The sequence below is a fragment of the Variovorax sp. 10N420 genome (assembly GCF_056394705.1).
In genome coordinates this window covers 845,615-946,049 of record NZ_JBFTIJ010000001.1, presented here as the reverse complement: position 1 = coordinate 946,049, position 100,435 = coordinate 845,615, and the positions used below count along the sequence as shown (strand labels likewise).

Sequence of the window (100,435 nt, the reverse complement as noted above, 5' to 3'; positions counted from 1 at the left end):
CACCAGCATCACCTCGCCGCCGAAGTTCGGATTGAGGCTGATGTTGCGCAGCGTGCGGATCGGCACGACGGCGTCCGGCGCATCGATGGCCACACCGCAGCCGTAGGTGTGCTCCAGCGCCACCACGTCATCGACGTTGGGGTATTTCGGCAGCAGCTCAGCCTTGATGCGCTGCACCGCGAAGTCGGTCACGCCCGCCACGCACTGCACGGTCTGCGTGATCGCCAGGATGTTGCGGGTGCCGACGGAGCCGTCCGGATTGCGATAGCCCTCGAAGGTGTAGCCCTCCAGCGGAGGCATCTCGGGCGGCTTGACCGTCGCGATGGGCAGGCCTGTGAGTTCTCGCGCGGCTGGCATCCTGAGCAGCCGCTCGTGCACCCAGCTGCCTGCGGGGATGTCCTTGAGCGCATAGCCGATGGTGACGTTGTAGCGGCGCACTTCGCCGCCTTCGGGGATGTCCACCAGGGCGACCTTGTGCGCCTGGGGGACCTTGTCGATCAGCGTCAGGCCCGAGGGAAACACGGTGCCGGCGGGCAGGCCGCCGTCGTTGGCCACGATCGCGACGTTGTCACGATCGTGCATGGTGATGTAGAGCGGTGAACGGTCGAGCGTGGATGACATGGAGGTACTTCGATCAACTGTCGAGCATGATGCTCTCGATCCAGTTGGGACCCTGGCCGGCGGGGCATTCGGCGAGGGCTTGCAACGAGCCGGTCTGCGTGTCGATTTCGTACAGGCGCAGCCGATGCGAACGCTGGCCGGCCGCGATCAGGAAGCGTCCATCGGGCGTGATGTTGAAGCCGCGCGGCTGCGATTCGGTGGGCACATGGCCGATGAGCGCGAGCGCACCGCTCGCCGCGTCGACACGGAAGCCGGCAATCGTGTCCGAACGCCGTTCGCTGCTGTAGAGAAAGCGACCGTCCGGCGTGAGGTGCAGGTCGGAAGCCCATGGCTCGCCGCTAAACACGGGCGGCAACGTGCTGATGGTCTGCAGCGGGCGCAGTGTGCCGGCAGCTGGATCGAACGCCAGCACGTCGATGGCCGCATCGAGCTCGTTGAGCAGGTAGACGAAGCGCGAATCCTTGCTGAAGACGAAGTGCCGGGGGCTCGCGGACGCATGCGGTTGCAGCGTCGGCGGTGTGTTGGGCGTCAGCTCTCCAGTCTCCGAATTGAAGCGGAGCTGGACCACGACACCGGCGCCCAGCGTGCTGGCGAACACAAACTGGTTCGACGGATCGGCCTGGATCGCGTGCGCATTCGGGCCGGTCGGCAGCACCTGCTGCGTCGCCCGTACGACGCCGTTCGCGTCGATGGGGTTGACCGCGATCTGATTGCCGCCGTAAGAGGCGCTGAACAGGTAGCGGCCTTCGCGATCGGTCGCGATGTACGCCATGCTGTGCGGCAGCGCCGCGGCGCCGAGCGCGGCGAGTTCGCCCGTCTTGGGATCGATAGCGAAGCTCAGTGCCTCTCGCGGCTCCGAGCGCCGCGCCGCATACAGGCGACGGCGATCGGGGCTCAATGCGAGCGGCATCACTTCGCCGCCGACCGGTACGGTCTGCACCGGAACCAGCGCCGGTTGGCCCGGATCCAGGTGCAGCACGCTGATGTCGCCGCTTTCGGCATTGGAAACGTAGACGCAGAACATCGTCAGGACACCATCCAAGCGAGGTCAGAAGACCGGATGGCCGTTGATGATCGACGGCAGCCAGGTCGAGAACGAGGGCACATACGTGACCAGCGTGATCGCAATGAAGATCGCCAGGTAGTAGGGCCACGCAGTCTTGGTGGCCTCTCCGATGGAGATCTTGCCGATCGCGCAGCCAATGAACTGCACGGTGCCCACCGGCGGATGCACGAGCCCCAGCGCGCAGTTGAGCAGCAGCATCATCCCGAACTGCACCGGACCGACACCCATCTGGATGGCCAGCGGCAGGAACAACGGCGTCGTGATCAGGATGTGCGCCGCCATGTCCAGAAAGACGCCCAGGAAGATCTGGATGATGTTGATGTACAGCAGCATCAGCCACGGCGTCGTGGTCGCGGCCAGCAGGGCGGTTTCGATCGTGTCGGGAATTTCCAGGTACGCCATCTGATAGCGCAGCATGTTCGACACGCCGATGAGCAGCAGGATCACGCCTGTCGTCTTCGACGCCTTGGCCAGCGACTTGAGCAGCTTCTGCCTGGTCATCGTTCGATAGACGATGACGGTCAGGATCAGCGAGTAGGTCACCGCGATAGCCGCCGCTTCGGTCGCCGTCGTGATGCCCTCCATCACGCAGAACAAGATGATCGCGATCACCATCAGTCCGGGAATGGCGGCGATGAAGGTGCGCAACACCGTGCCCCAGCCGGGAAAGCGCTCGACCATCGTGGTGCCGTCCGCGCGCCTTGGGTAGCCGTACTTGGCGGCTTGCCAATAGGCTGCGACCAGCATGCAGACCATGATCCAGAAGACCGGGATCAGGCCGGCGAACATCAGGTCGCCGATCGACACGCCCTTGATGACGTGACCGGCGATCTCGCCCACTGCCGCTTGCGCTGCGAAGGCATAGATGATCATGTTGTGCGAAGTCGGCATCAGCGCGCCCGAGAGCGATGCGTGCGTGGTGACGTTGACCGCGTAAGCGGCGCTATAGCCTTCCTTTTTCATGATCGGGATCAGCACCCCGCCCATGGCCGAAGTGTCGGCCACCGGCGAGCCCGAGACGCCGCCGAACATCGTGGAGGCCACCACGTTGGCAAGGCCGAGACCGCCCTTCCAATGCCCGACCAGGCTGCGCGCGAAGGCGACGATCTTGTCCGCGATGCCCCCGTGCAGCATCAGTTCGCCCGAGAAGATGAAAAAGGGAATGGCAAGGAACGAGAACACGTTCATGCCCGAGACCATCATCTGGATCGCAGTCTCGAAGGGCAGCCCTTCATAGGCAAAGGTCAGGAGACAACTCAGCCCGATCGCGAAAGCGACCGGCATTCCGAGAACCAGGAAGACCAGGAAACTGATGGACAGCAGTGTCAATGCCATGATGGAACGACCTCGTGGCCGGAAAATTGGGAAACGAGGTGCTCGATGGAAAACAGCGTGATCAGCACGCCTGCGGCGAGAACCGGCAGATAGCGAATGGCTTCGGAAAGACCGAGCGTCGGAATGGTGGTGTCACGCGTGGACACCGCCATCTCGACGCCGCCGAAGAACAGGGCCACCGAAAACGCGATGGTGAGCAGGTACACGATGAACTTGCACCAGAACTGCCCCTTGGGCGGCAGCGCCTTCACCAGTGAATCGAGGCCGATGTGTCCGGCGTCCCGCACTCCGGCGGAAGCGCCGAACATGGCGACCGACACCACCAGCAAGAGCGCTACCTGTTCTACATAAGCGGGTGCGTCGTTGAAGGCGTAGCGAAGCACCACGCCATAGACGACCACGCTCAGCAGGCCCACCAGGCAGATGCACGCGAAGTACATCGCCCAGCGCGACAGCTTCGCGTTGAGTTGGGTTAGCAAGGTCATCGCGCCGATGTCATTGGGTGTCGACGATTTCCTGCACCAGCGCCTTCAACTCGGGCGTGGTCGCGAACTTGTTCCACACCGGCTTCTCGACTTCGACAAAAGCCTTGCGGTCGATGTCGGCTGCGGGAACGATCTTGGCGCCGCCCTTGATGACGGCTGCCTTCGCGTCCTTTTCACGCGGCTCCCAGAGCTTCACGTAGTAGGGGATGGAGTCCTTGGCGGCCTTGCGGATCTGCGCTTGTTCTTCCTTGGGCAGGGTGTCCCAGATTTTCTTGGAGAACACCAGCACTTCGGGCGTCATGACGTGCATGGTTTCCGAATACACGGGAGCGGCTTCGTAGTGCTTGGCTTCTTCGTACGACGGGTAGTTGTTCTCGGCGGCATCCACCAGCCCGGTCTTGAGGCCGGTGTAGACCTCGGCGATCGGCATCGGTGTCGGCGACGCGCCGGCGGCACTCACCAGGCTCACCATCAGGTCGGAAGGCTGCACGCGGATCTTCAGGCCCTTCATGTCGGCCACGTTCTTGATCGGCTTCTTGGCATAGACCGAGCGCGCACCGCTTTCGTAGAAGGCCAGGCCGACGAACCCGGCCTTGTCGAAGGCCGCGAGGATCTTGTCGCCGGTCGGGCCGTACATCACCTTGCGGAAATGGTCGATGTCGCGGAAGAGGAAGGGCAGCGACGGAATGACCGACTCCGGCACGATACCGTGGAACGAGGCGCTGCTGACGCGCACCATGTCGAGCGCGCCGATCTTCACCTGTTCGACCGTGTCCTTCTCGGAGCCCAGCGAGCTGTCGGCAAAGATCTTGATCTTGTCCTTGCCGCCGGTTGCGGCCGACAACTGCTCGCTCATGTAGTTGACCGCCTTGTTGGTCGGGAAATCCTTCGCGTGGACTTCCGCGGAACGGAAGTCGCGTGCCTGCGCATGCATGGCGGCGAGCGAAAGAACGGCGGTGGCCATGACGCTGAGAAGCTTGCGGTTTGGAGTCTTCATGTCTCTTCCTCTGTTGTCGAAATTAAGGTCTTGAAAAAGGCGAACGGGAAATCAAAAGGGGCCTTGGGCGGTGAATGCGCCGCCCTGGTAGATGGCGTTCGGATCGGTGGGCGCGACGGGAGGCTGAGCCTCGACCTTGGCGCGGAACACCTCGGAGCTGTCCTTCGGCACAAAGCCCAGCTTTGCCGCTGCAACGCTGTTGTCCCACCACACATCGCGGTTGGCCGACACGCCATAGACGACGAGATGCCCGACGTCCGGCGTGAATAGCGACCGCTCGATGAGGTCGGTGAGGTCGGCATAGCTGAGCCAGGTGCTCATCATTCGGCGATTGGCCGGCTCCGGGAAGGACGATCCGATGCGGATGCTCACGGTCTCAATGCCCCAGCGATCGAAGTAGAACTGCGCTACGTCTTCTCCGAAGGATTTCGAGAGGCCGTAGTAGCCGTCGGGCCGGCGCATTGCGTGTGTATCGAGGTGCTCGGTCTGCTTGTAGAAGCCGATGACGTGATTCGAACTGGCGAAGATGACGCGCTTCACGCCGTGCTTCCGTGCCGCTTCGTAGATGTGAAAGACGCCCTTGATGTTGGCTTCGAGGACTTCCTCGAACGGGCGCTCGACCGAAACCCCACCCAGATGGACGATGGCATCGCAGCCGGCCACCAGTGCATCGACCGCGGACTTGTCGGCGAGGTTGCAAGGCACCGTCTCCTCGAAGCTTCCTTGCGCCGGCGCGAGCGTGGCGACGTCGGACAGGCGCAGGACGTCGGCGTACGGACGAAGGCGCTCGCGCAGTACTTTGCCCAGGCCGCCCGCAGCGCCGGTCAGCAGCAGGCGACCGAGTTTGTTGGAAGGCCTGGATTCAGGTCCGGTATTCGTTTGCATGGAAATCGTCCTCAGCGGCTTTGCGTGATTTGAAAAAACGGGAATCTGCGCGAGGTGAACGCCGCCGATGCGATTAGCGCAGGCAGTCGAATTGCGCAATGATCATGGGTTTGAGGAGATGTAACTTATATGTTGTCGTACAACGCTGTCGGATTATGATCGTGCCATGCAACCGTTGACTCCGGGTAATCCCTTGGTTCAGGCTTCGCCTGTCACATCGGTCGGCGGCGCGGCCAGCGCCTTGCCCGGCGATGCCTTCGTAGGTCGGCCACGACAGAGAGCACGTGGTCTGGCGCATACGCTCGTGGAAGACCTCACCGTGAAGATTCGCGACGGCGCGCTGCGTCCGGGCGACAAGCTTCCGACCGAGTCCGAAATCATGCAGGCCTTCGGCGTCAGCCGCACCGTGGTTCGCGAGGCGCTGTCGAAGTTGCAGGCTGCCGGGCTGGTGGAGACCCACCACGGTGTCGGTACCTTCGTGTTGCAGCCGCGGGCGGGCGGGGTGTTTCGTCTCGAGCCTGGCGACGTTGCCACATCGGTCGATGTGCTCGCGGTGCTCGAATTCCGCATCAGCCTCGAGACGGAATCCGCAGGCTTGGCAGCGACGCGGCGCACCGACGAGCAACTGCTCGCCATGCGCGAGGCGCTCGACGAGTTTCAGACCAACATGGCGCAGGCGGGCAATACCGTGCCGGCAGACTTCCGCTTCCATCTGCAGATTGCGCAGGCCACAGGCAATCCGTACTTCGCGGACATCATGGCCCACCTGGGCACCGCGATCATTCCGCGCACGCGCATCAGTGCGATCCGCAAGCACGAGCAGGGTGGCGAATACCTGAGCCGCGTGAATCGGGAGCATGAAGAGATCTACGCGGCCATTGCACGGCAGGACCCCGACTCCGCGCGCGCCGCCATGCGCATTCACCTGACCAACAGCCGCGAACGACTGCGCATCGCTCAAGAGGCAGCCAAGAGCGGTTCCGAAAGCGCGCAGGCGCAGAGTCCGGCGCCGCGCTGAGCTCCGGCGCGGGGGCAATTCCCGCAAGTTGTATGACAACACGATGCAAATGGCCGACCGGCGCGCCGGTCGGCCATTGTCATGAGCCGTTCACCTTCGCCTTCAAGGAGCCCAGTGCGTTCCGAACGGGTTCGATGCGCCGATGGCGGGGAAGTCCACGAAAGCCTGGCTGCAGTCGAGGATCTGATCCGGCTTGACCTTTTCAGTGGCTTCGCCGTTGAGCACGATGCGGTTGGCCGTCGACGCAAAGATCGGCAGGTTGACGCCGTCGAGCGTCAGGTTGGCGTCCGAAGCAATCACCGAGATTTGAGTCGGGTTGTCGGCGACCACATCCTTCAGCGACATGACGAGCGGATAGCCGGGCAGGTAGCCCGTCGGGTAGGCAGCCGTCGGAGTGAAGTAGCCGCCCGTGTTTGCCGCAAAACCTTGCAGCTTGACGTTGCCTTCGCCGAGGATGCGCACATTGCTCAACTGGATGTCGTGGAAGTTCGGCACCTTGGGGCCACCGCTCGGAAGAGCCTTGGTGCTGTAGTAGGGCGTGAACAGCAAGGCGTTCTGCGCATTCTGGATGCAGATGTTCTTGTACGAGATGTTGCTCACCTCGCCGCCGCGTGCGTAGTCCGACTTGATGCGCAGCCCTTCTTCGGAATTCACGAAAGAGTTGTCGTAGACCTGCACGTTGGTGACGCCCGCGTTGGTTTCGCTGCCGATCGAAATGCCATGGCCCCAGTAGATGTGGTTGTGCGCGATCATGATGCCGTAGGCGCGATCGCTGCGCTTGCCGCGGTTGCCGTCGATGCCGAAGCCCACGGCGTTGGGGTTGTTGCTGCCCTTCAATGCGATGTCGTCGTCGCCGGTGCTGACGTAGTTGTAGGCAAAGACGAAGTTCTTCAGATAGCCGTCGAAGGACATCTTGCTGGCGGACGTGGTCTTGCTGCCGGTCGTCATGGCGCTCGACTTGGCGCTCGACGACGAGCCCGGATCGAAAGCATCGGTGTTCTTCACGTTGTCCGCGTTGAAGGTCTGGCCCGTGTACAGCGGGTTGCCGTTGCCCGCCGGGTTGGCAAAGGCCGCCAGCGTCGGCGTCTGCACCTTCACGCCCCAGATCGTCAGGCCGTCGACCCCGCTCGGCACGACGTGGAAGTTGGCGCTGTTGTTAAGGCTCACCTTGTACAGCGTCAGGTTCTTCGCGTAGTTGAACACCATCATCCGGAAGTTCGATTGCGAGCCGGAGCCCGTGGTGCCGTTCTGAACCATGTTGCCGAGATAGGCCAGGTCCCACCAGGTCATGTTGCGGGTCGACGACTTCGAGTCGACAAAGGTGCCGCCGTTGTCGCAAGGCGTGCCGTCGGGCGCCTGGGTGCCTGCAGCAAAGGCAACGTAGGTGTTGGAGCAACTCAGGTCCACCTTGGTCAATGGGTAGCGCGCATTGGTGGTGACGATCTCCGCATAAGCGCGGCTGTCGATGCTGCCTTCGCCGACGACGGCCGAATTGACGGTGTAGTCGCCGCCGATCAGCGGCAGGCAATTGCCGGAACTGCCTGCCTTGGTGGCGCTGACTGCCGTATTCGCGCAATAGGTGGTGGGCAAGCCGGTCGTCGCGTTCTTCGGCATGTAGGCCATGACGTCACGCGTGGCGTACAGGGTCGCGCCCTTGTCGATCCACAACGTCACTCCCGACGGCAATGTCAGCGGACCTGAGATGAAGCCGTTGCCCGGGCCGCTCTTGTTGGCCACCAGGCGCACTGCGAACTGCGGCGCCTTGTACTGTGGCTTCGCCAGCTCTTCGCCGGATGCGCCTGCGATATTGATGTTGGGCAACGCCGCCTCCTTCTGGCTGGCCGTCGCCGCCGCGTCTGCGCTTGCAATGGCGGCGCCGACCGCGCTGTCGACAGCGGCGCCGCAAGCGTCCAGAGCGGCCTGGATGCGCGCTTGATCCGGATTGGCCGTGGCGGCGCTCACCGCCACACCCACGCCAGGAAGGGACGGATCAGCTTCGGGGGGCAGGGCACCGTCAGGACGACGAACGAGCGTGTTGCTCGCTTCGAGGGTCGCGCAGACCTGAGCATCGGTCGGAAGGGTGGGTTCGGCAGGCAGGTCGGGGTCGAAAGTCGTGGTGCCGACCTGGAAGACGTTGGCCTTGGCCGAGTTTGCCGACGCCGTATCCGCCGGTTGCACGGCCGTGGCTGTTGCCGCGGCCGTCGGGCTGCTCGCCGTTGCCGAGAACGCGCCGCCGCTGCTGCCTCCGCCGCAAGCTGCGAGCATGGCTGCCGCCGCAAGCGGCAACATCCAACGCGCGATCGACTGGACGCCGATCGTCTCTGATTTCTGCAATGTCATGGGGCTACCTTTTTGAAGAAGGCTGGCTTGAGCGCGTTCGATGCCGCGTCGCTTGCGACACGGCACTTCCCGGCACGACCAGCGGGGACTGAACGCTTTGTTCTCAGCGCGGGTCGCTGACGGTCGTGTTGTAGGTCTTGCCTGCGATTGACGTGTTGACGAGCGTGATGTCGTGCACGTTGTAGGCGTAGATCGGACCGGCAACCGTGGCGCTTGCGGGTCCGGTCGCCGTGGGGCTACCGAAATCGCAGTTGACGATGTTCACGCCCTCGATGGCTGGCACCGCCGGCGCCGGTGCGGGGCCGTTGTAGTCGAAGGCGACCGGTCCCTGCGCCACGATGGCCTGGAAGCACGAACCCGTGCTGCCGCCGAGCGTCACGTTCTTTGCGACGACATTGGATATGTTGATGTTCTTCAGCAATGCCGGACGCGTGCGGATGGCATCCTTCGACGGCTGGTAGTCGCAGTCGAAAGTGATGATCCCGCCTTGCGAGGCCGAAGGATTGCTGCTGGCCGCCGTGCTCACGCCAATGGGGACGTTGCCGTTGATGGGGCTGCCCGGCAGCAGGCTGCTGCCATAGCCCGCGCCCGTCAGGCTGACGCCGTTGGGCAGCGTCACGCCATCCACGTAGAAGTCCTTCACGAAGCCGCCGCGGTTCATGTTGGTCTTGATCCGGATCGCGATGTTCAGCGAGTTCGTGTCCCAGAACTTGTTGAGCATGGCGAGGTTGCGGCAATAGATCTTCTCGACGCCGCCGCCCATTTCGCTGCCCAAGGTGATGCCGCCGTGGCCGCTGTTCATGGTGCAGTTCTGGATGACGTGGTTGTTGGCCGAGCCGTACTCGTTGTCGAGGTTCTTGCCGGACTTGATTGCGATGCAGTCGTCGCCGGTGTTGAACACCACGTCCTCGCAGAGCACGTTGTTGCAGGCGTCCGGGTCGAAGCCGTCGTTGTTCGGGCCGATGCTGTTGACGGTGACGTTGCGGATCACCACGTTCGAGCAGTCGGTGGGGTGGTGCTGCCAGAAAGGCGTGTTCTGGGTCTGGTAGCCCTCCATCAGCACATTGGTGCAGCCCAGGAATTCGACCATGCAGGGCCGCAGGTAGTGGCCCTTGCCGAAGATTCGTTTGTCGATCGGCACGCCGGCCTCCGACAGTGCCGGCAGATAGTTCTGGTCTTGCTGCCAAGGCGTGATCGGGTTGGTCAGCAGCGCATAGAGCGCATCGGAGATGCCCGGCGCGGCGGTGCGGAGGTCGACGTTGAGCGCGTTGTTGCTCGCCTGCGATGGCGTTGCGCTGGCGCTCACGAATCCATAGGCGCCGCTGTTGCCCTTGAAGGTCCACCAACACGTGCTGGTGTTGCCGGTTCCCGCGAATGGCGTCATGGCCTGACCGTTGAAGACCGACGTATCGCCTTCACCGGTGACGGCGATGTTTTTCTCGTTGCGTGCGTAGATGGGTGCGCCGAAGTTCAGGCAATCATTCGCTTGCCAGCGGCCATAGAACAACTGACCGTTGGTGCCGCAATCGACCGGGCCGTCCTTGGCATAGTCATTCGGATTCGGACTGAAGTAGATCGTGCAGTTCTGGCTCAGGTGGAAATTGACATTGCTCTTCAGCACGATCGGTCCGGCGCAATACCACGTACCCGATGGAACCACGACACGGCCACCGCCGGCGCTGTTGCACGCGGCAATCGCAGCGAGGAATGCCGGGCGCGAATCGAAGGAGTTCGGCGCATTCGTCGTGTCGGCGCCGACGCTGAGCGGCGACTTCGCCGGGTCGATGTACGGGTTGGTGGCAGGCACGGTGCTGCACACCTGCGCGCCGAAGTCCGTGACCACGAAGTCGCGGCTCGGGAACATCGAGCGATCGATGCTCTTCAGCGAATCGATGATCTTCGTGCCCAAGCCTGCTGGTCCCCAGATTGGATCGGCCGGTGGTTCGACCGGCGCGACGGTCGTCGGAGGGGTGCCTGTCGCGGGAGGCGATGCCGGCGAGATGAACGCCCCGCCGTTACCGCCGCCGCCGCACGCGCTCAGCAACGTGGCGCCTGCCGATGCGCTGGCCAAGGCGATGAACGATCGCCGTCCCGGTGATTGCACTCCGTGTGGCGCCGCCGCCAGCAAGGTGGGTTCCGTCGACTCTGTGCGAGGTTTTTTCATGGTGCTGTCTTTTCGATGTGGAGCGAAAGGGAAGGAGGGGAGAGGGAGGGGAGAGAGGGGGAGTGGAGACGTGCGGCCGGCCAGTCTTGCGACGGGGTGGCGAGAGGAAGCAACAGCCCGAGGGCGGAGCGGTGCGAACTTGCGAGATGGATTGGTTCCATCGATGCTCCGACTGTAGTTATTGGTTATCGGTTGTCCTACAAGACGCGGCGATTATTTGCAGCGCGCCAGAGCCTGTCAACGGAATTGACGACGAGCGGTCTGAGGGCAAACCCGGGGATTCTTCGGGGGACGAAGGGAGTATTCAGCGCCGGTGAGGCGAATTCATGGGCTCGCCGAGGGCTGGACATCCTTGCTGACAAGTTATACGATAACCGATGACGCGCCCGATGAGGCGCATTTGGCGCGGAGCGCGGTGTGGCTCTGCTCGCTCATCCCAACTGGAGACATACAAGTGGCCTTGACTCGACGTGATCTGATACTCGGTGCCCTCGGCAGCGGCTTGGCGGCCGCAGGTGCGCAAGCTGCCGACGCCTGGCCCGCAAAGCCCATTCGAATCGTTGTTCCGTATCCGCCCGGAGGCTCGTCGGACATCATCGCGCGCCTGCTCAGCCAACCATTGGCCGAGGCGCTCAAGCAGACCGTCATCGTCGAGAACAGAGCCGGGGCCAACGGCAATCTCGGCGCCGACCTGGTGGCGAAGGCCCCTGGCGATGGCTACACGCTGTTGTTGTGCGACGTCGGCGCGCTGGCGATCAGCCCTTCTGTCTACACGAAGCTGTCCTTCGATCCGTCGAAGGACTTGCGCGGCGTGACCATGCTGGCCTATTCGCCGCACCTGCTCGTCGTGCATCCGTCGGTGCCGGCCAACAACTTCAAGGAACTGGTCGCCCTCTCGAAGAAGACCGACCTGAATTTCGCCGTGACCGCAACCGGCAGTGCGCCGCACCTCGCCGGTGTCGCGCTCGAACGCGCAAGCGGCGCCCGCTGGCAGTACGTTCCCTACAAGGGTGGCGTGCAGGCTGTGCAGGACACGGTTGGCGGACAGACGCAGGTGCTCATGAACGGCATGCTCGCGACACTGCCTCATGTGCAAAGCGGCAAGCTGAAGGTGCTGGGCGTCTCGAAGGCAACGCGCATGCCGCTGATCGGCGATGTGCCGACCATCGCCGAGCAAGGCGTTCCCGGCTTCGAGTCAGGCACCTGGCAAGGCGTGCTCGCCCCGCGCGGCACGCCGGACGCGATCGTGCAGCGCCTCAACAAGGAACTGATCGCGATCATCCGGTCAGCCGACACCCGTTCACGCCTGGCCGGCCAGGGCGCCGAGGTTGTAACGATGACACCTGCCGAGCAGGAGCAGTTCTTCGACAAAGAGCGCTCACGCTGGGCCAAGGTCGTTTCTGCAGCCCAGATCAAGCTCGACTGATCCGGCTATTTTTCCCCTCCACCTTCACTCACATGAACCCGCAAGAACTCAAATCCATCATGGGCTCCGGCCTGCTGTCGTTTCCGCTGACCGACTTCGACGCGAACGGCGACTTCGACAAGAAGGGCTACATCAAGCGGCTCGAATGGCTGGCGCCCTACGGTGCCAGTGCCTTGTTCGCTGCCGGCGGCACGGGCGAATTCTTCTCGCTGACGGGTGACGAGTTCCCGGAGATCATCAAGACGGCCGTGGACACCTGCCGCGGCAAGGTGCCGATCATTGCGGGCGCCGGTGGCCCGACGCGCTTTGCCATCCAGTGCGCGCAGGCGGCCGAGAAGGCTGGTGCCCATGGCGTGCTGCTGCTGCCGCACTACCTGACCGAAGCGGGCCAGGAAGGCTTGGCAGCGCACGTCGAAGCCGTCTGCAAGAGCGTGAAGTTCGGCGTGATCGTCTACAACCGCGGCCAGAGCAGGCTGTACCCGGACACCCTCGAAAAGCTGGCCGAGCGCTGCCCCAATCTGGTCGGCTTCAAGGACGGCATCGGCGACATCGAACTGATGAGCTCGATCCACTTGCGCATGGGTGACCGCTTTGCTTATCTCGGTGGACTGCCGACTGCAGAGGTCTACGCGGCTGCCTACAAGGCGCTGGGCACCCCGGTGTATTCGTCGGCCGTCTTCAACTTCATCCCGAAGACGGCGATGCAGTTCTACGAGGCAGTTGCAAAGGACGACATGGCGACGCAACATCGCCTGCTCAAGGAGTTCTTCATGCCTTATCTGGATATCCGCAACAAGGGGCAGGGCTACGCAGTGAGCATCGTCAAGGCCGGCGCGAAGATCGCCGGTCACGACGCCGGCCCGGTGCGCCTGCCGCTGACGGACCTGAAGGCTGACGAATACCAGGCGCTTGCCGCGCTGATCGACAAGCTCGGCCCACAGTAAGCGTCCAAGCATCCCGACATCAAGCCCAAGCATCGAGGTACCACCGCATGCAGAATTTCGACAATCTCATCAACGGCGAATGGCTGGCAGGCGCCAGCTACAGCGCCAACACCAACCCGAGCAATCTGGCCGACGTGCTGGGCCAGTACGCACAGGGCGACGCGATCCATGTCGATGCTGCGGTGGCGGCCGCTACCGCCGCTTTCCCCGCCTGGTCCACAGGGGGAGTGCAGGCGCGCTCCGAGGCGCTTGACAAGATCGGCAACGAAATCATCGCGCGCAAGGAAGAGCTTGGCACGCTGCTCGCCCGTGAGGAAGGCAAGACCAAGGCAGAAGGCATCGGCGAAGCAACACGTGCCGGCCAGATCTTCAAGTTCTTCGCCGGCGAGTGCCTGCGCCTGTCGGGCGAGATCATTCCGTCGGTGCGTCCCGGCATCGGCATCGAAATCACGCGCGAGCCTGTGGGCGTGGTCGGGCTCATCACGCCCTGGAACTTCCCGATCGCGATCCCTGCGTGGAAGATCGCGCCTGCCTTGGCCTTCGGCAACTGCGTCGTACTCAAACCGGCCGACCTCGTGCCCGGCTGCGCCTGGGCGCTGGCTGAAATCATCAGCCGCTCGGGTATTCCAGCCGGCGTGTTCAACCTCGTGATGGGCCGAGGCAGCGTCATCGGCAACGCCTTGGTCGACCATCCGGGCATCCATGCGATCAGCTTTACCGGCTCGGTCGGCGTCGGCCGCGGCATCGCCGTGCAATGCGCGACGAAGCATAAGAAGGTTCAGCTCGAAATGGGCGGCAAGAATCCGCAAGTCGTGCTGGACGACGCCGATCTGAACCAGGCGGTAGAGCTCAGCGTGCAGAGCGCCTTCTATTCGACGGGCCAGCGCTGCACGGCGTCCAGCCGGCTGATCGTCACCGAAGGCATCTATCCCAAGTTCATCGAGGCGATGAAGGCCCGCATGGCGAAGATCAAGGTGGGCGACGCGCTGGCGCAAGGCACCGACGTCGGTCCGGTCTCGAGCGAAAGCCAGCTCCGCCAGGATCTGGACTACATCGAAATCGGTCAATCCGAAGGCGCCACCCTTGCCGCAGGCGGTGAGCGGCTGAAACTCGACACTGACGGCTTCTACATGAGTCCGGCGTTGTTCAGCGAATCGATTGCATCGATGCGCATCAACAAGGAAGAGATCTTCGGGCCGGTGGCGAGTGTGATCCGCGTGAAGAACTACGAAGAGGCTCTGGCGACGGCGAACGACACCGAGTTTGGTCTTTCAGCCGGCATTGCGACCACCAGCCTGAAATACGCGACGCACTTCAAGCGCCATAGTCAGGCCGGCATGGTGATGGTAAACCTGCCGACGGCGGGCGTGGACTATCACGTGCCGTTTGGCGGCCGCAAGGGCTCGAGCTACGGCCCGCGCGAGCAGGGCCGCTACGCTCAGGAGTTCTTCACGACCGTGAAGACCGCCTACACGCTGCCCTGAGAGGGCGGACGAGAGATCGGACGGATGGCGGTCTTGGGGCGGAACGCCTTGCAGACCGTGTCGTTCGTTTCAAGATAAGGGCCGCCGATCAGGTCGATGCAATAGGGCACGGCTGCGAAGATGCCCGGCACGGCCTGCGATCCGTCGGCGTTCTTCAGGCCTTCGAGCGTCTCGGCAATCGACTTCGGCTGGCCGGGCAGGTTGATGATCAGGCTCTGGTCGCGAACCACGGCGACCTGGCGCGAAAGAATCGCCGTGGGCACGAAGCGAAGGCTGATCTGCCGCATCTGCTCGCCAAAACCCGGCATTTCCTTGTGCGCCACCGCGAGCGTCGCTTCCGGCGTGACGTCGCGCAAGGCCGGGCCCGTGCCGCCGGTCGTCAGGACCAGCGAACAGCCCGCATCGACCAGTTCGATCAGCGCTGCGCTGATGCCGGCCTGATCGTCGGGAATCAAGCGTGACTCGAACGTGATCGGGTTGCGCAGCGCACGCTCGAGCCAATCCTTCAGCGCAGGAAGCCCCTTGTCTTCGTAGGCGCCGCTCGATGCGCGATCGCTGACCGAGACGATCCCGATACGCACTTGGTCGAGGGCGGTGAGCTCGGTCATGCGTCCTCTTCGCGCGCTTGCTCGGCGGCTTCGGCGGCGTGGTCGGCGGTGCCGTGCACGCGCAACTGGTCGCGAACGATCTGGAAGATTTCTCGGTACGCCTTGCCTTGGCGGGGCGCTTCGCCAGGCGGACCTGCCTTGATGTCCTTGCGTGCCTGACGCACGAGCGCGCGCAACTGCTGCGCATCGGTGCCCGGATGGGTTTCAATCCAGCCGCCCAGCGCGTCGTCATCGGCGATGAGGCGATCTCGCCAGCGTTCGGCCTCGTGCAGTGCGGCGGTTTCCTGGGCGGGCGCGCGGTTCTGTTCGTCGAGCGCTGCGCGGATCGCCTCGATCGCGGTCGGATCCAGCCCGCGCATCAGCTTGCCGATGAACTGCATCTGGCGACGCTTGCCTTCGAAATTCGTGATGCGCTTGGCATCCTCGACCGCGTCCTTGAGCTTGTCGCTCAGGTCCAGCTTGTCGAACAGGCCGGCGCGCAGCGACAGCAGTTCTTCGCCCAGCGCCTGGAGTTCGGAGCTCTCGCGTTTGAGTTCGGTCTTGCTCGCCGCGTCGGTGCCTTTGAGCTCGCGCTTGAGCTCGAGGTCGAGTTCGCTGCCTTCGGCCACGAACTGGCCGCGGACGAAGTAGCCTTTTTTGGGTTTGCGGGACATAGAAGCAATCGTTGGCCGCTCCATGGAGAACGGAGGGCGCAAGTATCATAGCCAACACATGACCACACCATCCTCGCGCGCCGATTCCGGCTTCGCCTACAGCCGTTCATTCTTCGAAAACCTGGTCGACTCGGCCTTGGCGCACGCCAAGAAGCTCGGGGCCACCGACGCCGGCGCGGAGGCGTCCGAGGGCTGCGGCCTGAGCGTTTCGGTGCGCAAGGGCGAGCTCGAAAACGTGGAGCGCAACCGCGACAAATCGCTGGGCGTCACTGTCTACGTCGGCCATCGCCGCGGAAACGCCAGCACGTCTGATTTTTCCGACGCCGCCGTCGCGCAGACCGTGCAGGCGGCCTACGACATTGCCCGCTTCACGGCGGAAGACCCTGTCAGCGGACTGCCTGATGAAGCCGACATCGCCAAGGAATACCCTGATCTTGACCTGTTCCACCCCTGGGATGTCACCAGCGAGCAGGCGGCGGCGCTTGCGCTCGAATGCGAAGCCGCCGCAATGACGACGGACAAGCGCATCACCAACAGCGAAGGGGCGGGCGTCTCGGCGCAGCAGAGCCACTTCTTCAGTGCCCATACGCGGGGCTTTCGCGGCGGTTATGCCAGTTCGCGCCATTCGATCTCGGTGGCACCGATCGCCGGCAAGGGCGACGAGATGCAGCGCGACGCGTGGTACAGCTCGATGCGTTCGGCCGACGAACTCGCGAGCCCGCAGGCCGTTGGCCGCTATGCCGCCGAGCGCGCATTGAGCCGACTCAAGTCGCGCAAGATCAAGACGACCCAATGCCCGGTGTTGTTCGAGTCGCCACTCGCCGCCGGCTTGCTGGGTGGCCTCGTGCAGGCGACCAGCGGTGGCGCGCTGTACCGCAAAAGCACGTTCCTGCTCGACTCGTTGGGCAAGACCGTGTTGCCGTCGCACATCGACGTGCTTGAAGATCCTTACGTCCTCCGCGGCAAGGGAAGCTCGCCGTTCGACGACGAAGGCGTGGTCACGCACAAGCGCAAGCTGGTGGACGCCGGCCGCCTGGAGGGCTATTTCCTGAGCACCTACTCGGCTCGGAAGCTCGGCATGAAGACCACCGGCAATGCGGGTGGCTCACACAACCTGACATTGACTTCGCGCCTCACGAAAGAGGGCGACGATCTCGATGCGATGCTTGCCAAACTCGGCACGGGGCTGTTCGTGATCGAGCTCATGGGCCAGGGCGTGAACTACGTGACGGGCGACTACTCGCGTGGAGCGAGCGGCTTCTGGGTCGAGAAGGGCAAGATCGCATTCCCGGTGCAGGAAATCACCATCGCGGGCAACCTGAAGGACATGTTGCTGGGCATCGAGGCGGTCGGCGCGGATGCCTACAACTATGGCGCCAAGACGACCGGATCGCTGCTCGTCAACCGCATGAAGGTGGCGGGGAGCTGAGCTTGGCGGCTGGCGATGGTTGCCCGGTGGGGCAGCCGATCCGGTCTGAGGGGCGCGCGAGCGTCGGCATCCGCATCGAGGATGTCACGCTGGTGCGCGGCCATCAGCGGGTGTTCAAAGGGCTGACGCTCCATCTTCAGGAGTCAAGGATTGGGCTGATCGGTGACAACGGCGCGGGGAAGAGCAGTCTTTTTCGCCTCATCTGCGGGCTGGACCAGCCACAGCGAGGCCGCGTCTTCGTCCCCGAGCGCACGTCGCCTGGGTGTGTCGGGCTCATGTTTCAGAACCCTGACGATCAGATCATCTTTCCAACGGTGGCCGAGGAGTTGGCCTTCAGTCTGACCGCGCTTGGCGAAACGCGACAGGTGGCCCGGCGGCGGGTGCTGGACTTCCTGGCCAGCCGAGGGTTGTCCGCCTGGGCGGGACGGGCCGTGGGCGAACTGAGCCAGGGGCAGCGTCAGCAGGTATGCCTTCTGGCGCTGCAGATCAGCGAGCCCGCGACGCTGCTCCTGGACGAGCCTTTCGCCAGCCTCGATCTGCCGAGCCAGGCGAGGCTGGCCGCGCAGCTGGAAGCCTCTCCCCAGCAGATCATCGTGTCGACCCATCTCCTGGAGCACGTGCACGGGTTCGAGCGCGTGCTGTGGCTGGAGGAGGGACGCGTGCGCGCCGATGGGCCGGGGCGCGAGATCTGCCAGGCGTATGCCAGCTACGTGCGCGAGCGCGCCGGGACAGGCGAGGGCGGCCATGCGTAGCCTTTACTCGGCTCAGCTCACATGGATGCATGCGGTGCCTGCGTGGATCAAGCTTGCGGTGCTGTCGGTCTGCGGCACGGCGCTCGTGTGGGTCGGCCGGCCTTCGTTTCTGCTGGCGGGTTGCGCATTGACGCTGCTCGTCTTCGCCTCGCTCGGCGCGCCTGCATGGCGCCGCGTGCGCATGCTGGGGGGCATTGCCGTTGCCTGCGCACTGATCGTCATCTTTCACTGGGCGCTGGGCACGACCGGCCAGGGGCTGGCGAGCGCCTTGCGGCTCGCGAGTGCGGCAACGCTCGCGCTGATGCTGACGCTGACCACGCGCTTCGAAGACTTGCTGGCGGTGCTGGAGGCAGTCCTCCGCCCTTTGCGGCATGTCGGCGTTCCGACTGAGCGCGTCGCCCTCGCGCTGGGCCTGATGCTTCGGTTTGCCGAGAACTTCTATGTCCAGTGGCGTCGGCTCGACGACGCGCACCGCGCCCGCACGGGCCGCGGCGGCGGTCTGCGACTGCTGGCGCCGTTGACGATCCGCACGCTCCAAACCGCGGACCGCGTCGCTGATGCCTTGGCTGTACGGCAGGGCAAATGACCTTTCATCCATCCTTCCTAATTTCATGACCTCAAACGCTCCTGCCAACTCGTCCTCTCGTTCAATTGCCTACATCGCCCTGTTCGCGGCACTAATGGCCGTGCTGGGCATGATCCCGAAGATCGATCTGCCTTTCGGGGTGCCCATCACGCTGCAGTCACTTGGCGTCATGCTGGCGGGCTGCCTCCTTGGGCCACGGCGCGCATTTCTGGCCATTGCCCTGTTCCTGCTCGCCGTTGCGTTGGGCCTGCCTCTGCTGCCAGGCGGGCGAGGCGGATTCAGCGTGTTCGTCGGAGCGACCTCTGGCTTCTTGTTCGGCTGGATGTTCGGCGCTTTCGCCTGTGGTCTGCTGATGCGCCTGCTGGTGCCTCGACTGGGCACTACCACGGGCAAGGGTGTGCTCGCCGCCAGCTTCGCTTCTTCTGTGGTCGGCGGCATTGCCGTGGTCTACGCGTTCGGGATCCTCGGGCTGTCGCTGGTCGCCCATATGTCGCTGACGCAGGCGGCCCTGGCCATGCTGATCTTCATTCCCGGTGACCTGGTCAAGGCCGGAATCTGCGCCGTGGTCGTGCAGACGGTGATGCGCGGCATGCCAAGCTGGCAACTCGGCGGCGACTGACGCGAGCCGGCTTATGGCGTGGTGGGGCGTCGGAAGACGGTGACTGAAACGTAGTTCTTGCGCGGCCCGCGCACCGAGTGGCGGATGACGAAGGTCCCGTCGGCCATGAAGCGGTAGTCACTGTCGTAGACGTCCGGAGCGCACAGGTGGGTGGCCGAGCCTGCGAGCACGTCGCCTTCGCGCGCGAGTTGGATCTGGTGGAAGAGTCGGGGCGGCACTTCGGCAAAGAACACCAGAAAGCCAAGTCGCGAGCGCTCGAAACGGTATTCGCGATGCGCGTCGAACGCTTGCCCGCCTGCCAAAGTGACCCTGCCTTCTTCGCGGTAGCCGAGGGCATCGCGGCCCAGTTGGCTGAACCAGGCGATGCCGGTCATCGCTGCCTGGTTCTCGATGGTCCGGGCGAGGTCCCAGGTGCCTTCCAGCCGATCGAAGACGCCATCCGCGTCGGCCCAGCAGGTCATGCCGGCAATGTTCCGGCGAGGCGCTGCCGGACCTTGGTGATGACCCGCACGTAGGGCTCCGCGAACGCGCCGAGAGGCGCGTCGTGCGTCAGCCAGCTGAAGCTGAAGACGAGGCCGTCTTCCTCGGGGCTCCCCGAGGCCACGTGATCGAAGGTCTCCGGCAGCAGCCCCGTTGAACGCATCAGGAACACGTGCCAGAGCTGCGGATGCCGGCGCTTGTTGCCTTCGACACCGGCCTCGCAATGCCGGTCGATGGTGCCCAGCGAAAGCAGATCGCCCGTGTAGTGGATCCCGGACTCTTCCAGCAATTCGCGACGGACGGCCGCTTCGGGCGCCTCGCCAGGCTCGATGGTGCCCTTGGGCAACTGCATGCTCCGGTCCTCGGGATGGTGAAAGACCAGCAGACGGCCCCGATCGTCCACCAGACAGGCACAGGCCTTGAGAACGGGATGCGCCGTCACGTTCAGGCGCCTGAGAGAGCGGCCTTCACCGCTGCGCTGACTTGTCCCATATCGGCCTTGCCCGCGAGACGGGTCTTGACTGCGCCCATGACCTTCCCCATGTCGCCCGGCCCCTTGGCGCCGAGTTCGGCAACGATGGCTTTCACTTCGACGGCCACCTCTTCGGCGCTCATGCGCTGGGGTAGATAGACCTCCAGCACCTTGATCTCGGCGGCTTCCTTGTCGGCCAGGTCGGGGCGGTTGCCTTGCGTGAACGCCGCGACCGAATCCTTGCGCTGCTTCACCAGCTTGTCGACGATGGCCACCACTGCGGCATCGTCCAGTTCGATGCGTTCGTCGACCTCTTTCTGCTTCATCGCTGCGAGCAGCAGGCGAATGGTGCCCAGGCGTTCCGAGTCCTTGGCGCGCATCGCGGTCTTCATGTCTTCGGTGATCTGTTCCTTGAGGCTCATGGCTGGCTTTCTATGACGGTCGAAAAACAAAAAAGCCGCGGCAGGTAGTCCTGGCGCGGCTTGGAAGCGGCTGAACCGGGCGTTGGCGTCGCGCCAGCGCCTCGGGTGATCAGTACAGCTTCTTGGGGAGTTGCATGCTCCGCACGCGCTTGTAGTGGCGCTTGACGGCGGCTGCCTTCTTGCGCTTGCGCTCGGCGGTCGGCTTTTCGTAGAACTCGCGGGCACGCAGATCGGTCAGCAGGCCGAGCTTTTCGATAGTGCGCTTGAAGCGGCGCAGCGCGACGTCGAACGGCTCGTTTTCTTTTACGCGGATGGTGGTCATTTAAAAAATTGGGTCTGTTGAATTTGGCCTGGGGAAGATCGGGCCCCGGGCCGGGGTTCCTCAACTGAAAAGGGATTAGGCCGTTGAGGGAAGGCCAAAGTTAGCCGGGCATTATAGCGTCAGCTTTGCCGTCCAACGCCAGTGCCCGCGCGCATGCATGGGCGCTGGCCCAGGCCCATTGAAAGTTGTAACCGCCGAGCCAGCCGGTCACGTCGACCACCTCGCCGATGAAGTACAGCCCGGGCTGTTTCGACTCCAAGGTTTGCGACGAGAGATCGCGCGTGTCGACGCCGCCTGCCGTGACTTCCGCCTTTTTGTAACCCTCCGTGCCGCTGGGCGTGATCTGCCAGCGCGCGATCCGGTCGGCCAGCGCCGAAATCGCCCGATCGCCCGCTTCATTGATCGGGCGCTGCAAGGATGAGTCCTGGTCGACCCATGCGTCGGCGAGGCGCGAGGGCACCAGGGCGGCCAGTTCGTTGTTGATGCGTTTGCGCGAGCGCTGCTTGGCTTCGGCGAGCGCGGTGGCGACACCGATGCCGGGTGCAAAGTCGATCGTGAGCGGCGCGCCTGGTCGCCAATAGCTTGAAATCTGCAGTACCGCGGGGCCCGACAGCCCGCGATGTGTGAACAGCAAGTCTTCGAGGAAGCTCATGCGTTCCTTCTTGCTACCGGTTTCGATTCGAACAGGCAGCGCGAGGCCCGCCAGTGCCGAATAGGGCTCCCATCCCTCGCCGCCGAAAGTGAGCGGAACCAGAGCCGGCCGCGGCGGGACAACGCGCAAGCCGAACTGCGTTGCAAGCCGATAGCCGAAGTCGCTGGCGCCGATCTGCGGGATGGAAAGACCGCCCGTGGCAACCACGAGGCGCGGTGCGCGCACCGCGCCGCGGCTTGTTTCGACCTGATAGCCGCCGCCGTTCGTGTGGGCTATGGCGCCCACCCTGCAGGGTTGCCAATGCGAGACGGCGCCGGCGCTGCACTCGGCGAGCAGCATGTCGATGATCTGCTGCGAAGGACCGTCGCAAAAGAGTTGGCCCTTGTGCTTTTCGTGGAACGCGATTCCGTGCTTCTGGACGAGATCAATGAATTGCTGCGGCGCATAGCGCGACAGAGCAGAGCGACAGAAATTGGGGTTGTCGCCGATGAAATGCCGTTGCGGCGCGCGCACGTCCAGGTCGCGGTTGGTGAAGTTGGCACGCCCGCCGCCTGAAATGCGGATCTTCTCGGCAATGCGTTCGCTATGGTCGAGAAGGAGCACGCGCAGCCCCTGCTGGCCGGCCAAGGCGGCGCAGTACAACCCGGCAGCGCCCGCGCCGATGACGATGGTGTCGTAGGAACTCAACGCTCGCCGCCCGCAGCCTTGAAGGGTTCGCCGCTCATCAGGTGCCGAATCGAGAGGCGGCGGTTCCGACTGCGGCCATTCCGCGCAAGACGTCGCCGACGACGATGATCGAGGGGCTGGCGAGGCCCGCGTCAGCCAAGTCCGCGCGAAGCTTGGCAAGCGTGGTTGCGATATGCCTTTGCTGCGGCAGGCTCGCGTGCTGGATCACCGCCACCGGCGTGTCGGCCGAAAGACCATGAAGCAGTTCGTTCTGGATGTGCGCCACGCCGGTGACGCCCATGTAGATCACCAGCGTCAGGCGTGCATCGCGTGCAGTGGCGGCGAGCTGGCGCCAATCCGTCGGGTGCTCATCGGCAGCGTGCCCGGTCTTGGCATGTCCGGTGACGAACACCACTCCTTGGGCGTGATCGCGATGGGTAAGCGGCACGCCAAGCGCGGTGACTGCGGCCAGCCCTGCCGTGATGCCGTTGACGACCTGCGCCTCGATGCCGGCTTCGCGCAGGTGTTCGACTTCCTCGCCGCCACGGCCGAAGATGAAAGGATCGCCACCCTTGAGACGCACGACGGTCTCTCCTTCATGGGCGGCGGTGATCATGAGCCGCTCGATGAACGCTTGGGGCGTGCTTCGGCAGCCGCCTCGCTTCCCGACATGAACGATGCGCGCACCGGGTCTCGCATAAGCCAGGATTTCTTCGCTGACGAGGTCGTCGACCAAGAGCACCGTCGCGGCCTGGATGGCCTTGACGGCTTTGATTGTGAGCAGTTCGGGGTCGCCGGGGCCGGCGCCGACCAGCGTGCAACTGCCGTGGTGGGATGACTTGCTCATGGAGTTTCCGTGGTCTCTTTCGCTTTCCGCACCGCTGGGGTTACCTGCGCCAGCTTCGCCAATTGGACGATGTGCCCCACCTGTTGCGCGATGGCGTTTGGCACCGACGCTTCGCCCGCCAAGACGCGACGGGTGTAGGCCGCTGTCGTCGCGATGTCGATTTCGGTGGGCAGGCCAGGCACTTCACTTTGCGTGCCCGGCTGCTGCGCCTGCAATGCAACGTGGCGCCCGTGAACGAACCCGTCGATTTGCGCGGTGCGGCGCGGGTCGGCGGCGCTTTCGCCTTCCAGGCCGCGCGAGAGCAGGGCGGTCATCCCCATCAATTCGAAAGTCGCCGCCATCGACTGCGCATATTCGGGATGCGTATAGCTGCCGACGACCAGGCATTCACCTTCGCTCGGCTGCATCAGCTTGACCACGCTGTGTCCAGGATTGCGCAGGCCCACGACACGTCGCACATCGAGCAGGCGCTTCAGGCCCGGGGACAGCAGTTCGGTGGGCGCGAAGACGATCTCGCCATCGGCAATGGGACGAATGCTTTGCAGCGTCGGCACGTCCAGCGCCGAGAGCACGCTGGATGCCAGGACGCGCGTCGATTCCGTGGCGGCACCATGCACCAGCACAGGCAGGCCTTCGCGCGCCAGCAGCAGGGCGAGCAGCGGTGTCAGAACCGGAAGGCGTCGCGCGCCGTTGTAGCTCGGCAGCACCACGAGTGGGCGTTCCGTCGCTGGAAAGCGATGGAGCCGGACATGCGTCGCATCGAGGAAGCCTGCCAGTTCTTCTGGCGTCTCGCCCTTGATGCGCATCGCGAGGCAGAAGGCGCCGATTTCCAGATCTGTCACCGTGCCGTCGAGCACCTGGCCGAAGAGATCGCACGCTTGCTCGCGGTCCAGCGGCTTTGCACCGCGCGCGCCGCGACCGATTTCCTTGATGTATTGGCTGATTCCCATGGGTGCCCGGATTGTCCCGCATGACTTATGCCGCAAATGGGGCGCGCTTATGCCCCGTCGCCCAGGCGGGTTTATCGCGGTCGCCCCGTCAAGGCTCATGGCGACTCCGCCAGAACCGGCCCGGAGGACAAGCGCACCATCCGTTTCAGCTCGGTGATGCAAGACCCGCAATTGGTGCCGCATTTCAGCGCGCCCTGCAATGCGGCGAGTCGCTCCACGTCCGAGCCCGCGGAGGACGCGAGATGCTCGCCGATGGCGGTTTGCGTGACACCGAAGCAACTGCAGACGATTTTGCGTGCCGCGACACCGATGGGCGCCACCGAGGCGGGCCGCAGCAGTTGCCGGCCAAAGGCCTGCGCCGGCAGCCGGTCTTGCAGCAACGCCTTGATCCAGACTTCCGAGCGAGTGTCTCCGCCCAGCAGGAAGCCTTCGAGGTACGCGTTCGCGCCATTGCGTGTCAAACGGACCGCGCGACGCTGCCCGCGTTTTGCATCCGCGTAGCGCAGTGTGTCGGTGCCTGCGAGCGCAAGCAAGCCTTCTATCTGCGAGAGGACGGCGTCGGGTGGTGCCTCATGCGCGGCAGCCCGGAACAGCACGCCGGTGCGATCGGGACTCGCATCTTCGAGTGCAGCGCCTGCGGCAAAGGGCACGCAGCTGGCGAACGGAAACGCCGACATCAGGTTTCGCAACTCGCCGGCGACAGTCAGCGCGGCCTCCTGCGGGAGCCATGCGGCGGCGAGGAGTGTCCAGGGCATCTCGGCCTTGAGGACTTTCACTGCTGCGTGCTTGAGCTCGGGTTGCTTCGAATCGGGGCAGAAGCTGGAGGTCGTGAGGGCATTCACGCCCGCAAGCCGCGTGCCGGTGCTGGACGAGCCGCTCAGGTATTCGCCACCCCAATGCATTGCAATGAAGACTTGGCTCAAGCCGACATCGGCGCTGCCCGCGACGGGCACCACGATCGAGCCTCGGCGCGAGGTGACGTGCACGAGATCGCCCTCGGCCAATTGGCGCCTGGCCATGTCCTGCGGATGCATCTGAGCCACAGGCTCGGCGGCGTGGCCGAAGAGCCTGCCCAGTGTGCCGGTGCGGCTCATGCCGTGCCACTGGTCGCGCAGCCGGCCAGTGTTGAGAGAGAAGGGATAGCGCGCGTCACGGGGCTCGGTTACCGGCTTGTAGGGCGTATCGACGAACTGCGCGCGGCCATCGGGCGTTGGGAAGATGCCGTCCTCATAGAGCCGAGCGCGGCCTTCTGTCTCGCCTTCACGCAGTGGCCATTGCTGCGGCGCCGATTCGAGCATCGCGTAGCTCATTCCAGTGATGTCGAGGTCGCGCCCGCGCGTGGATTCGCGGTGTTCATTCCAGACCGACTCGGCATCCACGTAGGGAAAGAGCGTGGCTGTGCGGCCCAGGCGCTCCTCGAGCCGCCGCGCGAAACCCACGCCGATAGACCAGTCATTGCGAGCCTCGCCAGGCGGCGGCACAGCTCGCCGCACTCGAGAGATGCGGCGTTCGCTGTTGGTGACGGTGCCTTCCTTCTCGCCCCATGTGGTGGCTGGCAGCAGCAGGTCGGCGAACTCGCAGGTTGCCGTTTTCGCGAATGCCTCCTGCACCACGACGAACTCGCAGCGCTCGAGCGCGCGGCGCACCGTCGCCTGGTCGGGCATCGATTGCGCTGGGTTGGTGCAGGCGATCCAGAGCGCGCGGATTTCGCCGTCCGCCGCGGCCTGGAACATTTCGACCGCAGTCTTGCCCGGTCGAGCCGGCACATCGTCGATGCCCCACAGCGCCGCCACTTCGGCGCGATGCCGCGGATTGGCGAGATCGCGATGAGCGGAAAGAAGATTGGCCAACCCACCCACTTCGCGGCCGCCCATGGCGTTGGGCTGACCGGTGAGCGAGAAGGGCCCCGCGCCGAGTTTGCCGATCTGCGCCGTCGCCAGATGGAGGTTGATCAGGGCCGCGTTCTTCGCCGTTCCGGAAGAGGATTGGTTCAGGCCTTGGCAATACAGGCTCAGCGTCGCTGCAGAAGTCGCAAAGAGGCGCGCCGCCTCCAGGAGGTCGTCCTTGGAGATGCCGCAGACCTGTGCGACGCGGTCGGGTGTGCAGTCGCGCACCGTCGCTTTCAAGGCGTCGAAGCCGTTGGTGTGCTCGGCGATGTAGCGCGAATCCGCCCAGCCTTCCCACAGCATCAGGTGCAGCATGCCGTTGAAGAGCATCACGTCGGTACCCGGCTGGATCGGCAAGAACAGGTCAGCAATCTCGGCGGTGTCCGTGCGGCGAGGATCCGCCACGACGATCTTCATGGTTGGATTGGCCGCCTTCGCATCCTCGATGCGCCGGAACAAAATGGGATGCGCCCACGCAGTGTTGCTGCCGACGATGAAAAGGCACTGTGCGTGCTTCAGGTCGTCGTAGCAGGCTGGTGGTGCATCGGCGCCCAGCGTCTTCTTGTAGCCGGCCACCGCGCTGCTCATGCAAAGGCGCGAATTGGTGTCGATGTTGTTGGTGCCGACGAGCCCTTTGGCCAGCTTGTTGAAGACGTAATAGTCCTCTGTCAGCAGTTGTCCGGATACGTAGAAGCCGACGGCATCGGGGCCGCTTTCCTCGATGACCTGCGCGAATCGTTGCGCCGCGAGCCCCAGTGCGCCGTCCCATGTGATGGGCTCGGGGACGGAGTCACGAGTGGCACGCTGCAATGGCTGCAAAAGACGAGTCTGCATGGTGACGGCAGCGCTGGCGGTCAGGTGCAGCGTAGACCCTTTCGTGCACAGCCGACCGAAGTTGGCGGGGTGCGCCGGGTCCCCGCGCACGCCGGTGATCTGCGCGCCGTCGGACTCGATGATGACGCCACAGCCCACGCCGCAGTAGGGGCAGGTGGAGCGTGTTTCGTTCATGGTGCTGGCTCGGGTGAAGATAGTCAGTCTGCGACGACTGGCTGAGGCCCCGCCACAGGCCGCGAGAGATCGGTGGCGTGCAATTGGAGCTCGCCCGCATCGAGGTGCACCACACCGTTGGCGACTTTCACTGCAAAGCGCGGTGTGCAGCCTTCGTCGGGCGATTTCGCGCAACCATCGTCGAGTCCGATCGCCCAGTTGTGCAGCGGACAGGCCACGCTGGTGCCGAAGACGATGCCCTGGCTCAACGGTCCGCCCTTGTGCGGGCAGCGGTCGAGCAATGCAAAAACCTCGTCCTCTGAATTGCGGAACACCGCAACATCGATGCCCTGGGCGCGCGCCACTCGACGGGCACCAAGCACGGGAATGTCTTCGACCCGGCAGATCACTTTCCATTCGCTCATGATTCGCTCTCCTTCAGACCGTCTGCGCATCAGCAGGGATGCTCTCGACTACGGCAATCGGCTTGAACTGCCGCACGTCGACAGAAGCCTGGCTGGACTCGAACCACGGATCGGGTTCGCCATCGAGTGCGAACTGGAGCCGCTCCCACAGCGTCTTGCGGCCTTCCGCGTCCTCGAGGACCTTCTTCTTCACGTAGTCGAGGCCGACACGTCCGATGTAGTGCACGGTGCGCTCCAGATACCAGCCTTCCTCACGGTAGAGCTGAAGAAACGCGCCCGCGTACTCCATCACTTCATCGGATGTCTTCACCTTGACCAGGAACTGTGCGACTTCGGTCTTGATGCCGCCGTTGCCGCCCACGTAGATTTCCCAGCCCGAATCGACGCCGATCACGCCCACGTCCTTGATGCCCGACTCGGCGCAGTTTCGCGGGCAGCCCGAGACTGCGAGCTTGACCTTGTGCGGCGAATACATCGCCCAAAGCGCGCGCTCCAGGTCCTTGCCCATCTGCGTCGAGTCCTGGGTGCCGAAGCGGCACCATTCGCTGCCTACGCACGTCTTCACCGTGCGCAGCGACTTGGCGTAGGCAAAGCCCGAGGGCATGCCGATGTCCTTCCAGACGTTCTCCAGGTCTTCCTTCTTCACGCCGAGCAGGTCGATGCGCTGGCCGCCCGTCACCTTGACGGTCGGGATCTTGTACTTGTCGGCCGCGTCGGCGATGCGGCGCAATTCGTCGGGCGTCGTGTGGCCGCCCCACATGCGCGGTATCACCGAATAGGTGCCGTCCCGCTGGATATTGGCGTGGCTGCGCTCGTTGACGAAGCGACTCTGCGGATCGTCCTTTGCCTCTTTCGGCCAGGTCGAGATCAGGTAGTAGTTGATTGCAGGCCGGCAGGTCGCGCATCCGTTTGGCGTCCGCCAGCCGAGATTGCGATACACCTCGTCGTGTGTGAGGTAGTGCCCTTTTCGGATCGCCTCACGCACGTCCTGGTGGCTGACATCGGTGCAGGCGCACACAGCTTTCTTCTTCGGCGTGGCGGAGTAGTCGCCGCCGGCCGTGAACATCAGGATCTGCTCGACCAGCCCGGTGCATGAGCCGCACGATGCGCTGGCCTTGGTGTGCTTCTTGACCTCTTCAAGCGTGAAGAGTCCCTTGTCCTTGATCGCCTTGCAGATGGTGCCCTTGTTGACGCCATTGCAGCCGCAAACCTCGGCGTCGTCCGGCATCGAAGCGGCCTTGCTGTGGCCTTCGTGGCCGGTGTCGCCGATGTTGGATTCGCCGAACATCAGCTTGTCGCGGATGTCGTGCACGCTGCGTCCGTCACGCAGCAGCTTGAAGTACCAGCTGCCGTCGACCGTGTCGCCGTAGAGGCAGGCGCCGACCAGCTTGTCGTCCTTGATCACCAGCTTCTTGTAGACGCCGCCGAAGGGGTCGCTCATCACGATTTCCTCCGTGCCTTCGCCGCCCATGAATTCGCCGGCGGAGAAGAGGTCGATACCCGTGACCTTGAGCTTCGTCGAGGTCAGCGAGCCCATGTAGCGGCCAATGCCGAACTGTGCCAGGTGATTCGCCGCCACCTTCGCCTGTTCGAACAGCGGTGCGACCAGGCCGTAGGCGATGCCCCGATGTGCAGCGCATTCGCCGACCGAGTAGATGCGCGCATCGGTCACGGTCTGCATGGTGTCGGTGACGACGATGCCGCGGTTGATGTGCAGCCGCATCTTCTCTGCCAGCTCCGTGTTGGGACGAATGCCGACGGCCATGACCACCAGGTCGGCGGCGACTTCGGTGCCGTCCTTGAAGCGGATGGCCGAGACCCTTCCTTGTTCGTTGCCCACGAGTTCCTGGGTTTGCGCACCAATGAGGAACTTCAGGCCGCGGTCTTCGAGCGACTTCTGCAGCAGCTTGCCGGCCACGTCGTCCAACTGCCGCTCCATCAGCCACGGCATGACGTGCACCACGGTGACGTTCATGCCGCGGAGCATCAGGCCATTGGCCGCTTCGAGGCCCAGCAGTCCACCGCCGATGACGACCGCGTTCTTGTGCGTGCGTGCGGTCTCGATCATGTAGTCGGTGTCGGCGATGTCGCGATAGGCGATCACGCCCCGCAAGTCCTTGCCGGGAACAGGCAGCATGAAGGGGTTGGAGCCGGTGCACATCAGAAGCCGGTCGTAGGGCGCTTCGGTGCCGTCTTCCGCGCGCACGATTCGCTTGACCCGATCGACGTCCACCACCTTCTTGCCTGCGTGCAGGGTGATGTTGTTCTCGGCGTACCACTCCCAGCTGTTCAGCACGATCTCGTCGACCGTTTGCTCGCCGGCGAGCACGGGCGACAGAAGGATGCGGTTGTAGTTCGGGTGCGGCTCGGCGCCGAAGACGGTGATGTCGTAGAGATCGGGCTCGATCTTGAGCAGCTCCTCGATCGTGCGCACGCCGGCCATGCCGTTGCCGACCATCACGAGTTTCATTTTCTTCATGGCGTTGGACCTTTCCTGGATTCAATCAAGCGAGGTGCCCGGGGCGCGCGTGGAGAATCGCGCCATGAGCTTTGAAGTGGACATCGGCTACAGCAGCCTGCGCGGGCCCCGCGAGGTCAACGAGGATTTCGCCGGCGCGGTGCATGCGCCGCAGGGCGAGGAAGCGCGCGGACTGATTGCGGCCATCGCCGACGGCGTGTCCGCCGGTGGACGCGGTCTGGAGGCCGCGCAGACCACCGTGATGTGCCTGCTTGGCGATTACTTCGCGACGCCCGACACCTGGGAGCCGACGGCGGCGCTGGACCGGCTGATCGGCGCGCAGAACGCATGGCTTGCCGATCACAACCGCCGCCGCCAGGGTGGCGGCACCGCGCTCACCACGTTGACGGCGCTGGTGCTGCATGGACAGAGCTACACGCTCGCGCACGTCGGCGACACGCGCGCGTGGCGAGTGCGCCAGGGTGGCGAGCCTGCCATGCAGCTGACCCATGACCATGCCTTCGAGCACCCCGATCTGCGAAGCCGGCTGACGCGCGCAATCGGTCTCGACGATCAGGTGCGGGTCGACTATGTGCAGGGCGACGTGCGGGTCGGCGACTGCTTCGTGCTCAGCTCCGACGGCGTTCACGGTGTGCTCAAGGCACAGCATTTGGCGGCCCTTGCGCTGCAGGGCAACGCGGGCGAGGCCAGCGATGCACTGGTGCAGGCCGCGCTGGCGGCAGGATCCCGCGACAACGCCACCGCGCTGGTGATCCGCGTCATGGGACTGGATGCCCGCCAACTGGACGATGAGATGGGCGACGTGCGCCGGCTGGCTCCGCCGCCGCAGCTGAAGGTCGGCGATGTGCTCGACGGCTACGTCATCACCGCGCGGGTGGCCGACACCGGCGTGCATGTGCTCTACCAGGCACGTCGACCCGAGACGCGAGCACTGGTGACCCTCAAGACCTTGCATCCGTCCCGGGCCGGCGATCCGCAGGAGCGCGCGATGCTCGCTCACGAAGCCTGGCTGGGCCTGCGCGTCAGCGCTCGCGCCGACAGCGGCTTCGTGCGCGTTCACGAACGCGCGGAGGATGCCAGCGCGCTCTACACCGTGTTCGATTGGCACGGCGGACGAACGCTCGAGCAGATGCAGAAGGACGGTCGGCGTGGTGCGGTGGCGGAGGTCGTGGCCGCGGCCATCGAAGTGACCCGCGCGCTGGGAAGGCTGCACCGCCACGGCGTGGTGCATCGCGACATCAAGCCGGGCAACCTGCACCTTGGCGACGATGGGCGCTGGCGCATCCTCGACCTGGGTGTCGCGCTGTCCGGGCGCGAGGGCGCGGCGCAGCGCGAGCTGCACGCCGGCACGCCCAGCTACATCAACCCCGAACAGTGGGAAGGCGAGGGCGCCGACGCAGGCAGCGATCTGTTCGCGCTGGGGGTCACGCTCTACCAGTGGCTCGCCGGGCGCCTGCCCTATGGCGAGATCGAGCCCTACCAGGCAGCGCGCTACCGGCGCGATCCGGCCGCGTTGTCGCGCATCCGGCCCGATGTGCCCGTATGGCTCGACCACCTGGTGCGCAAGGCCGTGGCGCGCGATCCCCGGCAACGTTTCGAGACGGCCGAGGAACTTCTGCTCGCGCTGGAGCGCGGTGCGTCCCGTCCCGTCGGCGCGCCGAGCGCCACGCCGCTGGCCCGCCGCGATCCGGCGGCGCTCTACAAGATCGCGCTCGCTGTGTCGCTGCTGTTCAATGTGCTGCTGGTGGTGTGGCTGCTCTTCCTGCCCCGGACTTGAGAGGCGTGCTGCTCGCCCCCAGGTTGGCTCACTTCGCGTAGCCGCCCACCCCCATCCGGGGGCAATACCGGCGACCCGGTGAAGCCGGTTCCGCGGTATTTTTGGAATGAGGGTGTGCGGGGTCATGCGTTGCGCGCCTTGGGGGCCTTGGAGCTCTTGGGGCGGTGGGTCGTGACTGGTGGCTGTGCGGCTTCGCGGGCGCGGCCGCCTTTTTCGGCCCAGGTGCGGGTCCAGCGGATTTGCATCACGCGCATGACGGCCAGCATGACGAGCGACAGTGCGGCGAAGAAGACGAAGCCCCAGGCGTAGCTGCCGAGGTATTGCTTGGACAAGCCCATCGCGTTGGGCACCAGGCCTCCGCCGAGCGCACCGATCTCGCCGATCATGGAGCCGGCCACCGCTGTGCTTGCGGGCCAGCGCAGCGGCACGAGCTGGAAGAGTGCGCCGTTGCCCGCACCCAGTGCGGCGAAACAGGCGATCAGCAGCAGCGTGGTGAGCGTCAACGATGCCGACGATGCGCCGACAAGGACCAGGCTGATCGCCACCACGAGCAGGACCAATGTCAGCGTGTTGACGCCGCCCCAGCGGTCGGAGATCCAGCCGCCGATCACGCGCACGGCCGCACCCATGAAGGCGGCCAACATAGTCAGCTGGCCGGCCTGCACCTTGCTGACGCCGAATTGGTCGTAGTAGTAGGAGGGCAGGAAGGTCGTGAGGCCGATGAAGCCGCCGAAGGTCACGCCGTAGATGAGGCTGAACACCCATCCGTCCTTCTCGAACAGGCAGGCGATGTGCTCGCGGAAGCTGGCGTGGCTGTCGATGTCGGGTGGCTCCTTGGCGAGCATGATCATCACGATCATCGGCACCAGGATCGCGACAGCCGCCACGCCGTACACACTTTGCCAGCCCAGCCATTGGGCGAGCGGCGGAGCCACCAGCACCGACACCGCGGTACCGACGTTGCCCGCACCCACCAACCCCATGGCGAGGCCCTTGTGCTGCGGCGGGAACCAGCCCGAACCCAGCGAAAGCGCGACCCCGAAGCTTGCGCCCGCGATGCCCAGGAGCACGCCCATCGCGAGCAGATCGTTGAAGCTGTGCACCATGAAGAAGCCGAACAGCATCGCCACGGCAATCAGGCCCATCTCGACCAGCGTCGCACTCTTGCGGCCGATGTATTGCGACAGGATGCCCAGCGGAAAACGCATCAGCGCACCGGCGATGATCGGCACCGACAGCATCAGGCCTTTCTGCGCCGGCGAGAGGTTGAAGGTCTCGCCGATGAACGGTGCCATTGCACCGTTGAGCACCCAGATGCAGCACGAGAAGGCGAAGTACAGGAAGGCCGCGAACAACGTCGGGCCGTGGCCTGAGCGAAGGAAGGACTTGAAGCTGGACATGGCTTTCAATGCGAAATGCCGCGGCGCGGCCGTTGGCGGGCCGTGTCGTCGGACGGGGTTGGGGCGGTGTGCCGGCAGCGGACGCTGACGGCGTGAGGGGTGTGCCCGATGGTTGCGCTACCGGGCGGCATGCAGGTGTCTGCCGCTTCACCAAAGCGGTGCTTCGTTACACCGCGAGCCATATCACGCAAAACATGTGCCAACGCATCGCGGCGCATCTGCCCTATGCTTTCGGTCACAGCTTGAAACGCGCCGTGAACCCTCTTTTTGTTGTCTTTCCCTCCGAAGCCACCGACCTTGTCCAGGGTCTCGACGCTTCGGCGTTCGTGCGTGCGACTTGCCGCACGATGGTGTCGCAGGCCCAGTCGCTTGCGCCCCGAGAAATCCTGATCTGCATGCCCACGCTGACGCAGGATCTTCTCGATGCATTGCAAGCCTGGTCGGGCACGCCGCCATGTGCAGTGAGCCTCGCCTGTGCCCCGCTGGATCGTGAGTCGCACGAGAAGTTGGCGGCGCTCGGCGTGCACGCGTGGGAATCGATCGAGGCGCTGAACGCGCAATCCCTCGAGGCCTTGCTGGGCCGCGCGCAGGCGCGCTGGCAGCGGGAGAACGGGCTGCGCACCGAACTCGTCGCGCTGCGCACCCGCCTGGACGAGCGCAAGTGGATCGATCGCGCCAAGGGCCTGCTGATGTCCGCACGCGGCATCGAGGAGGACGAGGCCTTTGGCCTGCTGCGCGGCGCGGCCATGCATGCCAACCTGCGCCTCGGCGAAGTCTCGCGGTCCGTGGTCGAGGCTTCGCGATGGGCCGATGCGATCAATCGCGCGGGGCAGTTGCGCATGCTGTCCCAGCGGCTGGTCCGCGTAGCGGCGCAGGCGCTGGCCGGTGTCGATGCGCGACGCGCGCGCGTCCTGCGAACGCAGTCGGCTGAGCGCGTGCAGGACAACCTCGATCATCTGGCTGCCCTCGAACTGAATGAGGCCGGTGGGCGGGCCCTATCGGATGTGCGCGTGGCCTGGCAAGGGCTGGAGGCGGCACTTGACGCGCGCCTCGCACCGGGAGCGTTGATAGATATCGATGCGCGTGCCGATGCGCTGCTGTCTGCCGCCGAGACTCTGACGGGTGCACTGGAGGCACACGGCGCGCGACGGGCGCTGCGTATCGTCAACATCTGCGGGCGCGAGCGCATGCGCGCACAGCGGCTTGCAAAGGACGCGCTGCTGGCGTCGATCTTGTCGCAAGATGCCATGCGCGACCGCTTGGCGCCGACCATGGAGGCGTTCGAGTCCGCGCTGCTCGAGCTCGAGCGCGCGCCCTTGAGCTCACCCGAAATCCGGACCGCGCTGGCGGCCGCGCGCGACGAGTGGCTGCGACTGGTGCACGGCGTGCGCGACGTCGCGAGCGCAGAAGGGCGCGCCGCGCTGGTTCGTTCCAGCGATGCGCTGGTCGACACCTTCGACCAACTCACCGCCTCGTACGAGCACAGCTTGCAGGTCATCATGTCCTGACTCCCGCGTGAGTGGTCCGCCGCCGTGGCGACTCAGGCGGCGACCTTCTCCACGTGCGCCTGGCGCGTGTAGAGAAAGTCGATGACGGCCTTGCGCGCATGTACGTAGACCGGGTCTTCGGCCAGCTCGACGCGATTGCGCGGACGTGGGATGTCGACTGCCAGCACTTCGCCGATGGTCGCCGCGGGCCCGTTGGTCAACATCACGATGCGGTCGGACAGCAGCACAGCCTCGTCCACGTCGTGCGTGACCATGACGACCGTGCTGTGCGTCTTCTGCACGATGGCGAGCAACTCGTCCTGCAGCTTGGCGCGCGTGAGCGCGTCGAGTGCACCGAAGGGCTCGTCCATGAGCAGTACCTTGGGTTCCATCGAGAGCGCGCGGGCGATGCCCACGCGTTGCTTCATGCCGCCGGAGATCTCACCGGGGCGCTTCTGCGCCGCCGCGCTCAGACCGACCAGCGCGAGCGCCGCTTCGGTGCGCGCCTTGAGTTGCGCCTTCGCTTCGGTCGACGCGAACACGCGCTCGACACCGAGGTACACGTTCTCGTAGCAGGTCAGCCAGGGCAGCAGCGAATGGTTCTGGAACACCACCGCGCGCTCTGGCCCCGGGCCCTTGATCTCGCGATTGGCGCAGAGCAGCGCGCCTTGCGTGGGCGTGGTGAGACCGGCGATGAGGTTCAGCAGCGTCGACTTGCCGCAGCCCGAGTGCCCGATCAGTGTGATGAACTCACCCTTGGCCACGCACAGGTTGATGTCGCGCAATGCGAGGAAGCTGCCCTTGGCCGTCTTGAACCGCTGCTCGACGCCCTGGATCTCGATGTACTTCTTGTCATCATTCATGACTTCACCTCTTCGAACGTGAATGCCGTGGCGATCTTGATGAGCGCGAACTCGAGCACGAGGCCGACGATGCCGATGACGAAGATCGCGATGATGATGTTGGCGACGTTGAGGTTGTTCCACTCGTCCCACACCCAGAAGCCGATGCCGACACCGCCAGTGAGCATCTCCGCCGCGACGATCACGAGCCACGCGGTCCCGACGGCGAGCCGCACGCCGGTCAACATGTAGGGCAGCACCGCTGGGAAGAGGATCTTGGTGAAGATCTTCCATTCGCTGAGGTTCAGCACTTTCGCGACGTTCATGTAGTCGCTCGGCACGCGCTGCACGCCCACCGCGGTGTTGATGATCATCGGCCAGATCGAGCAGATGAAGATCGTCCAGATCGCCGCCGGATTGGCGCCCTTGAACACCAGCAGCCCGATCGGCAACCAAGCCAGCGGAGAGACCGGGCGCAGCAGGCTGATCAGGGGATTGAACATGCGCGAGAGGAAATCGAAGCGGCCGATCGCGAAGCCCGCAGGGATACCCACCGCGGCCGCGAGACCGAAGCCAAGCGCGACGCGCTGCAGCGACGAGAGCACGTTCCAGCCCACGCCTTGGTCGTTGGGGCCCTTGCTGTAGAACGGATCGCTGAACACCGTCAGGGCCTGCTGCCAGGTCGCGAGCGGCGAGGGAAAGCCGGTGGTGCTCTTCATCGCGACCAGTTCCCAGATCAGGATCAGCAGCGCGACGCCGAGCACCGGCGGCAGCACGCGCAGCCACAGCGCGCTGAAGTCGCGCGGCGTTCGCGGCTCGGGTTCGGCCCGGCGGGCCAGGGCCACGGGCTTGGTCGCGACAAAGCTCTTTGCAGAGGCCGGCAGAGCGGGACGGGTATCGAGAGGGGAATGAAAGACAGCGCTCACCATGACGGGCTCCTCAGGCATGGACCTTGAACGAATCGGCGTACTGCTTGGGGTTCTTGCCGTCCCACACGACGCCGTCGAACAGCTTGCTGGTGCGCATCGTTTCCTTGGGAAGCGGCGTGTTCGTAGCTGCCGCGGCCTGCTTGTAGACGTCGATGCGGTTGATCTGCGTGGCGACCTGCAGATAGTCGGGATGCTCCTTGAGGAGGCCCCAGCGCTTGTGCTGCGTGAGGAACCACATGCCGTCCGACAGATACGGGAAGTTCACCGAGCCGTCGTTGAAGAACTTCATGTAGTTCGGGTCGTCCCAACTCTTGCCGAGCCCGTTGGTGTATCGGCCCAGGATGCGCTGGTTGATGGCATCCACACTGGTGTTGACGTAGCTCTTGTCCGCGATGGTCTCCGCCATCTTGTTCTTGTTCTGCAGGCCGGTGTCGATCCACTTGCTGGCCTCCAGGATGGCTGCCGTCACGGCGCGCGCGGTGTTGGGGTACTTCTTGACGAAGTCACCCGTCGTGCCGAGCACCTTTTCGGGGTGGTCCTTCCAGATGTCCTGCGTGGTCACAGCCGTGATGCCGATGCCGTCCATGATGGCGCGCTGACCCCACGGCTCGCCGACGCAATAGCCGTCCATGTTGCCCACGCGCATGTTCGCAACCATCTGCGGCGGAGGCACGGTGATGACCTTGGCGTCCTTCAGCGGATCGATGCCGTTGGCGGCCATCCAGTAATAGAGCCACATCGCGTGGGTGCCCGTGGGAAAGGTCTGCGCAAAGGTGTAGTCGACCTTGTTGGCCGCCATCACCTTCGCGAGCGAGGCGCCATCGACGGCACCCTTGTCGGCGAGCTTTTTCGACAGCGTGATCGCCTGGCCGTTGTTGTTGAGCGTCATCAGAACGGCCATGTCTTTCTTCGGCCCACCAATGCCTACGTGCACGCCATAAACCAGCCCATAGAGCACATGGGCAAAGTCCAATTCGCCGTTGACCAACTTGTCGCGCACGCCGGCCCAACTGGCTTCCTTGCTGGGCACGATCTTCACGCCGTACTTCTTGTCGATGCCCAGCACCGAGGCCATCACCACGCTGGCGCAGTCGGTCAGCGGAATGAAGCCGATCCTGACTTCTTCCTTCTCCGGCTTGTCGGATCCTTGGGCCCACACGGCCGCTCGCAACGCGGGGTCCAGCCCGACGACACCGGCAGCGGCGGCCTGCAGCACGCGTCTGCGACTCAGTTTGGAGGCAAGCGAATCGGTCATGGGGCGAACTCCGAAGGAAAGGGAAAAGGCAAAAACACAAAAAGCAAAAGCAAAAAAGGCGTCCTCACCGCGCAGGGGCTGCTCGAAAACGAGCCCTTGCGGGTGGGGACGCCTTTGTCCAGTTCGGTAGACCGTATCCGCCGTTGGATGCTGTCTATCTGTAGACCTTCATCGATCTGTGTTCTACGTATTGCAAACCCCGTGCCAATCTTTGCGGATGTGGTGCTGCTATCAAGAACATAGCAAACAATCCAATGATGGCGCAGTCCACCGACTGCTTTGGCGCGGACCTGCCCGGCGGCACGATCGTTGTGCGTCGCACCATTTCAGATCAGCGGCCGCTTTCAGGAAGCCACATCCCGGGGCAGAAATTCCGCCAGCGAGAGCACGGATTCGGCCACTTCGATCAGGCGCCGGCTTTGGTTCATCGCGGTCTGGCGCAGCATCTTGTGCGCTTCCTGTTCGCTGATGCCGCGGCGGGCCATCAGGAGGCCCTTGGCGCGTTCGACAAGCTTTCGTTCGTTGAGGGCAGCGCGCACGGTTTCCAACTCGTCGCTCATGGCCTGCAGACGGTGTGATTGCTCCTGGACCATGTCCAGAATGGAGCGCTCGAGCTGCCTGCCGTAGAGCGGTGCGCTTCCGGGCGACTGTGACCATACGGGCTCCTCGAAAAACGCCGCGGCCATCGGGTCAGCCGATTCGGTCATTCTTGGCAGCAGCGCCTCATGGGCCTGCAGTTCCGAATGTGCCTTCGCTGTTTTGTCCATGCAGATTCGCTGCAGATCGGCGGCGAGCCGCTCTTCGACCCACTGCATCGCATCGATGCGTTGTGTGCAGCAGTCGAACCACGTCCGGCTCAGGTCCGGGTCGAGCATCACGCCCGGGGGTGCGGCGCAGGCGATTCGGCGCAGGCGTTCCTGTTCGGCGATTTGCTCCGGCAATTGGGTCGTGCGCCAGAGGTCGGCCACCGACTCCGCAGAGAACTCGATGAAGAGCTGAAAACAACGCTCCTGCGAGTCGATCAGGTGCAGCCATTGCTGCTGCCGGCTGCTGTCGTTGCGCCCTGAAGCGAATGCAGCCGCGCCGCAGGCACGTTCCTGCCCGGCAAATTCCTTGCCCTGCATGAAATTGAAGAGCGCAACCAAGACGCGCGAGACCTCGGGGTCGGTGGCGCCGTCCGCTGCCTCGAATACCACCGCGAGCAGTCCGGACAGCAGCTTGGTATACGCAGTTGTCGATGCCGCCGCATCCAGTTCCAGGCATCCGATACGGCGGCGCAGTTCAGGAAGCCCGTCCAAGCCGGGCAGGACCCATGCGATGCGACTGAAGAGCCGCGCGCCGTTGCCGATGCGGGCGCTGTCGGTCTGCAGCAGGTCGAAGCTTTCGCGCGCTGCCGTCTCCATGTTCATGCTCTCGGCAATCTGCTCACTGCGCTGCGCAGCGAAGCGCTGTCCGCCAGAGGCCAGCCATACGTTGGAAATGCCGCGTTCGCGCTGCAATGCATGCACCAGTCTTCCGATGCTTCCGACCAGTTGGCCGGTGCGGGTCAGTTGCTCCAACCCTTCGATTTCGCAACGGAGGGCGGCGATCAGGAAACTCAGGCCGGATTTCATCAAAGGACTTGCAGCAACATCCGTGCCCCGCTATCGGGCGGCACCTACACTCGCGGCATGTCTGGCATGTTTGTATTGGGAATCGAGTCGTCCTGCGACGAAACCGGCGTGGCCTTGGTCGAGAGCGGCGCGAGCGGGCTGCCGCGCCTTGCGGCGCATGCGCTGCACAGCCAGATCGCGATGCACCAGGCCTATGGCGGTGTCGTGCCCGAACTCGCGAGCCGCGATCACATCCGGCGGGTGCTTCCTTTGGCCGAAACCGTCTTCGAGGATGCCGGCCGGCAACTGGCAAATGTCGACGTGGTGGCCTATACGCGAGGGCCTGGCTTGGCCGGCGCGCTCCTCGTGGGCGCTGGAGTGGCGTGCGCCCTCGGCGCGGCACTGGGCAAACCTGTCCTGGGCGTGCATCACCTGGAAGGGCATCTGCTTTCGCCTTTCCTCAGTGCCGATCCGCCGGAATTTCCCTTCGTCGCGCTTCTTGTGTCGGGCGGTCACACGCAGCTGATGCGGGTCGACGGGGTGGGCCGCTACGAACTACTGGGCGAGACGATCGATGACGCGGCGGGGGAGGCATTCGACAAGAGCGCCAAGCTGATGGGCTTGCCCTATCCGGGTGGTCCATGGCTTGCCAAGCTGGCGGAGCAGGGCCAAGCCACTGCTTTCAAGCTTCCTCGCCCTTTGCTGCACAGCGGCGACCTGGACTTCTCGTTTGCGGGGCTGAAGACCGCGGTGCTCACCCAAGCCAAGAAGCTCGGCGACGAGCTTGAATCACGAAAGGCCGACCTCGCAGCGTCCACGCAAGCGGCCATCGTCGAAGTTCTCCTGAAAAAGTCGATCGCCGCTATCGAGCAAACGGGGCTCGATCGCTTGGTGGTGGCAGGCGGAGTTGGCGCGAACCGGGTGCTGCGCGAGCAACTGAATGCCGCATGCGCCAAGCGCGGGGTGCGGGTTCACTACCCCGAGTTGCACTTGTGCACCGACAACGGCGCAATGATTGCAATGGCCGCCGCGATGCGCCTCCAGGCCGGCATCCAGAAGCCGACCGAACGCTATGCCTTCGATGTCAAGCCGCGATGGCCGCTGGCGTCGCTGGATGCAGGGACGGAACCAGCCTAGGCGCTTTCCTGGACTGCTGCGGCAGGGGCAGCACGTCGAGCATCTTTCGCCAGAGTTGAGACCACTGTGGCCAGTCATGGCCGCCTTCGGTGGTGAAGACGTGGTCGGTGGGGAGTGCATCAGCCAGCAGCCGATGATTGGCCGCAAACCGGTCGCTGAGGCCGAATCCGAGATAGAGCGGCGGGAGCTTCGCCGGCTGAGCGGGCGAAGCGTACTGCTGGAGCCACGGCCAGAGCTTGCGGTCCACCTCTTCGTCCGGCGCCGGGCCTTCGGGGGCCTTCCACGCGCGCAGGCCTCCTGCCTTTTGGATCTCCGCACCGACCGGTCGGCGACCGAGATAAGGGGCCAAGGTCACGATGCCATCGACGGTGCCCGGCTTTGCCAATTCATGAATCAGGGCACCAAAGCCGCCGATGGAGATTCCGACCAGCCAGATCTTCCGGTAGCCCGCCGCGCGTTGCGGCTCTATCACGTCCTGCTGCAGCCGCTCGATGAAAGTCTGGTCGTAGTAGTACGACACGTCGGCGTCCACCAGCAAGGAATCGGCAGCGAGATCACGTTCCTGGATGGCGCTCACGAAGCCCTCGCGCTCGAACTCTTCGGGCTTCAGGAATGCGCCCGGAAGAAAGACCAGGAGGGTGTCCGATCGAGCATCGATTTCTGCAAGCTTCAGGTGCGTTTTCATGGTGCTTCTGTGAGCGACTTGCGCGGGATCTAGGGCAAACCCCACGTCTTAAGGGCGCGAATTAATACAAAGGCCTTGAAAAATACGTCACAGAACGTGACGTACTGCGCACGGATTGTGGTTCATAAATGCGTCAGGCCGGCAACCAAAAGTTACCGGCCCGTGCATTCAGTTTTTTTTGAGCTTGCCTGCCCGAACCCGCGGCTCAGATCCTAGTGACCCAGCACGGGCGGCCAAGCGACGCCGAAGAGGCGCGCTCGCTGGCTCAGTTGATGGCCAATTGGGCGACGTTGCTCACTGGAATCAGCTTGCCCAGCTTGAGGCTCAGGACGCCATTTTCGAGCTTCGCTTCGCTCGCAGCAACGTCGATGTCCTGCGGCAACTCGTAGGCGGCCTTGATCTGGCGCTTGGCTTCGGGCTTGCTTTCGATGCGAACCACAGCGCCTTCGATTCCGATCGTGAGGTCGTCGCGCGACAGGCCGGGGACATCGAGTGTCAAGGTCCAGGTCTTCTCGTCTTGCTCGACATTGAGCGAGCGTTGAGCGCCAGAGAAGGCGTCGTTGACGAAGCGTTCCAGACTGCGGTCATATGAACGCGGCACAAAGCGGGCGGTGCGGATAGCGGGTGCGAAAAACATGAGGAAGACTCCTGAGCAAAACGACAAGGACAAGAATGTGTGTCCCTTACACTGCGCGGCGTTTCAACAAGACAAGTGCCGCATGCCACCTCATCTAGGCATCGTGATGAGGCTTTCAAGACAATGAACTCAAGCTTTATTTGGCGTCGCAGGGCCTTGAAATTCGTCGCGGCGGCGCTAGGCGCGAGCGCGCTTTCGTCGCTCAATGCAAAGACGCAGGAGCCCATCCGGCTGGCGTTGATCGAGAGCATGAGCGGGCCTTTCGCCAACACAGGCGAGGCTGTGTTTCGCAATTTGCTGTGGGCTGTCGAGCGCGTCAATGCGCGTGGTGGCGTCAAGCTTCCCGGTGGCGCACGGCTCCTGCAGCTGGATCGCTATGACAGCAAAGGACAAAACGAAGAAGCGCTGTCCGCGTTGCGTGCTGCGATGGACGACGGCGCCCGCATCGTGCTGCAGGGCAACTCGTCCGCGACCGCCGCTGCGCTCATCGATGCGATCGACAAGAACAACGAGCGCAACCCTTCGAAGCGCGTGCTCTTCCTCAACTATTCGGCAGTCGATCCGATCCTTACCAACGAGCGCTGCAGCTTCTGGCATTTCCGATTCGACGCACACGCGGACATGCGTGTCACCGCGTTGATGCAGGTGCTCAGGGAGGACAAAGGGCTGCAGCGTGTGTACCTGATCGGGCAGGACTACAGCTTCGGCCAGTCGGTGCTCCGCGAATCGCGGCGCCAGCTTGCTCAGTTGCGACCGGATGTGCAGATCGTGGGCGACGAATTGCATCCGATGGGGCGCGTGAAGGACTTCGCGCCCTATGCGGCCAAGATCCTTGCCAGCGGCGCGCAAGCCGTCATCACTGGCAATTGGGGAAACGACCTCACATTGCTGGTGAAGGCCGCGCGGGAGGCGGGTTTCAACGGCACCTTCTATACCTTCTATGGCAACGCGCTTGGCGCTCCCGCGGCAATAGGCGACGCGGGCGTCGGCCGTGTCGTTGCGGTCGCGGATTGGCTGCCGAACGTGCAGACACCTCAGTCGGAAGCCTTCTATAAGTCCTTCCGTGAGCGCTTTCCCAGCCCCTCCGACGACTACGTGCACATGCGCATGCAGCTGATGATCGAAGCTTTGGCGCAGGCGATGGAGCGTGCCGGAACCACGGACACCGTGGCAGTCGCCCGTGCACTCGAAAAGACCCACGTCACTTTCGCGGGCCAGAGCGGGCACATGCGCGCCGAGGACCACCAGTTCCAGCAGACACTGGTCGTCGGCGTGATGGACAGGCAGGGCGCGCCCGGCGTCAAGTTCGACGTGGAAGGGTCTGGTTATGGTTTCCGCGTCGTCAAGACAATTTCGGCCAGCAACGCCGAGATGCCCACCAGCTGCAAGATGCAACGCCCCTGAATTCAAGGAAAAAGCCAGTGCGCCAAGCCATCCACAACCTCGAAGCCTCCAAGATCCGCGAAGTCGCGAATGCGGGCCTGGGCCGCAGCGACGTGCTCGCATTCTGGTTCGGCGAAAGCGACGAAGTCACTCCCGATGTGATTCGTCAGGCAGCCATCGAATCGCTGCAGCGCGGCGAGACTTTCTATGCTCACAACCTCGGCCTGCCTGAGCTGCGGGAGGCCGTCGCTCACTACATGAGCGGTCTGCATCCCAGGATCGAATCATCGCGAATCGCCATCACCTCGGGCGGGGTCAATGCACTGATGCTTGCGGTGCAGGCGCTCGTCGATGCGGGCGACGAGGTGGTGGCCATCACCCCCGTCTGGCCGAATCTCACAGCGCAGCCCGCGATCCTCGGGGCGCGCGTCCGATGCGTTTCGTTGGTGCCCAAGGGAGGGCAATGGACCCTCGACTTGGACGCGCTACGCGCCGCGATCACGCCGGCCACCAAGCTTCTCATCGTCAACGCGCCGAACAATCCGACCGGATGGACTCTCAGCCGCCCGGAACAGGAGGCAATCCTCAAGCATTGCCGCTCGACGGGGACGTGGATCCTCTCGGATGAGGTCTACGAGCGCCTCTACTACGAAGAGGCCCCAAATCGGTGCGCGCCCAGCTTTCTCGACGTCGCCGCGCCCGACGACCGCCTGATCGTCGCCCACAGCTTCTCCAAGAGCTTCCTGATGACCGGCTGGAGGCTCGGCTGGTTGGTCTTGCCGCCCGTGCTCATGGAGGGGATGGGCAAGTTAATCGAATTCAACACCTCGTGCGCCAGCGTCTTCACGCAGCGTGCAGCGATCGCGGCGTTGGCCCACACCGACGAAATCACTCCACGAGTTGTCGCGCACCTGAAATCCTGCCGAGACACCCTGGTGCCATTGCTGGCCGCATTGCCGGGCGTCGAGGTCGCCCCCGCGCGCGGCGGCATGTACGCGTTCTTCAAGCTGGAAGGCTTCGACGACTCCCTGGCAGTCGCCAAGCGCCTTGTCGCCGAGGCCGGCCTTGGCCTTGCCCCCGGCAACGCCTTCGCCCCCGAAGCCCAAGGCTGGCTCCGCTGGTGCTTCGCCTCCAAGGACAAGCACCGCCTGGTCGAGGGCGTAGACCGCCTGAAAAGTTGGCTGGCTAACCAACGAAAGTCGTGAAATAACGCGGAACCGGCTTGGCCGGGCCGCTGGTATTGCCCCCGGGTAGGGGGTGGAGAGCGACACGAAGTGCGCGAGCCTGGGGGCGAGCTATAATCCCCCCGCTTTGCATACCGCAAGGCGCACGGTATGGGCAGTTCCAGCGCGTACCGCAAGTCAAACATCCCGGAACAGGAAAATCAAATGATCGCAGCCTCCATCAAGGCCGAAGTTGTCAAGGACAATGCCCGCGCCGCCAACGACACCGGTAGCCCGGAAGTGCAGGTCGCACTGCTGACCGCCCGTATCAACGAACTCACCCCACACTTCAAGACGCACGCCAAGGACCACCATGGTCGTCGCGGCCTTCTGCGCATGGTGAGCCGCCGTCGCAAGCTGTTGGACTACCTGAAGTCCAAGGACGCCGAACGTTACACCGCGCTGATCGCCAAGCTGGGTCTGCGCAAGTAAAACCGAATCGCATGAAAGAACGCCTGGGTTAGTCCGCTAGCTCAGGCGTTTTTTACTTCGCGAATCGTTTCTGGAGTGCCGAACAGAGCGAAGCTGTGTCATTCCAACGAAGTTCCGCCGAGCTTCTCTGGAATGGCATCGTGTTCTGAAAAGCGCTCCGTCCCTGCGGCGACCCGTGACCATCACCCGTCGATCCGCCGATAAAAACAGGAGCTAAACATGAGCCTCTTCAACAAAGTCACCAAGTCCTTCCAGTGGGGCGGCAAGACCGTCGTCATGGAAACTGGCGAGATCGCTCGCCAGGCTACCGGCGCCGTCACTGTAGACATCGAAGGCACCGTCGTTCTCGCAACTGTGGTTGCATCGAAATCGGCCAAGCCTGGCCAGGACTTCTTCCCCCTGACCGTCGATTACATCGAGAAAACCTACGCAGCCGGCAAGATCCCCGGCAGCTTCTTCAAGCGGGAAGCCAAGCCCAGCGAGCACGAAACGCTCACTTCGCGCCTGATCGATCGCCCCATTCGTCCGCTGTTTCCCGAAGGGTTCCTGAACGAAGTGCACGTGGTGATCCACACGCTCTCGCTCAACCCCGAAGTCGACGCCGACATCGCTGCCATGGTCGCTGTGAGCGCCGCTCTGTCGGTCTCCGGTATCCCTTTCAGCGGCCCCATCGGCGCCGCACGTGTGGGCTATATCAATGGCCAGTACGTGCTCAACCCCGGCCAGACCGCGCGCAAGGATTCGCAGATGGATCTGGTCGTCGCCGGAACTGAAGCGGCCGTGCTCATGGTCGAATCCGAAGCCCTGCAACTGAGCGAAGAAGTGATGCTCGGCGGTGTGGTGTTCGGCCACGAACAAGCCAACATCGCGATCAACGCGATCCATGAGCTCGTGCGCGACGCCGGTAAGCCCGTGTGGGACTGGCAGCCGCCTGCTGAAGACGAAGGCTTCGTCGCCAAGGTCAAGGGCCTGGCTGAAGAAAAACTCCGCGCCGTCTACCAGATCCGCAGCAAGCAAGCCCGCACGCAAGCACTGCGCGAGGCCAACGCCAGTGTCATGGACGCACTCAAGCAAAGCGGTGAGCCTTTCGATGCCGGCAAGGTCAACGACCTGCTGTTCAGCATCGAATCGAAGATCGTGCGCGGCCAGATCCTCGCTGGCGAACCCCGCATCGACGGTCGCGATACGCGAACCGTGCGCCCGATCGAGATCCGCAACAGCGTGCTGCCGCGCACGCACGGTTCTGCGCTGTTCACCCGTGGCGAGACCCAGGCGCTGGTCGTGACCACTCTTGGAACCGAGCGTGACGCGCAGCGCATCGACGCCCTGGCTGGCGAATACGAAGACCGCTTCCTGTTCCACTACAACATGCCTCCCTTCGCAACTGGCGAAGTTGGTCGCATGGGCTCGACAAAGCGCCGCGAAATCGGCCATGGCCGACTTGCGAAGCGCGCACTGGTTGCGTGCCTCCCCAGCAAGGAAGAGTTCCCCTACACGGTTCGGGTCGTTTCGGAGATTACCGAGTCCAACGGTTCTTCATCGATGGCTTCAGTCTGCGGCGGCTGCCTCTCGATGATGGATGCAGGCGTGCCCATGAAGGCGCACGTGGCCGGCATTGCCATGGGCCTGATCAAGGAAGACAACCGATTTGCCGTGCTGACCGATATCCTGGGCGATGAAGATCACCTGGGTGACATGGACTTCAAGGTTGCCGGCACGACCAACGGCATCACCGCACTTCAGATGGACATCAAGATCCAGGGCATCACCAAGGAAATCATGCAGGTCGCTTTGGCGCAAGCCAAGGAAGCCCGCATGCACATCCTCGGCAAGATGCAGGAAGCGATGGGCGAGGCCAAGGCGGAGGTGTCCAGCTTTGCGCCGCGCCTCTTCACGATGAAGATTAATCCCGAAAAGATCCGCGACGTGATCGGCAAGGGCGGCTCCGTGATCCGCGCGCTGACCGAAGAGACCGGCACCCAAATCAATATCGACGAAGACGGCACGATCACCATCGCGTCGACGGATCCGGCGAAGGCCGAAGAGGCCAAGAAGCGCATCGAGCAGATCACTGCCGAGGTCGAAATCGGCAAGGTCTACGAAGGACCGGTCACGAAGATCCTGGACTTCGGCGCGTTGATCAACCTCCTGCCCGGCAAGGACGGCCTGCTGCACATCAGCCAGATCGCGCACGAGCGCGTGGAGAAGGTGACCGACTATTTGAGCGAAGGCCAGATCGTGAAGGTCAAGGTTCTCGAGACCGACGAAAAGGGCCGGGTCAAGCTGTCAATGAAGGCGCTGGCCGAGCGTCCGGCCGGCATGGAGTTCAGCGAGCGTCCCCCGCGTGAAGACCGTGGTGATCGCGGCGACCGCGGTGACCGCCGCGAGCGTTCGGATCGTGGCGATCGTCCGCCACGTGCAGATCGCGCGCCGCGCTTCGAGAACAACGAGCGTGCTGGCGAACAGGCTGAGCCAGTGGCCGAACAGGCCCCCGTGCAAGAGGCGAATCGCGGCGACAACCAAGCCTGATGAGGTGCGATGGCGGCACGAGCCGCTGTCGTGCTTCCTGATCATGCGCAGCCGGACGTTGGCTCGCACTCGTCGGAAAGACCATGAAAGCCATTGAGATCACATCGTTCGGAACCCCAGAGGTGCTTCGCATGGTGGAGCGTCCGGCGCCCGTAGCGGGCGAGGGCGAACTACTCATTCGCGTGGCCGCAAGCGGCGTGAATCGTCCGGACGTGCTGCAGCGAATGGGCCACTATCCGGTGCCTCCAGGTGCATCGGATCTGCCCGGGCTTGAAGTCGCCGGCGAAATCGTGGCCGGCGACCCAAGCGCTCTCGCAGACGCAGGCTTGAAGGTCGGCGATCACGTTTGCGCGCTGATCGCTGGCGGTGGCTATGCCGAGCTGTGCGTCGCTCCCGTGGCGCAATGCCTGCCCGTTCCCCGGGGCTGGACCGACATCGAAGCCGCCACCCTGCCGGAGACATTCTTCACCGTCTGGAGCAATGTGTTCGAGCGCGGCCGTCTGCAGAAGGGCGAAACCTTGCTGATTCAAGGCGGCTCGAGCGGCATTGGCGTCACGGCGATTCAACTTGGCAAGGCGCTGGGCGCCACGGTGATCGTGACGGCAGGCAGCGATGAGAAGTGCGATGCTTGCAGAAAGCTCGGCGCTGATCACGCGATCAACTACAAGACTGCAGACTTCGTTGAAGAGGCTAAGCGTCTCACGGGCGGCAAGGGCGTCGACGTGGTTCTCGATATGGTTGCCGGCAACTATGTGACGCGAGAAATCGAATGCCTGGCCGAAGACGGTCGCTTGGTCATCATTGCGGTGCAGGGGGGTGTAAATAGCGAGTTCAACGCCGGCCTGGTTTTGCGCAAGCGCCTCACCATCACTGGATCGACTCTTCGTCCCCGGCCAATCGCATTCAAGGGAGCGATTGCCAAAGCGCTGCGAGAGAAGGTGTGGCCTCTGCTTGAGGATGGCGCGGTCAAGCCGGTGATCCACAGTAGCTTCGCCGCCGATGGCGAGCCAAGCGGTGCCGCACAGGCGCACACTCTGATGGAATCCAACCAGCACATCGGCAAGATCGTGCTGACCTGGTGAGCAAGAGAGAAATGAAAAAGAGAAAGCTGATCGCGGGCAACTGGAAGATGAACGGCAGCCTTGCGGCCAACGAGGCGCTCGTGAAGGCATTGGTGCAGGGTCTCCATGCACCTGCATGCGATGTTGCAGTATGTGTGCCAGCGCCGTATCTGGCACAGGTTCAGTCGCTCGTTACCGGTTCGCCCTTGGCGTTGGGTGCGCAGGATGTGTCGGCGCAACCGCAGGGAGCCTTCACCGGCGAGCAGTCGGTTGCGATGTTGAAGGAATTCGGCGTCCGCTACGTCATCGTTGGACACTCGGAACGTCGTCAATATCACAGCGAGACGGATGAGTTGGTTGCTGCAAAAACGGCCATCGCGCTGGCGAATGGAGTCACTCCCGTCGTCTGCGTCGGTGAAACGCTTGCACAGCGCGAAGCAGGAGAGACCGAAGAAGTCGTCAAGCGTCAATTGGCCGCGGTGATTCATGTGAATGGCCATTGCATCAGCGAAATCGTGGTGGCTTACGAGCCCGTCTGGGCCATTGGCACAGGCAAGACAGCCACGCCGGAGCAGGCGCAGGCAGTGCATGCGCTGCTGCGCGCGCAACTCCACCATGCGGCGAGCGAACACGCGAGCGATATCCGGATCCTCTACGGAGGAAGCATGAACGCGGGCAACGCAGCCGAGTTGCTCGCGCAGCCCGACATCGACGGCGGCTTGATCGGCGGCGCGTCGCTCAAAGCCCCCGATTTTCTGCAGATCATCGCCGCCGCGTGATCGACGTGCGCCCAAACAATTAGGAGTTAAAACGAATGAATGTGGTCCTTAATATCTTGGTAGGCGTGCAGATGCTTACGGCCTTGGCGATGATTGGCCTGATCCTGGTCCAGCACGGCAAGGGCGCGGACATGGGCGCCGCGTTTGGCAGCGGAAGCGCTGGCAGCTTGTTCGGTGCGAGCGGCAGCGCGAACTTCCTGTCTCGGACGACCGCGGTGCTGGCGGTCGTATTCTTTGCATGCACGTTGCTGCTCGCGTATTTCGGTCATGCGCGCCCGGCGGGCGGCGGCAGCCTGCTCGAGCGCGCTGCGGTCGCACCCGCGCCAGCACCGGCTCCGGCTGCTCCCGCGTCGCCTGCGGAGATCCCGTCGGGCAGCGCGCCTGCTGCACCAGCGACCGGCGCCCCGCCAACGGCGCCAGCTGCACCTGCTTCAGGCGCCGCTCAGATCCCGAGCAAATAAAGCTGTTGTGATCTCTGTGCCGTTGGCTGAAAACGGTACTTTTTCAGGGTAAACTCTAAAGCTGTTCCGGAAAGCCAAAGCCTTTGGGTTCCTCATGCCATTCGGACAGACAAAACCGCGGTCGTGGTGAAATTGGTAGACACGCTATCTTGAGGGGGTAGTGGCGAAAGCTGTGCGAGTTCGAGTCTCGCCGACCGCACCAAATCTCACTGGCAAGGATCCTGCTCCTTGCCAGTGGCAAGCGGTGATAGAGCCCTGATGAACCTCGATTCCTACCTCCCCGTCCTGTTGTTCATTCTGGTCGGTGTCGGTGTCGGCGTCGCACCTCAGGTTCTGGGCTACATCCTCGGCCCGAACCGGCCTGATGCTCAAAAAAATTCCCCCTACGAATGCGGCTTTGAAGCTTTCGAAGACGCCCGGATGAAGTTCGACGTACGGTACTACCTCGTCGCCATTCTCTTCATCCTTTTTGATCTCGAAATTGCATTTCTCTTTCCATGGGCTATTGCGCTCAAGGAAATTGGTGCGGTCGGCTTCTGGGCGATGATGATATTTCTCTCCATCCTCGTCGTGGGATTCGCCTACGAGTGGAAAAAGGGTGCGCTCGACTGGGAATGACAAGGAATCCCGAAAATGGCCATTGAAGGCGTCATGAAGGAAGGCTTCGTCACCACGACATACGATTCCGTGGTGAACTGGGCCAAGACTGGATCTCTATGGCCCATGACCTTTGGTCTGGCCTGCTGTGCTGTTGAGATGATGCATGCGGGAGCTGCCCGCTATGACATCGACCGCTTTGGCATGTTGTTTCGCCCCAGCCCGCGCCAGTCCGACCTGATGATCGTGGCTGGTACGCTGTGCAACAAGATGGCGCCTGCGTTGCGGAAGGTCTACGACCAGATGCCGGAGCCGCGTTGGGTTCTCTCGATGGGTTCGTGCGCCAATGGCGGCGGCTACTACCACTACAGCTATTCGGTTGTGCGTGGATGTGACCGCATCGTGCCGGTAGATGTCTATGTTCCTGGTTGCCCGCCGACTGCCGAGGCTCTCTTGTACGGGGTGATTCAACTCCAGCAAAAGATTCGTCGTACCAACACCATTGCGCGCGCCTGAAGCGAAAGACGATGACTGATTTCGCCATCTCTCCCGAAGCGCTTCGCACCCAGATTTCCGAAACCCTTGGCTCCAAAGCAAAGAGCGTCACGCTCGCGCTTGGCGAGGTGACGGCCGTTGTGGATGCTGCTGATTACCTGGCTGTTGCGACTCTGCTTCGCGATGCACCCGGCTGTCGGTTCGAGCAACTCATGGATCTTTGCGGCATGGACTATTCCGGCTATCGCGATGGCGAATGGCAGGGCGAGCGTTTCTGCGTGGTATCCCATTTGCTTTCGGTCAGTCTCAATCAACGCGTCCGCCTCAAAGTGTTCGTGCCGAATGAAGACTTGCCTGTGGTCGATTCCCTGACGAGCGTCTGGAATGCTGCGGGTTGGTTCGAGCGCGAAGCCTTTGATCTTTACGGAATCGTCTTTGAAGGTCACGACGACCTGCGTCGACTTCTGACTGACTACGGTTTCATCGGGCATCCTTTCCGCAAGGATTTCCCTGTCTCCGGTCACGTCGAGATGCGCTACGACCCCGAGCAGAAGCGCGTGATCTATCAGCCGGTTTCGATCGAGCCGCGCGAAATCACGCCCAGGGTTATTCGCGAAGACAACTACGGCGGATTGCACTGATGGCCGAAATCAAGAACTACACGCTCAACTTCGGGCCCCAGCACCCCGCAGCGCACGGGGTATTGCGACTCGTGCTGGAGTTGGATGGCGAAGTCATTCAGCGCGCAGATCCGCATATCGGGCTTCTTCATCGCGCCACCGAAAAGCTCGCGGAGTCGCGCACGTTCATCCAGTCGTTGCCCTATATGGATCGTCTCGACTACGTGTCGATGATGAGCAACGAGCATGCGTACTGCCTTGCCATCGAGCGCCTGATGGGCCTCGAGGTGCCCATCCGCGCGCAATACATCCGCGTCATGTTCGCCGAGATCACGCGCCTGCTGAATCACTTGCTGTGGTTGGGCGCGCACGGGCTCGACTGCGGCGCGATGAACATGCTCATCTACTGCTTTCGCGAGCGGGAAGATTTGTTCGATTTGTACGAAGCTGTGTCGGGTGCACGCATGCATGCGGCTTACTTTCGTCCAGGCGGCGTCTATCGCGATTTGCCAGACTCGATGCCGCAGTACAAGGCGAGCAAGATCAAAAACGCGAAGGCCATCGAGCGGCTCAACGAAAACCGCCGCGGTTCGATGCTGGACTTCGTTGACGACTTCTGCAAGCGTTTTCCGAAGATGGTCGACGAGTACGAGACGCTGCTCACCGACAACCGGATCTGGAAGCAGCGCACCGTGGGTATCGGCGTGGTGTCGCCTGAGCGGGCTCTGAACCTCGGCTTTACGGGCCCGATGCTGCGCGGCTCCGGCATCGAATGGGACCTGCGCAAAAAGCAGCCCTACGACGTCTATGACCGAATGGAATTCGACGTGCCGGTCGGCAAGACCGGTGACTGCTACGACCGCTATCTTGTGCGGGTCGAAGAGATGCGCCAAGCCAACCGCATCATTCAGCAATGCTCGGCATGGCTGCGTGCGAACCCGGGCCCGGTGATCACCGACAACCACAAGGTTGCCGCGCCAGCGCGCGAATCGATGAAGGCGAACATGGAGGAGTTGATCCACCATTTCAAACTCTTCACCGAAGGCTTCCACGTTCCCGAAGGTGAGGCGTATGCCGCCGTCGAGCACCCGAAGGGCGAGTTCGGGATCTATCTCGTCAGTGACGGCGCGAACAAGCCGTATCGCCTCAAGATCCGTGCGCCGGGCTTCCCCCACCTCGCGGCTCTGGACGAAATGTCTCGTGGACACATGATTGCCGACGCGGTCGCCGTGATAGGCACGATGGACATCGTGTTCGGCGAAATCGACAGGTGAGTGCATTCATGACTTCCGACACCACTCAGATTCACCAGGCCCCGCTGTCCGCCGCGACGCTGGATCGCTTTGCGCGCGAGGTTGCCAAATACCCGCCCGCAGGCAAGCAGTCTGCCGTGATGGCCTGTCTTGCGATCGTGCAAGAGGATGAGGGCTACATCAGCGAAGCGCGCGAACGTGAGATCGCTGCCTATCTCGGCATGGCGCCCATCGCCGTGCACGAAGTGACGACGTTCTACAACATGTACAACCACCGGCCGGTGGGCAAGTTCAAGCTCAACGTCTGCACCAATCTCCCGTGCCAGTTGCGTGACGGCGCCGTCGCGCTTGCGCATCTCGAGAAGAAGCTCGGCATCCAGATGGGCGAGACAACCGCCGATGGCATGTTCACCCTGCAGCAAAGCGAATGCCTGGGGGCATGCGCAGATTCGCCGGTCATGCTCGTCAACGATCGCACCATGTGCAGCTTCATGAGCAACGAAAAGCTGGATCAACTGATCGACGGCCTGCGCAGCTCCACCACAAAGGGAACGCAATGATGTCGCCCGAACAAGTGCTGTCGCAGTTTCAGGCGACAGGCGTTCAGACCTGCTTTCATGATCGTCACATCGAGCCGCAGATCTACGCGGGCCTGAACGGCACCAACTGGCGGCTGGCGGACTACGAGGCGCGAGGCGGCTACAAGGCGCTGCGCAAAATCCTGAGCGAAGGCATGACGCCCGATCAGGTGATTGCCGAGGTGAAGGCGTCAGGTTTGCGCGGCCGCGGTGGTGCCGGTTTTCCGACGGGACTCAAGTGGAGCTTCATGCCCCGGCAGTTCCCGGGGCAGAAATATTTGGTCTGCAATTCCGATGAGGGTGAGCCAGGTACGTGCAAGGACCGCGACATCCTTCAGTACAACCCGCACATCGTCATCGAAGGCATGGCCATTGCCGCCTACGCCATGGGCATCAGCGTGGGTTACAACTACATCCACGGCGAGATCTTCCAGACCTATGAACGGTTCGAGGAGGCCCTCGAAGAAGCGCGTGCCGCCGGCTATCTCGGCGATGGCATCATGGGCAGCAGCTACAACTTCCAGCTCCATGCCGCTCACGGTTTTGGCGCCTATATCTGTGGTGAGGAAACCGCGCTCCTCGAGTCACTCGAAGGCAAGAAGGGGCAGCCGCGCTTCAAGCCGCCGTTCCCGGCGAGCTTCGGACTCTATGGCAAGCCGACGACGATCAACAACACCGAAACCTTCGCGGCGGTGCCCTGGATCATCAACAACGGCGGCCCCGCGTATCTGGAATGCGGCAAGCCCAACAATGGTGGCACCAAGATCTATTCAGTCAGCGGCGACGTCGAACTGCCCGGTAACTACGAAGTGCCGATGGGTACGCCGTTCGCAAAGTTGCTCGAATTGGCCGGCGGTGTGCGCAAGGGGCGTCAGCTCAAGGCGGTGATTCCTGGCGGTTCGTCGGCACCGGTGCTGCCTGCTTCGATCATGATGGAGTGCACGATGGACTACGACTCCATCGCGAAGGCAGGGTCGATGCTGGGCTCCGGTGCGGTCATCGTGATGGACGACAGCCGTTCGATGGTGGAATCCCTCAAGCGCCTGTCTTACTTCTATATGCATGAGTCCTGTGGGCAGTGCACGCCGTGTCGCGAGGGCACTGGCTGGCTCTGGCGCGTGGTCGACCGGATTCACAACGGCCACGGCAAGGCTTCGGACATGGACCTGCTGAATTCTGTCGCCGACAACATCCAGGGCCGCACAATTTGCGCGCTGGGCGATGCCGCCGCAATGCCCGTGCGGGCCATGATCAAGCACTTTCGCCATGAGTTCGAGGCCCTGATCCCGGGGTATGTCCCGAAGGCGCCTGTCAAGGCCTGAGCGCAAGAAGAACGCAACATATATGGTTGAAATCGAACTGGACGGCAAGAAGGTCGAAGTGACCGAAGGCAGCATGGTGATGCATGCGGCCGACAAGGCGGGCACATACATCCCGCACTTCTGCTATCACAAGAAGCTCAGCATTGCGGCCAACTGCCGGATGTGCCTAGTCGACGTCGAAAAGGCGCCGAAGCCGATGCCGGCCTGCGCCACGCCCGTGACGCAGGGGATGATCGTCCGCACAAAGAGCGACAAGGCCATCAAGGCTCAGCAGTCGGTGATGGAGTTCCTCCTCATCAACCACCCGCTGGATTGCCCGATCTGCGACCAGGGCGGCGAGTGTCAGCTCCAGGATCTGGCGGTGGGCTATGGTGGTTCTTCCTCGCGCTACGAGGAAGAAAAGCGCGTCGTGTTCCACAAGGATGTTGGTCCGCTCATCAGCATGGAAGAGATGACCCGCTGCATCCATTGCACGCGCTGCGTCCGCTTCGGCCAGGAAGTCGCCGGCGTGATGGAACTCGGCATGTCGAACCGCGGCGAACACGCGGAGATCGAGACCTTCCTTGGTGACTCGGTGGATTCTGAACTCTCGGGCAACATGATCGACATCTGCCCGGTTGGCGCGCTCACGAGCAAGCCCTTCCGGTACAGCGCACGTACATGGGAGCTCTCGCGCCGCAAATCCGTGAGCCCGCACGATTCCACCGGCGCCAACCTGATCGTTCAGGTCAAGAACAACCGGGTGATGCGCGTTGTCCCGCTCGAAAACGAGGACGTGAACGAATGCTGGATCGCCGACCGCGATCGGTTCTCGTATGAAGCGCTGAACGGCTCCGAGCGGCTCACGCAGCCCATGCTCAAGCAAGGCGGCCAATGGCAACAGGTTGACTGGCAGACTGCGCTGGAATACGTGGCCAATGGGTTGAAGCAGATCAAGGCCGATCATGGTGCGCAGAGCATCGGAACCCTGGTCAGCCCGCACAGCACACTCGAAGAGTTGCACCTGGCCAAGTTGCTGACGCAGGGGCTGGGCAGCGATAACATCGACTATCGCCTGCGCAATGCCGACTTCACGGCATTTGAAGGCGTACGCTGGCTCGGAACCTCGATCGCCTCGTTGTCGCTGCTGCAAGGCGTACTGGTGGTCGGCTCCAACCTGCGCAAGGACCACCCTCTGTTTGCACAGCGCATTCGACAGGCCGTGCGCAAAGGCGGTGCACTGAGTGCGGTCACGTCGTCGGACCTGTTCGCAGACGCCGACGCGTGGGCCATGCCCGTCGCCAACGTCATTCGCGTTGCCGCCAGCGGTTGGGTAGACGCGCTGACAGGAATTGCTGCCGCGATCGCCGAAAGCACGGGCGCAGCCGCGCCGGCCGGTACGAGCGGCGCCGCCAGCGATGCCGCCAAGTCCATTGCCGCCTCGTTGCTCAGTGGCGAGCGCAAGGCCGTTCTTCTTGGCAATGCAGTGGCACACCACGCGCAGGCAAGCACGTTGCTCGCGTTGGCGAACTGGATCGGCTCTCAGACTGGCGCAAGCGTCGGTTTCCTGACGGAGGCAGCCAACACAGTGGGCGCGCAACTGATTGGCGCCATGCCCAAGGCGGGAGGCCTGAATGCAGGCCAGATGCTGGCCGGTGGACTCAAGGCTGCGTTGTTGCTGAACACCGAGCCGGTATTCGACTCGGCCGCAGGTGCTGCAGCCGACGAGGGGCTTGCGCGCGCACAAATGGTTGTGACGCTGAGCCCCTTCAAGGCCAACCTCGAATTCAGCGACGTCCTTCTGCCGATCGCGCCGTTTACAGAAACGCCTGGTACTTTCGTGAATGCCGAGGGCCGGATTCAGAGCTTCCACGCAGTCGTGAAGCCATTGGGCGAAGCACGGCCGGCCTGGAAGGTGTTGCGCGTGCTGGCCAACCTTCTGGGCCTTCCGGGTTTCGCATTCGAATCCACAAACGAGGTGATGGCCGACATCGGTTTGTCGGGCCAGGTGCCCGCGGACAAGCTGAGCAACGCGACCTCCGCGCCAACGACGACGCCGGGCGAAGCGGCTGAGGCAGCCCCTGTCGTTGCAAGCATCTACCAGCTCGACTCCATTGTTCGCCGCGCGCCATCGCTGCAACTCACCGCCGATGCGCGCCTTGCGAAAGCGTCGACCGCTGAGGAGGCGCTCGCATGATCGACACGCTTCACGGTTTTGGCCTTGGGCTCGTGTCCGCAGGATGGTGGACGGGCCTTGCCTGGCCCGTGGTCTGGACTCTGATCAAGATCATCGTCGTCGTGGTGCCGCTCATGGGGGCGGTTGCCTATCTGACGCTGTGGGAGCGAAAGGCCATCGGCTTTACGCAAATCCGCATCGGCCCGAACCGTACGGGTCCGCTGGGCCTGCTGCAGCCGATTGCCGATGCGCTCAAGCTGCTCACGAAGGAAATCATTCTCCCGACGGTGGCAAACAAGGGCCTGTTCCTGCTCGGCCCGATCATGACGATCATGCCGGCGCTGGCGGCCTGGGCGGTCATTCCCTTCGGCCCTGAGGTTGCTCTTGCCAACATCAATGCCGGACTTCTGTTCGTCATGGCGATCACCTCGCTGGAAGTCTACGGCGTGATCATTGCGGGTTGGGCCTCGAATTCGAAGTACGCCTTTTTGGGTGCGCTCCGCGCGTCGGCGCAAATGGTTAGCTACGAAATCGCGATGGGCTTCTGCTTCGTGGTCGTGCTCATGGTGTCTGCGAGCCTCAACATGACCGACATCGTGACGGGGCAGGGCAGGGGGCATTTTGCTTCCATGGGCATCGGGTTCTTGTCGTGGAACTGGCTGTCCTTGCTCCCGATTTTTGTTGTGTACTTCATTTCGGGTCTGGCAGAGACCAATCGCCACCCTTTCGACGTCGTTGAAGGCGAATCCGAAATCGTTGCCGGCCACATGATCGAGTACTCGGGCATGAGCTTTGCCATGTTCTTCCTGGCCGAATACGCCAACATGTGGCTCGTCTCGATCCTGTGCGCGGTCCTGTTCCTGGGCGGCTGGCTGCCCCCGTTCGACTTCCTGTCGTTTATTCCAGGCTGGATCTGGCTCGGCATCAAGACCTTCTGCGTGGTCACCATGTTCCTTTGGGTTCGTTCGACGTTCCCGCGCTTCCGCTATGACCAGATCATGCGGCTCGGTTGGAAGATTTTCATTCCCGTCACTCTGGTGTGGCTGGTGGTGGTCGGCGCGTGGATGCAGACCCCATTCAACATCTGGAAGTAATCGCCATGTCTGCGCAAAATACCAGCGCGCTTGCGCGCTCATCATCGAATGCGGCCCAGCCGTTCTCGCTCAAGGACTTCTTGCGCAGCTTCATGCTGTTCGAGTTGTTCAAGGGCCTTGCGATCACTGGCAAGTACGCTTTCAGCCGCAAGATCACGGTGCAGTTCCCGGAAGAAAAGACGCCCCTGTCTCCGCGTTTCCGTGGGCTGCATGCGCTTCGTCGCTATGAAAACGGCGAAGAACGCTGCATTGCCTGCAAGCTTTGCGAAGCGGTTTGCCCCGCATTGGCGATCACCATCGAATCCGACGTACGCGACGATGGCTCCCGCCGCACGACGCGTTACGACATCGACCTGACGAAGTGCATCTTCTGTGGCTTCTGCGAAGAAAGCTGCCCTGTCGACTCGATCGTCGAGACCCACATCCTCGAATACCACGGCGAAAAGCGCGGCGACCTGTACTTCACCAAGGACATGTTGTTGGCTGTGGGCGACCGCTACGAAAAAGAAATTGCTGCCAACAAGGCAGCCGACGCCAAATACCGCTAAGCGGTCTGGCCCGAACCTCGCAACGAATTCGATCCATGGACGTCAAGACCGGTCTGTTCTATCTATTTGCCGCGGTGCTGCTGTTTGCATCGTTCCGCGTCATCACCGCACGCAATCCCGTGTATGCCGCGCTGTACCTGGTGCTGGCCTTTTTCCAGGCATCGGCGATCTGGCTCCTGCTGCGAGCCGAGTTCCTTGCGATCACGCTCGTGCTTGTCTATGTGGGGGCGGTGATGGTGCTGTTCCTGTTCGTGGTCATGATGCTGGACATCAACGTCGACGGTCTTCGCGAGGGATTCTGGAAGCATTTCCCGCTTGCTGCGGGCGCGGGGGCGCTCATTGCGCTGGAGATGGCGGCGGTGCTTATGGGCGGTTTCCGCCTGAGTGCCCCAAAAAGCCCGATGGCCACGGGGCCCGACACTTCCAACACGCTCGAGCTTGGCAAACTTCTGTATAGCAGCTACCTCTATCCGCTGGAGATCGCTGCCGTGATCCTGCTTGTCGCCATCGTTGCGGCCATCGCGCTCACGCTGCGAGCCCGCAAGGACAGCAAGTATGTGAACCCCGCCGACCAGGTCCGAGTGAAGGCACGTGATCGGGTTCGCATCGTCCAGATGCCGGTCACTCGCGCGGCGCAACCTGTTGCCGAAGAACCTGCGGCCGCAGCGGAGACCAAGGCATGACCCTCACGCTCGGACATTTCCTCTCGCTGGGCGCAATGCTATTTGCGCTTTCCGTGATCGGCATCTTCCTGAATCGGAAGAACCTGATCGTTCTCTTGATGTGCATCGAGCTCATGCTGCTTGCCGTCAACATGAACTTCGTCGCCTTCTCGTATTTCCTCGGCGACATGCACGGTCAGATCTTCGTGTTCTTCATCCTGACGGTTGCCGCGGCGGAATCGGCAATCGGGCTGGCGCTGCTGGTTTTGTTGTTCCGCAACAAGTCGAACATCAACGTCGACGAGCTCAACGCGCTCAAGGGTTAAGGGTCTTCTCATGAGCGCAACACTTTCTGCATCCACTCTCCTTGTCGTTCCGCTGGCGCCTCTGGTGGGCGCCCTCGTGGCCGGCCTGTTCGGTACCCAATTCGGTGGCAATCACATCGGTCGCCGCGTCACGCACTCCTTGACGATTCTCGGCGTGCTGGTCTCCTTCATCATTTCGGCCATGACGCTCAACAGCGTGGTGTCCGACGGCGCGCATTTCAACGCGACGATCTATGAATGGATGACGGTCGGCGGCCTGAAGATGGAGATTGGCTTCCTCGTGGACGGCCTCACCGCCATGATGATGTGCGTCGTGACGTTCGTGTCGCTGATGGTGCACGTCTACACGATCGGCTACATGCAGGATGACGACGGCTACAACCGTTTCTTCTCCTACATCTCGCTTTTCACGTTTTCGATGCTGATGCTCGTGATGAGCAACAACATGCTGCAGCTGTTCTTCGGCTGGGAGGCCGTGGGCTTGGTGTCCTACCTGCTGATCGGCTTCTGGTTCAACAGACCGACGGCGATCTTCGCGAACATGAAGGCCTTCCTCGTCAATCGGGTCGGCGACTTCGGCTTTATTCTCGGGATCGGCCTTATCGCTGCGTATACCGGCTCCTTGAACTACGGAGACGCGTTTGCGCAAGCGGACCAGCTGGCCAAGATTACCTTCCCCGGCACCGAGTGGATGCTGATCACGGTGATCTGCATCTGCCTGTTCATTGGTGCCATGGGCAAGAGCGCGCAGTTTCCGTTGCACGTCTGGTTGCCCGATTCGATGGAAGGTCCGACACCCATCTCGGCGCTGATCCACGCCGCAACCATGGTGACGGCCGGTATCTTCATGGTGGCGCGGATGTCGCCCCTGTTCGAGCTGAGCGACACGGCCCTGAGCTTCGTGCTCGTGATCGGGGGAATCACCGCGCTTTTCATGGGCTTCCTCGGCGTCATCCAGAACGACATCAAACGGGTCGTGGCTTATTCGACGCTGTCGCAGCTCGGCTACATGACCGTCGCGCTCGGTGCGTCCGCCTATTCTGCGGCCGTGTTCCACCTGATGACGCACGCGTTCTTCAAGGCGCTGTTGTTCCTCGGCGCGGGCTCCGTGATCATCGGCATGCACCATAACCAGGACATCCGCTGGATGGGTGGTGTGCGCAAGTACATGCCCATCACCTGGATTACCTCACTGGTGGGTTCTCTCGCTTTGATCGGAACGCCGTTCTTTGCGGGCTTCTATTCGAAGGACACGATCATCGAAGCGGTCCACGAAAGCCATCTCTGGGGCTCGGGCTTCGCGTACTTCTCGGTGCTGGCCGGCGTGTTCATCACGGCGTTCTATTCATTCCGCATGTACTTCCTCGTCTTCCACGGCAAGGAACGTTTCGACCAGAACCCTGACGCGCATCACGACGATGGACATGGTCACCATGACGATCACCACGAGCCACACGAGTCGCCATGGGTCGTCTGGGTTCCGCTGGTGCTGCTGGCGATCCCTTCCGTCGTGATTGGATTCATGACGATTCAGCCGATGCTTTTCGGCGACTTCTTCAAGGGCGCGATCTTCATTGACGAAGGCAAGCACCAGGCCATGAAGGAACTGGCCGAGGCGTTCCATGGCCCCATGGAGATGGGCCTGCACGGGTTCACCGCCTTGCCGTTCTGGCTCGCGCTCTCAGCCGTGGTGCTGACCTGGTACATGTACCTGATCAATCCGGCCGTGCCTGCTGCGATCAAACGTTCGTTCGGACCCATTTACCGGTTGCTCGAGAACAAGTACTACATGGACTGGTTCAACGAGAACGTCATCGCCCGCGGGACGCGCGCATTGGGCGTCGGCCTCTGGAAGGGCGGCGACCAGGGGATCATCGATGGGGCCATCGTGAACGGTTCCTGGAAGCTGGTGGGTCGCGTCGCAGGCGCAGTGCGCTGGATCCAGTCGGGCTACATCTATCACTATGCATTCGGAATGCTGCTGGGCATCTTTGTCCTCATGTCGTATTTCGTCTGGTTCAAACGGTAACCGGCTCACGCTGGAGAAAAACAAAAATGGGTCTGTTGAGCCTTGCCATCTGGATGCCGATTGCCTTCGGCGTAGTGTTGCTGGCTTTCGGTCGGGACAGTCAGGCGACTGTCGTGCGCTGGATTGCGCTGGTCGGTTCGGTTGCGAGTTTCCTTGTCACTCTGCCGCTCTATTCCAATTTCAAGACCGGAACTGCGGAGATGCAGTTCGTGGAGAAGGCAAGTTGGATCGAGCGCTTCAACGTCAACTATCACGTCGGCCTCGACGGCATTTCGTTCTGGCTCGTGCTGTTGACGGCGTTCATCACGGTCATCGTGGTGATTTCAGCCTGGGAAGTGATCACTGAACGCGTGAACCAGTACATGGGTGCGTTCCTGATCCTGTCCGGTCTCATGATCGGCACCTTTTCCGCGCTCGACGGCATCCTGTTCTACGTCTTCTTCGAAGCCACGCTGATCCCGATGTATCTGATCATCGGCATCTGGGGCGGTCCGAACAAGATCTATGCGGCTTTCAAGTTCTTCATCTACACGCTGCTCGGCTCGCTGTTGATGCTGGTCGCGTTGATCTATCTGTACAACACGTCGGGCGGGAGCTTCGACATCCTGACCTGGCACAAGCTGCCACTCGGCGCGAGCGCCCAGACATTCCTGTTCTTTGCGTTCTTTGCTGCGTTCGCGGTCAAGGTTCCAATGTGGCCAGTCCATACGTGGTTGCCTGACGTGCACGTCGAAGCGCCTACCGGCGGCTCCGCGGTGCTGGCTGCGATCATGCTGAAACTGGGTGCCTACGGCTTCCTTCGTTTTTCGATGCCCATCGCACCGGACGCTTCGCACGAATGGGCCTGGTTGATGATCGCGCTGTCCTTGATTGCCGTGATCTATGTGGGCCTGGTTGCGCTGGTCCAGCAGGACATGAAGAAGCTGGTCGCGTACTCGTCGGTGGCTCATATGGGTTTCGTGACATTGGGCTTCTTCATCTTCAACGAGATCGGCGTGGCCGGCGGCATCGTGCAGATGATCTCGCACGGGTTTGTTTCGGGTGCGATGTTCCTTTGCATCGGCGTGCTCTATGACCGCGTTCATTCGCGCCAGATTGCCGACTACGGCGGCGTGGTGAACACGATGCCCAAGTTCGCCGCCTTTGCACTTCTTTTTGCGATGGCCAACTGCGGGCTTCCGGGTACGGCTGGATTCGTTGGCGAATGGATGGTGATCCTCGGCGCCGTCAAGGCGAACTTCTGGCTCGGCCTGGGCGCGGCAACGGCCCTGATCTTTGGCGCGGCCTACACGCTCTGGATGTACAAGCGCGTTTACCTGGGCGTCCCTGGCAACGACCACGTCAAGGAACTCAGCGATATTGGCGCGCGAGAATTTCTCATGCTGGCGCTGCTCGCTATCGCAGTGCTGTGGATGGGTATCTATCCGAAGCCTTTCACCGATGTCATGGACTCGTCAGTGACCGAATTGCTCCGGCACGTGGCCATTTCAAAGCTGCCCTAATTCCACGCTGAACAAGAGAACGAGATGATTGACAAACTCAGCTGGATGACGATCTACCCCGAGGTGGTGCTGCTGATCATGGCGTGCGTCATCGCGCTGCTGGATCTGTCAACCACCAGCCCGCGGCGTACCGCGACTTATATCTTGACGCTGCTCACGCTGGCAGTGGTCGCCGTGCTCACTGGCTTCAACGCGGCCGAAGGCAAGACGATCTATGGCTTTGCCGGCATGGTTGTCAGTGATCCGATGGGTAACTGGCTCAAGTGTTTCTCGACCTTGGCATTGATGGTCACACTCGTATACGGCCGGCCTTATTCAGCCGACCGCGGCATGCTCCGCGGCGGCGAGTTGTTCACCATCAGCATGTTCGCGTTGCTGGGCATGTTCGTGATGATTTCCGGCAGCAATTTTCTGTTGCTCTATCTCGGCCTCGAACTGTTGACGCTATCGAGCTACGCCCTGGTGGCCTTGCGCCGCGACAACGCGATCGCAAGCGAAGCGGCCATGAAATATTTCGTGCTTGGCGCGATGGCAAGTGGCTTCTTGCTCTACGGCCTGTCGATGATGTATGGCGCGACCGGTTCGCTCGACATCAACGAAGTGTTCAAGGCCATCGCGAGCCGGAAGGTGAACCATCAGGTGCTGGTCTTCGGCTTGGTCTTCATCGTCGCCGGGCTTGCCTTCAAGATCGGTGCGGCCCCTTTCCACATGTGGGTGCCCGACGTCTACCAGGGCGCTCCGACTTCCGTCACTCTGTTGATCGGCGCCGCTCCGGAGCTTGCCGCTTTTGCGATCATCATGCGTTTGCTGGTGGAAGGACTGCTTCCGCTCGCGATCGATTGGCAGCAGATGCTCGCATTGCTCTCGATTGCGTCACTGTTGGTCGGCAACCTCGCTGCGATCGCGCAGACGAATCTCAAGCGAATGCTTGCCTATTCGACCATTGGACAGATGGGCTTCATGCTGCTCGGCCTGGTCGCGGGTGTTGTCAACGGAAATACGTACAACGCGCAATTCGCATACAGCGCGTCGATGTTCTACATGATCACCTACGTGCTCACGACGCTCGCGAGCTTCGGCATCATCCTGCTGCTGGCGCGTGAGGGGTTCGAGAGCGAAGAGATCACGGACTTGGCGGGCTTGAACCAGCGCAGCCCCCTGTACGCAGGCGTGATGGCGGTCGCGATGTTCTCCCTGGCGGGGGTGCCTCCGCTGGTTGGCTTCTATGCCAAGCTTGCTGTATTGCAGGCGCTGATCGCTTCGGGTCAGGCGATGTACATCGCGCTCGCTGTGTTCGCCGTGGTGATGTCCTTGATTGGAGCCTTCTACTATCTGCGCGTGGTCAAGGTGATGTACTTCGACGCACCTTTGACGGCGACCACGGTTTCCGCACCCTTCGACGTACGTACGGTGCTAACGCTCAACGGCGCCTTGATCCTGCTGCTCGGCATCTTGCCCGGTGGGCTCATGACGCTGTGCGCACGCGCGATCGTGGCCACGCTGGCGACCTGATCGAGCGCTGTGTCGCAAAGCGCGTCGGTCTGGCTGGTCTTGCTGGTGGCGTTGTCGGCGGCCAACCTCCCGTTCCTCACTGAGCGCGTGCTCGGGTTGGTGCCACTGACCCGCCGCGTGAAGTCGCTGGCCATCAGGCTCGGCGAGCTGGTGGTACTCTATTTCGTCGCAGGCGGGGTCGGACTCCTGTTCGAGCGTCGCGTGGGCCAGATTGCGCCGCAAGGCTGGGAGTTCTATGCCGTTACCGGCGCACTCTTCATCGTGCTGGCATTTCCAGGCTTCACGTGGCGCTATCTCATGAAGCACCGCTGAAGGATCTCGCATGACCAAGACGACCTCGACGCAAGCCGACGCACATCTTCGGGAAGAATGCACGGCAAGCGAGCTGCTCTTTCAAGGCAACTTCCTGCGCGCCAAGCGCGACACGGTTCGGCTTCCGGACGGTCACACGGCAACACGCGAATATGTGGTGCATCCTGGCGCGGTCGTGGTGGTTCCGCTTTTGGACGACGGGCGATTGGTCCTCGAGCGGCAATACCGCTATCCCGTGGCTCACGTGATGACCGAGTTTCCTGCCGGCAAGCTCGATGCAGGGGAGGATCCGCTTGTTTGCGGGCAGCGTGAGCTGCTGGAGGAAACCGGTTATACCGCGCGTGAATGGGCCCGAGCCGGGGTCATGCACCTTGCGGTCGCCTACTCCACCGAGATCATCCATATCTACTTTGCCCGCGGGCTGTCGCTCGGAGCGAGACAACTCGACCACGGCGAATTTCTCGACGTGATCACCGCCACGCCAGAAGAGGTACTGGAGTGGTGCCGCGACGGCACCGTGACAGACGCAAAATCGCAGACGTGCGCGCTTTGGATGGAAAACGTCCTCTCCGGCGCATGGTCGCTCGACTGGCAAAGCTTTGCTCCCGCGGACGCCGGCGGATAATCTGCCGATGAAGGTCCTTAACCTCCAATGCACGCACGGACATGGCTTCGAAGGGTGGTTCGCCTCGCAGGAAGCCTTTGACGCGCAGCTCGCGGCTGGTCTCGTCGAATGCCCCGTTTGCGGCAGCACGGCAATCACCAAGCTGCTGACTGCGCCTCGGCTGAACCTGGGTAGCTCCAAGCCGCCTGCCGAGGTGCAAGCTGCGCAGCCCGCGACCGGAGAATCTCCGGAAGGGCGATTGTTGCGGGCAATGCGTGAGGTCATCGCGCAGACCGAGGACGTCGGCGATCGGTTTGCGGAGGAGGCTCGCAAGATGCACTACGGCGAGGTCGAAGAGCGCGGCATTCGCGGCCAGACCACGCGCGAGCAGGCCCAAACTCTCGTTGAAGAGGGGATTCCCGTCTTTTCATTGCCGCTGCCGCCGGCACTCAAGGAAACACTGCAGTAACGCTGCGGTGCCGGCGCGGGATTAGGCTGCGAACTGCAGTGCCGCCAAGCGCGCATAGACGCCGTTCTGCGCAACGAGCGCCGAATGCGTTCCTTGTTCGATGATGCCGCCGTGGTCCAGCACGACGATTCGATCTGCCTTTTGCACCGTTGCCAGCCGATGCGCGATCACGATCGTGGTGCGGCCCGTCATTGCGGATTCAAGTGCGGCCTGGACCATGCGTTCGCTCTCGGCGTCAAGCGCACTCGTCGCCTCATCGAGCAGGAGCAACGGCGGGTTCTTGAGCATGGCGCGTGCGATGGCGATGCGCTGGCGCTGGCCGCCCGACAGGCGCACGCCGCGCTCGCCCAGGAAGGTGTCATACCCCTCTGGCAGTGCACGAAGAAAGCCGTCGGCGAATGCAGCCTTTGCTGCAGCGTGGACCTCTTCGACGCTTGCTTCGGGCCGGCCGTAGCGGATGTTTTCGAGTGCGCTGGTCGAGAAGATCACCGCGTCCTGTGGTACCAGGCCGATGCGATTGCGTAGCTCGCCAAGCGAAAGGGCCGAAAGCGATGCACCGTCCAACACGATGCGCCCCGCCTGCGGATCGTAATAACGCAGCAGGAGCTGGAAGACTGTGCTCTTGCCCGCGCCGCTCGAGCCGACGAGCGCCACAGTTTCGCCGGGGGCCACACTCAGGCTGAAGTCGCGCAAGGCAGGGGCGTCGGGCCGGGAGGGGTAGTGAAAGCTCACGCTCTCGAAGCTGACGGCGCTGCCGGCGACCGGAACGATTGCCTGAGCGGGATGGGCAGGCGAGAGGATCACCGGCTTCGCGTGGAGCAGTTCCATGAGGCGTTCCGTCGCGCCGGCTGCACGCAGCAAGTCACCGTAGACCTCCCCGAGCACGGCAGCGGCACTCGCGAGGATGATCACGTACACCACAGTCTGCCCGAGGTGGCCTGCCGTGATCTCCCCGTGAAGGACCGCTTGCGTGCCCTGGTACAGACCCCACAGCAAAGCGGCCGAGGTGGCGATGATGATGAAAGCCACGAGGACGGAGCGCGCCTTGGTACGGCGCACCGCGGTGTGGAAGGCGCTGTCGGTCGATGCGTCGAAACGAGCGGCTTCGCGCGCTTCCGCCGTGTAGCTCTGGACGACAGGAATGGCATTGAGCACTTCGGCGGCGATCGCGCTCGAGTCCGCGACGCGATCCTGGCTAGCGCGCGACAGCTTGCGAACGCGCCGCCCGAACCACATGCTGGGCAGCACCACCAGCACCAGGACGCCGAGCACCTGCACCATGACGTAAGGATTCGTCCAGATCAGGATGGCGAGAGCGCCGATCCCCATCACCGCATTGCGCAGTCCCATGCTCAGCGAAGAGCCCACCACGGTCTGCACGAGGGTGGTGTCGGCGGTCAGCCGCGAAAGCACTTCGCCGGTCTGGGTGGTTTCGAAAAAGGCCGGGCTTTGCCGGAGCACGTGCGAATAGACCGCATTGCGCAGGTCCGCGGTCACGCGTTCGCCGAGCCAACTGACGGTATAGAAACGCGCTGCGGAAAAGAGGCCGAGGGCAACGGCGACGGCGAAAAGCGCAACGAAGTGGTTGCGCAGGGCCATCGTCTGGGCACCCTTGTCGCTGGAAACCAGGCCGCCATCGATGAGGCTTCGCAAGGCCAGGGGAAAGACCAGGGTGGTCGCCGCCGCGAGGACGAGAAAAACGCCGGCAAAGCCGATCTGGACGCGATACGGGCGGAGGAACGGAGCCAGCCCGGACAGCGATTTGGGAGAGCCTTTGGCTGCTGGCGCGGGGGAAGCGGATGAGGCCATCGCGAGATTCTATCTAACGCTGCCCCTGCAAAGGTCGCCTTGACAGTAATTGTCGCGGCAACTAATATTCAGACATGTCCGATTCCAAGAGTCACGAAACCAAGTCCCAGGTTTCCCCGGCTGGAAAACCGCTACCGGTCAAAGCCTTCTACAAGGCCGAGAACTACCGGTCGGAAGAGAGCATTGGCTACCTCATGCGCCGCATCATGACGGCGGTCGGCCAAGCTGTCGAAGTCCGCATGTGTGAGCCCGGCAGCCCGACCTATCCGCAGTGGGTGCCGTTGCACAAGCTGCATATGGGGCACGCAACGACGGTGGCTGAGTTGGCGCGCGAGTGCGAGCTCGACACGGGCGCCATGACCCGGCTGCTCGACCGCCTCGAAGCAAAGGGTCTTTGCCGACGCGTACGCTCGATCGCCGACCGGCGTGTGGTCAACATCGAACTCACTGATGAAGGCCGTGCCGCCGCCGAACAAGTACCGCATTTGCTGAGCCGCGTGCAGAACGAGCATCTTGCCGGCTTCACGAATGAGGAATGGGAACAGCTCAAGAGCTATTTGCGCCGCATCCTTGATAACGCACAGGCCCTGTCGGCCCGTGGAGAAAAAAATGATTCATCTTCTTCCTGAGGGCGCTCTGCGTCGAACGACCGCCGTGGCGGCAGCCGTGACCGCAGTCGCCGCAGTCGCGCTTGCCGGCTGTGCCGACATGGGCAGCATGTCGTCGCCCGCCAAGATGCGCGATGCGGATTCCCTCGGCCTGACGGCGCCCGCTTCGACGCAGACGGCCGCCGCAGTCGCTTCGCCCAAGATCGACAGTCAGTGGTGGCTCGCCTTCGGTGACCCGCAACTGAACGCGCTGGTCGACCAGGCACTCGAGGGCAATCCCAACCTGCAAGTGGCTCGTTCGCGTCTCGCGCGCGCACAGGCCGCAGTCTCGGTCGCCGAATCGACGGACAAGCCGCGCGTAGACGGCGCGCTGGACCTCACCCGGCAGAAGTTCTCGGGCAACTACATCTATCCGGCGCCGCTGGGCGGCTCAGTGCAGCCCTCCGGCAACTTGCAGCTCAACGCAGGCTGGGAAATTGACTTCTTCGGCAAGAACCGTACGGCGCTCGAAAGCGCGATCGGCTCTGCCAACGCCGCCGCTGCAGACGCGGATGCCGCGCGCGTGCTGCTTGCCAGCAACGTTGCGCGTGGCTACATCCAATGGGCCCGCCTGCATGATCGCCTGGCGGTAGCCGAGCGTACGCTTGCCCAGCGGGAAGAGCTCTTCAAGCTGGTTCGCGACCGAGTATCGGCCGGGCTCGATACGCGGCTCCAGTTGAAGCAGAGTGAAGCCAGCATCCCCGAGGCGCGCCAGGAGATTGAGGCGCTGAACGAGCAGATTGCGATTTCCCAGCATGCGCTGGACGCGCTCGTCGCCAAGCCGAGCGCGACACAGGCGCTCGCTGCGCCCAGCCTCGAAGGTCTGAAGCCGATTGCGCTGCAGTCGGCCATCCCCGCCGATCTGCTCGGCCTGCGCGCCGACATTGCCGCCGCACGCTTCCGCGTGGAATCGGCGAGCAGCGACGTGAAGAATGCCAAGACCCAGTTCTATCCCAACGTCAATCTCGTGGCGTTCGCGGGTTTCCAGAGCATCGGCTTCGGCAATCTGCTCAAGGCGGACAGCCAGCAGTGGGGCGTCGGGCCCGCGATTCGCCTGCCGATCTTCGAAGGTGGCCGGTTGCGCGCGAACCTGCGAGGGAAGGCGGCCGACCTGGACAGCGCGATCGACACCTACAACTCGGCCGTCCTTGACGCCGTCCGCGACGTCGCCGACCAGATCACCAGCGTGCAATCCGTCGCGCGCCAGCGGGTGCAGCAGCGCGAAGGCCAGGATGCTGCGGAAGCGGCCTACGACATCGCCGTGCAGCGCTACAGCGCGGGCCTCGGCAACTATCTCGATGTGCTGTCCGCCGAAGTCACCGTGCTGGGGCAGCGCCGCGAAAACGTTGACCTCGCCGCTCGCGCATATGACACCCAGGTCGGACTGATCCGCGCACTCGGCGGCGGTTGGCAGCCGGACGCCCGGACTGCCGTCGCCGACTCCAAAACCGCACACCCCTGAACACGTTCTGAACCCGAAAGACATCGCCATGGAAAACAACAATGCCGCCAATCCCGCAGCACCGGCCGAGTCCGCTGCTGACGCGCCGGCTCCGAACAACAAGCGCCGCCGCGCATTGACCGCGCTCGCAACCGTCGTCGTGCTTGCAGGCGCTGGATGGGGTGTGTACGAGTGGTTGGTCGCCAGCCACTACGAGTCCACCGACAACGCTTATGTGCAGGGCAACGTGATCCAGATCACACCGCAGATCGCCGGCACGGTGATGGCGATCAATGCCGACGACACCGACTTCGTCAAGGCCGGGCAGCCGTTGGTTCAGCTCGATCCGTCCGACGCAAAGGTGGCGCTTGACCAGGCGGAAGCCGCGCTTGCCCAAGCGGTGCGGCAGGCGCGCACGCTGTATGTCAACAACGCATCGCTGGCCGCGCAAGTCTCGCTTCGCCAGGCCGATATCGTCAGGGCGCAGAGCGATATCGCACGCGCGCAGGACGACCTGAAGCGTCGCCAGGCGCTGGCCGGCAACGGCGCAGTGTCGAAAGAAGAGCTCAACCACTCCGAAACCGCGCTCGCCAATGCGAAGAGCGCGCTGGCGGCTGCACAAGCCAATCTGCTCGCGGCGCGCGAACAGCTGGCGAGCAACCAGTCGCTGACCGAAGGTACGAAGGTCGAGCAGCATCCCAGCGTGCAGGCCGCCGCTGCCAAGGTGCGCGAAGCCTATCTCGCGACCCAGCGCGTCGGGATGCCGGCGCCAGTGGATGGCTACGTCGCCAAGCGGACGGTGCAACTCGGCCAGCGCGTGACGGCCGGCACGCCCATGATGTCGATCGTTCCGCTCAACCAGCTCTGGGTCGATGCCAACTTCAAGGAAGTGCAGTTGCGCAACATCCGTATCGGCCAGCCCGTCAAGCTGACGGCTGACCTCTACGGAAAGAAGGTCGAGTACGACGGGCACGTGGCCGGTCTCGGCGTCGGCACCGGTGCAGCCTTTGCGCTGCTGCCGGCGCAGAATGCCACGGGCAACTGGATCAAGGTCGTGCAGCGCGTGCCCGTTCGCATCGGGCTCGATGCCGAGCAGCTCAAGGCCAACCCCCTGCGCGTGGGGCTCTCGATGGACGCCGAAATCGACGTGAGGGACAAGAACGGCAAGATGCTGGCCGATGCACCTCGCGAAGCCGCGGCAAGCCAGACGGAGGTCTACAGTAGGCTGGAACACGGCGCTGACGCCGAAGTGCAGCGCATCATCGCCGCGAACCTCGGCCGCGAGTTGCCCGGCAAGACGCCGACGCAGAGCGGCGGCACCAACTCCAGCATCCCGGCGGGCACGCAGGGACAGCCCGGCTGATCGATCGGGCTCGCGCGATGTCCAACGCCCCCGCTTCCCAGCCCTTGCCCCCACTCGAGGGCTCTGCCCGCCTGTGGGGCACCATCGCGCTGTCTGCCGCGACCTTCATGAACGTGCTGGACACGTCGATCGCGAACGTTTCGCTGCCCGCGATCGCTGGCGACCTGGGTGTCAGTTCGACGCAAGGTACCTGGGTCATCACGAGCTTCGCGGTGGCCAACGCCATCGCGGTTCCGCTCACCGGCTGGCTGACGCAGCGCTTTGGCCAAGTGCGCCTGTTCATGGCGAGCGTGCTGCTTTTCATCATCAGCTCATGGCTGTGCGGCCTCGCGCCCAACATGACCATGCTGATCGCGTTCCGCGCCATTCAAGGCTTTGTCGCGGGGCCCATGATTCCGCTGTCGCAGACCTTGCTCCTGTCGAGCTATCCGCGCGCCAAGGCCGGCCTCGCGATGGCAATGTGGTCAATGACCACGCTCGTCGCGCCCGTCATGGGTCCCCTGCTCGGCGGATGGATCACTGACAACATCTCGTGGCCATGGATCTTCTACATCAACATCCCCGTGGGCCTGCTGGCTGCGGGCATCACGTGGACCATCTATCGCAAGCGCGAAAGTGGCACGCGCAAGGTGCCCATCGACAGCATTGGGCTTGCACTGCTGGTTCTATGGGTCGGGTCGCTCCAGCTCATGCTGGACAAGGGCAAGGAACTGGACTGGTTCCATTCGGGCCAGATCGTGGCGCTCGCCATCGTGGCGACGGTTGGCTTCGCTTTCTTCCTCGTGTGGGAACTCACCGACAAACATCCCGTGGTCGACCTGTCACTGTTCAAGCGGCGCAACTTCTGGTCAGGGGCATTCGCGACGGCCGTGGCGTACGGATTGTTCTTCGGCAACGTGGTGCTGCTGCCGCTGTGGCTGCAGCAGTTCATGGGTTATACGGCCACGCAGGCCGGGATGATCATGGCGCCTGTGGGGATGCTGGCGATCTTCTTCTCGCCAATCGTCGGCCTCACCGTCGCGAAGGTCGATCCGCGCCGCTACGCGACCTTCTCGTTCCTCGTGTTCGCGCTGGTGTTGTGGATGCGTTCGAACTTCAACACCCAGGCCGACTTCTGGACGATCATGATCCCGACGATCATCCAGGGCGTTGCGATGGCGTTCTTCTTCATTCCGCTGGTCACGATCACCTTGTCAGGCCTGACACCCGACCGAATCCCCGCAGCCTCGGGCCTGTCGAACTTCCTCCGGATCACCGCCGGCGCCATTGGCACTTCGACCGCGACCACGCTGTGGGAGAACCGCGCGGCCTTGCATCACGCGCAACTGGTTGAATCCGTCACTCAAGGCAACTCGGCCGCAAGCAGCGCAATCGCGGGTCTCGGCAGCAGCGGCTTCAGCCCCGAACAGGTCCTCGGCCAACTCAACCGCCTGGTCGACCAGCAAGCCTTCATGCTCGCGTCCTCCGACGTCTTCTACGGCTCGGCCATCCTTTTCCTCCTGCTGATCCCGCTGGTCTGGCTGGCCAAGCCCGCCCGAGGCCCCGGCGCCTCCGACGCCGCCGCTGGAGCGCACTAGCCTGTTGCTCGCCCCCAGGCTACGCGCACTTTGTGTCGCTTCGCCTACCCCCTACCGGGGGCAACACCAGCGGCCTGGCAAAGCCAGTTCCGCGGTGTTCACCAACAACGGGCCACGCTCCGCTGGCCGCGGTTCACCAGATGGCGTGGTTGTGGTTCAGGCGCGACGCTATTCCAGAGCCGCCGCGGAACCGGCTTCGCCGGGCCGCTGGCGGCGCCCCCGGTAGGGGGTAGGCGAAGCGACACAAAGTGCGCGAAGCCTGGGGGGAGCCGGGGTTACCCCGGTAGGCAAGTTTCGTTACGGCTGCAAACAATGCGGTCGGCGCGGCTCATGGTGAGAACGCGCGGACTGATCGCATGAACGAAACTTTTTTTGAGTACGAGGGTGAACGCGCGAGATGACGGACATCATTCTCGAAACGCGCCAGCTCACCAAGGAATTCAAGGGCTTTACCGCGGTCAGCAAGGTTGACCTGTCGGTGGTGCGCGGTTCCATCCACGCGCTAATTGGGCCCAATGGCGCAGGCAAGACGACCTGCTTCAATCTGCTGACGAAGTTCCTGGAGCCGACTTCCGGAACGATCCTGTTCAACGGACAGGACATCACCAGCGAACGCCCCGCCGAAATTGCGCGGCGCGGCATCATTCGCTCGTTTCAGATCTCTGCGGTGTTTCCGCACCTGACCTTGCTCGAGAACGTGCGCCTGGGGCTGCAACGGGCGCTGGGCACTTCGTACCACTTCTGGAAGAGCGAAAAATCCCTGACGCCGCTCAACGCGCGGGCGCGGCAGCTCCTGGCCGAAGTGGGTCTCGAGGACCTGGCCGACGAACTGACGGTGAACCTTCCCTACGGCCGCAAACGCGCGCTCGAAATCGCGACCACGCTCGCCATGGAGCCGGAACTGATGCTGCTGGACGAGCCGACCCAGGGCATGGGCCACGAAGATGTGCATCGCGTGGCCGAACTCATCAAGCGCGTCTCCGCCGGCCGCACGATCCTGATGGTGGAGCACAACATGAGCGTGGTGTCGACCATCGCCGACACGATCACGGTCCTGCAGCGCGGCGCTGTGCTGGCCGAAGGGCCGTACGCCGAGGTTTCGCGCAACCCACAGGTGATGGAAGCCTACATGGGCACCACCGACGGTCAACTGCAGGGAGCCCACTGATGGCAGCCCCCGCACTCGAAATCAGTGGTCTGCAGGCTTGGTATGGCGAATCGCACGTGCTGCATGGCGTCGACATGACCGTGCAGCAGGGAGAAGTGGTCACGCTGCTCGGACGCAATGGGGCAGGGCGCACCACGACGATGCGCGCCATCCTGGGGCTCACCGGTGCGCGCAAGGGCAGCATCAAGGTGAACGGCACCGAGACCATCGACATGGCGACGCACAAGATCGCGCACTATGGCATCGGCTACTGCCCGGAGGAACGCGGCATCTTCGCGAGCCTCTCGTGCGAGGAAAACCTGCTGCTGCCTCCGGTGCTGAAAGGTGCCGGACCAGGCATGTCGGTGGACGAGATCTACGCCATGTTCCCCAATCTTGCCGAGCGCCGAAACAGCCAGGGCACGCGGCTTTCGGGTGGTGAACAGCAGATGCTGGCAGTCGGGCGCATTTTGCGCACGGGCGCCAAGCTGCTGCTGCTCGACGAAATCTCCGAGGGGCTCGCCCCGGTCATCGTGCAGGCGCTCGCCCGCATGATCCATACCTTGCGCGGCAAGGGCTACACGGTGGTCATGGTCGAGCAGAACTTCCGCTTTGCAGCGCCGCTTGCGGACCGGTTCTACGTCATGGAACACGGTCGCATCGTGGAGAAATTCGGCGCGTCCGAACTCGAAGCAAAGATGCCGGTGCTCAACGAGCTGCTCGGCGTCTGATCCCTATCAACCTTTCAATTCGATTGGAGTCCTGTATGAAGAACGCACTCTCTGCTCTCTCGCTGGCCGTTGCTGCGCTGGCAATGGCTTCCGGTCCCGCGCACGCGCAGGAGAAGGTGAAGATCGGCTTCGTCACCGACATGTCGAGCCTGTATGCGGACATCGAAGGAAAGAACGGTGCGCTGGCGATCCAGATGGCGATCGATGACTTCGGCGGCAAGGCGCTCGGGCAGCCAATCGAGCTGCTCACGGCGGACCACCAGAACAAGGCCGACATCGCAGCCTCGAAGGCGCGCGAATGGATCGACACCGACGGCGTGACCATGGTCTTCGGCGGCACCAACTCTGGCACGGCGCTCGCGACGGCCAAGGTGGCGGAGGAAAAGAAGCGCGTGTACTTCAACAACGGCGCCGCTGCCTCCGCACTCACGAACGAGCAGTGCAGCCCCTACACGGTGCACTACGCGTATGACACGGCGGCGCTCGCCAAGGGCACCGGCGGCGCAGTGGTCGATCGCGGCGGCAAGACCTGGTTCTTCCTGACCGCCGACTACGCTTTCGGCCACGCACTTGAAGCCGACACGACCGCCGTCATCAAGGCCAAAGGCGGCTCGGTGCTGGGTTCGGTGCGGCATCCGCTCAATGCCTCGGACTTCTCTTCCTTCCTGCTGCAGGCGCAGAACTCCAAGGCGCAGATCCTGGGTCTTGCCAATGCGGGCGGCGACACCATCAACTCGATCAAGGCAGCCAAGGAATTCGGCATCACGAAGTCGATGAAGCTCGCGGGCTTGCTGATCTTTTTGAGTGACATCCACAGCTTGGGTCTGAAGAACACCGAAGGCCTGCTGAATACCACCAGTTGGTATTGGGACCTCAACGACGACACGCGCAAGTTTGCGAAGCGCTTCTTCGACAAGACCAAGCGCATGCCGACGGACGTGCAGGCTGCGGACTACTCCGCCACGATGACCTACCTCAAGGCCGTTGAGGCCGCGAAGACGACCAATTCGGACAAGGTCATGGCGCAGCTCAAGAGCATGAAGATCGATGATTTCTACGGCAAGGGCCAGATCCGCGCCGATGGCCGCTATGTACACGACATGTACCTGGTCGAAGTCAAATCGCCCGCCGAATCGAAGCAACCCTGGGACTACCTCAAGGTTGTTGCCAAGCTGCCGGGTGATCAGGTCTTCACGACCAAGGCGGATTCCAAATGCGCGTTGTGGAAATAGAGCTCGCCCCCAGGCTGCGCGCACTGCGTGTCGCTTCGCCTACCCCCTGTCGGGGGCAACACCAGCGGCCTGGCGAAGCCAGTTCCGCGGTGTTTCTGGTGTTCGGGCGGTAGGCCTCGGGCGGCCAGGCGCGGCGGCCCTCACGACATTCCGTTTTCTCTCAATCATCTGCAACCATGAATAAAACCATTGCGCTTTCTACTGTTTCCATTGCCGTCGCTCTCGCAGCTGGCGCAGCCCACGCCGAGGACAAGGTCAAGATCGGGTTCATTACCGACATGTCCAGTCTCTATGCAGACGTCGAAGGCAAGGGCGGTGCGACGGCGATCCAGATGGCGATCGACGATTTCGGTGGCAAGGTCAACGGCTTGCCGATCGAACTGGTGACGGCCGACCACCAGAACAAGGCGGACATTGCAGCGTCGAAGGCGCGCGAGTGGATCGACACCGACAACCTCACGATGCTGTTCGGTGGAACGAACTCAGGCACCGGGCTCGCGATGGCGAAGGTGGCTCAGGAGAAGAAGCGCGTCTTCGTGGTCAACGGCGCCGGCGCATCGCAGCTCACCAATGAGCAATGCAGCCCCTACACCGTGCATTACGCTTATGACACCGTGGCGCTCGCCAAGGGCACCGGCGGTGCGGTGGTGGCGAACGGCGGCAAGAGCTGGTTCTTCCTGACCGCCGACTACGCGTTCGGTGCGGCGCTCGAAGCGGACACGGCCAAGGTAGTCAAGGAGAAGGGCGGCACGGTGGTCGGCAGCGTCAGGCATCCGCTCAACGCGTCTGACTTCTCGTCGTTCCTGCTGCAGGCGCAAAACTCAAAGGCTCAGATTCTTGGCCTGGCGAACGCGGGCGGCGACACCATCAACGCGATCAAGGCCGCCAAGGAATTCGGCGTCACCAAGACCATGAAGATGGCGGGCCTGCTGGTGTTCATCAACGACATTCACAGCCTGGGCCTGAAGAACACCGAAGGGCTGCTGCTCACCACGAGCTGGGACTGGAACCTGAACGAGCAGACCCGCGCCTTCGGCAAGCGGTTCTTCGACAAGACCAAGCGCATGCCGAACGATATCCAGGCCGCCGACTACTCGGCCACCATGACTTACCTGAAGGCCGTGCAGAACGCCAAGAGCACCGATGCCGACAAGGTCATGGCCGAACTCAAGAAGATGCCGATCAACGACTTCTACGCCAAGGGCCAGATTCGCGCCGACGGCCGCTTCGTGCATGACATGTACCTGATGCAGGTGAAGTCCCCGGCTGAATCGACGCAACCGTGGGACTATTACAAGGTGGTTGCCAAGCTCCCGGGCGAAGAGGTCTTCACGACCAAGGCCGAGAGCAAGTGCAATCTCTGGAAGTAACCAGCCCCTGGCATTGACCCCTGTGCGACTGTTGAACCGTTCATGACCATTTCGCTTCCCGGCTTGCTGAGCCAGCTCCTCCTTGGGCTGGTCAACGGGTCGTTCTATGCCATCCTGAGCCTCGGGCTCGCGGTGATCTTCGGCCTGCTCAACGTGATCAACTTCGCCCATGGCGCGCTGTTCATGATGGGCGCAGTGTCGACGTGGATGGCGATGAACTACTTCAACGTCAACTACTGGGTCATGCTGGTGCTGGCGCCGTTGATCGTCGGCGTCTTCGGCGTGCTCATCGAGCGGCTTCTGCTGCGCTGGATCTACAAGCTCGACCATCTGTACGGCCTGCTGCTCACGCTCGGGCTGACGCTGCTGATCGAAGGCGTGTTCCGCTCGATCTACGGTGTTTCTGGGCTTGCCTACGACACGCCCGATGCCCTGGCGAGCGCGACCGATCTCGGCTTCATGATCCTGCCCAACTACCGCGCATGGGTGGTGCTGGCGTCGCTGGTCGTGTGTTTCTCGACCTGGTTTGTGATCGAGAAGACTCGCCTCGGTGCGTACCTGCGCGCCGGCACCGAGAATCCCCGCCTGGTCGAAGCGTTCGGCGTCAATGTGCCGCTGATGATCACGCTGACCTACGCATTCGGCGCTGCGCTGGCTGCGTTTGCGGGTGTGCTCGCCGCGCCGGTGATTCAGGTCACGCCGCTGATGGGGCAAAACCTGATCATCGTGGTGTTCGCGGTGGTCGTGATCGGCGGCATGGGCTCCATCATGGGCGCCATCCTGACCGGGCTGGGCCTCGGCGTCATCGAAGGTCTGACCAAGGTCTTCTATCCCGAGGCTTCGTCCACAGTCGTCTTCGTCATCATGGTCATCGTGCTGTTGATTCGCCCCGCCGGCCTGTTCGGCAAAGAAAAATAAGACGGCAGCCGAATGAAGAAACTCTCAACTGTCATCTATCTGCTGCTGCTCGTCGCGCTGATCGTGGCGCCCTTCGTCGGGGCCTATCCCGTGTTCGTGATGAAGCTCATGTGCTTCGCGCTGTTCGCTTCGGCGTTCAATCTGCTGCTTGGCTATACGGGCTTGCTGTCCTTCGGCCATGCAGCTTTTCTGGGCGGCTCGGCGTACGTCGCGGGCCATGCCATGAAGGTCTGGGGACTGACGCCGGAACTCGGCCTCATCGCGGGCACGGCTACCGGCGCACTGCTGGGTTGGCTCTTCGGGGTGCTGGCGATTCGCAGGCAGGGCATCTATTTCGCGATGATCACCCTGGCGCTCGCGCAGATGGTGTTCTTCGTCGCGCTGCAGGCCAGATTCACCGGAGGCGAAGACGGCCTCCAGGGCGTTCCACGCGGCAAGCTCTTCGGCGTGCTCGACCTGCAGAGCGATCTCACCATGTACTACGTGACGCTGGTGATCGTCGTCGCTGCTTTCCTGCTGATCGTTCGCACCATCCATTCGCCCTTCGGCCAGGTGCTCAAGGGCATCAAGGAAAACGAGCCTCGCGCACTGTCGCTGGGCTATGACGTGAGCCGCTTCAAGCTGCTGGCTTTCGTGATCTCGGCTGCGTTGTCGGGACTTGCGGGTTCGCTCAAGACACTGGTGCTGGGTTTTGCGACGCTGTCGGACGTGCACTGGAGCGCTTCAGGCCAAGTCATTTTGATGACGCTGGTCGGCGGCCTGGGCACGCTGTCTGGCCCGCTGGTCGGTTCGGCCGTGGTGGTGCTGCTCGAAAACAAGATCGGCGAATTCGGGCATCTGCTCGCGCGCATCACTTCTGTGGATTGGTTCAACACGCTCGGTGAATCCGTCACCATCGTGACCGGCTTGATCTTCGTGATTTGCGTGCTGGCATTCAGGCGCGGGATCATGGGCGAGATCATTGCGCTCATCGACCGCCGGCGCGGAGTCCGAAAGGCTTGAGGCGAGTCCGGGGGCCTCAGAACTTCAGCGCTTGCGCGTAGCCTGTCAGTTCGAGGTAGCCGCGGCCGACTGCGCGGCCTTGCGAGTCTCGCAGTTCGCTCAGGCCTTCCCAGTACACGGCGCCGGTCGAACCACGGCTGTCGAGTTCCTGGTCTTCGAGCAGCGGATGCACGCTGAAGGTGCCTGCAGGCGTCTGGATGCGCCAGCCGATCGGATAGTCCGCGCGCGTCCTCGGGCTGACCCAACGGCTCGTCGCCTCGAAGTGCAAATCATCGGGTCCGAACACGCGCATGCGGCCGTCAGGGCTGCGCATCGAGCCTCCGGCCCATAGCGCGGAACCGTCGCGGCGCCGAATGCGAAACGCCATCAACGCGCTGCCATCGAAGAGATTCATGCCGATCCAGTCCCAGCCTGCGGCATCTGGATGCAGATAGGCGTTGCTCCATTCGTGGTCGAGCCACGCGGTGCCCTGCACGTCGAAGCTTCGACCCTGAAGCGTGAGGCGCCCCTGCGCGGCGAGTTGCGGTTCGCTGTAGTAGTAGCTTGCTTGTTCGACGTCCGGGCCTTTGCGCGAGAGTCCGGCATCGCCTTGCAGCATCACCGGCTGGGTAGGCGCGAAGCGAAAGTCGAGTACGAATCCCTCGGCTGGCAACCGTGCGACATAGGCTTTGCCGTCGCGCTGGAGTGTCCAGTTGCGCAGCCGCACATCCGTGTCCTCTTCCGAAGCCGATGCGATGCCGAAGCCCGCCCGGGCGATGCGCTGGTCGTGCCAGAGCTTGCGGCCTTGAAGATCGGTCACAGCCGCGTGCGCAAAGATCACCTGCCGTGCGGCGAAATCGGACCGCATCGACTGCGTCTCGGCAATTCTTGATCGAAAAAAAGTCACCTGAAATCCGAACTCGCGAGAGCCCTCATGGGCCTTGGCTTGGCCGGTGATGTACCACCACTCGGTGTTCAGATCGGGATGGCTGCCGAAGTCGCGCGGGAACTGCATCGGCCGTGGCGGCAGCGCCCATGCGGCCGGGACTGCGACCATGCCCAGCAGCAACATGCGTCGGGACAAGCCTCGCGCGGACATGCTCAAGCCATGGCTACGGCATCGATGCGCCGCTGCGCTTCGCTGAGGTCGCCGAACGACTCTCGCACCCATTGCGCGTCGTGGTAGCTCGGCAGATAACGCTCGCCTGCATCGCACAACAGCGAGAGGACGGAACCCTGCTGCCCGGCAGTGCGCATCTCTTGCGCCACTGCCAGCATGCCGATGAAGTTGGTGCCAGTCGACGGACCAACCTTGCGGCCGAGCAGTGCCGAGAGCGCGCGCATGGCGGCGATCGAATCGATGTTCGGCACCTCGATCATCCGATCGACGAGCGTGCGAACGAAACTGGCCTCCACGCGCGGTCGGCCGATGCCTTCGATGCGCGAACCTGGGGCCGTCAATGTGGCATCACCTGTCGCGTGATAGGCCGTGAATACCGAACCTTCCGGGTCGGCCACGCAGAGCAGGGTGTCGTGCCCTCGATAGCGCACGTAGCGGCCAATGGTCGCGCTTGTGCCGCCGGTTCCGGCGCCGACCACGATCCAGGCCGGTATCGGATGCCTTTCGCGCTTCATCTGCTCAAAGATGCTTTCCGCGATGTTGTTGTTGCCGCGCCAGTCGGTCGCGCGCTCGGCATACGTGAATTGGTCCCTGTAGTGCCCGCCCGTTCGCTCCGCCAGCGTGCGCGCCTCGTCATAGACCTGGCCCGCATGCTCGACGAAGTGGCAACTGCCGCCGTAGAAGGCGATCTGCGCGATCTTTTCCGGAGACGTGCTGCGCGGCATCACCGCAATGAAGGGCAGCCCGAGCAGCCGCGCGAAGTAGGCTTCGCTCACGGCGGTCGATCCGCTGGAAGCTTCGACGATCGTCGTGCCTTCCGCGATCCAGCCGTTGCACAGCGCATACAGAAAAAGCGATCTTGCAAGCCGATGCTTGAGGCTGCCGGTCGGGTGCGTCGACTCGTCCTTCAGGTAGAGGTCGATGCCCGCCGACGCGAAGCCGGGAAGCGGCAGTGGAATCAGGTGCGTATCGGCGCTGCGCTGGTAGTCGGCCTCGATGCGGAGGATCGCGGTGCCCAGCCAGCTGTGGCCGGAAGAGGGAGCGTTCATTCGCGCATTCTGAGCCATCGGCTGGTCACCAGTCTTCCTTCACCGCCATCACGGCGTCGTGCCCCGCCGCCGCCCGGCCAGCGAGCCACGCGGTGATCGTGCCGGCCGCCAGCACAGCCGCGCACAGCGCGATGAGCCGGCCCCACGGCAGCAGCAGGTCCATGGTCCAGTGAAAGCTCTGCGGATTGACCACGTGCACGAGCACCACCGACACGGCCAATCCCAGCAGAAGCCCTGCGACCGCGCCGATCGCTGTCCACGCGGCACCTTCGCCCGCAACGACCGCGAGCACCTGTGCGCGTGTGAATCCCAGGTGCGCCAGCAATCCGAACTCCTTGCGCCGCGCGAGCACCTGTGCGCTGAAACTCGCCGCAATGCCGAACAGGCCAATGCCGATCGCGACGGCCTGCAGCCAATAGGTCACGGCAAAGCTGCGGTCGAAGATGCGCAGTGAAGTCGCGCGAATCTGGCTCACCGAAGCGATCTCGATCGGCTCGCTGGCACCGAGTTCACGTGCCGCCAGGTCGCGCACCGATTGCTCCACGTTGCTCGACACCGCGCCGGGCGCAAGCCACAGCGCGATGTCGCTGACGCTGCGGTCGCCCGTCAGCCGTTCGAAGTCGCGCGCATCCATGGTGATCGCACCGAACTGGCGCACGTAGTCGCGCCATACGCCCGCGACGAAGAACACCGGCGGGCGAAGTCCCTCGGCCATGGGAGGCCACGCACGGGCGAGCGGCTCGAACACCTCGCCAGGCTTGGCGCCGTAGAGCTCGACCATCGCCTCGCTCACGTAGATGCCGATCTGGCCGGGCGGCACATCGAGGGCAGGGCCCTGCAGCGGGAGGCTCCGGGAGGCGTCGTCTTCCAGGCTCCGCGAGATCAGCGTGACTGGCGGCCGCGCCGCATCGAGCAGCAACGCCCGCGTCCGCAGCGTGCCGCTGCGCGCCACGCCAGGCAGTTGCGCCATCGCTTGCACCAATGCGGGCGAAAACGAAGCCTGCTCGCTGGTCGAATTTCCGCCGCTGGCGCTCCGCACGTAAAGATCGGCGGGCAGAACGACGTCCAACCAGCGGGTGACCGAATCGCGAAAGCTCGCGACCATCACGGTCAGCGCCACGGCCAGACTCAGGCTCGCCACCACGCCGCTCACGGCCACTGCTGCCGTGCCTCGCATGCGTCGCGCGCGCTCGATCGCGAGCAGCGGCAGCAGTCGCTGCGCGAAGAATGGAGCAATGCGGTCATAGAGTAGCGCGATCAGCCAAGGCAATGCGGTGATGCCGCCGACGAGCAGAAAGCCGACCGACAGATAGGCAGCGATGGGGATGCCGAAGATCGCCGGTGCCATCGCCAGAGCGGCGCCGGCCACGATCAATAACAGTGCGACAAGATGCGCGCCATTCCGCGCGGGCGCGGCGCCGAGGCCCTTCAATGTCTGCGCCTCGGGAAGCGCCTGCGCTGCACGCGCGGGCCACCAGCCGCCCACCAGGGCAGCCAGCACGCCCAAGCCGCCATAGAGCAGTGCCGAAGCCCAACTCCAACGCAGGGTTGGCGCGACACCCTCGAAATAGCCGCCGCCCAGATCGCCGCCCAAGACCTGCAATGCGAACTCGGCCAACGACGTGCCGAGCGCGATGCCGGCCACACTGCCGATCAGCCCGAGAACGAGCGATTCGGCCAGCACCAGTCGAAGCCGCTCGCGGGGCGTGAGGCCGAGCACGCCGAGCAACGCAAACTGCTGCGCCCGTTTGGCGACGCTGAGCGCGAGGACGGAGAACACGAGGAACGCGCCCGTAAACAGTGCCACCAGCGCAAGCACCGTGAGATTGACGCGGTAGGCCCGCGACAGGTTGCTCACCCGCTCCGCCGCATCGCCCGGCTCTGCAGGCTCGATGCTCGACGGCCATCCAGGCAACGCTCGCAGCGATCGGATGAGCGCCGCGTGGTCAGTGCCGGGCGCGAGCCGCAGGTCGACGCGGCTGAGTTGTCCGCCACGAGCGAACTGGTCCTGCGCCGCGCCGATGTCCATGACCGCGATCGCGGCACCGCCGGCAGCGACTTGTCCGGCAATGCGGAGCGTGTGCGTATGCGCGCCCACGCGCAATTGAAGCGTTGTGGCGCTATCGCCCACCGCCTTGCGGGCGGCTGCATTGAGGAAGACGTTGCCGGGCGTGAGCACCGCCATGCGGTCGGCGCCCTCGTTCGGCCGAGGCATCAGCCCCGGCGCGATCGTGGGCAGCACGAGCGCATCGATGCCGATCACGCGCATCGCCACCCGCTGATCGCCGGCGATCGCGATGGCTTGAAGTTCCAGCACCGGACTTGCGAGCGTCACCTGCGGCTGTTGCGCCACTTGCGCGAAGACCGCTTCATCGAAGCTGCCCTGCATGGCCCGCAGTTCGAGATCGGGCTGACCGTTGACCGACCGAACCGCACTCGAGAACTCGTCGAGTGCCGAAGCGTTGATCAACTGCACCGAGAACGCCAGCGCCACCCCGAGCATCACCGCCACGATGGCTGCCGCGTTGCGCCAGGGATGATGGCGAAGTTCCTGCCATGAGAAGGTGCGGAGAAGCATGGGTGACGATCAGAGGCGCGCGGCTGCGCTCGCCAGATAGGCACGAACGGCGCCACTGGTGCTGAGGCCGGCTGCGCGCGCGTAGGCCTGTCTTGCTTCGGCCGCGTTGCCGGTCTGCCCGAGAAGATAGGCGCGGGCCGCCCAATAGGGCTGGTAGTTGGCGACATCACCTTGCGCGAAAGCATCGAGTGCGCGCAGGCCGTCCGCAGGCCCCGCCGCATTGGCGACAGCGCAGGCGTGGCTGACATGCGCGCCGATGCTCGGACGCAATGCGAGGAGGCCTTCGTACAGCGCCACGAGCGCCTCAGGGGGCACCTGCGCACCCAGGCGGCGTGCGCAGTGCGCGGACTGGATGGCGGCCTCCATCTGGAATGCACCCGGCGCGTTCATGGATGCCGCGGCGCGGAGCGCTTGCTCCGCCTGTTCGCGCAGTGCGTGATTCCAACGTGTCGTATCTTGCTCATCCAGCGGCACGTAGTCGCCTCCAATGCTGCGACGTGCCGCGGCACGGCTTTCGCAGAAAAGCATCAGCGCGAGCAAGCCCAGAGGCTCGGGCTCACGCGGCATCAAGCCGCACAGGATGCGGCAGAGATCGATGGCCTCCGCCGTGAGGCCACGCTGCGTGGCTTCTGCGCCATCGATGTCGTCCCAGCCGGTGCCGTAGGTGGCGTAAATGCCGCCGAGCACATCCTGCAGGCGCTGCGGCAAGTCGTCCGCACGCGGATATTCGAAGGGAATGCCGGCTGCCCTGATCCGCGCCTTGGCACGCACCAGCCGCTGGCCGAGCGTGGCAGGCGCCGTCAGAAAAGCGCCGGCAATGCGCGCCGCTTCGAGCCCGAGCACCGTCTGCAGCATCAAGGGCGCGCGTGCCGCTGCGTCGATTGCCGGATGCGCGCACACGAAGAGCAGACGCAGCCGCTCGTCCGGCACGGCGTCGCTGCCCGGTGCGTCGAGCCCGACTTCATCGGCCAGCAGCGCCAGTGTCTGGGAAGCGTCGTCATGCACGCGAGTGTGCCGCCAGGCGTCCAAGGTGCGGTTGCGCGCGACCGTCAACAGCCACGCTTCGGGCTGCGCGGGTACGCCGTCGACAGGCCAGCGTTCGAGCGCGCGCGCGAAGGCGTCGGCCAATGCGTCTTCGGAAGCGGCGATGTCCCGCGTGCGCGCCGAGAGAATCGCGACCAGTCGCCCATACGACTGGCGCGCGGCCTTTTCTGCGGCCGCGCGCGCTTCGTGGACGGCGAGCTCCGTCACGCCGCGTTCGGCTGGCTGAACACGGGCCTCACCTCGACGCCGGCGGTAGCGGCGCAGGGTGCGCGCGCCGCCCATTCGAGCGCCGTATCGAGGTCGGCGACGTCGATGATGAAGTAGCCGCCCAGTTGCTCCTTGGTGTCGGCGAAGGGGCCGTCCTGCACCTGGCGCTTGTCGCCGCGGATACGCAGCGTGGTGCCGGTCATCGGCGGGTGCAGGCCATGGCCGTGCAGCGCCACGCCCGATTCGCGGATGGCGCCCACATAGTCCATCCAGCCTGCGCGATAGGCCTTGGCCGCCTCTTCGCTGCGCTGGTCGAAATCGGACTCGGGTTGATAGAACATCAGCATGTATTGCATGGAAACCTCGCGTGAAGACTACATCGAGCAGGATCGCTCGTGTAATGACGGCGCGCAAGGTGCCATTTCGACACGGCGCGGTCAAGCCGCGCGCTTTGTTCGGGTCTTATCTTCTGCTGCCAGGCGTGGAATAGTCGTATCGCGGCCCTGGACCCACTGCGATGGGCGGCCCCGGATCACCGCTTGGCACCGACGAGGGGGCGCTCGCTTCCGAGCGCACCTGATAGCCGTATCGCGGACCCGGACCGATGGCCACGGGCGGCCCCGGATCGTCGGCGACCCGCTGCGAAGGCCGCACCCAGCTGTACTGCGGGCCAGGTCCTGGGGCGATAGGCGGACCGGGATCGGGATAAGTCCTCGGCTGCGGCGAGGGCAGCTGATAGGCAAGAGAGTCGTCCGGCTCCTCGTCCCGCTGGGCCCGCCTGGAGCGCTGGGACGTGCGCTTCTCCGGGCTTGCGCTCTTGCTCGACGGATTGATCACGGACGCGGTCTGGGTCTTCGGCGGCAATCCCGATCCCAATCCCAGACCCAAGGCTGTCGCCGGGGATGCCAGTGCTGCGGTGCTCGAGGCGGTAGATGGCGCAGCCACTGTCGCGGTCGAGGATGCGGGTGCGGGTGTAGGTACAGGTGCAGCAGGCGCAACAGGAGCCACTGTCGAGGCAGGTGCAACCGTCTTCGCGATGGGCTCCGCCTGCCTTGCCGCCGGCGTGGAAGCAAACATGCGCTCGATCTGGGCCCATGGCGCCGTGCCGTGGTGCAGCACGTACACGCACCACGCAACGAAGGCGATGATCATCGTCAGGCTCACCAGCCCCAGGTTCAGCCAGAACGACGTGATGGCGCCCTCCGCAGACGGCGCCTCCGATGGCACGCCGCGTCGCGTTTCGGGTGCCCGCCAGGCAGCCGCAAAACTAGGCTCGAGGACGGGGGGCGGAACAGGCTGCGAAGATGTCCGACCCGGCCGATTCACTTCCTGCTGCAGCGCGGCGGCTCCGGATGGCGCGAAGCCGGGCAGGCGGCCCGCGCAGCCGATGCAGAACTTTGCATTGGACCGGTTCTCGCTTCCGCAATTTCCGCAGACGATCGGCATGGGCTTTCAGCCTCCCCTGAATGGACACATCCTGGTACTTTGCCAGTGTGCGAGCGGCTGTCTGTCAGTGTGGTCCGACAGCGTTGTCTCTGACGATCCACAGGCGCCCGCCAATCTTTGATTTGGGGTCGGATTAAGCTCCGGGTATGCACACACTTCCCGATTACGACGATGTCGTCGCTGCCGCCGCGCGGCTCGAAGGCCATGCCCACCGCACGCCGGTGATGCGCTCTCGCACCGCGGACGCGCGTTGCGGCGCTCAGTTCTTCTTCAAATGCGAGAACTTCCAGCGCATGGGAGCCTTCAAGTTTCGCGGCGCATTCAATGCGCTGTCGAAGTTCGACGCTGTGCAGCGCAAGGCCGGCGTGATCGCCTTTTCATCGGGAAATCATGCGCAGGCCATCGCGCTCGCTGCACGGATTCTCGGCATGCCTTCGGTGATCGTCATGCCGACGGACGCGCCCGCAGCCAAGCTGGCGGCCACCCGAGGCTACGGCGCCGAAGTGGTGCTTTACGACCGCTTCGCGGAAGACCGCGAGGCGCTCACACGGCGGCTTGCTGAAGAACGCGGCATGACGTTGATTCCGCCCTATGACCATCCTGACGTGATCGCGGGGCAGGGCACGGCTGTCAAGGAACTGATCGAGGATGCGGGTCCGCTCGACATTCTTTACGTGTGCCTCGGCGGCGGCGGATTGACCAGCGGATCGGCGCTCTCCGCGCGCGCGCTCGCGCCGGCCTGCAAGATCTACGGCGTCGAGCCTGAAGCAGGCAACGATGGCCAGCAATCGCTGCGCGCCGGGCGCATCGTGCACATCAACACGCCCAAGACCATCGCCGATGGTGCACAAACGCAGCACCTGGGCGAATACACCTTCGGCATCATCCGTCGCGACGTGGACGACATCGTCACAGTGAGCGATGCGCAACTGGTCGAAGGCATGCGGTTCTTCGCCGAGCGCATGAAGATGGTGGTCGAGCCGACCGGCTGCCTTGCATTCGCGGGCGCGTGTGCCGCGGGGGAAGCGATCCGTGGTGCGCGGGTCGGCGTCGTCATCAGCGGCGGCAACGTCGATCTTGGGCGCTTTGCGGCCCTGCTGGCGGACCAAGGCGAGCACGCCTGCGGCTAGCGGATTCCGGTCGCGCTCAGGTGCAGCACCCGATCGGCGCGCGCAGCCGCCGCTTCAGAATGCGTGACCAGCACCAATGATGCGCCGTGCTCCCGCGTCTGCGCCAGCAGCACGTCCATTACGCGCGCCGCGGTTGCGGGGTCGAGGTTGCCTGTCGGCTCATCGGCCAGCAGCAGGGCAGGGCGATGCACCAGCGCCCGCGCGATGGCCACGCGCTGCAGCTGCCCACCGCTGAGCTGCTGCGGAAGGCGCTCGCCGAGTCCGGCCAACCCGACGGCTTCCAGAATTTTCGAGACGCGCACGTTCATGCCTGCGCCGCGCTCGCCGAGCAGCATCAGCGGCAGCGCGACGTTTTGCGCCACGTCCAGATGCGGCAAGACGTGGAAAGCCTGGAACACGAAGCCCACGTGACTGCGCCGCCAGAGCGCGCGCCCCTGCGCATCGAGCGCTCCGATGTCGATGCCGTCATGCACGATGGTCCCGGCATCCCAGGTGTCGAGCCCGGCCATGCAGTTGAGCAGCGTCGATTTGCCAACGCCCGATTCGCCGACGATCGCCACGAACTCGCCGGCAGGGATATCGAGCGACACGTTCTCGAAGACGGGCACTTCGCCGTAGTGCTTGCCGAGATCCGTGATGCGCAGCGTCATGCGATGTCCGCGACCTGCCGGACCACTTGGGCGATGGCGTCGGACGCCTCGGCAGCAATCACGCGGCGTTGCGGCATGCTGCGCAGCCAGGTGATCTGACGCTTGGCGAGCTGTCGCGTGGCCGCGATGCCGCGTTCGCGCAATTCAACGATTGGCCAGGCGCCATCCAGCGCCTCCCACGCCTGCCGATAGCCTACGCAGCGCATCGAGGGCAGGTCGGCATCCAGATCACCGCGCGCGCGCAGTGCCTGCACTTCGGCGATGAATCCCGCCGCCAGCATCGCATCGAAACGCGCCGCAATGCGCTCGTGCAGCCAAGCGCGCTCCGTGGGCTCCAGCGAGAACATCGCAGCGGCAGCCCATCCACCGCCGGCCGCGCCTGCATTGCCGCCGCCATGAAAACTCGACAGAGGCTGCCCGCTGGTATGCCAGACCTCCAGGGCGCGCTGAATGCGCTGGCTGTCGTTGGGCGCGAGGCGTCCAGCCGTGACGGCATCGACCTGCGCGAGTCGCGCATGCATGGCGGGCCAGCCGATCGCGGCGGCATCGGCTTCGAGCCGCTTGCGAATCTCCGGGTCGGCCGCGGGCATTGCATCGATGCCCTCGGCCAGCGCCTTGAAATAAAGCATCGTGCCGCCCACCAGAAGCGGAAGCTTGCTCCGCGCCGATATCTCCACGATGAGCCGACGCGCGTCTTGCACGAATGCGGCTGCGCTGTAGGGGTCGCGCGGATCGCGGATGTCGATCAGGTGATGCGGCACCTCGGCGCGTTCGGCAAGCGTCGGCTTGGCGGTGCCGATGTCCATGCCGCGATAGACCAACGCTGAATCGACGCTGACGATCTCGACAGGTCGAACGCGCGCAATCGCCAAGGCCGCCGCGGTCTTGCCCGATGCAGTGGGGCCCGCCAAGGCCACATAGCGGGGCGCAGTGCGCGATGAATCCAGTTCCGAAGGCATGCGCCCAAGGGTAACAAAGCTGACCGGGAGGCGAGACCGCCGCTTGGAATGTCATGGGACGGACACATCGGCTGCCTATGCTTCAAAACGAAACCAAAACCGGGCCTCGGGCCCAACTACTACAGAGGTCCGAGCCAGCAGGCGACGACCGTTTCAAAGGGAAAGCTCCTTCATGTTCGAGATCTTCTCCAGCCATGGCTGGACGGTGCGCCGGGTTGCGTGCACGCTTGCCTCCATCGCCGCCGTCGCGGCGGTCGTCACCATCAGCGCATGCGGCGGCGGCGGCAGCAACAACGACGCTTTGGCCGCTCTTGCTCTCCAGCAGGCAGCAGCCGGAAACCAGCAGCAGCCCACGGCGCCTGCGACCCAACAGCCGACGGTGCCGCCGGTGACCCAGCAGTCCATCAAGCACGTGTTCGTGCTCACCATGGAAAACAAGAACTTCACCGATACCTTCGGCGCGAGCACGCAGGACCCATACCTCAAGGATCTCGCGACCAAGGGCGCATTGCTGAACCAGTATTTCGGCACGGGTCACGTCAGCCTGGACAACTACATCGCGATGATGAGCGGTCAGCCGTCGACCAAGGAAACCGAGAGCGATTGCTTCCAGGGGTTCAACGACGCGGTCGCAGACGGTTGGGACTTCGCCAATCCCAAGGTGCTCAAGACCAAGGACGGCAAGGGCTGCGTCTATCCGAAGGAAGTGAAGACACTCCCGAACCAGCTCGACACGATCGGCGTGAGCTGGAAGGGCTACATGGGCGACATGGGCAACGACCCGACGCGTGAATCCGCCACCTGCGGGCATCCGAAGATCGGCGCGATCGACAACACGCAATCGGCGCAGGCACCTACTGCCGATGTGCCGAAGGGCGATCAGTACGCCGCTCGCCACAACCCCTTCGTCTACTTCCATTCCATCATCGACGACCAAGCCTATTGCGACAAGCACGTGGTCAACCTCGAAAACAATCTGGAAAGCGACCTCAAGTCGATCGACACCACGCCCGACTTCGTGTTCATCACGCCCAACTTGTGCGACGACGGCCATGACGGCGACGGCACCGGCACTGCGGGCAAGGGTTGCGTGAACGGCGCCGCGGGTGGATTGACCTCGATCGATGCGTTCCTGAAGAAGTGGGTGCCAATCATCCAGGCTTCGCCTGCCTACCAGAAGGACGGGCTCATCGTCATCAACTTCGACGAGTCGGCCGATACGCAACTGGCCGGACAGACCGTCGCGAACGGCGTGACGACGTACATCGCAAATCTGCCGGGTGCCGCGTGCTGCGGCCAGCAGACGGGGCCGAACGTGACGCGCCCGGATGACCAGTTCATTCCGCTATCAGCGACCACGCGCTATCAGCTGCACTACATCGGCGTCGGCGGCGATCGCACGGGTGCGGTGGTCCTGTCGAAGTGGATCAAACCGGGCACTGTGAGCGACGTGCAGTACAACCACTACTCGCTGCTCAAGAGCCTGGAGGACATCTTCCAGACCAAGGAATACCTGGGCTACGCAGACGACAAGAACCTCGTGCCTTTCGGCAGCGACATCTTCACGAATCTGCAGTGAGGATGCCTGGGAGCAAGGCGACGCTGGCCGCCGTTCTCGTGGCGATCATGCTTGGCGTTGTCGCCTGCAGCCGCGGCCCCGAACTAGGGGCCGTTGCAATTGCGCCATCCAGCAAGTACATGGCCGAGATCGGCAAGGTTGCCTTTTTCGATCCTTCGCTGTCGGCCTCGGGGCGCATGTCGTGCGCGACCTGCCACAGCCCCGACCACGCCTACGCACCGCCCAATTCGCTCGCGGTGCAATTGGGCGGCGTCGACATGAAGGATGCGGGCACACGGGCGGTTCCGTCGCTGCGCTATCTGCGACGAACACCGATGTGGAGCCATAGCTACATCGGCAACCCGCGCGAACGCATGACCGAGACCGACCACGTGCCGGTCGGCGGATTCACCTGGGACGGACGCTTCGACACGATGGCTGCGCAAGCTGCCTTTCCGCTGCTGGCCTCCAATGAAATGGCCAATGCAGACGCCGCCGCGGTTGCCGAACGCATCGCCAGGAGCAGCTTTGCAAAGCGCTTTCGCCAGGTGTTCGGCGACGACATTTTTTCGCGCCCAGATACAGCGCTTGCGGCGCTCGGCCAAGCCCTGCAGCGCTTTCAGCTCGACGACGCGAGCTTTCAGCCTTACGACAGCAAATTCGATCTGTATCTGGATGGCAAGGTCGATCTGAGCGAACAGGAAACGCGAGGGCTGAAGCTGTTCAAGGACCGCGAGGGCGGCAACTGCGTGGCCTGCCACCTGATCGAGCCCGGCGCCAATGGGGCACATCCGCTGCTCACCGACTTCAGCTTCGAGGCGCTCGGTGTGCCGCGCAATCCGGAAATCCCGGCGAACGCCAACGCCGAGTATTACGACCTCGGCCTGTGCGGACCGGTGCGCACCAACCAGGGCGCGGAAAAGAAGTACTGCGGGTTGTTCAAGACGCCCACGCTGCGCAATGTGGCCACTCGCGGCGCGTTCTTTCATAACGGGCGTTTTCATAGCCTGGAAGAGGCCGTGCGCTTCTATGTCGAGCGCGACGCCGAACCGCAGAAGTGGTATCCCCACCCCGGTGGCAATCAGCAATTCGACGACATGCCCCTCGCGCTGCAGGACAACGTGGATCACATCGACCCGCCACTCACGCAGAAGAAGGGTGACAAGCCGGTCTGGTCGGACGAGGATATTCAGGACGTCGTCGTGTTCCTGAAGACACTGAACGACGGTTACGTGTTGCCGTCGGATCCAAAAACGCCCTGACCCAGCGGCCGATCAGATCGATGGCGCGGCGGCCAGGTTGTGATGGTGAACCACCGTCCGCGGCGGCGACACGGGCGTCGGCGTCGGCGCCAGCACGGTCGGGGCAGTGTCTTCGTCCGAAGCCAGATCCGACGGCGGCTCTTTCATGCGAAACAACTGCGTAAGGGCCGACCGGTATTGCGCCTGTCCGATCGAATTCGCGTTGTGATGCGATCCGCCTTCGACCAGCACAAACATCTTGGAGCCGGTCGCCGCGTCATAAAGTTTGCGGCCGAGCGTGGGGTTGATGAGGCTGTCGGCCGCGCCGTGCACGACCAGCAGCGGCGCACCAATGTTCTTGACTTTGCTGATGGCCTCGAAGCGCTGCGTGATGAAAGGTCCGAACGGCAACCATCCCCACTTGAAGCTGCTCACGACGTCGGCGATGGATGTAAAGGTGCTTTCGACGATCACGCCTTTTTCATCTTTCACGCGGGAGGCGAGGTCGATGCCGATGGCGCCGCCGAGTGAGTGGCCGAAGATGTAGCGTGGTTGCTTGGCATGATGCGCCGCGAGCCATTGCCATGCTTCCAGCGCGTCTTCGCGGGCGGAGTCTTCCGAAGGCAACGCCTTCGAGCTCTTGCCGAAGCCGCGATAGTCGATGGCGAGCACCGAGAAACCCAAATCGTGCATCCGGCGCATCCGTGGTGCGGAGCCCGCCACGTTGTAGCGCGCGCCGTGCAGGTAAAGCATGACGGGTTTGTCGGGCGATTCAGGCGGATTGCCCAGCCAGAGCCCATGCAGACGCACAGGTTCGCCGGTGAGTGTGGACTTGAAATCGATCCAGACGTCGTCCATGCCCTGGCTCATGGCTTCCGAGTCACCCCAACTGCGGTCGCTCGGCTGGAAAATCCATTCGCGCTGATGTTCGTCAAGGGACGAACAGCCCGCCGCCAGCAGGGCGACCACGGTGGTGGCGGATGCAAACAGGGACCAGGATTTCATGAATGCTGAAAGACAGGCAGTCGACCAGAAAGTTCAACGAAAGACCTCATGCAACGCGCATGCCCGGTCGTCGGCTGACACTGGTAAACCCTAGCTCAGCGCCCGCGCATGAAGAGAGCGTCCAGTTCCCGCACCGACAACTGCCGCCACGTCGGCCGGCCGTGATTGCACTGGTCCGAACGCTCGGTCGCTTCCATTTGCCGGAGCAGTCCGTTCATTTCGTCAATCGTCAGCTTGCGATTGGCGCGCACAGCGCCATGGCAGGCCATGGTGGACAACAGCTCGTTCTGGCCACGCTGCACGACTGTGCTTGCGTCGTGATTGGACAGTTCGGCCAATACGCTGCGGGCCAGTTCGACCGGATCGCCATCGGCCAGCGTGCTCGGCACGGCGCGCACGGCGAGCGTGCGGGGCGAAAAAGGTGTGATTTCGAGGCCTAGCGAGGGCAGCACTTCGGCGCAGGCCTCGGCAGTGGCCACTTCCTGCGGTGTGGCGGCGAAGCTGGCCGGAATCAGCAGCGGCTGACTGGCGATGGCGGCGCCGTCGAGCTGCGTCTTCAGGCGCTCATAGACGATGCGTTCGTGCGCTGCATGCATGTCCACGATCACGAGGCCCTGGCTGTTTTCGGCAAGGATGTAAATGCCCTGCAATTGGGCCAATGCTCGGCCGAGTGGCCAGGTTTGCACTTCGGCCGGTTTTTCAAGGCCGGTGGGTGACCCGAAGTCGCGCACTTGCGGGGGCGCAACGTCCATCAGCGATGGCGACTGCGACTGCGACTGCGGTTGCGGTTGCGGTTGCGGTTGTTGTCGTTGCATCGGCCACATCGCGGCGGCATCGCCCAGTCCCCGCTCTGAGGCGAACGGGATTCCGGGTTGCACCCACGACGCGGAGGCCGGCACTGCGCGCGGCTTGAAGAAAGGCTCTGCAGAAGCAACTGTGGCGTCGCCCGCCCGCGGTGCGGCGAGGGCATCTTCGATCGCGTGGCGCACCGCCTGGTGTACCTCGCGCCCATCGCGAAAGCGCACTTCGATCTTCGTCGGATGCACATTGACGTCGACCCGCGCCGGGTCGATCTCAAGATAAAGCGCATACACCGGCTGACGCTGGCCGTGCAGCACGTCTTCATACGCACTGCGCACGGCATGGCCGAGCACCTTGTCGCGCACGAAGCGGCCGTTGACATAGAAGAACTGCTGATCCGCGCGCGAGCGAGCGGCATCGGGGATGCCAGCGCGGCCGGTGACCCGCACGGCGCCCGCAATGCGGTCCACTGCGACGCTCTGCGCGACGAAATCATCGCTGAGCGTGTCCGCCAGCCGCTGGTCGCGCGAAGCGGCCGCGCGCCATTGCTCGACCAGCCGGCCTTCATGCCAGATGGAGAAGCCGACGTCGGGCCGCGCGAGCGCATGGCGTCTCACCGCCTCGATGCAATGCGCCAGTTCGGTAGCGTCCGTCTTCAGGAACTTGCGGCGCGCGGGTGTCGCGAAAAAGAGCTCGCGCACTTCGACAGTCGTGCCGTCCGCGCGTGCGACAGGGCGCAGCTCGCCAGTGCGCCCATCGAGCGCGAAGGCGCCATCTGCACCGGCGAAGCGGGAAAGGATGGTGAGCTCGGCAATCGCGTTGATGGCGGCCAGCGCTTCGCCACGAAAGCCCATGGTGCCGACGGTTTCGAGATCGCCGAGGCTCGCGATCTTGCTGGTGGCATGGCGGCGCAAAGCCAGCGGCAATTCATCGCGCGGCAAGCCCAGACCGTCGTCCTCGATCGAAATGAGCCGAACGCCGCCGGCCGAGAGTCGCACCGTGATCTGGCGCGCACCCGCGTCGAGCGCGTTGTCGAGCAGCTCGCGCACCACGGAGGCGGGACGCTCGACCACTTCGCCAGCCGCAATCTGGCTGATGAGCTCGTCGGGAAGCTCTCGGATCGGTCGGCGCGCGGGCGCGGCCGTGGACGTGGGGAGTGCACTCACGGGGACATTCTAGAAGGGCGTCGCGCGGGCTCGTGATAATGCGGGCCATGGAAATCATCACCTTTCTCGTCGATTTCATCCTGCATATCGACAGACACCTCCAGGACTTCGTCATCGCCTACGGCCCTTGGGTGTATGGGCTTTTGTTCCTCATCGTTTTCGTCGAGACAGGCCTCGTGGTGATGCCATTTCTTCCGGGCGATTCGCTGCTTTTCATCGTGGGCGCGCTCGCCGGTGCCGGGCTCATGAGCTATGGCGTGGCGGTGCCAATTCTGCTGGCCGCGGCCATCCTGGGCGATCAGTGCAACTTCAGCATCGGACGCTATTTCGGGCCGAAGGTATTCAAGTGGGAGAGTTCGCGCTTCTTCAACCGAAGAGCCTTCGATCAGGCCCATGCCTTCTACGAGCGCTATGGCGGCGTGACCATCATCCTCGCGCGCTTCATGCCTTTCATTCGCACCTTCGCGCCTTTCGTGGCGGGCGTGGCCGACATGACGCGCGGCAAATTCACGCTCTTCAACATCATCGGTGCGCTGCTGTGGGTGCTTGGCATCTGCACTGCGGGTTACTTCTTCGGAAACATTCCGGTGGTGAAGGAAAACCTCGAGAAGATCATCTGGGCGCTGATCTTGATCCCAGGCCTCGTCGCAATCTTTGGCGCCTGGCGAGCGCGAGGCGCGTCCGCGGCGCGCTGAAGCTCAAGCGTTCTATGGCCGTTCGCGCGGCGGCACGCGAGCGGACAAAGGCTTTGGCGCATACGCCGGATCGAAATGGCAGCCTTGGCCGAATCGCGCTTCATAGTCCTTGCAGCGCATCGCGATTTCAGCGGGCGTGGGCTTGTGCCCGTTGTCGATCCAGTCGAGCAGCGCCGCGAGCAGCGTCGGGTATTCGGCATCGCTCAGGTAGCTGTGCTCCGATTCGCGGCTGAATGTCTGGACCAGCAAATCCGCAGTGCCGGCGCGCTCGCGGATTTGGCGATAGCTCGATTCCAGCTCGACAAAGGCTGTCGGATCATTGATGGCGTGCAGGCCGAGCGTGGGCACATTGACCTGCCCTGTCGGATCGCTGTCGGCAGCGAGCTTTGCCACAGCCGCTGGATCGGCGCGATAGCGCATCACGCCAGCGTTGAGTGCAGCGTCGTCCGACGAACCTGCATAGACGACGCCGATGTTGCCGAACGGGTTCTTTCCGTCGAGCCGTTCTTGCACGAGATCGCGGAAGAGGAAGGTCGCCCAGTTCATGTTGCCGACCAGCGATCGCTCGGGGATGTGAATCACGTTCAAGATGTTTGCGAGGTTTTGGCGCTGCTGCGGTGTCCGTTCCGCAGCCGGCTTGCGAATGCCGGTGCAGTCATCGACGCGCCGCGCCAGTTGGGCTGCGGTGAGCTTCGATTCGCGCGGAAGGCCTTGCCAGAGCGGATAGGGCGTTTCACTCGGCAGCGGATGGTTGCGGCAAAAATACTGATAGACCACGCGAAGGTCCAGGCGATAGTCGTAAGCCTGCGTGCCGCCGCCGAGCACACCGCTGGTCAGGAGAACGCCGTCGTACGGTCCCTTTCGACCATCGTCTGTCGCGTACAGCTCTGCGGTTTTTGCTGCCACGCCCGCGCCGTAGCTCTGTCCGTGCAGGATGGTGCGCCGCGGCAAGCCGAAGTTCTGCACGAACCAGGCGCGCAGGCGTTCGGTGTCCTCGGCGGCCATCGTCACGCCGTAGCCGCCGCGCCGGTAGGTCGAGCCGGCCCATGCATATCCCGCTTTTACGGTGACTTTCCATCGCCCTAGGTCCTCGGTGGCGCGCGCCAAAGACGGTGCTCCGATTTCGGGGCCGCCGTGCGCGTGCATCACGAGTACATGGTTCCAGTCGGCCGGAATGGCGACCCAGAAAAAGGCGCCCATGCTGTCTTGCCCGGTGTAGCAACGCGTGCCGGCGGGAAGGTCTTTCGGGCACTGAGAGGTGAGGGGCGTTGTTGCTGTCGCTGTTGCTGTTGCTGTAGGGGTTTTGCTTGAAGGTGTCGAAGTGCAGGCGCCCAACAGCAATAGCCCTGCGGCGGCAATCATCGTCGTGATCGTGATCAGCAAGCGTTGTCTCATGGCGTCTTTATACGTGCAGCCGCAGATCAAAAAGCCAAAAAAAAGCGCGCTCAATCCGGCGCGCCTTCGATCGAATGCCCTGCCTGCTTAGTAGCGAGGCCCGTTGTTAGGGTAGTAGGTGTTGCCAGGGTAGTAGGGTTGCTGGTTGTTGTAGTTGCGCTGGTCGGAACTTCGTCCAACCTGGTTGCCGATCAGCCCTCCAACGGCCGCGCCGCCAACAGTTGCTGCGGTGTTGTGACCAATGGCCTGGCCGACCAATGCGCCGCCGACCGCACCGCCCGCCGTCCCCAATTGCTCATTGGGTCCCGCGGCACATCCGGCCAGTGCCATGATCGACGTCGCAGCCGCAGCGGTGATCCAGAGTCTTGTGTTCATGATGTCCACCTTTCATTTGTTGGTGAAATCATTCTGAAGATGCCTGCAACCAGATGTGTAGGAGACGGCCCCGGCGTGTTGACCGAATGCACTATCTTGGCGCGCGCGCCGTTGGCTCGCAATCAAGTCCCCTCTCCGGTTCACGCCACGCGCCGCATCACGGCGCGTGGATTCCCCTTGCGTGTGTAGCGAAACAGGTCCTTCGGATCGTCGGCCCACGGCACGAGTTCGACCTCGGTGCCGAGATTGCGCTTCGTCGCCTGTTCGAGCACGTAGCGCAATGTCGAATAGTCTTCGAGCGCAAAGCCGACGGAATCGAAAACCGTAACCTGCGAGGCGCTTTGTCTGCCCTGCTCGATGCCTGCAAGAACACGCCAAAGGTCGACCACCGGAAAGTCCTTCGGCAACTGCTGGATGTCGCCCTCGATGCGCGTCTGCGGTTCGTATTCGACGAACACGCGAGCGACGCGCAAGACGTCGGCATGCAGTTCGGTCTTGCCGGGGCAATCGCCGCCGATGGCGTTGATGTGCATGCCGGGCTCGATCATGTCGGGCGTGAGGATGGTGGCGTAGGCCTTGTCCGCAGTGACCGTGGTCACGATGTCTGCACCGCGCACGGCTTCGGCGGTTGAAGCGGCGCGAACGATCTTCAGCGCCGGGAAGATCGAGAGGTTGCGAATCAGCTTCTCAGTGGCGCGCGGGTCCACGTCGTAGACCGCGATTTCCTCGATGCCGAGATGCGCATGAAACGCCACAGCCTGGAACTCACTTTGCGCGCCATTGCCGATGAGCGCCATGCGGCGAGCGTCGGGCCGCGCCAGCGCGCGTGCCGCCATCAGCGACGTTGCGCACGTGCGCAGTGCGGTCGCCACCGTGAGCTCCGACAGCAGCACCGGATAGCCGGTGTCGACTTCCGCCAGCACGCCGAACGCCATGACCGTGTAGAGGCCCTTTGCCGTATTGCGCGGATGACCATTGACGTACTTGAAGGCATAGGTCTTGGCGCTCGATACTGGCATCAGTTCGATGACGCCGATGTCCGAATGGCTTGCCAGGCGCGCTGTCTTCTCGAAGTCCGCCCAGCTCACGAAATCCTGCTCGACGAATTCCGCCAACCGGCCGACGAGCGGAATCACGCCGACATCCTGAATGAGGCGGGACATGGCCGGAACATCGATGAAACGCGTCATGGGTATCTCCGCTGCGGAGGGAGCCGCAGTGATCTCTCATGCGTCCATTGTTCCTCTCAAGGGTGCCAGATTGAACCCTTCAACTTGTCAAATCCGGCTTGGAAGCTTGCATGTTGCTCATCTCACATAGCACAATGCCAGCAACACGCCAGGTATGGACGACATCGACCGCCAACTCATCGCCCTCATGCGGGACAACGCCCGGATGTCCGTGGTGGCGCTCGCGCAGAAGCTGCGCGTCGCGCGCGCCACGGTGCAGAACCGCATCAGCAAGCTGGAAGACGACGGAACCATCGTGGGCTACACCGTGCGGCTGCGGCCTGATGCGGAATCGCATCGAATCAGGGCCATGATGAGCATCGAGGTCGTCGGCTCCCAGGGCGACGCCGTGCGGCGTTCGCTCAGGGGTCATCCCAACGTCATGGCCCTGCATTCGACCAACGGGCGATGGGACCTCCTGGCCGAACTGCGCGCCGACACGCTGGAGGCTTTCGATAAGGTGCTCACCGACATCCGCTCGATCCCGGGGATCTCGAACAGCGAGACGAGCATCCTGCTGTCGACCTACAAGTTGTAGTCGGCCCGAGGCTGCGCAGCATCGGGGCGCAACGCCAGAGCGCCAGCCAACGCGCACGCGGCCAGCGTCCACACGATGACTGCGCCCGAGGGAAGGTCGAACACCGCCGAAAGCGCGAGCCCCAGCGCATAGCCCGCCACACCCATCGCATAGGCCACCTTGAGGCGCCGCGCTCCGCGCAATCCGCGCGTGCCGAGTGCCGGGATGATCAGGCTCGAGAACACCAGGTACACGCCAACGAGCTGCACCGACGCAGTCACCGCGAGCGCGAACGCGGCGTAGAAGCCGAACCGGCCCAGCCGCCCGATCCACCCCATCGACAGTGCAAGCAGAAGCGCGGCCGAGATGCCGCCCAGCCACAGCAATTGCGCCGTGTTGACCCACAGGATCTGCCCGACAAGCAGGTCCTTCAGGTGCTCGCCGCCGTGCGGATTGCTCGACAGCAGCAGGATGCCGGCGCATGCGGCGAGGATGAACATCACCCCGATCAATGCCTCCTGCTGTTGGGGGGCGCGGCGTTCGGTCCACGTGAGCAGCCATGCGCCGAGCAATGCGGCGGACACGGCGGCGAACTGCACGGCCACGCCGCCTTCAGGCATGCCGAGCGCATCGGCTGCAATCACACCAAGACCTGCGATCTGCGCGATGGCCAGGTCGATGAACACGATTCCGCGGTCGAGCACCTGCATGCCCAGCGGCACGTGCGTCGCGAGCACCAGCAGGCCGGCGATCAGCGCTGGGCCGAGGATGCCCCAGTCGAGCGCGCTCCAGTTCACGACTTGCCTCCCGCACTGAGCAATCGCGTCAGTGTGTCGTCGAAGAGCCCGAAGAGATCCTTCGCGCCGTCGGTGCCGCCCACGGTGAACGGGAGCTTCACTGCAGGCGTGCCCGCGTTCTTGCTGAGCCAATCCGAAGGCCGCGAATCTTGATACGCCGCATAGATCACCATCTTTGCCGGCGACCCTTTGAGCGTGGCCTGCACCTCCTGCAGATGCGAGGCGGTCGGCTCGACGCCCGGCTTGGGCTCGAGCACGGCGACCTCCTTCATCCCAAGCCAGTCATAGAGATAGACGAAGGCGTTGTGCTGCGACACCACCGGCGCGCCCTTGAGCGGCGCTGCCTGCGCTGACCAGCGCGTCATCGCCTGTTGCCAGCGCTGCGTGAAGTCGGCCTGGCGCTTGGCGTATTCGGCTGCGTTCGACGGGTCGACTTCCTGCAGGCGCTTGCCGAGCGCCGCGGCGACGAGCGCGATGTTGCGCGGGTCGGTCTGGATGTGCGGATTGCCGGCCGCATGCACATCGCCTTGCGAGCGATCGACCTGCGTCGGCACTTCGAGCTTGCGCACG

Annotated in this window: 94 protein-coding genes and 1 tRNA gene (1 of these 95 only partly in view); 53 read left to right on the top strand and 42 right to left on the bottom strand. The window is 63.5% G+C overall.

The genetic code is table 11. The features are described 5' to 3' along the window. The 6 genes from AC1DEK_RS04390 to AC1DEK_RS04365 all read right to left on the bottom strand — a co-directional run. The coding region (locus AC1DEK_RS04390) for a UxaA family hydrolase (protein ID WP_478123953.1) at nt 1-621 on the bottom strand (621 nt) is incomplete at its 3' end. 13 nt (nt 622-634) lie between these two features. Beyond that, nucleotides 635-1,645, bottom strand: coding sequence for a lactonase family protein (locus AC1DEK_RS04385; protein WP_478123952.1), 1,011 nt, complete (start codon nt 1,643-1,645; stop codon nt 635-637). A 24-nt stretch (nt 1,646-1,669) separates the two neighbouring features. Further along, on the bottom strand, nt 1,670-3,022 hold the full coding sequence (locus AC1DEK_RS04380) for a TRAP transporter large permease (RefSeq protein ID WP_478123951.1): 1,353 nt from the start codon (nt 3,020-3,022) through the stop codon (nt 1,670-1,672). After that, entirely contained in the window at nt 3,013-3,507 is a 495-nt protein-coding gene (locus tag AC1DEK_RS04375) for a TRAP transporter small permease (protein ID WP_478123950.1), read from the bottom strand. The genes AC1DEK_RS04380 and AC1DEK_RS04375 overlap by 10 nt, the downstream gene beginning before the upstream one ends. A gap of 10 nt (nt 3,508-3,517) precedes the next feature. Further along, nucleotides 3,518-4,504 (bottom strand): TRAP transporter substrate-binding protein, encoded by a 987-nt coding sequence (locus AC1DEK_RS04370; protein ID WP_478123949.1) that lies wholly within the window; start codon nt 4,502-4,504, stop codon nt 3,518-3,520. A gap of 51 nt (nt 4,505-4,555) precedes the next feature. After that, complete coding sequence (locus AC1DEK_RS04365; protein WP_478123948.1) at nt 4,556-5,389, bottom strand: NAD-dependent epimerase/dehydratase family protein; 834 nt, start codon at nt 5,387-5,389, stop codon at nt 4,556-4,558. Between the two features lie 166 nt (nt 5,390-5,555). Here AC1DEK_RS04365 and AC1DEK_RS04360 point away from each other — a divergent pair, with 166 nt between their 5' ends. Further along, nucleotides 5,556-6,407 (top strand): FadR/GntR family transcriptional regulator, encoded by an 852-nt coding sequence (locus AC1DEK_RS04360; RefSeq protein WP_478123947.1) that lies wholly within the window; start codon nt 5,556-5,558, stop codon nt 6,405-6,407. A gap of 102 nt (nt 6,408-6,509) precedes the next feature. On the opposite strand, the gene AC1DEK_RS04355 is transcribed toward AC1DEK_RS04360, so the two are convergent. Continuing rightward, nucleotides 6,510-8,747, bottom strand: a complete 2,238-nt coding sequence (locus AC1DEK_RS04355) for a glycoside hydrolase family 28 protein (RefSeq protein ID WP_478123946.1) — start codon at nt 8,745-8,747, stop codon at nt 6,510-6,512. Between the two features lie 103 nt (nt 8,748-8,850). Then, nucleotides 8,851-10,911, bottom strand: a complete 2,061-nt coding sequence (locus AC1DEK_RS04350) for a glycoside hydrolase family 28 protein (RefSeq protein ID WP_478123945.1) — start codon at nt 10,909-10,911, stop codon at nt 8,851-8,853. Between the two features lie 454 nt (nt 10,912-11,365). Between AC1DEK_RS04350 and AC1DEK_RS04345 the strand changes: the two genes are divergently transcribed. The 3 genes from AC1DEK_RS04345 to AC1DEK_RS04335 are packed head-to-tail and all read left to right on the top strand — an operon-like array spanning nt 11,366 to nt 14,765. Then, complete coding sequence (locus AC1DEK_RS04345) at nt 11,366-12,337, top strand: Bug family tripartite tricarboxylate transporter substrate binding protein (protein ID WP_478123944.1); 972 nt, start codon at nt 11,366-11,368, stop codon at nt 12,335-12,337. 32 nt (nt 12,338-12,369) lie between these two features. Further along, nucleotides 12,370-13,281, top strand: a complete 912-nt coding sequence (kdgD, locus tag AC1DEK_RS04340) for a 5-dehydro-4-deoxyglucarate dehydratase (RefSeq protein ID WP_478123943.1) — start codon at nt 12,370-12,372, stop codon at nt 13,279-13,281. Between the two features lie 47 nt (nt 13,282-13,328). Further along, nucleotides 13,329-14,765, top strand: a complete 1,437-nt coding sequence (locus AC1DEK_RS04335) for an aldehyde dehydrogenase family protein (protein ID WP_478123942.1) — start codon at nt 13,329-13,331, stop codon at nt 14,763-14,765. Here AC1DEK_RS04335 and mog read toward each other — a convergent pair. Then, complete coding sequence (gene mog, locus AC1DEK_RS04330) at nt 14,750-15,373, bottom strand: molybdopterin adenylyltransferase (protein WP_478123941.1); 624 nt, start codon at nt 15,371-15,373, stop codon at nt 14,750-14,752. The genes AC1DEK_RS04335 and mog overlap by 16 nt on opposite strands. Further along, complete coding sequence (gene yjgA / locus AC1DEK_RS04325) at nt 15,370-16,026, bottom strand: ribosome biogenesis factor YjgA (RefSeq protein ID WP_478123940.1); 657 nt, start codon at nt 16,024-16,026, stop codon at nt 15,370-15,372. The genes mog and yjgA overlap by 4 nt, the downstream gene beginning before the upstream one ends. A gap of 58 nt (nt 16,027-16,084) precedes the next feature. Here yjgA and pmbA point away from each other — a divergent pair, with 58 nt between their 5' ends. Genes pmbA through AC1DEK_RS04305 form a run of 4 tightly spaced genes read left to right on the top strand, consistent with a single transcriptional unit; the run spans nt 16,085 to nt 19,412 of the window. Continuing rightward, on the top strand, nt 16,085-17,455 hold the full coding sequence (gene pmbA / locus AC1DEK_RS04320) for a metalloprotease PmbA (RefSeq protein ID WP_478123939.1): 1,371 nt from the start codon (nt 16,085-16,087) through the stop codon (nt 17,453-17,455). A 26-nt stretch (nt 17,456-17,481) separates the two neighbouring features. Continuing rightward, nucleotides 17,482-18,207 carry an energy-coupling factor ABC transporter ATP-binding protein gene (locus tag AC1DEK_RS04315; RefSeq protein WP_478124001.1) on the top strand — a complete coding sequence of 242 codons (726 nt, stop codon included), beginning with the start codon at nt 17,482-17,484 and terminating at the stop codon, nt 18,205-18,207. Beyond that, nucleotides 18,200-18,793, top strand: a complete 594-nt coding sequence (locus AC1DEK_RS04310; RefSeq protein ID WP_478123938.1) for a CbiQ family ECF transporter T component — start codon at nt 18,200-18,202, stop codon at nt 18,791-18,793. The genes AC1DEK_RS04315 and AC1DEK_RS04310 overlap by 8 nt, the downstream gene beginning before the upstream one ends. Before the next feature lie 25 nt (nt 18,794-18,818). Then, on the top strand, nt 18,819-19,412 hold the full coding sequence (locus AC1DEK_RS04305; RefSeq protein ID WP_478123937.1) for a biotin transporter BioY: 594 nt from the start codon (nt 18,819-18,821) through the stop codon (nt 19,410-19,412). A gap of 11 nt (nt 19,413-19,423) precedes the next feature. Here AC1DEK_RS04305 and AC1DEK_RS04300 read toward each other — a convergent pair whose 3' ends face one another. From AC1DEK_RS04300 to nirB, 10 genes are all read right to left on the bottom strand, one after another. Next, nucleotides 19,424-19,873 (bottom strand): DUF6314 family protein, encoded by a 450-nt coding sequence (locus AC1DEK_RS04300; protein WP_478123936.1) that lies wholly within the window; start codon nt 19,871-19,873, stop codon nt 19,424-19,426. After that, the gene (locus AC1DEK_RS04295) at nt 19,870-20,334 is read right to left on the bottom strand and encodes an NUDIX domain-containing protein (protein WP_478123935.1); all 465 of its coding nucleotides are present in this window, start codon (nt 20,332-20,334) and stop codon (nt 19,870-19,872) included. The genes AC1DEK_RS04300 and AC1DEK_RS04295 overlap by 4 nt, the downstream gene beginning before the upstream one ends. A 2-nt stretch (nt 20,335-20,336) precedes the next feature. After that, nucleotides 20,337-20,786 carry a GatB/YqeY domain-containing protein gene (locus tag AC1DEK_RS04290; RefSeq protein ID WP_478123934.1) on the bottom strand — a complete coding sequence of 150 codons (450 nt, stop codon included), beginning with the start codon at nt 20,784-20,786 and terminating at the stop codon, nt 20,337-20,339. A gap of 109 nt (nt 20,787-20,895) precedes the next feature. Then, complete coding sequence (gene rpsU, locus AC1DEK_RS04285) at nt 20,896-21,108, bottom strand: 30S ribosomal protein S21 (RefSeq protein WP_007833691.1); 213 nt, start codon at nt 21,106-21,108, stop codon at nt 20,896-20,898. Between the two features lie 100 nt (nt 21,109-21,208). Further along, entirely contained in the window at nt 21,209-22,447 is a 1,239-nt protein-coding gene (locus tag AC1DEK_RS04280) for a BaiN/RdsA family NAD(P)/FAD-dependent oxidoreductase (protein ID WP_478123933.1), read from the bottom strand. 37 nt (nt 22,448-22,484) lie between these two features. Next, nucleotides 22,485-23,273, bottom strand: a complete 789-nt coding sequence (cobA, locus tag AC1DEK_RS04275; RefSeq protein WP_478123932.1) for a uroporphyrinogen-III C-methyltransferase — start codon at nt 23,271-23,273, stop codon at nt 22,485-22,487. Then, entirely contained in the window at nt 23,270-24,223 is a 954-nt protein-coding gene (ybiB, locus tag AC1DEK_RS04270; protein WP_478123931.1) for a DNA-binding protein YbiB, read from the bottom strand. The genes cobA and ybiB overlap by 4 nt, the downstream gene beginning before the upstream one ends. A 95-nt stretch (nt 24,224-24,318) precedes the next feature. After that, the gene (locus tag AC1DEK_RS04265) at nt 24,319-27,117 is read right to left on the bottom strand and encodes a nitrate reductase (protein WP_478123930.1); all 2,799 of its coding nucleotides are present in this window, start codon (nt 27,115-27,117) and stop codon (nt 24,319-24,321) included. A gap of 23 nt (nt 27,118-27,140) precedes the next feature. Further along, complete coding sequence (gene nirD / locus AC1DEK_RS04260) at nt 27,141-27,521, bottom strand: nitrite reductase small subunit NirD (protein ID WP_478123929.1); 381 nt, start codon at nt 27,519-27,521, stop codon at nt 27,141-27,143. Nucleotides 27,522-27,534: 13 nt separating this feature from the next. After that, complete coding sequence (nirB, locus tag AC1DEK_RS04255) at nt 27,535-30,000, bottom strand: nitrite reductase large subunit NirB (protein ID WP_478123928.1); 2,466 nt, start codon at nt 29,998-30,000, stop codon at nt 27,535-27,537. A gap of 64 nt (nt 30,001-30,064) precedes the next feature. Between nirB and AC1DEK_RS04250 the strand changes: the two genes are divergently transcribed. Beyond that, entirely contained in the window at nt 30,065-31,777 is a 1,713-nt protein-coding gene (locus tag AC1DEK_RS04250; protein ID WP_478124000.1) for a bifunctional protein-serine/threonine kinase/phosphatase, read from the top strand. A gap of 122 nt (nt 31,778-31,899) precedes the next feature. On the opposite strand, the gene AC1DEK_RS04245 is transcribed toward AC1DEK_RS04250, so the two are convergent. After that, complete coding sequence (locus AC1DEK_RS04245; protein ID WP_478123927.1) at nt 31,900-33,177, bottom strand: MFS transporter; 1,278 nt, start codon at nt 33,175-33,177, stop codon at nt 31,900-31,902. 254 nt (nt 33,178-33,431) lie between these two features. Here AC1DEK_RS04245 and AC1DEK_RS04240 point away from each other — a divergent pair, with 254 nt between their 5' ends. Then, the gene (locus AC1DEK_RS04240; RefSeq protein ID WP_478123926.1) at nt 33,432-34,685 is read left to right on the top strand and encodes an ANTAR domain-containing response regulator; all 1,254 of its coding nucleotides are present in this window, start codon (nt 33,432-33,434) and stop codon (nt 34,683-34,685) included. A gap of 32 nt (nt 34,686-34,717) precedes the next feature. Here the strand turns inward: AC1DEK_RS04240 and AC1DEK_RS04235 are convergent, their stop codons facing one another. From AC1DEK_RS04235 to AC1DEK_RS04220, 4 genes are all read right to left on the bottom strand, one after another. Then, the gene (locus AC1DEK_RS04235) at nt 34,718-35,527 is read right to left on the bottom strand and encodes an ABC transporter ATP-binding protein (protein WP_478123925.1); all 810 of its coding nucleotides are present in this window, start codon (nt 35,525-35,527) and stop codon (nt 34,718-34,720) included. After that, the gene (gene ntrB / locus AC1DEK_RS04230) at nt 35,524-36,435 is read right to left on the bottom strand and encodes a nitrate ABC transporter permease (RefSeq protein ID WP_478123924.1); all 912 of its coding nucleotides are present in this window, start codon (nt 36,433-36,435) and stop codon (nt 35,524-35,526) included. The genes AC1DEK_RS04235 and ntrB overlap by 4 nt, the downstream gene beginning before the upstream one ends. A gap of 10 nt (nt 36,436-36,445) precedes the next feature. Continuing rightward, nucleotides 36,446-37,690, bottom strand: a complete 1,245-nt coding sequence (locus AC1DEK_RS04225) for a CmpA/NrtA family ABC transporter substrate-binding protein (RefSeq protein WP_478123923.1) — start codon at nt 37,688-37,690, stop codon at nt 36,446-36,448. Nucleotides 37,691-38,034: 344 nt separating this feature from the next. Then, entirely contained in the window at nt 38,035-39,303 is a 1,269-nt protein-coding gene (locus AC1DEK_RS04220; RefSeq protein ID WP_478123922.1) for a nitrate- and nitrite sensing domain-containing protein, read from the bottom strand. A gap of 66 nt (nt 39,304-39,369) precedes the next feature. Here AC1DEK_RS04220 and tsaD point away from each other — a divergent pair, with 66 nt between their 5' ends. Continuing rightward, on the top strand, nt 39,370-40,419 hold the full coding sequence (gene tsaD / locus AC1DEK_RS04215; RefSeq protein ID WP_478123921.1) for a tRNA (adenosine(37)-N6)-threonylcarbamoyltransferase complex transferase subunit TsaD: 1,050 nt from the start codon (nt 39,370-39,372) through the stop codon (nt 40,417-40,419). Here tsaD and AC1DEK_RS04210 read toward each other — a convergent pair. Both AC1DEK_RS04210 and AC1DEK_RS04205 read right to left on the bottom strand, forming a co-directional pair. Next, complete coding sequence (locus AC1DEK_RS04210; protein WP_478123920.1) at nt 40,367-41,104, bottom strand: alpha/beta hydrolase; 738 nt, start codon at nt 41,102-41,104, stop codon at nt 40,367-40,369. The genes tsaD and AC1DEK_RS04210 overlap by 53 nt on opposite strands. Before the next feature lie 265 nt (nt 41,105-41,369). Then, complete coding sequence (locus AC1DEK_RS04205) at nt 41,370-41,741, bottom strand: Hsp20/alpha crystallin family protein (protein WP_478123919.1); 372 nt, start codon at nt 41,739-41,741, stop codon at nt 41,370-41,372. Between the two features lie 123 nt (nt 41,742-41,864). On the opposite strand from AC1DEK_RS04205, the gene AC1DEK_RS04200 reads away from it, so the two are divergent. The 25 genes from AC1DEK_RS04200 (at nt 41,865) to AC1DEK_RS04080 (ending at nt 65,687) form a co-directional block, all read left to right on the top strand. Beyond that, nucleotides 41,865-43,145 (top strand): branched-chain amino acid ABC transporter substrate-binding protein, encoded by a 1,281-nt coding sequence (locus AC1DEK_RS04200; protein ID WP_478123918.1) that lies wholly within the window; start codon nt 41,865-41,867, stop codon nt 43,143-43,145. Further along, nucleotides 43,142-44,329 (top strand): pyridoxal phosphate-dependent aminotransferase, encoded by a 1,188-nt coding sequence (locus tag AC1DEK_RS04195; protein WP_478123999.1) that lies wholly within the window; start codon nt 43,142-43,144, stop codon nt 44,327-44,329. The genes AC1DEK_RS04200 and AC1DEK_RS04195 overlap by 4 nt, the downstream gene beginning before the upstream one ends. 183 nt (nt 44,330-44,512) lie before the next feature. Further along, nucleotides 44,513-44,779, top strand: a complete 267-nt coding sequence (gene rpsO, locus AC1DEK_RS04190; RefSeq protein WP_056579564.1) for a 30S ribosomal protein S15 — start codon at nt 44,513-44,515, stop codon at nt 44,777-44,779. Nucleotides 44,780-44,998: 219 nt separating this feature from the next. Then, the gene (gene pnp / locus AC1DEK_RS04185) at nt 44,999-47,308 is read left to right on the top strand and encodes a polyribonucleotide nucleotidyltransferase (RefSeq protein ID WP_478123917.1); all 2,310 of its coding nucleotides are present in this window, start codon (nt 44,999-45,001) and stop codon (nt 47,306-47,308) included. An 83-nt stretch (nt 47,309-47,391) separates the two neighbouring features. Continuing rightward, nucleotides 47,392-48,390, top strand: a complete 999-nt coding sequence (locus AC1DEK_RS04180) for an NAD(P)H-quinone oxidoreductase (protein ID WP_478123916.1) — start codon at nt 47,392-47,394, stop codon at nt 48,388-48,390. A gap of 11 nt (nt 48,391-48,401) precedes the next feature. Next, a complete protein-coding gene (gene tpiA / locus AC1DEK_RS04175; protein WP_478123915.1) occupies nt 48,402-49,148 on the top strand; it encodes a triose-phosphate isomerase in 747 nt (248 codons plus the stop codon). Between the two features lie 35 nt (nt 49,149-49,183). Next, on the top strand, nt 49,184-49,609 hold the full coding sequence (gene secG / locus AC1DEK_RS04170; RefSeq protein WP_478123914.1) for a preprotein translocase subunit SecG: 426 nt from the start codon (nt 49,184-49,186) through the stop codon (nt 49,607-49,609). 117 nt (nt 49,610-49,726) lie between these two features. Next, nucleotides 49,727-49,811: transfer RNA gene (locus AC1DEK_RS04165), tRNA-Leu, on the top strand. Between the two features lie 56 nt (nt 49,812-49,867). Then, nucleotides 49,868-50,227: an NADH-quinone oxidoreductase subunit A gene (locus AC1DEK_RS04160; RefSeq protein ID WP_478123913.1), complete on the top strand. Its 360-nt coding sequence runs from the start codon at nt 49,868-49,870 to the stop codon at nt 50,225-50,227. A 15-nt stretch (nt 50,228-50,242) separates the two neighbouring features. Continuing rightward, nucleotides 50,243-50,722 carry a NuoB/complex I 20 kDa subunit family protein gene (locus AC1DEK_RS04155; protein WP_012748606.1) on the top strand — a complete coding sequence of 160 codons (480 nt, stop codon included), beginning with the start codon at nt 50,243-50,245 and terminating at the stop codon, nt 50,720-50,722. Between the two features lie 11 nt (nt 50,723-50,733). After that, nucleotides 50,734-51,342 carry an NADH-quinone oxidoreductase subunit C gene (locus AC1DEK_RS04150; RefSeq protein ID WP_478123998.1) on the top strand — a complete coding sequence of 203 codons (609 nt, stop codon included), beginning with the start codon at nt 50,734-50,736 and terminating at the stop codon, nt 51,340-51,342. Next, on the top strand, nt 51,342-52,595 hold the full coding sequence (locus tag AC1DEK_RS04145) for an NADH-quinone oxidoreductase subunit D (RefSeq protein ID WP_478123912.1): 1,254 nt from the start codon (nt 51,342-51,344) through the stop codon (nt 52,593-52,595). The genes AC1DEK_RS04150 and AC1DEK_RS04145 overlap by 1 nt, the downstream gene beginning before the upstream one ends. Before the next feature lie 8 nt (nt 52,596-52,603). After that, a complete protein-coding gene (locus AC1DEK_RS04140; protein ID WP_478123911.1) occupies nt 52,604-53,134 on the top strand; it encodes an NADH-quinone oxidoreductase subunit NuoE family protein in 531 nt (176 codons plus the stop codon). Continuing rightward, nucleotides 53,134-54,474, top strand: coding sequence for an NADH-quinone oxidoreductase subunit NuoF (nuoF, locus tag AC1DEK_RS04135; protein WP_478123910.1), 1,341 nt, complete (start codon nt 53,134-53,136; stop codon nt 54,472-54,474). The genes AC1DEK_RS04140 and nuoF overlap by 1 nt, the downstream gene beginning before the upstream one ends. 22 nt (nt 54,475-54,496) lie before the next feature. Beyond that, on the top strand, nt 54,497-56,650 hold the full coding sequence (nuoG, locus tag AC1DEK_RS04130; protein ID WP_478123909.1) for an NADH-quinone oxidoreductase subunit NuoG: 2,154 nt from the start codon (nt 54,497-54,499) through the stop codon (nt 56,648-56,650). Beyond that, a complete protein-coding gene (nuoH, locus tag AC1DEK_RS04125) occupies nt 56,647-57,723 on the top strand; it encodes an NADH-quinone oxidoreductase subunit NuoH (RefSeq protein ID WP_478123908.1) in 1,077 nt (358 codons plus the stop codon). Before nuoG ends, nuoH begins: the two co-directional genes overlap by 4 nt. Before the next feature lie 5 nt (nt 57,724-57,728). Beyond that, the gene (nuoI, locus tag AC1DEK_RS04120; protein WP_478123907.1) at nt 57,729-58,271 is read left to right on the top strand and encodes an NADH-quinone oxidoreductase subunit NuoI; all 543 of its coding nucleotides are present in this window, start codon (nt 57,729-57,731) and stop codon (nt 58,269-58,271) included. 35 nt (nt 58,272-58,306) lie between these two features. After that, nucleotides 58,307-58,954, top strand: coding sequence for an NADH-quinone oxidoreductase subunit J (locus AC1DEK_RS04115; RefSeq protein WP_478123906.1), 648 nt, complete (start codon nt 58,307-58,309; stop codon nt 58,952-58,954). Next, the gene (gene nuoK / locus AC1DEK_RS04110) at nt 58,951-59,259 is read left to right on the top strand and encodes an NADH-quinone oxidoreductase subunit NuoK (RefSeq protein WP_028248920.1); all 309 of its coding nucleotides are present in this window, start codon (nt 58,951-58,953) and stop codon (nt 59,257-59,259) included. The genes AC1DEK_RS04115 and nuoK overlap by 4 nt, the downstream gene beginning before the upstream one ends. Nucleotides 59,260-59,269: 10 nt before the next feature. Next, on the top strand, nt 59,270-61,288 hold the full coding sequence (gene nuoL, locus AC1DEK_RS04105; RefSeq protein WP_478123905.1) for an NADH-quinone oxidoreductase subunit L: 2,019 nt from the start codon (nt 59,270-59,272) through the stop codon (nt 61,286-61,288). A 26-nt stretch (nt 61,289-61,314) separates the two neighbouring features. After that, nucleotides 61,315-62,790 (top strand): NADH-quinone oxidoreductase subunit M, encoded by a 1,476-nt coding sequence (locus AC1DEK_RS04100; protein WP_478123904.1) that lies wholly within the window; start codon nt 61,315-61,317, stop codon nt 62,788-62,790. A 24-nt stretch (nt 62,791-62,814) separates the two neighbouring features. Then, complete coding sequence (gene nuoN / locus AC1DEK_RS04095; protein ID WP_478123903.1) at nt 62,815-64,302, top strand: NADH-quinone oxidoreductase subunit NuoN; 1,488 nt, start codon at nt 62,815-62,817, stop codon at nt 64,300-64,302. A 9-nt stretch (nt 64,303-64,311) separates the two neighbouring features. After that, nucleotides 64,312-64,614 carry a DUF2818 family protein gene (locus tag AC1DEK_RS04090; RefSeq protein ID WP_478123902.1) on the top strand — a complete coding sequence of 101 codons (303 nt, stop codon included), beginning with the start codon at nt 64,312-64,314 and terminating at the stop codon, nt 64,612-64,614. A 10-nt stretch (nt 64,615-64,624) separates the two neighbouring features. Continuing rightward, nucleotides 64,625-65,239, top strand: a complete 615-nt coding sequence (locus AC1DEK_RS04085; protein WP_478123901.1) for an NUDIX domain-containing protein — start codon at nt 64,625-64,627, stop codon at nt 65,237-65,239. Between the two features lie 7 nt (nt 65,240-65,246). Continuing rightward, nucleotides 65,247-65,687, top strand: a complete 441-nt coding sequence (locus tag AC1DEK_RS04080; RefSeq protein ID WP_478123900.1) for a DUF1178 family protein — start codon at nt 65,247-65,249, stop codon at nt 65,685-65,687. Nucleotides 65,688-65,708: 21 nt separating this feature from the next. On the opposite strand, the gene AC1DEK_RS04075 is transcribed toward AC1DEK_RS04080, so the two are convergent. Continuing rightward, a complete protein-coding gene (locus AC1DEK_RS04075) occupies nt 65,709-67,496 on the bottom strand; it encodes an ABC transporter transmembrane domain-containing protein (RefSeq protein ID WP_478123899.1) in 1,788 nt (595 codons plus the stop codon). A 74-nt stretch (nt 67,497-67,570) separates the two neighbouring features. Here AC1DEK_RS04075 and AC1DEK_RS04070 point away from each other — a divergent pair, with 74 nt between their 5' ends. The 10 genes from AC1DEK_RS04070 to AC1DEK_RS04025 all read left to right on the top strand — a co-directional run bounded on the left by AC1DEK_RS04070 (nt 67,571) and on the right by AC1DEK_RS04025 (nt 78,924). Continuing rightward, complete coding sequence (locus AC1DEK_RS04070; protein ID WP_478123898.1) at nt 67,571-68,125, top strand: MarR family winged helix-turn-helix transcriptional regulator; 555 nt, start codon at nt 67,571-67,573, stop codon at nt 68,123-68,125. Beyond that, the gene (locus AC1DEK_RS04065) at nt 68,106-69,605 is read left to right on the top strand and encodes an efflux transporter outer membrane subunit (protein ID WP_478123897.1); all 1,500 of its coding nucleotides are present in this window, start codon (nt 68,106-68,108) and stop codon (nt 69,603-69,605) included. Before AC1DEK_RS04070 ends, AC1DEK_RS04065 begins: the two co-directional genes overlap by 20 nt. Nucleotides 69,606-69,633: 28 nt before the next feature. Further along, on the top strand, nt 69,634-70,947 hold the full coding sequence (locus tag AC1DEK_RS04060; RefSeq protein WP_478123896.1) for an EmrA/EmrK family multidrug efflux transporter periplasmic adaptor subunit: 1,314 nt from the start codon (nt 69,634-69,636) through the stop codon (nt 70,945-70,947). Further along, nucleotides 70,947-72,524: a DHA2 family efflux MFS transporter permease subunit gene (locus AC1DEK_RS04055; RefSeq protein WP_478123997.1), complete on the top strand. Its 1,578-nt coding sequence runs from the start codon at nt 70,947-70,949 to the stop codon at nt 72,522-72,524. Before AC1DEK_RS04060 ends, AC1DEK_RS04055 begins: the two co-directional genes overlap by 1 nt. 397 nt (nt 72,525-72,921) lie before the next feature. After that, the gene (locus AC1DEK_RS04050) at nt 72,922-73,692 is read left to right on the top strand and encodes an ABC transporter ATP-binding protein (RefSeq protein WP_478123895.1); all 771 of its coding nucleotides are present in this window, start codon (nt 72,922-72,924) and stop codon (nt 73,690-73,692) included. Beyond that, complete coding sequence (locus tag AC1DEK_RS04045; protein ID WP_478123894.1) at nt 73,692-74,402, top strand: ABC transporter ATP-binding protein; 711 nt, start codon at nt 73,692-73,694, stop codon at nt 74,400-74,402. The genes AC1DEK_RS04050 and AC1DEK_RS04045 overlap by 1 nt, the downstream gene beginning before the upstream one ends. Before the next feature lie 35 nt (nt 74,403-74,437). Then, the gene (locus tag AC1DEK_RS04040) at nt 74,438-75,634 is read left to right on the top strand and encodes an ABC transporter substrate-binding protein (RefSeq protein ID WP_478123893.1); all 1,197 of its coding nucleotides are present in this window, start codon (nt 74,438-74,440) and stop codon (nt 75,632-75,634) included. A gap of 176 nt (nt 75,635-75,810) precedes the next feature. Further along, entirely contained in the window at nt 75,811-77,004 is a 1,194-nt protein-coding gene (locus AC1DEK_RS04035; RefSeq protein ID WP_478123892.1) for an ABC transporter substrate-binding protein, read from the top strand. A gap of 42 nt (nt 77,005-77,046) precedes the next feature. Continuing rightward, on the top strand, nt 77,047-77,922 hold the full coding sequence (locus AC1DEK_RS04030; protein ID WP_478123891.1) for a branched-chain amino acid ABC transporter permease: 876 nt from the start codon (nt 77,047-77,049) through the stop codon (nt 77,920-77,922). 12 nt (nt 77,923-77,934) lie between these two features. Continuing rightward, nucleotides 77,935-78,924: a branched-chain amino acid ABC transporter permease gene (locus AC1DEK_RS04025; RefSeq protein WP_478123890.1), complete on the top strand. Its 990-nt coding sequence runs from the start codon at nt 77,935-77,937 to the stop codon at nt 78,922-78,924. 16 nt (nt 78,925-78,940) lie between these two features. Here the strand turns inward: AC1DEK_RS04025 and AC1DEK_RS04020 are convergent, their stop codons facing one another. Genes AC1DEK_RS04020 through AC1DEK_RS04000 form a run of 5 tightly spaced genes read right to left on the bottom strand, consistent with a single transcriptional unit; the run spans nt 78,941 to nt 85,257 of the window. Beyond that, complete coding sequence (locus tag AC1DEK_RS04020; RefSeq protein ID WP_478123889.1) at nt 78,941-80,002, bottom strand: lipocalin-like domain-containing protein; 1,062 nt, start codon at nt 80,000-80,002, stop codon at nt 78,941-78,943. A gap of 2 nt (nt 80,003-80,004) precedes the next feature. Then, a complete protein-coding gene (locus tag AC1DEK_RS04015) occupies nt 80,005-81,072 on the bottom strand; it encodes a PLP-dependent cysteine synthase family protein (RefSeq protein ID WP_478123888.1) in 1,068 nt (355 codons plus the stop codon). Between the two features lie 25 nt (nt 81,073-81,097). Next, entirely contained in the window at nt 81,098-83,650 is a 2,553-nt protein-coding gene (locus AC1DEK_RS04010; RefSeq protein WP_478123887.1) for an FtsX-like permease family protein, read from the bottom strand. A gap of 9 nt (nt 83,651-83,659) precedes the next feature. After that, nucleotides 83,660-84,901, bottom strand: coding sequence for an RNA polymerase sigma factor (locus AC1DEK_RS04005; RefSeq protein ID WP_478123886.1), 1,242 nt, complete (start codon nt 84,899-84,901; stop codon nt 83,660-83,662). Further along, complete coding sequence (locus tag AC1DEK_RS04000) at nt 84,898-85,257, bottom strand: YciI family protein (protein ID WP_478123885.1); 360 nt, start codon at nt 85,255-85,257, stop codon at nt 84,898-84,900. The genes AC1DEK_RS04005 and AC1DEK_RS04000 overlap by 4 nt, the downstream gene beginning before the upstream one ends. Nucleotides 85,258-85,694: 437 nt before the next feature. Between AC1DEK_RS04000 and AC1DEK_RS03995 the strand changes: the two genes are divergently transcribed. Further along, nucleotides 85,695-86,468: a hypothetical protein gene (locus AC1DEK_RS03995; protein WP_478123884.1), complete on the top strand. Its 774-nt coding sequence runs from the start codon at nt 85,695-85,697 to the stop codon at nt 86,466-86,468. 25 nt (nt 86,469-86,493) lie between these two features. Then, nucleotides 86,494-87,477, top strand: coding sequence for a threo-3-hydroxy-L-aspartate ammonia-lyase (locus tag AC1DEK_RS03990; protein WP_478123883.1), 984 nt, complete (start codon nt 86,494-86,496; stop codon nt 87,475-87,477). On the opposite strand, the gene AC1DEK_RS03985 is transcribed toward AC1DEK_RS03990, so the two are convergent. After that, nucleotides 87,474-88,127, bottom strand: a complete 654-nt coding sequence (locus tag AC1DEK_RS03985; protein ID WP_478123882.1) for an ABC transporter ATP-binding protein — start codon at nt 88,125-88,127, stop codon at nt 87,474-87,476. The genes AC1DEK_RS03990 and AC1DEK_RS03985 overlap by 4 nt on opposite strands. Then, nucleotides 88,124-89,086 (bottom strand): tRNA (adenosine(37)-N6)-dimethylallyltransferase MiaA, encoded by a 963-nt coding sequence (gene miaA / locus AC1DEK_RS03980; protein WP_478123881.1) that lies wholly within the window; start codon nt 89,084-89,086, stop codon nt 88,124-88,126. The genes AC1DEK_RS03985 and miaA overlap by 4 nt, the downstream gene beginning before the upstream one ends. A 172-nt stretch (nt 89,087-89,258) precedes the next feature. Between miaA and AC1DEK_RS03975 the strand changes: the two genes are divergently transcribed. Continuing rightward, the gene (locus tag AC1DEK_RS03975; RefSeq protein ID WP_478123880.1) at nt 89,259-90,665 is read left to right on the top strand and encodes an alkaline phosphatase family protein; all 1,407 of its coding nucleotides are present in this window, start codon (nt 89,259-89,261) and stop codon (nt 90,663-90,665) included. A 2-nt stretch (nt 90,666-90,667) separates the two neighbouring features. After that, nucleotides 90,668-91,906, top strand: coding sequence for a cytochrome-c peroxidase (locus tag AC1DEK_RS03970; protein ID WP_478123879.1), 1,239 nt, complete (start codon nt 90,668-90,670; stop codon nt 91,904-91,906). A gap of 12 nt (nt 91,907-91,918) precedes the next feature. Here the strand turns inward: AC1DEK_RS03970 and AC1DEK_RS03965 are convergent, their stop codons facing one another. Together AC1DEK_RS03965 and mutL are read right to left on the bottom strand one after the other, a co-directional pair. Then, entirely contained in the window at nt 91,919-92,890 is a 972-nt protein-coding gene (locus AC1DEK_RS03965; protein ID WP_478123878.1) for an alpha/beta hydrolase, read from the bottom strand. A gap of 95 nt (nt 92,891-92,985) precedes the next feature. Then, nucleotides 92,986-94,857, bottom strand: a complete 1,872-nt coding sequence (gene mutL / locus AC1DEK_RS03960) for a DNA mismatch repair endonuclease MutL (RefSeq protein WP_478123877.1) — start codon at nt 94,855-94,857, stop codon at nt 92,986-92,988. Nucleotides 94,858-94,904: 47 nt separating this feature from the next. On the opposite strand from mutL, the gene AC1DEK_RS03955 reads away from it, so the two are divergent. After that, nucleotides 94,905-95,552 (top strand): DedA family protein, encoded by a 648-nt coding sequence (locus AC1DEK_RS03955; RefSeq protein ID WP_478123876.1) that lies wholly within the window; start codon nt 94,905-94,907, stop codon nt 95,550-95,552. Between the two features lie 12 nt (nt 95,553-95,564). Here AC1DEK_RS03955 and AC1DEK_RS03950 read toward each other — a convergent pair whose 3' ends face one another. After that, entirely contained in the window at nt 95,565-96,752 is a 1,188-nt protein-coding gene (locus AC1DEK_RS03950) for an alpha/beta hydrolase (protein ID WP_478123875.1), read from the bottom strand. A 121-nt stretch (nt 96,753-96,873) separates the two neighbouring features. Here AC1DEK_RS03950 and AC1DEK_RS03945 point away from each other — a divergent pair, with 121 nt between their 5' ends. After that, nucleotides 96,874-97,038: a hypothetical protein gene (locus AC1DEK_RS03945; RefSeq protein WP_478123874.1), complete on the top strand. Its 165-nt coding sequence runs from the start codon at nt 96,874-96,876 to the stop codon at nt 97,036-97,038. Here the strand turns inward: AC1DEK_RS03945 and AC1DEK_RS03940 are convergent. After that, a complete protein-coding gene (locus AC1DEK_RS03940) occupies nt 97,035-97,322 on the bottom strand; it encodes a glycine zipper 2TM domain-containing protein (protein WP_478123873.1) in 288 nt (95 codons plus the stop codon). The two genes, AC1DEK_RS03945 and AC1DEK_RS03940, sit on opposite strands and share 4 nt — an antisense overlap. Before the next feature lie 140 nt (nt 97,323-97,462). Then, nucleotides 97,463-98,512 (bottom strand): ornithine cyclodeaminase, encoded by a 1,050-nt coding sequence (locus AC1DEK_RS03935; RefSeq protein ID WP_478123872.1) that lies wholly within the window; start codon nt 98,510-98,512, stop codon nt 97,463-97,465. A gap of 154 nt (nt 98,513-98,666) precedes the next feature. Here AC1DEK_RS03935 and AC1DEK_RS03930 point away from each other — a divergent pair, with 154 nt between their 5' ends. After that, nucleotides 98,667-99,089: an Lrp/AsnC family transcriptional regulator gene (locus tag AC1DEK_RS03930; protein ID WP_478123871.1), complete on the top strand. Its 423-nt coding sequence runs from the start codon at nt 98,667-98,669 to the stop codon at nt 99,087-99,089. Here the strand turns inward: AC1DEK_RS03930 and AC1DEK_RS03925 are convergent. Together AC1DEK_RS03925 and AC1DEK_RS03920 are read right to left on the bottom strand one after the other, a co-directional pair. Beyond that, nucleotides 99,077-99,865, bottom strand: coding sequence for a metal ABC transporter permease (locus AC1DEK_RS03925; protein ID WP_478123870.1), 789 nt, complete (start codon nt 99,863-99,865; stop codon nt 99,077-99,079). The genes AC1DEK_RS03930 and AC1DEK_RS03925 overlap by 13 nt on opposite strands. Beyond that, nucleotides 99,862-100,435: the 3' portion of a metal ABC transporter substrate-binding protein gene (locus AC1DEK_RS03920; protein ID WP_478123869.1), read on the bottom strand. Its footprint extends 362 nt past the window's final position; only the last 574 of its 936 coding nucleotides appear in the window; its start codon lies off the right edge, out of view; the stop codon is at nt 99,862-99,864. Before AC1DEK_RS03920 ends, AC1DEK_RS03925 begins: the two co-directional genes overlap by 4 nt.

Bases quoted from the DNA above. Each gene is read 5' to 3' on its own strand.
- AC1DEK_RS04045 (WP_478123894.1), top strand. From the start codon at position 73,692: ATGGCAGCCCCCGCACTCGAAATCAGTGGTCTGCAGGCTTGGTATGGC.
- AC1DEK_RS04305 (WP_478123937.1), top strand. From the start codon at position 18,819: ATGACCTCAAACGCTCCTGCCAACTCGTCCTCTCGTTCAATTGCCTAC.
- AC1DEK_RS04010 (WP_478123887.1), bottom strand. From the start codon at position 83,650: ATGCTTCTCCGCACCTTCTCATGGCAGGAACTTCGCCATCATCCCTGG.
- pnp (WP_478123917.1), top strand. From the start codon at position 44,999: ATGAGCCTCTTCAACAAAGTCACCAAGTCCTTCCAGTGGGGCGGCAAG.
- AC1DEK_RS03985 (WP_478123882.1), bottom strand. From the start codon at position 88,127: ATGACGCTGCGCATCACGGATCTCGGCAAGCACTACGGCGAAGTGCCC.
- AC1DEK_RS03935 (WP_478123872.1), bottom strand. From the start codon at position 98,512: ATGACGCGTTTCATCGATGTTCCGGCCATGTCCCGCCTCATTCAGGAT.
- AC1DEK_RS03955 (WP_478123876.1), top strand. From the start codon at position 94,905: ATGGAAATCATCACCTTTCTCGTCGATTTCATCCTGCATATCGACAGA.
- AC1DEK_RS04060 (WP_478123896.1), top strand. From the start codon at position 69,634: ATGGAAAACAACAATGCCGCCAATCCCGCAGCACCGGCCGAGTCCGCT.
- AC1DEK_RS04250 (WP_478124000.1), top strand. From the start codon at position 30,065: ATGAGCTTTGAAGTGGACATCGGCTACAGCAGCCTGCGCGGGCCCCGC.
- pmbA (WP_478123939.1), top strand. From the start codon at position 16,085: ATGACCACACCATCCTCGCGCGCCGATTCCGGCTTCGCCTACAGCCGT.
- AC1DEK_RS04020 (WP_478123889.1), bottom strand. From the start codon at position 80,002: ATGTCCGCGCGAGGCTTGTCCCGACGCATGTTGCTGCTGGGCATGGTC.
- AC1DEK_RS04115 (WP_478123906.1), top strand. From the start codon at position 58,307: ATGGACGTCAAGACCGGTCTGTTCTATCTATTTGCCGCGGTGCTGCTG.
- AC1DEK_RS04365 (WP_478123948.1), bottom strand. From the start codon at position 5,389: ATGCAAACGAATACCGGACCTGAATCCAGGCCTTCCAACAAACTCGGT.
- AC1DEK_RS03950 (WP_478123875.1), bottom strand. From the start codon at position 96,752: ATGGGCGCCTTTTTCTGGGTCGCCATTCCGGCCGACTGGAACCATGTA.
- AC1DEK_RS04205 (WP_478123919.1), bottom strand. From the start codon at position 41,741: ATGTTTTTCGCACCCGCTATCCGCACCGCCCGCTTTGTGCCGCGTTCA.
- AC1DEK_RS04040 (WP_478123893.1), top strand. From the start codon at position 74,438: ATGAAGAACGCACTCTCTGCTCTCTCGCTGGCCGTTGCTGCGCTGGCA.
- AC1DEK_RS03930 (WP_478123871.1), top strand. From the start codon at position 98,667: ATGGACGACATCGACCGCCAACTCATCGCCCTCATGCGGGACAACGCC.
- AC1DEK_RS03940 (WP_478123873.1), bottom strand. From the start codon at position 97,322: ATGAACACAAGACTCTGGATCACCGCTGCGGCTGCGACGTCGATCATG.
- AC1DEK_RS04310 (WP_478123938.1), top strand. From the start codon at position 18,200: ATGCGTAGCCTTTACTCGGCTCAGCTCACATGGATGCATGCGGTGCCT.
- rpsU (WP_007833691.1), bottom strand. From the start codon at position 21,108: ATGACCACCATCCGCGTAAAAGAAAACGAGCCGTTCGACGTCGCGCTG.
- nirD (WP_478123929.1), bottom strand. From the start codon at position 27,521: ATGAGCGAATGGAAAGTGATCTGCCGGGTCGAAGACATTCCCGTGCTT.
- AC1DEK_RS03970 (WP_478123879.1), top strand. From the start codon at position 90,668: ATGCCTGGGAGCAAGGCGACGCTGGCCGCCGTTCTCGTGGCGATCATG.
- AC1DEK_RS04300 (WP_478123936.1), bottom strand. From the start codon at position 19,873: ATGACCTGCTGGGCCGACGCGGATGGCGTCTTCGATCGGCTGGAAGGC.
- AC1DEK_RS04070 (WP_478123898.1), top strand. From the start codon at position 67,571: ATGTCCGATTCCAAGAGTCACGAAACCAAGTCCCAGGTTTCCCCGGCT.
- miaA (WP_478123881.1), bottom strand. From the start codon at position 89,086: ATGCCTTCGGAACTGGATTCATCGCGCACTGCGCCCCGCTATGTGGCC.
- AC1DEK_RS04180 (WP_478123916.1), top strand. From the start codon at position 47,392: ATGAAAGCCATTGAGATCACATCGTTCGGAACCCCAGAGGTGCTTCGC.
- nuoI (WP_478123907.1), top strand. From the start codon at position 57,729: ATGTCTGCGCAAAATACCAGCGCGCTTGCGCGCTCATCATCGAATGCG.
- AC1DEK_RS04080 (WP_478123900.1), top strand. From the start codon at position 65,247: ATGAAGGTCCTTAACCTCCAATGCACGCACGGACATGGCTTCGAAGGG.
- AC1DEK_RS04100 (WP_478123904.1), top strand. From the start codon at position 61,315: ATGGGTCTGTTGAGCCTTGCCATCTGGATGCCGATTGCCTTCGGCGTA.
- AC1DEK_RS04370 (WP_478123949.1), bottom strand. From the start codon at position 4,504: ATGAAGACTCCAAACCGCAAGCTTCTCAGCGTCATGGCCACCGCCGTT.
- ybiB (WP_478123931.1), bottom strand. From the start codon at position 24,223: ATGGGAATCAGCCAATACATCAAGGAAATCGGTCGCGGCGCGCGCGGT.
- AC1DEK_RS04150 (WP_478123998.1), top strand. From the start codon at position 50,734: ATGACTGATTTCGCCATCTCTCCCGAAGCGCTTCGCACCCAGATTTCC.
- AC1DEK_RS04050 (WP_478123895.1), top strand. From the start codon at position 72,922: ATGACGGACATCATTCTCGAAACGCGCCAGCTCACCAAGGAATTCAAG.
- AC1DEK_RS04385 (WP_478123952.1), bottom strand. From the start codon at position 1,645: ATGTTCTGCGTCTACGTTTCCAATGCCGAAAGCGGCGACATCAGCGTG.
- tsaD (WP_478123921.1), top strand. From the start codon at position 39,370: ATGTTTGTATTGGGAATCGAGTCGTCCTGCGACGAAACCGGCGTGGCC.
- AC1DEK_RS04065 (WP_478123897.1), top strand. From the start codon at position 68,106: ATGATTCATCTTCTTCCTGAGGGCGCTCTGCGTCGAACGACCGCCGTG.
- nuoK (WP_028248920.1), top strand. From the start codon at position 58,951: ATGACCCTCACGCTCGGACATTTCCTCTCGCTGGGCGCAATGCTATTT.
- cobA (WP_478123932.1), bottom strand. From the start codon at position 23,273: ATGAGCAAGTCATCCCACCACGGCAGTTGCACGCTGGTCGGCGCCGGC.
- AC1DEK_RS04355 (WP_478123946.1), bottom strand. From the start codon at position 8,747: ATGACATTGCAGAAATCAGAGACGATCGGCGTCCAGTCGATCGCGCGT.
- AC1DEK_RS04160 (WP_478123913.1), top strand. From the start codon at position 49,868: ATGAACCTCGATTCCTACCTCCCCGTCCTGTTGTTCATTCTGGTCGGT.
- secG (WP_478123914.1), top strand. From the start codon at position 49,184: ATGAATGTGGTCCTTAATATCTTGGTAGGCGTGCAGATGCTTACGGCC.
- AC1DEK_RS04140 (WP_478123911.1), top strand. From the start codon at position 52,604: ATGACTTCCGACACCACTCAGATTCACCAGGCCCCGCTGTCCGCCGCG.
- yjgA (WP_478123940.1), bottom strand. From the start codon at position 16,026: ATGTCCCGCAAACCCAAAAAAGGCTACTTCGTCCGCGGCCAGTTCGTG.
- nuoF (WP_478123910.1), top strand. From the start codon at position 53,134: ATGTCGCCCGAACAAGTGCTGTCGCAGTTTCAGGCGACAGGCGTTCAG.
- AC1DEK_RS04225 (WP_478123923.1), bottom strand. From the start codon at position 37,690: ATGACCGATTCGCTTGCCTCCAAACTGAGTCGCAGACGCGTGCTGCAG.
- AC1DEK_RS04335 (WP_478123942.1), top strand. From the start codon at position 13,329: ATGCAGAATTTCGACAATCTCATCAACGGCGAATGGCTGGCAGGCGCC.
- AC1DEK_RS04245 (WP_478123927.1), bottom strand. From the start codon at position 33,177: ATGTCCAGCTTCAAGTCCTTCCTTCGCTCAGGCCACGGCCCGACGTTG.
- AC1DEK_RS04035 (WP_478123892.1), top strand. From the start codon at position 75,811: ATGAATAAAACCATTGCGCTTTCTACTGTTTCCATTGCCGTCGCTCTC.
- AC1DEK_RS04030 (WP_478123891.1), top strand. From the start codon at position 77,047: ATGACCATTTCGCTTCCCGGCTTGCTGAGCCAGCTCCTCCTTGGGCTG.
- AC1DEK_RS04290 (WP_478123934.1), bottom strand. From the start codon at position 20,786: ATGAGCCTCAAGGAACAGATCACCGAAGACATGAAGACCGCGATGCGC.
- AC1DEK_RS04360 (WP_478123947.1), top strand. From the start codon at position 5,556: ATGCAACCGTTGACTCCGGGTAATCCCTTGGTTCAGGCTTCGCCTGTC.
- AC1DEK_RS04380 (WP_478123951.1), bottom strand. From the start codon at position 3,022: ATGGCATTGACACTGCTGTCCATCAGTTTCCTGGTCTTCCTGGTTCTC.
- nuoN (WP_478123903.1), top strand. From the start codon at position 62,815: ATGATTGACAAACTCAGCTGGATGACGATCTACCCCGAGGTGGTGCTG.
- mog (WP_478123941.1), bottom strand. From the start codon at position 15,373: ATGACCGAGCTCACCGCCCTCGACCAAGTGCGTATCGGGATCGTCTCG.
- AC1DEK_RS03990 (WP_478123883.1), top strand. From the start codon at position 86,494: ATGCACACACTTCCCGATTACGACGATGTCGTCGCTGCCGCCGCGCGG.
- tpiA (WP_478123915.1), top strand. From the start codon at position 48,402: ATGAAAAAGAGAAAGCTGATCGCGGGCAACTGGAAGATGAACGGCAGC.
- nuoL (WP_478123905.1), top strand. From the start codon at position 59,270: ATGAGCGCAACACTTTCTGCATCCACTCTCCTTGTCGTTCCGCTGGCG.
- AC1DEK_RS04085 (WP_478123901.1), top strand. From the start codon at position 64,625: ATGACCAAGACGACCTCGACGCAAGCCGACGCACATCTTCGGGAAGAA.
- kdgD (WP_478123943.1), top strand. From the start codon at position 12,370: ATGAACCCGCAAGAACTCAAATCCATCATGGGCTCCGGCCTGCTGTCG.
- AC1DEK_RS03975 (WP_478123880.1), top strand. From the start codon at position 89,259: ATGTTCGAGATCTTCTCCAGCCATGGCTGGACGGTGCGCCGGGTTGCG.
- AC1DEK_RS04210 (WP_478123920.1), bottom strand. From the start codon at position 41,104: ATGAAAACGCACCTGAAGCTTGCAGAAATCGATGCTCGATCGGACACC.
- AC1DEK_RS04350 (WP_478123945.1), bottom strand. From the start codon at position 10,911: ATGAAAAAACCTCGCACAGAGTCGACGGAACCCACCTTGCTGGCGGCG.
- AC1DEK_RS04235 (WP_478123925.1), bottom strand. From the start codon at position 35,527: ATGAATGATGACAAGAAGTACATCGAGATCCAGGGCGTCGAGCAGCGG.
- nuoG (WP_478123909.1), top strand. From the start codon at position 54,497: ATGGTTGAAATCGAACTGGACGGCAAGAAGGTCGAAGTGACCGAAGGC.
- AC1DEK_RS04145 (WP_478123912.1), top strand. From the start codon at position 51,342: ATGGCCGAAATCAAGAACTACACGCTCAACTTCGGGCCCCAGCACCCC.
- AC1DEK_RS04220 (WP_478123922.1), bottom strand. From the start codon at position 39,303: ATGAAATCCGGCCTGAGTTTCCTGATCGCCGCCCTCCGTTGCGAAATC.
- AC1DEK_RS04075 (WP_478123899.1), bottom strand. From the start codon at position 67,496: ATGGCCTCATCCGCTTCCCCCGCGCCAGCAGCCAAAGGCTCTCCCAAA.
- AC1DEK_RS04265 (WP_478123930.1), bottom strand. From the start codon at position 27,117: ATGAACGAAACACGCTCCACCTGCCCCTACTGCGGCGTGGGCTGTGGC.
- nirB (WP_478123928.1), bottom strand. From the start codon at position 30,000: ATGAAGAAAATGAAACTCGTGATGGTCGGCAACGGCATGGCCGGCGTG.
- AC1DEK_RS04000 (WP_478123885.1), bottom strand. From the start codon at position 85,257: ATGCAATACATGCTGATGTTCTATCAACCCGAGTCCGATTTCGACCAG.
- ntrB (WP_478123924.1), bottom strand. From the start codon at position 36,435: ATGGTGAGCGCTGTCTTTCATTCCCCTCTCGATACCCGTCCCGCTCTG.
- AC1DEK_RS04015 (WP_478123888.1), bottom strand. From the start codon at position 81,072: ATGAACGCTCCCTCTTCCGGCCACAGCTGGCTGGGCACCGCGATCCTC.
- AC1DEK_RS03965 (WP_478123878.1), bottom strand. From the start codon at position 92,890: ATGAAATCCTGGTCCCTGTTTGCATCCGCCACCACCGTGGTCGCCCTG.
- AC1DEK_RS04025 (WP_478123890.1), top strand. From the start codon at position 77,935: ATGAAGAAACTCTCAACTGTCATCTATCTGCTGCTGCTCGTCGCGCTG.
- nuoH (WP_478123908.1), top strand. From the start codon at position 56,647: ATGATCGACACGCTTCACGGTTTTGGCCTTGGGCTCGTGTCCGCAGGA.
- AC1DEK_RS04155 (WP_012748606.1), top strand. From the start codon at position 50,243: ATGGCCATTGAAGGCGTCATGAAGGAAGGCTTCGTCACCACGACATAC.
- AC1DEK_RS04200 (WP_478123918.1), top strand. From the start codon at position 41,865: ATGAACTCAAGCTTTATTTGGCGTCGCAGGGCCTTGAAATTCGTCGCG.
- rpsO (WP_056579564.1), top strand. From the start codon at position 44,513: ATGATCGCAGCCTCCATCAAGGCCGAAGTTGTCAAGGACAATGCCCGC.
- AC1DEK_RS04375 (WP_478123950.1), bottom strand. From the start codon at position 3,507: ATGACCTTGCTAACCCAACTCAACGCGAAGCTGTCGCGCTGGGCGATG.